Here is a 111,917-nt window from a genome sequence, read left to right as displayed (position 1 = left end):
TTCGGCGCGACGGTCATGCTGTCGGCCTGCAGATAGGCATCGTCAGTGGATTCGATGTAACGCCCGACGAACCACCAATGCACGCCCCAGCCGAGGCCCACCACCACGCCCAGCGCGAGCGCGCCGAGCAAAAGGCGCTTGCGACGCGGATTGGTCGGGGACTGCGTTGGACCGGGCGTGCGCGCGCTCGCCTCGGCACCGCTGTCTCTGGCGGCGGGCGAATCGGCCGCATGCGCGGCGCCATGCGTCGATTCCGCCGGTTTGACCTGTGCTGCCGTCGTCATGAGCGTTCCCCAGAATTATTCCAATTGGCAGAATTATTCCAGTTGATCGATTTATGTCAAGTGTTATATTTTTGACGAAAGTATTCGCAAGCAAGGAGTGACATGACAGCGACTTCACGCGCAGGGCGCGCACGGGGCGCCGCCGCGCGCCCGCGCCATGCGGTCGACACGGGGTATCAGCGTGGTGAGGAAACTCGCGCGAGGATCATCCTGGCGGCGATCAAGTGCTTCGGGGAATATGGATTCGTGGGGGCATCCACGCGCGACATCGCCGCCGAGGCGGGCGTGAACGCGCCGGCGTTGCAGTATTACTTCGACAATAAGGAAGGGGTGTACAAGGCGTGCGTGGAGTACATTGCGGACCTCATCCTTGGGCAGATGAGCGCAGCGATCGAAGCGGCCGAGCAGGTGCTGATCGATCCGGCCTCGACCGACCGGCAGCTCATCGACGCGTTCCTCGAATTGCAGAACCGCAAGGCCGGTTTCATGGAGGAGGTGCCGGAGATCGATGGCTGGCACATGTTCATGGCGCGCGAGCAGGCGGGCCTGGGGCCGGAGGCGGGCTTCAAGGTGTTCCACGAGCGTGTCTCGCGGCGTCTCGCGGCGGTCGGCTCAGGCATCGTGACGCGCCTTGCCGGCGTGGCGCCCGACGATGAGGCGATGCGCATTCGTGCCGTGTGCATCAGCACGTTGGGCATGGCGTTTCGCGTGATGCGTCGCTCGGTCGATTGCTCGATGGGATGGGGCGGCGAGCCGAACCCCGAACGCAACCGGATGGTGCGCGACGCCGTGCTCGAACAAACGCGCTATCTGCTCGAGCGCACCGTGCGGCAGCGCAAGGCGTCGGGCCGCTAGCGTGGCCGCCCGACGCGGGGCATGCTGACGGCGAGGATGGGCGAGGATCGCTGCCGCTCCGGCGCGAACGTGTCGCGCCGAAGGCTCAGAAGATGTGGCGGATACCCGTAGCCACGCCCACCTGCGTCGAATTGCCCGGCAGTTCGACGCGCGCCGCGCCACTCACCTTGTTGTAATCGACGGTGCCGTAGATCTGCGTGCGTCGGGACAGCGCGTACTCGGCGAGCAGAACATACGTATAGCGGCGGCCCGAGCCGGCATCGCCCGGCTGCGCGTTGATGTTCCTGATGTCGTCGAAATACGCCGCGCCGGTGATGGCGAGGTTCGGCATGGCCTGCACGGTGGTGCCGAGATAGAACGTCATGTCCTTGCGCGGATTGTCGTTCAGGTTCCCGGTGGCGACCGTGTGAGCCGGATCGTTGAGCGTGCCGTCGAGCCAGCCGCTACGATCGCGCCCGCCCATGTAGCCGACGAACACCTTGGCGATGGAAACGCTGTAGATGCCGCCCAGGCCCCACATCTGCTGCACGCGTTTGGCGGCGTCGCGGGCCTGCTGGTAGACCCCGGCCACCTGGAACGGGCCCATGGCGTAGGCGGCGCGCGCGCCCCAGTAGTTGCTGGCGGCCATCGTGCCGGCGGTGTTGCCGAAACCGTAGGTCGCGCCGACCGACAGGCCGCCGAACGTACCGGCATAGCTCACGGCATTGTCGACGCGCCCGCGCGTGATGTTGTACATCCACGAATTGTTCGTGTAGTTGCCGATCGTGAGCGGATCGAAGTCGCCGTAGACGTTGAACGCCTCGGTGGCCTGGCGGCCGATCTTGAGGGTGCCGTACTGGTTTTGCAGGCCGACAAACGCGTAGCGGTCGAACAGGCGCGGAGAGTTCGCGAGTTGACCGTTCTGCGGATGGATGCCGGACTCGAGCTGGAAGATCGCCTTCGTGCCGCCGCCCAGGTCTTCCGATCCCTTGAAGCCGAAGCGGCTGTTGGTCACGGCGCCGTTGGTGACCTGCCAGAGGGCGTTGTTGTTCGCGTTGGCGTTGGTCTGGTAACGCACGCTCTGGTCGACGATCCCGTAAAGGGTGACCGAGCTTTGCGCTGCGGCGGCGGTGCTGAAGGCAAGGCCGCAGGCGGCCGAGAGAACGGCCAGACCGGCCGGAATTGCGGACTTCATGAGTCTCCTTTGTTGTCTTGTAGACGTTCAGGGCGTGTTCAAGCCTCCGCGTCTGCGTCCGATTTCGCAGCGCGCGGAGCGATTCGGCACGACAGCAGCCATCGCCGAAATCTGCCCGGCATGTCGACGTGCCGGCATGCCTCGGGCACCCGGCTTCGTGGGCAGGGACCGGCATCTCAACGCAAAACGGAACTTGCTCGCTATTTCTGTCGGAGAACTGGCGGTGATTCGAAGGATCTGCCAGAATCCGTGAAAACTTGACGGATTCTGCCAATGAACCTCGACCTTGCCGATCTGCGCATTCTTCGCCATCTCGAACTCAATGGTCGCATCTCCAACCAGGAGCTTGCCGATGCCGTCGGCTTGTCGCCGTCGGCTTGCCTGCGCCGGGTGAAGCTGCTCGAAGATCGCGGGGTGATTTCCGGGTATCGCTGCATCGTGGACGCACAGCATATCGGGCTGGAGTTCGAAGCGCTAGTGCAGATCACGCTGCGGCCGGACGTGGAGCAGTGGCATGAAAAGTTTCTGGCGTGCGTGCAGAACTGGCCCGAAGTGGTCACCGCTCGCATCGTCACGGGCTCGGCCAATTACATCCTGACGGTAAGAGCGCGTAACCTCGCGCATTACTCCGACTTCATCGTCAATGAGCTCTACCGCGCGCCGGCCGTGATGTCGATTCAGTCGAACATCGTGCTCAAGACGATCAAGAACGCGCAGTCGCTCGTCGACCTCGTCAGGCATAAATAAGAATATAGAAGATATTAACTAATTCCCGTGGCGCGAGACATTGTGCGCGGGTATTCCCAGCAGAGCAGGACAGAAGAAGAGACGTGGCATGGCAGTGATTACGACCATCGAGGACTTGCGGGTTCTCGCGCAGCGGCGGGTGCCGCGCATGTTTTACGAGTATGTCGATTCAGGTTCGTGGACCGAGTCCACTTATCGCGCCAACGAGGCGGATTTCGCCGGCATCGGATTTCGTCAGCGGGTGGCGGTCAATATCGAGCATCGCAGCACCCGCTCGACGATGCTGGGAACGCCGGTCGCCATGCCGGTGGCGCTGGCACCGACGGGGATGACCGGCATGCAGCATGCCGATGGCGAAATCCTTGCGGCGCGTGCGGCCGAGGCATTCGGGGTGCCATTCACGCTCTCGACCGTGTCGATCTGTTCCATCGAGGACGTGGCGGCGCACACCAAGGCGCCGTTCTGGTTCCAGCTGTACGTGATGCGCGATCGCGACTTTATCGAACGGTTGATCGACCGCGCCAAGGCGGCGGGGTGTTCGGCGTTGATGGTGACGATGGATCTGCAGATCAGCGGCCAGCGTCATCGCGACATCAAGAACGGCCTGTCGGCGCCACCCAAGCTCACGTTGCCGAACATCGCGAACATGATGACCAAGCCACGCTGGTGCATGGGCATGCTCGGCACGCGACGCCGCACGTTCGGCAACATCGTGGGGTATGCCAAGGGCGTGGACGACATCGGTTCGCTCGCCGCGTGGTCGGCGGCGCAGTTCGATCCGTGCCTGTCGTGGAACGATGTCGAGTGGATCAAGAGGCGCTGGGGGGGGAAGCTCGTGCTCAAGGGCGTGCTCGACCCGGAAGATGCGCGCGCGGCGCGTGATACGGGCGCGGATGCGATCGTGGTGAGCAACCATGGAGGACGTCAGCTCGATGGCGCGATCTCGACGATCCGAGCCCTGCCGGACATCGTCTCGGCCGTGGGCCGCGACATGGAAGTCTGGCTCGACGGCGGCGTGCGCTCGGGGCAGGACGTGATCAAGGCGTTGGCGCTGGGCGCGAAAGGCACGCTGATCGGGCGCCCGTTCCTGTATGGCCTGGGCGCGATGGGCCAGGCGGGCGTACATCGCGCGCTCGAGGTGATCGCGAAGGAAATGGACGTGACGATGGCGTTGACCGGTCGCACGACGATCGACCGCCTCGATACGTCGATGCTCATCCCCGGCAGTTACCCGACGGGAATCGGCCCCTATTTACCGGAGCCGGGGCGCCGGTGACTCGCCTGCCCGGCGTGACCCGCGAAAATCGGGACACGCGGGGCGTGCGAGGCGCATCGTGCCAGACGGGCGCCGGCCGATCAATGATGATGGTGCTTGCGATGGCCGCGGCGCTTGCCGCGATAGTCGTCGTCGTACGAGCTCGAGCGCGACATGTTGCCGCCGAGCGCGGCACCCGCGCCGCCGCCCACGGCTGCGCCGATCAGGCCGCCGGAGCGACCGCCCATCGCATTGCCTGCCGCGGTGCCGGCACCGCCGCCCAATGCGCCGCCCAGAATGGCGCCGGTGCGCTCGCGGCGGTTCGAGGTAATCGCGCCGCCGGCGCCGCCGCCGACCGCACCGCCCACCACGGCGCCGGTGCTGCCGCCCAGCGCGCCGCCCACGGCAGCGCCCGCGACACCGCCCAGCGCACCGCCCAGGGCATTGTTCATATCACTGGCCGAAGCCGTCAGGGAAGTGGTGGCGGCCAGAGCGGCGATCGCCATCATCGGAAAAATTCGCTTGAACATGGGTCTTGATTTCCATTCGGATTGACGCGACGCAAGTATAAAGACGCGCCGGCCCCTCGCTGCAGTCCCATTGTTTCGCCTGGCGTAAGACGGGTAACAAAGTGTTTCGGTGCGTGCATTTCACTTGATTCGGCTATAAGAGGTCGTTGCCGCGCCGCCGCGTCCCCACCTTCATCTCCGCCACGAAGCGGTACAGCTGCGCCGCGGCGGGCGAGAGCGGGCGCGCCTTGCTCCGGATCATGCCGACCCGTCGGCTAACGACCGGATCGACCAGCGGCACACTGGTCAGCAACGGGTGATCCCCGCCGGGCATGGCCATCGTCGGTACCGCCGCCACGCCCAGCCCCGCTTCGACCAGACCGAGCATGGTCGTGACGTGCTGTGTCTCGCAAATGCTCGGCGGCCGCTGCGGCAGTCCCGTCAGTGCCTGATCGAGCAGCAGCCGGTTTCCCGAGGCCTTGCCCACCGTGATGTAGTCGTACTCGTAGAGTTCGCGCCACGTCACGCGCTTCTTGCCGGCAAGCGGATGGTCGCGGCGACATGCCGCCACATAGCGCTCCTGGAGCAACAGTTTGAATTCGATGTTCGGCTCCTGACTGCCGATGAAATTCAGGCCGAAGTCCGCGTCGCCGTTGGCCACCGCTGCCAGCACCTCGTTCGCGCTGGCATCGAGTACCGAGATACGGATGCGCGGGAACGCCCGGTGGTAACGCGAAATGACCTGCGGCATGAAGTAGTACGCCGCCGAAGGCACACAAGCGATGGTCACGTGCCCGAGGCTCGACGAAGCCACGTCGCGAATGCCTAGCAGTGCATTGTCCAGATCGTCCAGAATCCGCTCCGCGTCGCGGGCGAACGCACGGCCCACGTTGGTGAGCGCCACGCGCCGCGTGCTGCGCTCGAACAGCTTGACGCCGAGCGCCTCCTCCAGCTTGTCGATCCGGCGCGAGAGCGCCGGCTGCGAGATATGAATCGACTCGGCCGCGCGGCGAAAGCTCGAGAGCTGTGCCACGGCGCGAAAGGCCTGCAAATCGTTCAGGTCGAAATTGATCGCCATGTCGTTGGGGCATCCAGAAGTCAGGGGCAGGGGACGCGAGCGCGCCGGCCGGCATCGCGGCGTCCGGCGGGTTGCCGCGAAGTGTAGCGTGTTACCACTCGGTAGGCGCATTAGCACTCTACGATTGATAGCCTATGTGCATCAATCCTTCCAAAACTTGCAATTCACAAGCGACGAACTTCCGGCGCAACATTGGCGCCTTCCAGAATGCGTCCATGGCGATGAAAAGCGCCCTTGGCGAAGACGCAGAACGTCGATTCATTGACGGCCCGATCCTCCGGGCCGCAAGCAACACGGAGACAGCGCATGTCACAGCGCCCCAATGACGCGGTTTCGCGTCGCCCCTCAAAAGCCGGCGCGGTCCTGCGCGTGACTGCCGGCAACTTCCTCGAACAGTTCGACTTCTTCCTGTTCGGGTTCTACGCCACCCAGATTTCCCGGGTCTTCTTTCCGACGGACAGCGAGTTCGCGTCGCTCATGCTCACCTTCGCGGTGTTCGGCGCGGGCTTCCTGATGCGACCGCTCGGTGCCATCGTGCTCGGCGCGTACATCGACAACGTCGGCCGGCGCAAGGGTCTGGTGACCACGCTGGCCATCATGGCGAGCGGTACGATCCTCATTGCCTTCGTGCCGGGCTACGAAACGATCGGGCTTGCCGCGCCGGTGCTGGTGCTCGTCGGACGTCTGCTGCAGGGCTTCTCGGCCGGCGCGGAGCTGGGCGGCGTGTCGGTGTATCTGGCTGAAATCGCCACGCCGGGACGCAAGGGCTTCTACACCAGCTGGCAGTCCGCCAGCCAGCAGGTCGCCATCGTCGTCTCGGCGGCGCTCGGCTTCACGCTCTCGCTCACGCTGAGTGCGCAACAGATCGCGGCCTGGGGCTGGCGCTTGCCGTTCTTCGTGGGCTGCATGATCGTGCCGGTGATCTTCGCCCTGCGCCGCTCGCTCCAGGAAAGCGACGAGTTCAAGCAGCGCAAGCGCCATCCGTCGCTCGGCGAGGTGTTCCGATCGATGGCCGCCAACGCGGGTGTGGTCATCGGCGGCACCATGCTCGTGGCGCTCACCACCACGGCGTTCTATCTGATCACCGTCTACGCCCCGACGTTCGGCAAGAGCGTACTACATCTGTCGAGCGCCGATGCACTGCTCGTCACGCTGTGCGTGGGCGTGTCGAACTTCATCTGGCTGCCGATCGGCGGCACGTTGTCCGACCGTATCGGGCGTCGCCCGGTGTTGCTGCTCTTCGCCGGTCTCACGCTCGTCTCGGCATACCCCGTGCTCACGTTCCTGGTGCAGGCGCCGAGCTTCTCGCGCATGCTCGTTGCACTGCTGTGGCTGTCCTTCCTGTACGGCATGTACAACGGCGCCATGATCCCGGCGCTGACCGAAGTGATGCCGCCGGAAGTCCGCGTGGCCGGCTTTTCGCTCGCTTACAGTCTTGCCACGGCAATCTTCGGCGGTTTCACGCCCGCGCTCTCGACGTATCTGATCCACGCCACGGGCGACAAAGCGGCGCCCGGCTACTGGATGAGCTTCGCTGCGCTGTGTGCGATCTGCGCCACCTTGCTGCTCTATCGTCGCCGCCCGGGCGGCCAGGGCCGCCCGAGCGCGGAACTCGCCGCGGGCTGATGCCGCGCGCCTCGCTTCGGCGCGAGCGTTCCCCGGCGGGACGGCGCGCCTGAGGCGGATTTCCCTGCCGGACGCCGCCGCGCGTCCGCTTCCACAACAAGCAAAATTCAGAGAGACAACACCATGAAAATCACTGCTGCCCAGGCCCGCATGCGTCGCCTGTTCACCGCCTTCGGCGCCGGCATTGCCGCGGCGACGCTGCTCGCCGCCACGCCTGCCAGCGCGGAAGATCTGCACGTAATGAACTCCGGCGGTTTCACCGCGGCGTACAAATTGCTGCTGCCCCGGTTCGAAGCGTCGAGCGGTGACCACGTCGACACCGCGTGGGGCCCGTCGATGGGCAAGGCGCCCGAGGCCATCCCCAATCGTCTGGCGCGCGGCGAAACGGCCGATGCCGTGATCATGGTCGGTTACGCGCTCGACGATCTCATCAAGGCCGGCAAAGTGCGGGCCGACTCCCGCGTCGATCTGGCGGACTCGCGCATTGGCGTGGTCGTCAAGGCCGGCGAGGCCGTGCCCGACGTGAGCACGCCCGAGAAGCTCAGGGCGGCGTTGCTTGCGGCGAAGTCGGTCGCGTATTCCGACAGCGCCAGCGGCGTGTACGTCGAGCGCGAACTGTTCAAGAAGCTCGGCATTGCGGAGCAGATGCGCGGCAAGGGCGTCATGGTGCAGAAGACGCCCGTGGCCGAAAAGGTCGCTGCCGGCGATTATGCGCTGGGGTTGCAGCAGGTCAGCGAGCTGTTGCCGGTCAAGGGCGTGACTTTCGCCGGCAAGATTCCGGAGTCGCTGCAATCGGTCACGCGTTTCGCGGGCGGCGTGCCGGTCAATGCGCCGCATCCGGAGGAAGCGAAGAAGCTCCTGATGTACATGGCCGCGCCGGACGTGGCGAAGGACGTCCAGTCCACCGGTCTCGACCCGCTCGTGCATTGAACGTCGGCGTGCATGCCAGTCTCCTGACCCGATGGGGTTGGACGACGAGACAGGCATAATTTTCGCTCGGCAACCTTGGCGGGTTTGGCACACAATGACGTGTCAAACCACGGCGTCGCCCACGACGACGCCACGCCAAGGAGAGAGACATGGCCATCGCGCCAGACGCACCGTCCCTGGCCGCTCGCGCAAGCCGCATCGGCCCTCACGACACCCCCGCCCTTGACGACATCGTCGCGCTCGACGCGCTGGCGCTGTCCGACGCCATCCACGAGCGCCGCGTGTCATGCCGCGAAGTGATGCAGGCATACCTCGCGCACATCGCGCGGTACAACCCCACCGTCAACGCCATCGTGTCGTTGCGAGACGCCGAAGCACTGCTTGCCGAGGCTGACGCACGCGATCGTCAACTGGCCGGTGGCGAGTCGCTTGGCTGGATGCATGGCATGCCGCACGCGGTCAAGGATCTGGCGTCATGCGCCGGGTTGCCCACGCGCAAGGGCTCGCCGTTGACCTCCACGGCACCCGACACGCAGGACAGTATCAGCGTGTCCCGCATTCGCGCCGCGGGGGCGATCTTCATCGGCAAGACCAACGTCTCGGAGTTCGGTCTCGGCTCGCACAGCTACAACCCGGTGTTCGGCGCCACGCGCAACGCTTACGACCCCTCGCGCGTCGCGGGCGGCAGCAGTGGCGGAGCGGGCAGTGCGCTCGCCCTGCGCATGCTGCCTGTCGCCGACGGCAGCGACATGATGGGCTCGCTGCGCAACCCGGCCGCATTCGGCAACGTGTACGGCTTCCGGCCCTCGCAAGGGCGCGTGCCGTACGGGCCGGCGCCGGAGGTTTTCGTCCAGCAACTCAGCACCGAGGGACCGATGGGGCGCACGGTCGCCGACGTGGCGCAGCTGCTCGTCACGCAAGCCGGCTACGACGCTCGCAGTCCGCTCTCGATCGCTCAAGACGTCTCGCACTTCCCCGCGTCGCTGCAACGCGACGTCAAGGGGCTCAGGCTCGGGTGGCTTGGCGACTATGGCGGGCACCTGCCCATGGAAGACGGCGTGATGACGCTGTGCGAGGCGGCGCTGCATGACTTCGCCGCGATGGGATGCGAAGTGGAGGCCTGCACGCCGGACTTCGGACCTGACCGTCTCTGGCAGACCTGGCTCACGTTGCGGCACTGGCTCGTGAACGGTGCACTGGGTGAGATGTACGCCGATCCGGCGCGTCGCGACAAGCTCAAGCCCGAGGCGCAATGGGAAGTGGAGGGTGGCAATGCGCTGCGCGCGGCCGACGTCTTTCGGGCGTGTGTCGACCGCAGCGAATGGTATCGCTCGCTGGCGCGCCTGTTCGAACGTTACGACTTCCTGCTGATGCCATCCGCCCAGGTGTTCCCGTTCGATGCCGATACGCACTGGCCGACGGCCGTGGCCGGCAAGTCGATGGATACGTACCACCGCTGGATGGAAGTGGTCATCGGTCCCACGTTGGCGGGTTTGCCGGCGATCAGCGTGCCGATCGGATTCGATGCCCGGGGCTTGCCGATGGGGCTGCAGATCATCGGCCCGGCGCAGGCCGATCTTGCCGTCCTGCAACTGGCGCATGCGCATGAGCGACAGACGGCGTGGGTGAGCCGTCGCCTGCCGCCGATGCTAGCGCTCGACGCGCAACGCTGAATCGCAGGGGCACGTCGCACACCCTGTGGATGTCGTGCGTGCCGGTCGCCGCCGCGCGGCTTACCGGCCGCGCGGCGCCCCGGTCTGCGCGCGCAGTGGGCGCAGCAGCTCACCCAGTGCGTTGTGGTCGATTTCGTGCATGAGGGCAAGCAGACGGCCGAGCTCGCCCGGCGGGAATCCCTCGCGGGCGAACCAGCTCAGATAGTTGCCCGGCAGGTCGGCGATGAGCGTGCCCTTGTGCTTGCCGTAAGGCATTGGTGTGGTCACGAGGCGCATGAGCGCGTCGGCGTCGAAATCGGTCATGAAAAGCGAGTGGTGCGGACGAAAGCCGTCACGCTACCACATGCGGCGTCCGGCCACGGACGCGGAACATGCCCGAAGTCCCGGGCCTGCCCGCATGCGCCACATCACCCCCAGGCGTCGGACGCGCGGCATCCGTCCGGCGCGTCAGACGCGCGACATCAGCAGTTGCCATCCCGCCGTGCCGAACACCACTGCGAGGCAGCCGTCGAGCCAGCGGCGAATGCGCAGGTAGAGGCGGCGTGCTGCGTGCGTCGAGAAGAGAACGGCATAGCCGCAGAACACCGTCATCCCGATGGCGGCGCAGCCGGGCACTACCGCCAGCGGCATGCCGCCGTTTGGCGGGGAGGACAGTGCGGCGACGGAAACCCACCCCAGCACCGCTTTCGGATTGGTCAGGTGAAACAGTGTGCCGCGCACGTACAGGCGTTGAAGCGACAGCCTGCCGTCGTTGTCGATCGGCACGAAAGTCGACGCCTGAGTACCGCGCAGTGCCGCGCGTCCCGACTTGAAGGCCAGCCACAGCAGATAGGCGCCGCCGAAGAGCTTGATGGCGATCAGGAATTGGGAATAGGCGAGCAGCGTGGCCGAAATGCCCAGCATGGCGACCATCGCCCAGAAGAGCGATCCCGACATGACTCCCAGCGCGAACGTCAGTGCCGGCCTGCGCCCGTGGCTCGCGGCGATCGACAGGATTGCGAGATTGCTCGGCCCCGGGCTGGCCGCGTTGACGAAGTACGCCGTGAAGGCGATCAGCAGGTGAGCGGAAGCGGTGGCGGTCATGGCGGAACGCAGGCGGGCGTGGGGATTTACGCAGTGTCGCGGTGCCGGCGTCGTCGCGCCATAGACAGTTCGTCGATTCTCGGCCGGGCCAGTTGCTTCGGGGCGAGGCCATGGGCGTCCATGGATCGGCGAAGTCGGAGAACCCGATGACGAGAATGCCAGCGGTGCGCTACAGTTCACGGTGACGGGAAATGCAATCCGGGCGCCGAACTCGCGTTGCAGGTCTCGGGCAATCACGGGCTCTCGCGGCACGATCCGCTGGAGCGTCATGACCGCGACGCGCCGTGCCGCTGCATCGCACGTCGCGCAACCGCACCGTCCTGGGCGCCGCCGGCAGGCAGGCGCCCGCTGCTTTCCGGAACTTCGCATGACAGAAGCGTTGACCGGCAGCGTCCTCGATGACGATCTGCCCGAGCAAGACTACGAGACGTTGTCGCCGTTACGCACCTTCGTGACCGAGTTTTCGCACCTGCTCGCGCGCCGTCCGCACGAGGCGACGCTGCTCGAGGCGGGGGCCGGTTTGCTGGCCCGCCTGGTCGCGCGCGACGATTGGTTGCCCGATGCGTTTGCAACGCCACATCCCGAGCACTATCAGCAATTCCTGTTGCATTGCGACGCCGCGCAACGCTTTTCGATCGTGAGTTTCGTCTGGGGGCCGGGGCAGCGCACGCCGATCCACGACCACACCGTCTGGGGGCTCATTGGCATGCTGCGTGGCGCGGAGGACTCGCAACCCTTCGTGCTCGACGCGCAGGGCGTGCCGGTGGCGGCCGGGGCTCCCGTGCGTTTGGCGCCGGGCGATGTGCAGACGCTGTCGCCTCGTCTCGGCGACATCCACCGCGTGAGCAACGCTCATGACGATCGCGTCTCGGTAAGCATTCACGTGTATGGCGCCAACATCGGTGCCGTGCATCGCAGCGTGTTCACGGCGTTGGGCGAGCGCAAGGGGTTCGTCTCCGGCTACGCCAACGCCCAACTGCCGGATCCTTGGGGCCGGGCGGCCTGCCGCAATCGTGCCTGACAATCGTTCGCCGTCAGATCCCGTTCAATACCGACACCTTCGGGGAATTGCCGTGTCCGTTCAATCCGATGTCATTTTTCCTGTCCTGGGTTTTGCCGATGTGCGCGCCGCATTGATGGCCCGCGACGAAATCGCACTGCTGGATGTGCGCGAGGAAGATCCGTTCGCGCAGTCTCACCCGCTGTGGGCGGCCAACATGCCGCTCTCGCGAGTGGAAATCGAGGCATGGGCGCGCATTCCGCGCCGCGACACGCGCATCGTTCTCTACGGAGAGCATGAAGGCGACGACCTCGCGCCGCGCGCGGCGGCCGTGCTGCGCAAGCTCGGCTACACCGACGTCAACTTGCTCGCGGGCGGGCTCGGCGGCTGGGTCGCTGCGGGCGGCGAGGTGTTTCGCGACGTGAACGTGCCGAGCAAGGCCTTCGGCGAGTGGGTCGAGAGCGTGCGTCATACGCCGTCGCTGTCGGCGCAGGAAGTGCAGGGATTGCTCGATGCCAAAGCCGACATGGTAATTGTCGACGCGCGCCGTTTCGACGAATACCAGACGATGAACATTCCCGGCTCGACCAGCGTGCCCGGCGCCGAACTGGTGCTGCGGGTGCGCGAGCTTGCCCCGGATCCGGCCACGCGCGTGATCGTGAACTGCGCCGGGCGCACGCGCAGCATCATCGGCACGCAGTCGCTCGTGAACGCGGGGCTGCCGAATCCGGTCGCGGCACTGCGCAACGGCACCATCGGCTGGACGCTGGCAGGCCAGACGCTCGAGCGTGGGGCCGATCGCCGCGCCCCGACGTCGGTGCGCGAGGCGACGTTGGCCGTCGCGCGCGAAGGTGCGCGGGCGGTCGCGGATCGAGCCGGCGTGCGACGTATCGCGTTGCGGGACGTGCCTTCGCTGAGCGTGCCGGGCCGGACGATTTATCGTTTCGACGTGCGCATGCCCGAGGAATACGCAGCGGGCCATCTGCCGGACTTCGCCAGCGCGCCGGGCGGGCAACTCGTGCAAGAGACGGACCACTGCGCACCGGTACGCGGCGCGTGGATCGTGCTTGCGGACGACGATGGCGTGCGTGCCGACATGACAGGCTCGTGGCTCGCGCAGATGGGTTGGACCGTATACGTCGTCGAACCGCACGGCGCGCACGAGCGAGACGCGCAGGGCGGCTGGCCGCTGCACACCCCGAGCGCTCCCGATGTTGCCACTGTCACGCCGTCGCTGCTTGCGCGGTGGCTCGACGAGGCCGAGCCGGGACAGGTCGAAGTGCTCGATTTCACGTCGAGCGCGAACTACGTCAAGCGCCATATTCCGGGGGCCTGGTTCGTCATTCGCGCGCGTCTGGTTGATGCGCTGCGCAAGGTCGGGCCGGCGCAACGCTACGTGCTCACCTGCGGCTCCAGCCTGCTGGCGCGTTTCGCGGCCGACGACCTGCGGCGTCTGACCGATGCCGAGATCGTGGTGCTCGAGGGCGGCACGCAGGCTTGGATCCATGCCGGGTTTGCGCTGGAATCGGGGCAGACCCGTCTGGCCAGTCCGCGCGACGATCGCTATCGCCGTCCCTATGAGGGCACCGACAATGCAGCGTCAGCCATGCAGGCGTATCTCGACTGGGAATTCGGCCTGGTCGAGCAACTGCGCCGCGATGGGACGCATCACTTTCAGGTCGTGTAGACACCACCGCGCACCCTGCCTGATGTCGGGGCGGACGTGGCATACTCCCCCTCTTGCGCCGCCGCCTGATGCGTCTGCCGGCATCGCGCCTCCCATCGTGGTGCGCGTGCCGGCATCGCGGCCGACCTGCTTCCGATTCGACCATGCCATTGCAGCGCTTCATCGCCCGCCGACTGGGCGCCCTCACCGAGCCGAGCACCCGCATTCCGTATGCGTGGGTTTATCACGAGCCCGACGTCTTCATGCAGCGGACGTCGTCACTTACCGTGGCCAAGAAGTATCTTCACCGTCGTCTGCGGCTCGCGTTGAGCGGGCAGGCCAAACGCGAGGTGCGCCATGTCGCGCCGAGCGCACGGGTGTTGTGGATCTACGGCGGCAAGGCCTCGGTCGGCGACGCGGTCATGGACCTGTCGGGGCGCGCACTCCTGCGCGATCGCGAAGGCCCGATCGACCTGCTCATCACGCCGGGCCTGAAGGCCGTCTTCGAGGGCGACGACATCTTCCGTCAGGTCTTCGACGATCCCGCCCGAGTGAATCCGGCCGACTACGATGTCGTGGTGCTTCAGGAATTCAACTACCCGACGCTGCGCCTGAAGCGCAAACACTTTCCGTCGCTGCCGTTCGCCTGCCTGTTCCGCTTCTTCCACGGTCCCGACCGCAATCAGACGCAATTCAGTCTGGCGGCCGTCAACGAAGTCTTTTCGCTCGGGTTCGGCCCGGATGTCCTGTTGGCGCGTGCCAAGCCGTACCTGCGTCAGGAGTCCGACCTGCCGGAAGGCGTGGCGCGGCAACTTCCCGCGCGCCCGTTCATCGTGCTGGCCATGGGCGGTGTCGAGCCGCGCCGCACTTACGCCCATTGGCGCGAATTCCTGCAGGCCTACGACATTGCTTATCAACCGGGCCTGCCGGCCGGCGTCGTGCTGTTGGGTTCCGGCAACGGGGTCGATGCCGCCCGGATGCTCATGGAAGCGAAATTCGTCCACCTGAAGATGGCGTCTTTCGTCGGACAGCTGACGCTTCGGGACGCGAAACGCGTGATCGCCAATGCGGCGCTGTTCGTAGGCGCCGACGGCGGGCTGATGCACGTGGCACACACCACGCCGACACCCAGCGTCACGCTCTTCGCAAAGGCCGAGCCGCCGTATCTGCGCCTGACGCCGCAGTGCCGGTCCACCCCGCTGCAGACCGAATCGGACGTGAGCGCCGTCGATCCCGACGAGCTTGCGAACACCGTCATTGATACGCTGCACGCGGCGTCCGCCCGACTGCGCTGAGCTTCTAGCGAGCGCGCCCGGCGTTCGGCGCCGGCGCGCAATACACGCGCGGCTGATCGTTGTAGCCGACGCTCGCGCCGTCTCCCACGCGCATCGCCTGAAAATAATCGATGTGGCCCGGCTGAAAACCGCGATACACGAATCGATAGGCGACGTCGTCCGGGGTGTCGTCGTTCGGCAACCGGCTCGCACGAAGCGTTTTCACGCGCAACCAGTTCCTGAGCGCGAAGTACTCGAACTCGCTCGCCCGGTGCACCACGCGCAACGCGTCGCCCTGTCGCACCCGCCCGGTAAAGCGTGCCGTCCCCGTCCCGTCGCGATGATAATTCGACTCCATCGTGCCGAAGACCCGCACTCGCGTACCGTCGGAAGTCCGCGTGTCGAATTCGATGGTGGACAGACATTGCCATTCGACACGGCCATTCGGAATCAGCCACCACGCGGCAATCCACGGCAAGACGGCTGCGGCCGCGATGCCCAGCCACAGCGTTCGCCTGGACACGCGGCGACGCGCAGGTCGCGGTGGAGTGGATTCAATACGGGTCATCACGTCGCGTGGTCGATCAGCAGATAGGAAAGGCAATCGGAGTCAGCACGCCCGATTGGCTCGCGACACAAAAAGTAGCTGAACACGTCGAAGTTGCCCGCGCCGTTAATGTAGACATAGCGATCGCTCGCGTCGCCGATCGTGACCGGGGGCGTGCTCGCCAGCCGCGCGAGACGTTGCGTCACGAAATCCGTGTTCTCACGATAATCGGGAGCCACAAAAACACGGTTGCCCGGTGTGGCGTCGATCGGGGTCCATTGCGCGGACTTGGCGTTCGTGCGCACGTCGCCTCGCAGCGCCGGGATCGTCCATGCGGCCAGTACAGCGCTGATCACGGCCACGCTGACCCAGATGCCAACCGTCGGCCAAATCGAACCGCCAGGGACACGCATGGCAGTGCGGATCCCGTCGGCGGACGCAGGTGGTTTTTCGAAGCTAGAGGTTTCACTCGCATCGCGTGCACTTTGAGTGTTTTCCCAGTGAGTTATTGCATCTGAGCGGCCATTTTCGACAGTCATCGACGGAGGAGGGGGGGCCTCGACGAAAGGGCTCACGCGCGTCACGCCCGTCAGGCGGTAGCCGATTCGAGGCAGCGTTACGAGCAATCCCGGGTCTGCGCCAAGGTGTTGCAGCGCCCGACGGATACGAACGATCGATTGACTGAGGTTGTTGTCCGTGACCACGGCCCCGTATTGCTCCCAACCCTGGGCGAGCAGCGTGCGCTTCGTCACAATCTCGCCGTCGGCTTCCAGCAGCACCTGGAGGCAGCGGCCCGCGGTCGCACCGAGCGATACGCTCAGCGCATCGTCTCGCCGCGAGACGAGAGCGAAGGTGTCGGTATCGAAACCCGCGATGTCACCGATAAGAAACTTGACCATAAATCGTCGCGAAAGCGTGGGATACTCTGGCGCAGTGTTGAACGGGGGCGCGACAGTGCCCAGATCGTTCTGATGACGAGATTCGGCGTCTATCGCGTTGCAGCATGTTACTCCCTGAGCGGTTGCGCGGGGACGGGGCCGGGATCGCCAAGTGTGCGCCTTCGATCACCACGGCGACACTGTCAACATTGGCAGTCCTTGGTCACGGCCACCGTGAGAGTCTCGTCTGCCGTTCAACGTCGACATGTGCACTCGCCCAATGCCGGGGGGGGGCGAGCGCGAGCCCGTGGACGCCCTTGCCGAACCGCTCCGACGATGAGCGCTCCATGAATGAAGAACCTGTTGGCGAGCGCAACGTTGACCTGTCAACGTTGACAGTTTTCGCTGAATAATCGCGTGGATACGCTGCCTCCATCTACATGGAGGTATGCGATGAGAGTCGATGTTCTGCGAGGTGCCCAACTGATCCCGTCCACGCGTTCCGAGATTGCGCGCTTTCGCCACAGGGTGTTCGTCGAGAAACTTGGTTGGCATCTTCATGCCTCCCCTACGTGTCCTCGACCGAACGAGGGCGAGGAGTCCGACGAATACGATCATGACGATACCGTCTACGTCACATTGCGCGGCAGGGAAGACGCCATTGTGGGATGCGCGCGTTTATTGCCGGCGAAGAACCGGTATTTGCTCGGTGACCACTTCCGACACCTCGTTGACGACCTCAGGGCCGCCGTCGATGTTGGCGAAGCCGTCGAGGCAGCGACAAACGCGTCGGCGGGTGGGAACTACGGCTGCGCGAGTCACGTCGTTGACACGCCGGTGTGGGAGCTGTCTCGATTCGCGTGGGACCAGCCGGAACCGAACGCGCTCAACGGTGCCGGGCGCGAAGCCAGCCAGGGGGCGCATGAACTCCTGCGAGCTGCGGTGTTTACGGCACGGGCCCTTGGGGCGAGGCGTCTGATCGGAGTGACTTTCGTGAGCCTGGCACGCTTGTTCGTGCGCATCGGGGTGCCGACACACAAACTCGGTGCGGCCTATCGCATCGACGGGCGTTGGGTGGCTGCCTATCGCATCGACATCGATGCACAGACGCTGACGGCGCTCGGTCTCAAGGGGGCGGCGCCCGAAGCTTCGCACACGGCGCCGTGGGGGGCGCCGTGCGACGTGTCCGAGGTCATCCTGCCGGCGCCGGCTACGGCAAGCGAGTGCGTCAGCCCCACATGACCAGGCGAATCGCGCTTTGCACCTTGTTGCGGCAGCCCGTCTTGTCCAGGCAATTGCGGATGTGAAAGTTGACCGTGCGAGTGGAGATGCCGAGGATATCGCCGATCTCGTCGGCGGTTTTCCCCTCGGCCGTCCAAAGCAGAACTTCGCGTTCGCGTGCAGACAGCGAGTCGAAATCGAACGGTGGATGGAGTGGGCGCAGCAGCCGGCTCATCGACTCGTGCGTGTAGTTCGCAAGCACACCGACACCGACCCGAAGCGACTTCAATTCCACGTCGTTCAGCGCGTCGTGGCTTCGTCCGAAGCTCAATAGTCCGAACTCGCCGTGTGGCCCCCAACTGGAGCGGGCTACACCGTGCTTCAGGCCGAAGTCATGCGCGTCGCGCCAGAAGGCGTCGGCGGGGAGGAGCGTGGGGTCGCGCCACTTGATGAGGTACTGGCATTGCGTGCCGGCGTACACCGTCGGATCGACCGAGAGATAGCCTCGTTCGCCGTACCGTGCCATCCAGCCGGCGGGGTAGCTGTCAAACACGCGGACTTCCGACTGGGTGGCGCTGCGGGGATGTCGAAAGCCGTAAGAGCAATACTCGAAACCGATGCGCTGCGCGAACGCGTTCACGCGTGCAAAGAGCGTGTTCGCGTCATTGACCTCTCCGCAGTCGTCGCGAATCGTTTCCAGCAAATGCATCAGAGTGGGCATGATGCCTCCCGAAGGCGCGGGACGTTGAAGACACCGGGCGGCATGGTGCGCTTCGCCGCTCCGTCAGCTCCGTACGCGCGCACGACTTCGCCATGGCGATATCGGCCATGGAGCCCCGATGAAGGATGAAAGCGTCGGAATCGAAATTGAATGACTGCAACTGATGGTGAAGCTCACGCAGGCCGTCGAAGTTGCATGCCGTGACAATGCAAGAATTCAAAGCCTACGTACCGGAGTGGGTGACTTTAGTCACATGTAAAAAGCTGAAATGCTCGCTCCGATGCGCTGAAGAATATCAACCGGATTTTGGTATTTCAACGAATGCATCGAAAAATTCGGAAAACGAGACATTTAGATTTTCAAGATATTTTTTTGTTATTTCGATTCCATTGTAATCAGTGACTTACGGAATATTCGTTGCGCAGTCCAAGAGACATCTCCATGTCGGGAAGCACGTTCTCAGCGGACGATATGTATAAAAATTGGGTAAAAATTCCCCGGGAATTTTAAGTGGCTTATTAAAAGTTTCGAGAATTTTCTGATTTTCTTGGAATGGAATTTCTGTCGTTATTCGCCGTCGTGGCTTCGGATCAGCTTGGGGTAATTTTTTGATTGGGATCAGGATTGATTGGCCTTTATTGCGGCTCGAATGAGTTCGGAGAGTGCGTTTGCGTCGATGGGTGCGCCTTGATGGAAATCGATGGCGCGGCGGGTCTTGCCTTCGAGGCTGGCGTTGAAGAGGCTGGAGGGGTCGGGAAGGGAGGCGCCTTTGGGGAAGGTCAATTTGACGGAGGATTTATAGGTTTCGCCGGTGCAGAGGATGCCGTTGCAGGACCAGACGGGGACGCGCCATTTCCATTCCTCGACGATGTTGGGGGAGGTTTGGGTGATGATTTGTCGGAGGTGAGCGAGGGTGGTGCCGCGCCAGTCGTTCAGTTCGGCGATGCGGGCGTCGATGAGGGCGGCGGCTTCGGTGGGATCGGGAAAGGATGTCTTCATGTCGTGGTTTCCGGAGGTGACACGATAGAGGAAGCGACATTGTAGCGGGGCGATTGGCGCGCGGAGGGAATTGAGAAGGGGAGAGGAAAAAGGGGGGAGAGGAAAAAGGGGAAGAGGGGATGAGGGGAATGGGGGGGACAGCGGTTTTGGGGGGGAGGAAGGGGGAAGACGGACCGCGGTGCCTTTTCGAACCGAGTTGGGTTTATGTCTGAGGGGCGGAAAGGTGCCGTGGTCCGTCGGGGGGCGGGCAGTACCGGGGGGGGAGAGGAACTCGCCGGTACTGCGGATGCAACAAGAGTTAGCTGAAAAGCTGGGTCAAAAAGCGGCGCTGTAGATGGCGAGAGCGTCTGCTTCGGTGACTTCGCGGGGGTTATTGACGAGCAGGCGGGTTTGGCGCATGGCGTCGGAGGCCATGCGTGGGAGGTCGTCCTGCTTGACGCCGACTTCGCGAAGCGAGCGGGCGATGGCGGTGTCGACGATCATCGATTCGATGTGTTGGATGAGGGCTTCCGATTTTGCCTCATCGCTGCCGGAGGTTTGTGAGGGGAGGATGACGTCGGCGAGTTCGGCGTAGTGCTTGCTGGCGGCGGGCGCGTTGAAGCGCATGACGTGCGAGAGCACGAGTGCGTTCGACAGGCCGTGAGCCACGTGGAAGATACCGCCGATGGGATAGGCGAGCGCGTGCACGGCGGCCACGGGCGAGTTGGCGAATGATTGACCGGCGAACATTGCGCCGAGGAGCATGGCTTCGCGGGCGTGGCGATCGGCGCCGTCGCGACAGGCGGGTAGCAGATTGCGCGAGAGCAGTTCGAGCGCCTTGACCGCGAGCATGTCGGAGATTGGGTTCTTCAGGTGAGCGGACGTGTAAGCCTCGATCGCGTGGACCATTGCGTCGATGCCGGTTGCTGCGGTGGCGGCACGTGGCAGGCCGAGTGTGAGTTCTGCGTCGAGGATGGCCAGATCGGCGAAGAGTTGTGGGGCGACTACGCCCATCTTCGTCGTCTCGCCCGTCGTCACGATCGACACGGCGGTGACTTCCGATCCGGTGCCTGCTGTCGTGGGCATTTGCACCAGGGGTAGGCGCGAGCCCGTCACCTTCTTCACGCCGTACATTTCCTGGATAGACTGCGTGCCTGGCAGCAGCACGGCGAGCAGCTTCGCCACGTCCATCGACGAACCGCCGCCCAGGCCCAGGACGATTTCCGCGTCGGCCGCACGTGCGCGTTCGGCGGCTTCGAGCACGACATGTTCGGGCGGATCGGCGATCACGTCGTCGATCACCGAGACCTGCCAGTCGTGCTTTGCCAGGTCGGCGAGTGCGGGGGTCAGCAAACCGCTCTTGTGCAGAAAGCCGTCCGTGACCACGCACAGACGCCTGCCTGCCGGAAACTGCTCGCGCAGCAGTGCGCCCAGGCGTCGGGCCGCACCGAATTCCACCACGACGGTGGGGACCGTCTGGAAACGAAATGCATTCATGATCGATTTCCTCTTGAAACCTGTGAGTTGAAAGCTACGCGACCATCTGGCCGCGATCGATCCGGTAGACGTCATCGAGCACCGCGCCCGCATGCTGCAGATCCGCGCCCGACAGAATCACCGCGAGGCCTTCGCCGCGCATCTGGCCGATCACTTCGGCGATGCGTTTCGACAGCGCGGGCGCCACGCCTTCGAACGGTTCGTCGAGCATCAGCAGGCGCGAACTCGTCATCAGTGCGCGCCCGACGGCCACCAGTTTCTGCTGGCCTCCCGACAATTGCAAGGCGCGGCGCGGCGCCCATTCGCGGGCTTCGGGGATGATGCGATACACCTTGTCCAGACGCGCCTGCACGTCCTTGGCCTTCAGGGCCCAGGCCGGCACGCACAGGTTCTCTTCCACCGTCATGTCCGGAATCAGCCGGCGGTCCTCCGGCGCGTAGCCGATGCCGAGCGACGTGCGCTCGTGCGAAGGCGCCTTCGCCAGATTCACGCCGTCGAACGTCAGCGTGCCACCGTTCGCCTTCACCAGCCCCATGATCGCGCGCAGCGTCGTCGTCTTGCCCGCGCCGTTGCGGCCAATCAGGCCGACGATCGCGCCCTTCGGCACCGAGAATTGCACCCCGCGAAGAATGTCCGTCGCGCCGAAGCGCACATTCAGATTTCCGACTTCAAGCATGGGCCACCTCGCTCGCCATCCCGGCGGTGCCCGGCACCGCGGCCACCGTCTCGCCAATGATCAACTCGCGCACCTGCGCGTCGGCCAGCACCACATCCGGCGTGCCGTCGGCCAGAATGCGTCCGTCGCAAAACGCCAGCACGCGGTCGCTGTAGCGGCGCACGATCTCCATGTCGTGCTCCACGAACAACACCGTGATGCCCAGTCCGCGTGCGGCATCGAGCACGCGGTTCATCACGTCGAACTTCTCTTCGGCCGCCACGCCCGACGTCGGCTCGTCGAGCAACAGCACCTCCGGCTTGCAAACCATCGCGAGTGCGATGTCCAGCAGCTTGCGCACCCCCTCCGGCAGCGTGCCCGAGACCATGTCCGCAAACTCCAGTACGCCCAGTCGGGCCAGACTCTCGTTCGCCAGATCCGCCGGCAGCCCCGAGATCGCCAGCGCGATCTCGATGTTCTCGCGCGCCGTCTGCGAGCCGAACAACTGCGGAATCTGGAACGAACGGGCAATGCCCAGACCCGTGATCCTTCGCGGCGCCAGGCCCGTGATGCGCTTGCCGCGGAACACGATCTCGCCGCGATCCGGCTTGATGTAGCCGGTGAGCATGTTCACGAACGTCGTCTTGCCGGCACCGTTCGTGCCGATCAGCCCGACCACGCTCTGCGCGTCGATATTGACCGTGATGTCCCTGGCCGGCGTCACGCTGCCGAACGTCTTGTGCAGGCCCGTGGCCTCAATGATGTGATTCGATGCCATCTCCTGCCCCTTATGCGGCGTCGCCCGACGCCGCAGCCGTCTTCGTCTGTGCCGTGCGCGTCACCGGATGCCCGGCCGCCACCTTGCGACGCCCAAGCCCCAGGCTCGTCAACCCGCCCGGGAGGAACGCGATGATCGCCAGCATGATCGCGCCCATCACGATTTGCCACGTGTTCGGCGCAAAACGGTATGCCATCGCGCGGGCCACCTCCAGCAGCAGCGCGCCGATGAACGGCGAGAACGCAAAGCGTGTACCGGAAAGCACCGCAATGAAGACGAACTCGCCCGAGGTCGTCCAGAATGCCATGTCCGGATCGATGTGCCCGATGTTGAACGCCTGCAACGCCCCGCCAAGACCGGCCAGCGCCCCCGCGATCACATACGTCAGATGAATGTTCGCGCGTGCCGACGTGCCCAGATACTCCACGCGGATCTCGTTGTCCTTGATCGCGGGACCGAGCCGACCCGGCGTCGAGCGCATGTACACGGCAACCGCCATCACGCACACGATCGCGGCGATGAAGCCCACCGCGAACAGGTTCGTGCCCGTGAGCTGCCACGGCTCGGCGCTGCTGCCCAGCGTAGGCGCGTTCACGTTGAACCCGTCGCTGCCGCCGAGCTCGACGTTATTGAGGAGCAGCCCGTAGCAGATCATCGACAGCGCCAGCGTGAGCATCGCGAAGAAAATATCGCGATAGCGCGCGAGCAGGAAGCCGAGCACCAGTGCGAGCAACGCCGAGACGATCATCGAGATCGCGAGCAGCGCGAACAACTCCGTGAGGCCGTAATAGTTCATGCCAAGGCCAACACAGTACGCCCCGACCGCGAAGAAAAGCGCCTGCCCGAACGACGCCAGGCCCGTGCGCAGCAACAGCGCGAGACCCAGCGCCACGATCCCCTTGGACAAGGCCACCGACACCAGAAACTGCCATTGCGGCAGTGCAAGGCCCGCCGCACCGATCACGACGAAGCCGATCACCGCGAGCCACGTGCCGGGCGCGCGCAGTTGAGAACAGATTGCGGAACTCATATCTTGCGAGCCTCCAGCGGAGCGAAGATGCCTTTCGGGCGCACAGCCAGCACCAGCGCCATGACGATGTAAATGGAGAACAGCTCGCCTTGCGGCCAGTAATGCACCGCGCTCGCGCGCACCAACCCCACGAGTAGCGCGCCGAATGCCGCGCCCGGCAGCGAGCCCAGACCGCCAATGACGACCACGGCAAACGTGAGCACCACGATCTCGACGCCCATGCCGGGCGCCACCGACACCGTCGGCGCCGTCAACGCGCCGCCGATGGCCGCCAGCACTGCGCCGGCCATGAACGTGACCACGAAATAACGGCTAACGCGAATGCCCATTGCCTGGCTGACCTCACGATCGTGAATCACCGCGCGCAGCAAGCGACCGCTGCGCGTGAACTTCAGGAAAGCCGTCAGGCCCACACCGGCCACGAGCGCCACACCCACGATCAGGAAGTTGTAGTTGGGGTACGAAAGATCGCCCAGGTCGAAGTTGCCAAGGAAGCTGTACGGTTCCGAGACCGTGTACGGATCCACGCCCCACACAAGCTTGATCGCGTCTTCCATGATCAGGAAGAGCGCGTAAGTGACGAGCAGCAATACCACCGGGTCCTGTCCGTAGAAGCGCTTGAGGATGCCGCGCTCCATGATGAAACCGATGGCCCCGCCCGCGACGATGGCCGCCAGCACGAGCAACAGGTAGCTCACGTACAGATTGCCTCCACGGGCAACCCACGGGCCGATCAGCGTCACGCCGGCATACGCGCCGAGCGCGTACAGGCTGCCGTGCGCCATGTTCAAGATTTTGAGCACGCCGTAGACGAGGGTCAGTCCCAGGGCAACCAGGAACAGCCACGCGGCGTACATCACCCCGTCCACCAGGACGGCGTAGATCTGCGACATCTCGCATTCTCCTTGGAACGCAAAGCGGTGGGCGGAACCCCGTCCGCCCTACCGGCTTTGCGGATTCGACGCAAGGTCGATGACAGCTTTCGTGCACGGAGGACAGGCGGGGTCCTCCCGAACTTGCCGCCCTCGCCATGGCACGTCGGGTGCTCATGGCGAAGGCCACGTGCCCGCGGCTCAGCGCTTCAGGCCGCCCTTGATCCAGTCGGCCGACTTCACGCCCTCGGGCGGGGTCACTTCCGCGATCGAGTACTGCTTCACGTCCGTCACCGTGACCTTGCCGTTGACGTTCTTCACGACACCGAACGCGGTGCCCTGAGCGGCCTGGTGCCCCTTGCCCAGCGTGAGACCGATCTTGCCGGCCGGCGCATCGAAGCTGAGGTGCTCGAACGACGCGATGACCTGCTCCGGCGTGGGCTGCTTGCCGCCATTCGCGGCCTGCGCCTTCTCATAGGCCGCCTTGAGCGCGAGAATGCTCTGGTTCATCTTGTAAGACGGGTAGCTCGGCGTGTCGTTGAACTTCGCGCTGTAGGCGGCGCGCAGCCAGCGGTTCAGCGCGTTGTCCGGCGCGAACATGCCGTACATCCCGCGTGCGCCGATGATCACGCCGTCCGGCAGGCGCGTCTTGCCGTGGGTGGCCGTCTCGCCGGCAGTGAGCACCGTGAGCGACTTCTTGAACAGATCGCGCGGGCCGGCCTGCACCACCAGACCCTCCAGATCGCCACCCCAGAAGCTCGAGTGCAGCACGTCCGGGTGGGCGGCCAGCAGGCTCGAGATGCCGGCGTTGTATTGACCTGCGCCGAGTTGCGGCATTTGCGAGCTCACGGCCTTCGCGTTCGGCTTGAGCACCTTCAGCGTGCCCTCGAAGTCGGCCCAGGCATCCTGGCCCCAGGCGTAGTTCTGGTTGATGCCGGCGTACGTTTGCAGATCCGGCTTGCGCTCAGCCACGTAACGCGCCGCGCCCACGTTGTCCATCGTCGCGGTGGCAACCGGGCGGAAGACATACTTGAAGCTCGCGTCTTCGAACACGCGCGGCGTGCCGCAATCGAAGAACAGCGTGACCTTCTTCATTTCCTCGGCGACCGGGGCAATCGCCAGGCAATTGCCCGACGACGTATATCCGACCACATAGTCCACGCCCTGATTCAGCAGGTTGCGGTACTCGCTCACCTGCTTGCTCGTGCTGCCCGCTTCGTCGATGTAGACGAGCTCGATCGGCGCACCGCCGAACCCCTTCGTTGCGTAAGGCGCGGGCACCTTGCCGGCATTGAGCTCGGCGGCAGTGACTTCGGCGGCATTCTTGGCAGGCACGCCGAACGGGCCCGCCGCCGCGCCCGACATAAACGTGACGATACCGATCCTGATCGGCTTGGCATCGGCATGCGCCGTGGTGGCAACTGAGGCGATGGCGGCGCCAGCCGCCAGTGCGAGGGCGAGCGGCTTCATGCCGCGCTGGATTACGCGCTTCATACGGGTTTCCTTTGGTGGTATTGCGACTTGTCAGTCGATTCTTGGATTGACGGAGTTCTGGTGCCCCGGTGCGGTGTCGGGCCCGGCGTGAGAACGCTCAGGCCCCACACATCACACTTGCAGGCACAGGTACTTCAGTTCGAGGTATTCCTCGATGCCGTAGTGCGAGCCTTCGCGGCCCACCCCGGATTGCTTGATGCCGCCGAACGGCGCGACTTCATTCGAGATCAGGCCCGTGTTCAGGCCGACCATGCCGTACTCGAGCGCTTCGGCCGTGCGCCAGGCGCGCGCGATGTCGCGGGTGTACAGATACGCGGCGAGGCCGAATTCGGTGTCGTTCGCGAGTGCGATCGCATCGACGTCGCGAGTAAAGCGGAACAACGGCGCGACCGGCCCGAAAATCTCCTCGCGTGCCACGCGCATTTGCGAGGTGGCATCGGCGATCACGGTCGGGGCGTAGTACGTGCCGCCCAGCGCATGCGCATTGCCGCCTACGAGTACCCGGGCGCCGCGCGACTTGGCGTCTTCCACCAGCGTCACGACTTTCTCCACCGCCTTGCCTTCGATGAGCGGACCGATGACCACGCCGTCTTCCAGACCGTTGCCGACCTTCATCTCAGCCACGCGCGCGGCAAACTTCCCGGCGAAGGCGTCATAGATGCCGTCCTGGATATAGAAGCGGTTCGCGCACACGCAAGTCTGCCCGCCGTTGCGGTACTTCGCGGCGATCGCGCCCTCGACGGCCGCGTCGAGATCGGCGTCGTCGAACACGATGAACGGCGCGTTGCCGCCCAGCTCCAGCGACAGCCGTTTCACCGTCGGCGCGCATTGCGCCATCAGCAGGCGGCCCACGCCCGTCGAACCGGTGAACGAGAGCTTGCGTACCGTGGGGTGCGCGGTGAGCACTCCGCCCACGGCGCGCGCGTCGCCCGTGACGACCTGGAATACGCCCGCCGGGATGCCGGCGCGCTGCGCCAGCTCGGCCAGGGCAAAGGCCGACAGCGGTGTGAGCTCCGAGGGCTTGACCACGATGGCGCAGCCGGCGGCCAGCGCCGGCGCCACCTTGCGCGTAATCATTGCCGCCGGGAAATTCCAAGGCGTGATGGCCGCGCAAACGCCGACCGGTTGCTTGAGCGTGACCAGGCGCTTGTCGGCCGAGGGCGTGGCGAGCACGTCGCCGTCGACACGCTTGGCTTCTTCCGCAAACCACTCGATGAAGCTCGCCGCGTAGGCGATTTCTCCCCGCGCTTCGGCGAGCGGCTTGCCCTGTTCGCGCGTCATCAGATACGCCAGGTCCTCGGTGTTCGCCATCATCAGGTCGAACCAGCGGCGCAGCACGGCGGCGCGCTCCTTACCGGTGCGCACCGCCCACGCCTTCTGCGCGGCTTCGGCGGCCACCACGGCCCGCGTGGTTTCTTCCGCGCCGAGCTCAGGCACCTTGGCCAGCACTTCGCCCGTGGCCGGATCGATCACGTCGAACGTCCTGCCGCTGTCGGCGGCAATCCATTGGCCGTCGACCCAGGCAAGGGTCTTGAAAAGGGTGGGGTCTTTGAGTTGCATGGCTGGATTCGTGTGTTGGCGGAACGGCGCGCAGCAGTGTCTCGGGTTGTTGCTTGCCGTTCTATCTATTGAACGGTATTCTATGTATTGAATGTGATTCTACGTATTGAACGTTTTAGGTGCAACTAAGGGGTTTTCCTAGGGCGGGATGAGAATCACTTGCCCGTACCATGCTGGCGGCGTGGCCCGTCGTCGGGAGCGCCGAACCCACTCCCGAATTTTCCGAAGCCGATTCCCGATTCATGCCCAAGCGCAAACTCGACGTCCCCGCCAACGCCTCGTCATCCGCCACTGACGCCGAACCGCTCAAGACCACGGCGCCTGCCGTGGTGCGCGCCGTACACATCCTCGATGTGATTGCCGCGTCGTCCGAGCCGGTGGCGCTGGCCGATCTGGCGCGCGAGACGGGCGTGCCAAAGAGCACGCTTCATGGGCTGTGCGACACGCTGGTCAAACTGCGGCTGGTCAAGCGCCATGCCAACGGGGGCATGACGATGGGGTCATATGTGATGGGGTGGGCCAATGCCTTTCTCTCGCAGACCAATATCACCGAGGAGTTCCGCGCTGTCTGGGAGGCGTCGCGGGCGTTCGCGCAGGAAACCGTGACGCTGTCCGTGCTCGATGGCGCCGAGGTGATCTATCTCGCCTGTCATAACGGCAACCGCCCGCTGGGCGTGACGTTTCGCATCGGTATGCGCTTGCCGGCGCCATATACGGCCACCGGCAAGGCCATGCTCTCGACATTGCCGCCCGGCGAGGCGGCCGATCTGCTCGCCGGCGCCTGGCCCGCGCCGCTCACACGTGCGAGCGTGGCGACGTATCCGGCGTTGGCCGAGGAAATGGCACAGGTGCGCCGCGACGGGTACTCGATCGACAACGGACAGATGCGCGAAGGCATGATCTGCTTCGGCGCTCCGGTGTTCGACGCCAGCGGCGAGCGCGCAGTGGCTGGCCTCGCCGTGAGTTTCCTGACCAACGAGATCGACGCCGAGACCGGGCGCCGCATCGGGCGCCAGATGCGCGAGCTTGCCGATCAGCTTTCGGTCCGGCTGGGGGCGCCGGCCCGCCGATAAGGCACGTCAGCGCGACGTCAGCCGCGCGTCAGGCGGGCGTTGGCTGCCCGACAGCGCAGCGCCGCCACCGGATTGTTATCTTTGGCGGAACAGTCATGTTCAGTTATGCAGGCTATTCCCTAAGGGTTATCACTGGCATCATCTGGCCTTGACCGATGTCCAGACAAGCCAGAGGAAGCGTAGGGAAGCGCGATCCCGGCGGTGCCATGGGGCGGACATCCATTAGGGAAGCACTACGCCATGTCCAATATCGCAATCGTTTATTACTCGCAGGGCGGCGCGACCGCCATGATTGCCCATTCGGTGGCTCAAGGTGTGAACGACGCCGGCGCGCACGCGCAGTTACTCAGCATCGAGCCGCATCAACTCATTGACGGCCAGTGGCACGACGACGCCACGCTCGCGCGCCTGGCCAAGGCCGACGCCATCATCTTCGGTGCACCGGCGTTTCAGGGCGGTATCGCCGCGCCGTTCAAGGCGTTCGCCGATGCGACTACCCGGTGGCTCGCGCGCAGCTGGCGCAACAAGGTCGCGGGCGGATTCTCGTTCAGCTATCGACCTGGCGACGACAAGCGCAACACGCTCGACTACTTTGCGGCGCTCGCCGGCCAGCACGGCATGGTCTGGGCCGATACGCAGATGTCGGACGAGCCGGCGCCGACCGCCGGCGAATCGCGCGAGCCGAGCGATTTTCCGGTCGCGACCATGCCGGGCGTGGACGTCGACGCGGCGTACGCGCTCGATCCGGCCGATGTGATCGCGGGCAAGCAATATGGCCGCAATGTGGCGGCGCTCGTGGCGCGTTTGGCGGGAGAGGTCCTCGAATCGCCGGCTGTGCTGGCGCGTCGGGCGCTCAAGGAAGCCGAGCGGCGGCTTTGAGCGACGTGGGCGGGCGGCGCGGCGCCGGCACGGAAGTGCGGGCGTTGAACGCCGAAACGTCGAAAAAACGTCAAGAGAGCGCGTCACGACAGGGCGTGAGGGTGGGCAGGCATGCCGGCTCTCACGCCCATTTTCATTGGGGCGCGCGGATTCAGTTGGCGGGCGCGTCGCCCGACGGCTCGGCGTGGATCTGCAACACGGCATCTCGCTTGGCCAGCAAGTGCTTGCGCAGAATTTCGCCCAGTCGTTTGCCGTCGCGCTTTTCCAGGGCGTCGATCATCTGCTCATGCTCGGCAATGGCGCGATCCCATTTGTCGGCGTGGAAGTTCGACCGAAAGCGCAACGCCATGAGACGACGGTTGATGGACACGTAAGTCTGGCGCAACGCCCCGTTGCGCGCCGCTTCGTTGATGCGGTCGTGAATGGCCTGATTGCGCGCGTAGTAGCCCGGCAGATCCTGCTGGACGCGGCACGCGAGCATCGCGTAGTGCAGCGCCTTGATCTCGGCCAGCTCGACGGGCGTCATGCGCTCCGCCGCCAACTCCCCGGAAAACGCCTCGAGCGCGCTCATGAGCTCGAACATCTCCCGAATCTCCTTCTCTGTCATGCGCGCCACGCTCGCGCCGCGATTCGGGGCGATCTCGATCAGCCCCTCGGCGGCCAGCACCTTGAATGCTTCGCGCAGCGGCGTGCGAGAAATGCCAAGCGTCTCGCATAGCTCCCGCTCGTTGAGTTTCACCCCCGGCGAGAGCACCCCCTCGATGATGAGGCGGCGCAAATGCTCGACGACCGTGTCGTGCAGGCGCAAACGCTCCACACGCGGGATCTCGGGCGCGGCAATCGTCGACGTGTTTTCCATGTTTTGCATTCAAAATCATCAACCCTTCGTGTTCGCGATTGTAACGCACGGTGTCCAGGTGCCGTATCGCTAGGGTAAACGACTGTATTGAAAGCGCTTCTCGGCCCTTGCGAAAGTCATCGTCTCTGCTAAAGTATTTTGCATGCAAAATTCAAAAATAGATTTTTCAAGAGGAGAGAGACGTTCATGCTGAAGCTCGATTTCCATCCCTCGGGTCGCCATTTCCTGCAGATTCCGGGGCCGAGTCCGGTGCCCGATCGCATTCTGCGCGCCATGAGCTATCCGACCATCGATCACCGCGGTCCGGAATTCGGTGCCCTGGGGCGCAAGGTGCTCACCGACATCAAGAAGCTGTTCAAGACGGAGCAACCGGTGGTGATCTACCCGGCATCGGGCACGGGGGCGTGGGAGGCCGCGCTGTCGAACACGCTCTCGCCGGGCGATCACGTGCTCATGTTCGAGACGGGACACTTTTCCACGCTCTGGAAGAAGATGGCCGAGAACCTCGGCCTGAAGCCCGAGTTCATCGGGCTGCCGGGCACCGACGGATGGCGCCGTGGTGTACAGCCGGACATGATCGAGGCGCGCCTGCGCGCCGACACGGCCCATGACATCAAGGCCGTGTGCGTGGTGCATAACGAGACCTCGACCGGGGTGACGTCGGACATCGCGGCGGTACGGCGCGCCATCGACGCCGCCGGCCACCCGGCGCTGCTGCTCGTCGACACGATCTCGGGGCTCGGCTCGGCGGACTATCGTCACGACGAGTGGGGCGTGGATGTGACCGTCTCGGGTTCGCAAAAGGGGCTGATGCTGCCGCCGGGCATCAGCTTCAACGCGGTTTCGGCCAAGGCGCTGGAGGCCGGCAAGCATGCAAGGCTGCCGCGCGCCTTCTGGGGCTGGCAGGAAATCATCGAGGCCAACAAGAACGGCTACTGGCCGTACACGCCGAACACGAACCTGCTTTACGGCCTGTCCGAGGCGCTCGACATGATTCTGGAGGAAGGGCTGGAGAACGTGTTCGCGCGTCACCAGCGTCTGGCTGAAGCCACGCGCCGTGCGGTGCGTGCGTGGGGGCTCGAGATCCAGTGCCAGGACCCGGCCGTCTACAGTCCGGTGCTCACCGGCGTGGTCATGCCGCAGGGCGTGGATGCAGACGAGGTGCGCAAGCGCATCTATGAACGCTTCGACATGTCGCTCGGCCAGGCGCTCGGCAAGATTCGCGGCACGATGTTCCGCATCGGGCATCTGGGCGACTGCAACGATCTCACGCTCATGGCCACGCTGGCCGGTTGCGAAATGGGCCTGCAGATTTCCGGCGTGAAGCTCGCCGGTTCCGGCGTGGTGGCCGCGATGGACTATCTCGCGCAGGCGAAGGCCCCGCCGTCGCTCAAGGCCGCCGCCTGACGTGCCGTAGTCCTAAGCATCAGGGGACACGAGAGGAAGCGAGGGCCGCCGGTTCCAGGCGGTCCCCTTGCAGTGAATGCTTGACCTGTCATTCGGGTGATACAGGACCTCACGACAGAAAGGTCCGTGCCCGGCAACACCTCTTGCGTTGCCCGCATGCCGCGGGCGCGCTTCACAGGATGTTTCAGGAGACAATGCAATGAAGCTTTTCAGAGCGACAAGGGTCGTGCTGGTGATGCTATGCGTCATGTATTTCATCACCTACCTCGATCGCGTCAACGTCAGCACGGCCGCAGCCGGCTTCGGCAAGGAATTCAACCTCAACAAGACCGAAATCGGTCTCGTCTTCTCCGCATTCGCCTACCCCTATCTCGTCTTCCAGATCATCGGCGGCTGGGTGAGCGACCGCTTCGGCGCGAAGCGCACGCTGCTCATATGCGGCGGTCTGTGGGCCGTCGCGACCATTCTCACCGGCATGGCCGGCGGTCTGGTCACGCTGTTGCTCGCGCGCTTGCTGCTCGGTCTGGGCGAGGGGGCCACGTTCCCGGCCGCCACGTCGGCCATGTCGCGCTGGGTCTCCAAGGACAAGCGCGGCTTTGCACAGGGCATCACCCACGCGGCCTCGCGTATCGGCAATGCCGTGGCGCCGGCCGTGGTGGTATTCATCATGACCACGCACGGCTGGCGCGAATCGTTCTACCTGTGCGGGATCGTGAGCCTGGTCTGGGTCGCGGTGTGGGGCTTCACCTTTACCGAGCGTCCGCAAGATCATCCGCGCATCACGCCCGAGGAACTGGCCGTGCTGCCGGCGCTCAAGGCCAAGAGCCAGTCGGTGCCCTGGGGCCCGCTCTTCAAGCGCATGATGCCCGTGACGATCGTCTACTTCTGCTACGGCTGGACACTGTGGCTGTTTCTGTCGTGGATTCCGCAGTACTTCCTGCATAGCTATGACCTCGATCTGAAGAAGTCGGCGCTGTTCGCCTCGAGCGTGTTCTTCGCCGGTGTGGTGGGGGACACGCTTGGCGGTATCGTGACCGACAAGCTGTACGAGCGCACCGGCAGCCTCAAGCGCGCGCGCAGTTGGATGGTCTCGGTATGCATGCTGCTCACGCTGATCTCGCTCGTGCCGATGATGTTCACGCACCACCTGTACGTGTCGATGGCCTGCCTCGCCTTCGGCTTTTTCTTTGCCGAGATGACGATCGGCCCGATGTGGGCGATTCCGATGGACGTGGCGCCGGAATACTCCGGCACGGCAAGCGGCATGATGAATACGGGCTCGGCCCTCGCCGCCATTCTCTCGCCAGTGCTCTCGGGCTATCTCATCGACCGCACCGGGAACTGGGAACTGCCGTTCGTGGGCAGCATGGTGCTGATGGCCGTGGGCGTGGTCCTCGCCTTCCGCATGCAGCCGGAGAGCAAGTTTTCGATGGCGGGCGACGCCGCCGCGAGCAACGTGCGCCAGCCCGCCTGACGTGTCGCTCAGGTGTGTCTCACGTGCGTCTGGCGTGAGTCAGACGCGCGTCGCAGCGCAGGATGACCGGCCGACCTTCCGATTCGCCTTGTCGCCAGGCGAGCGCGGCACCGGGTCGCATCCTGCCGCGCAGCGCCTGCCGGCGGCGATCCTCGTGAGCGCCCGGCAGGCCCGCCGCATCCCGATGACCGTGCCGCTGGGGCGGCCAGTTCAATGCCTGCAACTTTGCGCAATCTCATGAATTCCCAATCGAACGTCAACGCCAGCCTCGGGGGCCAGCCCGTGCATCTGATGCCGATGCAGCGTGGCGGCGTCGCCATCACGCCGCTTCAGGACCGTCTGCGCCGCGAGTTGCGCGGCGACGTACTTTTCGATCGCGCGAGCCGTGGCCGCTATGCCACGGATGCGTCGATATACCAGATCTTTCCCATCGGCGTGGTGGTGCCTCGCGATCAGGACGATCTGCTTCGTGCCCTGGACATCGCACGCGACCAGAAGGTGCCGGTGCTCGCGCGTGGCGCTGGCACGAGCCAGTGCGGCCAGACCATCGGCGAGGCGCTCGTCATCGACAACGGCAAGTGGCTCAACCGCGTGGTGGCGTTCGACGCCGAAGCGCGCACCGTGACCGTCGAGCCGGGCATCGTGCTCGATCACCTCAACGCGTGGCTCAGGCCTCACGGGCTGTGGTTTCCGGTGGACGTGTCGACGGCCGCGCAATGCACCATCGGGGGCATGGCGGGCAACAACTCATGTGGCTCGCGCTCCATCGAATACGGCAACATGGTGCACAACGTGCTAGCCATCGACGCGGTACTCGCCGACGGCGCGCAGTTGCATTTCGGGTCGCTGCACACGCCGCCGGCCGACGCGCGCACGAAGGCGCTGCTCGCCGCCGTGCGCGAGATCGCGATGCGCGAGCGCGACGAGCTGCGTGAGCGCGTGCCGCGCGTGCTCCGCCGCGTGGCGGGCTACAACCTCGACCTGTTCGACTGCCTCAACCCTCGCGCCTACACCGACGACGGGGTGGCGAATCTCTCGCATCTGCTGGTCGGCTCGGAAGGCACGCTGGCGTACAGCCGCCAGATTACGCTCAGGCTGGCTCCGTTGCCGACGCACAAGACGCTCGGGGTGGTGAACTTCCCGACGTTCTACCAGGCGATGGATCTCACGCAGCACATCGTCCGGCTGGGACCGGTGGCGGTGGAGCTGGTCGATCGCACGATGATCGATCTGGCGATCGACAACGCAGCGTTTCGCCCGGTGATCGAGAAGGCGCTCGTGGGCGATCCGCAGGCGATTCTGCTGGTGGAATTCGCCGGGGACGACGCCACCGCGCTGCGCGCCCGGCTCGACGATCTCGCCACCCTCATGGCCGACCTCGGCCTGCCCGACAGCGTGGTGAAGATGCCCGACGCAGGGGCGCAGAAGGCGCTCTGGGAAGTGCGCAAGGCAGGGCTGAACATCATGATGAGCATGAAGGGCGACGGCAAGCCGGTGTCCTTCATCGAAGATTGCGCGGTGCCGCTCGAACATCTGGCGGAGTACACGCGTCGCCTGACCGAAGTGTTCCATCGCAACGGCACCGAGGGCACCTGGTACGCCCACGCAAGCGTGGGCACGCTGCATGTGCGACCGATCCTCGATATGCGCCGCGACGGTGCGGTGAAGATGCGCGCGATCGCCGAGGAAGCGGCGGCGCTCGTGCGTGAGTACAAGGGCGCCTACTCGGGCGAGCACGGCGACGGCCTGTGCCGTGGCGAATGGGTGGCCTGGCAGTACGGGCCGCGCATCAACGCGGCATTCGGCGAGATCAAGCAACTGTTCGATCCCGACAATCGCTTCAATCCGGACAAGATGGTGCGTCCGCCGAAGATGGATACGCGCGAGCTCTTCCGCTTCGCGCCCGGCTATGCGGCCAAGCCGGTGACGCCCGCCCTCGACTGGACCGCCTGGAACGTGAAGCGCGACGCGCTGAGCGGCGAGCAGTCCGCGCCCGATACCGGCGCCGACGCCACGCACGGCCTGGCGTCGGCCGTCGAGATGTGCAACAACAACGGGCATTGCCGCAAGTTCGACGCCGGCACGATGTGTCCGAGCTATCGTGTCACGCGCGACGAACAGCATGTCACGCGCGGGCGCGCAAATACGCTGCGGCTGGCCATTTCGGGGCAGTTGGGCGAAGACGGACTGGCCGGCGACGATGTCAAGGCGGCGCTCGATCTGTGCGTGTCGTGCAAGGGGTGCAAGCGCGATTGCCCGACCGGCATCGACATGGCGCGCTTCAAGATCGAGGCGCGTCACGCGCGCGCGAAACGTCATGGTGTGTCGCTGCGCGACAGGCTCATCGCCTATCTGCCGCGTTATGCCCCGTGGGCCAGCCGCGTGGGCGGCGTGCTCGACGCCGCGCAGCGACTGCCGGGCAGTACCATGCTCCGGCGCTGGCTGGGCCTTGCGCTCGAGCGTTCGGTGCCCGCGCTGAAGACCTCGTTCCTGTCGACACAGGCGCCGCTGAAGGCTCCGGCATCCGCGTTCAGCGCAACCACCGCAACCTCCGCAACCACCGCCTCGCTCGCCGGTGGGCGCGAGGTGCTGCTCTTCGTCGACACGTTCAACAACTACATGGAGCCGGAGAACGCTCGCGACGCAAAGCGCGTACTCGAAGCGGCGGGCTACATCGTGCATGTCAACCGGCGCGCGGGCGAGCGTCCGCTGTGTTGCGGCCGCACGTTCCTGGCGGCCGGTCTGGTCGACGAGGCGAAGACCGAGGCGCGGCGTTTGCTCGACGCGGTGATGCCGTTTGTCGAACGCGGTGTGCCGATCGTGGGGCTCGAACCGTCCTGCCTGTTGTCCCTGCGTGACGAAGTCCTCGGCTACGGCTTCGGCGAGGCGGCGCGCAAGGTCGCCGACAACGCGTTTCTTTTTGAGGAATTTCTGGTTCGCGAGAAGGCGGCGGGGCGTTTCGACGTGGCGTGGCAGGCGCTGCCCGACGGCGTCGGCGAGGCGTTGGTGCATGGTCACTGCCATCAGAAGGCGTTCGACGCGTATTCGCCCGTGATGGCGGTGCTTGGTTGGGTGCCGGGGCTGAAGGTATCATCGATCGAGTCGTCATGCTGCGGCATGGCGGGCAGCTTCGGCTACGAGGCGGAGCACTACGACACGTCGCGCGCGATGTCCGAGCTGACGCTGCTGCCGGCCATCCGGCAGCGGGGCGCGAACACCATCGTCGTGGCCGACGGCACGAGTTGCCGGCATCAGATCCAGGACGGGGCAAACGCGCAGGCGATGCATGTGGCGTGTGTGCTGGCCCGGGCGCTGCCCGCGTGATGGCCATGTGCTGTCCCCGTTTTCCGCGAACCCCTTGAAAGGATTGTGATGTCCGATTCAGTCAATTCGGTGTCGTCGCCGGCGAGTGTCGCCGGCCCCTTGGCGGTGCCACCGGTCGCTCAGGCGGGGGACTCGCTCGCCGAGGTCGCCACGCCGTCGTTGCTCCTCGATCTCGACGCCTTCGACGCGAACGTGGCGCACATGGCCGGCGCAGCGTCGGCGCGCGGGGTCGCGGTTCGCCCGCACGCCAAGGCGCACAAGTCCGTGACGATTGCGCGCGCCCAGATTGCTGCGGGCGCCGTCGGCGTTTGCTGCCAGAAACTCACCGAGGCGATACCGTTCGTCAACGCCGGGATCGGCAGCGTTCACATCAGCAATGAGTTCGTGGGGCACACGCGTGTGGCGCTGGCCGTGGCGATGGCCGCGCGCGTCTCGCTTTCGGTCTGCGTCGACGACGTACGCCAGGTGGCGCCGCTCGGCAAGGCGGCGCAGCGCGCGGGGGTGCGCATCGCCGTGTTGCCCGAGGTGGACGTGGGACAGGGGCGGTGCGGCGTCGATTCGACCGATGCGCTCGGGCGGCTGGTCGACGCGATCGACCATTACGAGGGCCTGCGCTTCGGCGGTCTGCAGGCGTATCACGGCAGCGCACAGCATATTGCCAACTGGGACGAGCGCCGCGATACGGCACGGCGTGCCGCCGATCAGGCAAGCGCGTACGTGCGGTTTCTGGCCGCGCGCGGGATTGCGTGCCCGGTGGTCACGGGCGGGGGGACGGGCACGGCGGAGTTCGATATCGAGAGCGGTGTCTACACCGAGATCCAACCAGGGTCCTACGTGTTCCTCGACGGTCATTACGGTTCGCTGGAGTGGCGCGACGACTGGCGTTTCCGCCACGCGCTGTTTCTCGCATCCACGGTCATGAGCACGGCGCGCGCGGGCATCATCGTGTGCGATGCGGGGCTCAAGAGTGTGGCGACGGATTCCGGTCTGCCGCGGTTCTGGTCGTCGCAGCAGGCGGGGCAGCCGCAGTACCGAACGGCCTCGGACGAGCATGGCGTGCTGGCCCTGGCGTCGCCTGACGAGGACGGGGCGGACTGGCTCGGCGAGCCGATTCTGTTGGTGCCGGGACATTGCGACCCGACGGTCAACCTCTATGACCGGTACGTCGCTGTACGGCATGGACGGGTCGAAGGCGTTTGGCCGATCGAGGCGCGCGGCCTGAGTCAGTAAGCTGCCGATACGTCGAGGCGCCACGTTGCCGCGTGGCCTGAGGCGTTGCGCAAGATGTACCGTCCCATGGCAATGCGGCGCCGGGATGTCAGAGACTCGCGCGGGCTTGTCGTCAGGTCGCTGCAAAATATTTGGGGCAGGGGGCTTCCCAAGATCGAAAAAGCCAGCTATAGTCTCACTTCTTCGCCGTACGGGGGTATAGCTCAGCTGGGAGAGCGCTTGCATGGCATGCAAGAGGTCAGCGGTTCGATCCCGCTTACCTCCACCAAAACGGAAGACTTTAGGTCCCCTTCGTCTAGAGGCCTAGGACATCACCCTTTCACGGTGAGTACAGGGGTTCGAATCCCCTAGGGGACGCCAGATTTAGCGGCGTGTGTCTCGGAAAGCTCCGGAACACGACGCAAGATCGGATGTCGACAAACGCGCCTGGTTTCACGACCAGGCGCGTTTTGTTTTTTCAGCGCACGGGTGTGCTGGCCGTCGCGCCAACGACCGTCTTCCATGGCCGCACGCGCCACGATTTCACCAGACCATTCACTACATACGGATCCGCCTTCGCGAAGGCTTCCGCGACGGCCGGCGACTCCCCCTTGAACAACAGGGCCGCCGTGTCGACAGGGTCTTCCAGTGCACCCGCGAGCAGCAGTTCGCCCCGGTCCGCCGTTTGCCAGGCAAGCGACAGATGCGCCTCGCGGAATTGCCCGCGGCGTTCGAGATAGTCGTCGACCAGCTCGTATATCAGCAGGTAATGCATGTTGATGTCTCCTTGGGAATCGGTGCCGTAAGTCGTCATTAACGGTAAAACGCCGACGGTGGTACGCCGAAATGCCGCTTGAACATCGCGGCGAACGCGCTCTGGCTCGCATAGCCGTGATCGAGCGCCACATTCACGATCTTCTCGCCGCGCGCAAGCGCTTCCAGTGCCTGAAGCAGCCGCGCCTGTTGCCGCCAGCGACCGAACGTCATCCCCGTCTGCGCGGCGAAGCGCCGTTGAAAGGTCTTGCCCGAGAGCCCCGCGTGCCCCGCCCACGCGTCGATGATCGTGTCGTCGCCGGGCGTTTGCATCAGTTGCTCGCACACCCGCACGAGACGGGCGTCGCGCGGCCACGGCAAGTAAAGTGGCAGCACCGGCAGCGCGATCAACTCGTCGAGCAACAGTCGCATGAGCCTTGCATCGCGCGAGTCCGGCGCATAGTCGGGCGGAATGTCGATAGCCGAGAGAATCAGCTCGCGCATGAGGGGCGTGATTTCCACTACGCAACTGGCCTGTGGCAACGGCTGCGTGTCCGGTTCGACAAACACGGTGCGCATCTTCACATTGCCGCTCATGCGCACCGAATGTTCGAGCCCCGCCGCCAGCCACACCCCGCGGGTGGGCGGCACGACCCAGCGTCCCGACGCCGACGCAATGATCATCACGCCTTCGATGGCGTACAGCAACTGCGCACGACGGTGCGAATGCGACGCGATGAATGCATTGTGCGCGTAATCGACCGCCATGGCCGCCATGGGCATGGGGGTGTTTTCGAAACGCAGATGATCAGTACGCCGCGTGTCCCGCGACAACGGATGAGCGCTCACCGGAGTGTCCTTTTTCAGACAGGTCTGGAGATTTTAGCGTGAGACGCCCAGTGCAACATGGTTGACGATGAGGTTTCCTTCTCACCTTCACGTTCGCGGAAAATCGTCATGGGGTACTTCCTGTATCCGCTCGGCGCCATGCTGTTGTGGGCCGGCAATGTCATCGTCTCCAAACTCTCGGCCACGAGCATTGCGCCGTCGGCCATCACCTTCTATCGACTGGTGCTCGCGCTGGCGGTCATGACGCCATTCGTCATCCGGCCGCTGTTACGCAACTGGACGAACCTGCGCCCGCATCTGGGCAGGCTTGCGTTTCTCGGGTTCCTGAGCATGTCGTTCTACCAGAGCCTGTCGTATCTCGCGGCGCACAGCACCACGGCGACCAACATGGCCATCGTGACGGCGCTCGCACCGTTGCTCACGCTGCTCTGGAGTGTCGTCTTGCTGCGCGAACCGCCCACCCTCGGCATGCTCGTCGGCGGCCTGCTCTCGCTGGCGGGGCTGATCTACCTCATCGGGCAGGGACAGCCGTCGCATCTGTTCGACGGCGGTGTGCATCCCGGCGACATGCTGATGTTGATCGCGTCGGCCTCGTACGGACTCTACAGTGTGCTGCTGCGACGCTGGCAAGTCGATGTGCCGCCCGCACAGTCGACGTACGTGCAGGCCTGGTCCGCGCTCGTGACGATGATCCCTATGCTCGCGCTCGTGCCCGCCGGACAGGCGCAGCTTAACGCCGCAACGGTACCGCTGATCCTGTATGCGGGTCTGGGCGCGTCGATCGTGCTGCCGATTCTGTGGATTCGGGGCATCCGCCATCTTGGACCGAACCGATGCAGCATGTTCATCAACGTGTTGCCTGTCATGACAGCGGGTATCGCGGTCGTGCTGTTGGGTGAGCACTTGCACACGTTTCACGTGATCGGCGGTGGCGTCGCACTGATCGGCGTCTTCATCGCGCAGCGCTGGCAGCGCCCCTTGCCAGGCATCCGCACGGTGGCTGACGAGGTGGCTGATGATTCGGACGAAGTCCCTGCCTGAGTCCGCACGCCGCGCCCTTGCATCATGTAGTGTTTCGCGCGGCGTGGCGCAGCCCCGGGCAGGGCATGGCAAGTCAGGACCGGACAGGGCGCCGACCGGACTTACGGGTTTCGGACCGCGACCCCGTAAGTGCTCACTATGCGACGGTCCTGTTCCGCAGCCGAGAAGGCCTCCCAGAGCAGGCCATTGCAGTCGGTGCTGCTCGAATACTCCGGCGCGTCGTCGTCCTCGAAGCCCAAGTGCCGCAATTCTCCGGCGCGGGCGGGCGATTGATTGATCGAGAAGTTCAGCAGATCGGTGCGCCACATGGCATAGGCGCCCGGCACCACGGCGGCGGGAGACATGCCGAGACGTATCGAGTAGTCCTTGATGGACTCGTCGAGATCGCGCACTGCGAGGGCGATGTGAAAGCGTTTCATGGGTGTACTCTGACGATGGGGGGCGAAGCATCGGCGCGGCGCGGTGTGAGCGCCCGCTAGCGGTCGTGCCGTGCATCGATATGACCCATCATAGGAATGGTTGAGAAACCCAGCCAGACGTTGGCTTATCCCGGTATCCCAAGTGATGGGATAGCAGGATCTCGCGCGGGCGGGCCGTCATTGCCCGTGGCGGTGTATTTCGCGACGCAGACGCCATCCGAACCGCGTCTTTGGGAGCCGGCCCGGGTGCCGGAGGATTGGCGTGCGCCGTGAGCGTGCCCTTACTGGGGGCGCCGAAATTCGTTGTCGACCCACGCCCGTGCGCTGTTGCGCGAAAGCTTGAACGTCGGCGGCACCTTGACCGAGGCGATGGTTTCGCCGAACCGGTCGACGGCGCTGAGCATGGCATACGGATCGTACTCGTCGGGCACGATGTCGAGTGTGACGTCGATATCGCCGTCGGGGCCGTCAACGCTCACGCGCTTGTGCAACTGCGCGTGCAGTTGCTGCTCGTGACGACGCAGGACTTCCGCCGCCGTTTTGACCAGCGTGTGGAACGCGCCGACGTCGAGCGGCTTCGGGTTCTTCTTGTCTCGCCCCATCGTCCAGGGGCCGACGAGCGCGGGCTCCGACTGCCCGTCACGGTACATGGCGACGGCCCAGCCATCGTCGTCCTCGTTCTTCACGACCCTTGCCGTCCAGCCGTCGTCCCGCCAAAGACGGTCTTCGTGGAGCGGGTCCTGGTTGTCGGTGGTGCCGTCGGAGAAGGAGGAGCGGTCGTGTGCGTTGGCGGTCACTGTCGGCGAAATCGTGGCTGGGGGATGAGAAGGGATGCGCCGCGGTGAAGTCCGCGCGAGGCGGACGAAGGGGGGCAGGCGGTCAAGGGCCCGATTTTACCGCGTCCGGCCGAGGCGCGGACGCCGCACCGCTACTCATTGGCGCACGCCAGCGCGACGAGCAGCACCACGGGCAGAAGCACGCACCAGAAGCCTGCGCCGTGATAGGCGAAGCCGCCGAACACGGCGCCCACGGCGAACGCGGCCAGGGCCGGCAGCATCTTGCGCAGGCGGGCGCGCGCGGCCTTGTCGTCGCCGCAATTGCCACTCGCGAGTTCCACCATGTCGATCACGATCTGCGTGGTGTTGCCGGTCATGATCGTGGTCGGCGCGAGGTCGGAGAGTACGAGTCGCCCGAGGGCGTTCTGGATGGCGAGCGCGGCCACGCCGAACATGCCCGACAGGATCGCGAGCGGTGCATCGGCCGAGACGATGGGCTGTGCCGCCATGCCGACGAACATGAAGCCGAGCAGCAGCGCCGTCTGCATGCAGAGCAGCAGGCGCAGCGGCCGACGGTCGGTACGCGAAAACGCCTGCACGATCAGTTTCACGAGGGCGACGAAGATCACGAACACGGGCAGCGCCATCAGTTTGGCAAACACGCCGACGTGGGTGGCGGCGACGAGCTGCACGCCGATCATCACGAAGTTGCCCGTCACGTGTGCGGTAAAAAGGCCGAACAGCGCGATGAAGCCCACGACGTCGATGTAGCCCGCCACGAACGCAAGCGACATGCCGATGGCGGCGGGTTTGGAGAAATGGCCGACCCAGGTGCGCGCAAGCGTGGCGGCCTCGGTCGGCGTGGGGATGTGGCGGGGGGTACCCATGGCGGCTCCTGTGACGACTTCCGTTGCGGATGCAGGCATCTCGCACGCGTCGCGACGCGCGCGGGTGCGGATCAAGCATAGCATCGCGTCACGGCGTGGGGCGCCGCGCGCGCCTGCCATGGTGCAACGTACCGAAGTGGCGCTCCACCGTCAAAAGGTCTTATTGCACGCCGGGGTGTTTCCCGCTTTCGCCGGGGACGAGGGCGGACGAGCGCGGACGCGCGGGCGATGCGTCGCAGGGTTCCGGCTGCGCCGCGACCGCCATGCGTCGCGCGCGGGGGATGTCGGCGCGTAGTTCGACGGCACGCATCGCGTCGAACGTTTCCCGCGTGCGGACCATTTCGGTGACGATGATCGCGAGGTTCATCGCGTTGCGTCCCGCGCGCGCGGCAGCTTCGTCGTTTGCGCACATCTCGAAGTACATCTTCTCCACCTGGGCGTTGAGCTGATACGCAAAGTCCCCGTCGGCGTCGTTGCGCTGCAGTCCGAACAACTCCAGGGCGCGAACCAGTTCCGGGGACCGGACCAGATAAAGCCATTGCGAGTTGAGGACCGAGTCGGCCGTTCTGTCGAGCAGAAGACCGACGCCGAAATCGTGAAACTCGGCGGCGACCGGCAGATCCTGATATCGCAGCGAAAGCAGCAGGCGGGCGGTATCGGCGGGCGTCAGCCTCTCGGATGCCGCAAGACTGCACCAATCGTCTTTCACGTCGATCCGGTGATCGGCGAGGCGAAACGCGGGCGTCTCGTTTTCCCCGACACAGTAGTGAAGCTGGTCGCGATGCGCTGGCGCAACGTACCCGATGAGCTCGCGAAACGCATCGAACTGCGCTTGCGCGCTCGGGGCGTTGGCCAGACGGAAGATGGCCAGCTTGGCGTCTTCCTTGTGGGTGCCGAGGAACCAGTCCTTGATTCGCCCCCACAGGCTGCGGACTTCCGCTTCGCTATGCGCGCTGGTGCACGTGTCGATGGTCTGTGCGCTGAGGGTGCGCGGCGTGTTGCCTGCCAGGGTGATGGGTGCGGCCATATCCGTGAAGCTCTCGCATCGCGGCGGGCGCGGCCCCGCGATGTGTGTTGTCGGGCGGAATCGACGCTCGGCGTCGATCTCGGTGTCAATCTCGCGGTCAATCTCGCGGTCAATCTCGCGGTCAATCGCGCTGCCTTACCGCGGAAGTCAGCAGCACGAGCGTCGAAGCGTATTCCGAGAATCGACGGGCGTCGCTGTGCGACGCCCCGCCCGCCGTGAGGGTTTCGTGGACAAAATTGGAGACAAAGGGGTTGATCCTCATGTGCTCGCTGTCCCGATGCATGCCCAACACGTGCATTGCATCGAGCAGTGCCGGCATGCCGAACATGTGCTCGCGTGCCGCCTTGTGGATCTGAGCGGGTGTCGCATCCGGTCCCAGCAGATCGAGATGCAGGCCTGCATGGCTCATGCCCTCGATCACGCGATGATCGTCGTGCGTGAGCGTCATGAGCACGCGGCAGCTGTCCTCGATGCTCAACGCCGGGCTTTGCTGCAGGAATGCGTCGGCGTCGGCCTGCATCATGATGCGGTCGTCGCCGATCTGGAAATCGAGTCCGTGGGCGCTCGCGACGTTCCACTTCAGAATCGAGGCGTGCTCGGGGGACACGTAGCGCGTAAGGTCGGCGAACGCCCTGAACTGTGTCTCGGTGTCTTGCGCATTGGCCAATCTGAAGATGGCCCGCTTGGCGTCTTCCTTGTGCGTACCCATGAAGAAGTCCTTGATCCTTCCCCACAGGCTGGTGAGTTCCTTCTCGCTCGGCGCGCTTGCGTATCGGCCGATCTTGTCGCTGTCGATCGTCCTCTCGAAATGTCCGGCGAGCGCAATGTGGCTTGGGGTCACGGAGGTAGTCATGTGAGGTTGGGTATCCTGGGTCGCAGTACCGGCGGGCACTTGGGAAAAGGTCGTCCTCGGGGCGGCGGCAAACGCGTGTGTCCGCCCCGTGGATTGTCGCGAGACCGGGGCGCCCATGGATTTCAGAAATCGACCGGTGCACGGCGAGAATTCCGGGGCGCTGATAGCATGTGGCTTTGCTCGACGCACTTGTCTCCCGCGTTGCGTCGGTGCCATTCACCGAGGAGTTCCGCGATGTCGATTTCCCTTTACCGAGCCACCATCCCCGTCTACCTGCGCGGCCTGACCGTCATGGCCGACTACATCAGGAAAGCGCGCACGCATTGCGAGACCCGGGGGATCGATCCGGCGACGATCCTTCAGGCAAGACTCGCGCCCGACATGCTCGACTTCGTCGCGCAGGTCCAGCGAGTGAGCGATACGGCAAAGTTCGCGGTGGCGCGCCTGACCGGTCTGGAATCGCCGAAGTTCGACGACAACGAGACGACGTTCGACCAGTTGCGCGATCGCATCGCCAACACCGAGGCGTTCATTGCCGGGGTGCTCGAAGACCGCTTCGACGGCGCAGATTCGCGACAGATCACGTTGAAGTTCAAGGAATACCAGACCACGATGGACGCGGTCGATTACCTCCTGAAGTTCGCCTTGCCGAACTTCTATTTCCATGTGACGACCACGCACGACATTCTGCGGGCACAGGGTGTGGAAGTCGGCAAGACCGATTATCTCGGGCCGTTCGAGATGGAGAAGGTCCCGGCATAAGTCAGGGGATCGAACGCAGGCCTCCCCCGCTCACGCGAGCGGAGGAGGCCGGGTGGAGAGGCGTGTCGGCCGGGGGCCGCGGCCACCGTATCTCAGCGCGTGGCGATCGGCAGGTACATGCGCAGCTCGTCCTGAAAGCCGTCGCCCACGCGCATGGCGTCGGGCTCCCGGCCAATCTCGACGAAACCGAAGGACTGGTACAGGGCGATGGCCGCGCGGTTGTCGGCGCTCACCTGCAGCGTGACGTGACGCAAGCCTGGCTGCGAGCGTGCGAGGGCGAGGGCGGCATCGACCAGCGCACGGCCAATCCCGCGCCCCGTTGCTTCGGTGCGCACGTACATGCCCCATAGAAAGCCGACGTGCGCGAACTTCGGACGCGGTGGCCGCCCGAGCCCAAGCACGCCCACCAGGCGGTCGTGCTCGAACGCACCGAAGACACCGCTCTCGGGCCGCACGGTGAGCCATTCGCGCACGCGCGCCAGCGGCCAGTCCTTCTCTTCCTCGAAACTCGAACCGAACGCCTCGGGGTGCGCCTGCAACCCGGCGAGTCGCAGTGCCTGAAAGGCGGGGGCATCGCTCGGCACGAGCCGTCTCACGTCGACGCCCGGCGGCGGTGCCGTCATGGCAGGCGCGGCTCCATCATGGCCAGCACCGTGCGTGCCGCCTCCTCCGACGAGGCCGGATTCTGGCCGGTCACCAGCCTGCCGTCGCCGACCACGTGCGATTGCCAGTTCTCGCCCCTCTCGTACAGTCCGCCCAGGCGCGTGAGTTCGTCTTCGACGAGAAACGGCACCACTTCGGTCAGACCGACGGCGTCCTCCTCTTCGTTCGTGAAGCCGGTCACGCGGCGCCCGCGCACGAGCGGTTCGCCATTTTCGCTGCGCACCTGGCGCAGCACACCGGGTGCGTGGCAGACGAACCCGATGGGTTTGCCTGCGCGCTCGAAGGCTTCGATCAGGTGAATGGAGTTGGGGTCCTGCGCCAGATCCCAGAGCGGACCGTGTCCGCCCGGGTAGAACACGGCGTCGTAGTCGTCGGCTTTGACGTCGGCCAGCCGGAGCGTGTTGGCCAGTGCCTTTTGCGCGTCAGGGTCCTCGCGGAAGCGGCGCGTGGCGTCGGTCTGGGCGTCGGGCGCATCGCTCTTCGGGTCGAGCGGCGGCTGACCGCCTGCCGGCGAGGCCAGCGTGACGTTGAGCCCTTCGTCGATGAAGACGTAGTAGGGCGCGGCGAATTCCTCGAGCCAGAAGCCGGTCTTCTTGCCTGTGTCCCCGAGGCGGTCGTGCGAGGTCAGAACCATCAGGATGTTCATGAAACGTCTCCCTGTAGAGTCGGCCATGCGGCTCATTTTACCTGTCATGCGCGGGTGTCGCAGGCGACAGTGTGTCGCCGCCTGGGTTCCCTTTCCGGCCGGCGAGGGGCTTCGGCGAGGAGGTGCGGGCGGTCGTCTTGTGAGCGGAATTCACGCAAAATCGCAATCGAATTCGATTTGCGGCGCCGTGCGGCTCGGCTATGCTGGTGCGGATGCGGGCGCCGCCCGGCACACCCCTTTTCCGACCCGGCAGTGACTGCCGACTCCCTGGAGCAAGACATGCAATTGATTGGAATGCTGGATTCCCCATACGTGCGTCGTGTGGCGATCTGTCTGAAGCTGCTGGGCCTTCCCTACGAACATCGCTCGTTGTCCGTGTTTCGCACGTTCGACGAATTCTCCGCGATCAACCCGGTCGTCAAGGCGCCCACGCTCGTGGCGGATGACGGCACGGTCCTCATGGATTCGACGCTCATCCTCCAGCACCTGGAATCGCTGGTCGACGCTGAGCGGCGCCTGGTGCCCATGGCACCCGAGGCCAGGTTGCGCGCGCTGCGCATCACAGGCCTTGCGCTCGCCGCATGCGAGAAATCGGTGCAGCTCGTCTATGAGCGTGAATTGCGCCCGAGCGAGAAGCGTCACTCGCCATGGACCGATCGCGTGCGTATCCAGTTGCATGCCGCGTTTGAGGCCCTGGAGCTGGAGTTGGCGCAGGTGCCGCTCGTGGCCACGCCGGATCGGATCGGCGAGCACGGTGTGACGGTCGCGGTTGCGTGGCGCTTCCATCAACTGATGTTGCCGGAGATCGATTTCGGCACCCGGTTTCCGGAGGTCGCCAACTTCTCGGCGCAGGCCGAAGCGCTGCCGGCCTTCCGGGAGACGCCGCCGCTGTAACGCGCGCCGCACGCAAGGCGTGCGCCACGACCGACAAAAAAAGCCGGACGGTTCGCCGTCCGGCTTTTTGCGCTGCGCGTCGCATTGGCGCGCTGCGTCGCGACGCATCAGCTCTTGAGCCGGTAACCCGTCTTGAACATCCAGGCAACGATGGCCAGGAAAACGGCGAGGAAGACGAGCGTCATGCCGAGACTCACGCCGACGCTCACGTCGGCGAGCCCGTAGAAGCTCCAGCGGAATCCGCTGATGAGATACACCACGGGGTTGAACAGCGTGACGGTACGCCAGAACGGCGGGAGGATGCTCGTCGAGTAGAAGCTGCCACCGAGGAACGTGAGCGGCGTGATGATGAGCAACGGCACGAGTTGCAGCTTCTCGAAGCCGTCGGCCCAGATGCCGATGATGAAGCCCAGCAGACTGAACGTCACCGCCGTGAGTACCAGGAACAGAATCATCCACAGCGGATGCTCGATGCGCAGCGGCACGAAGAGCGCCGCGGTGCCCAGCATGATGACGCCAAGAATGATCGACTTCGTGGCCGCCGCGCCGACATAGGCACACACGATTTCCATGTACGACACCGGCGCGGAGAGCACCTCGTAGATGGTCCCGGTGAAGCGGGGAAAGTAGATGCCGAAAGAAGCGTTGGTCACGCTCTGCGTGAGCAGCGAGAGCATGATCAGCCCCGGCACGATGAACGCACCGTACGGCACGCCCTCGATCTCGGGAATGCGCGAACCGATGGCCGCGCCGAACACCACGAAGTACAGCGAGGTCGAGATGACCGGCGAGATGATGCTCTGCATCAGCGTGCGACGCGTACGCGCCATCTCGAAATTGTAGATCGCCCTGACGGCGTAGAGATTCATGGCGCGGCTCATCCTTCTTTCTTGTGCACGAGCGAGACGAAGATGTCTTCGAGCGAGCTTTGCGTCGTGTGCAGATCCTTGACCGAAATCCCGGCGCGTTCCATGTCCCGCAACAGGGCGGCGATGGACGTCTTTTCGATGTTCGCGTCGTAAGAGAAGACCAGTTCCGTGCCGTTGTCGTTGAGCACGAGCCCGTAGGCCGAGAGGGCGTCGGGCACGGCGGACAGCGGCTCGGTCAGCTGCAGCGCGAGCTGCTTGCTGCCCATGTGGCGCATGAGTTCCGTCTTCTCCTGGACGAGCGTGATCTGCCCGCCGGTGATGATGCCGACCCGGTCGGCCATTTCCTCGGCCTCTTCGATGTAATGCGTGGTCAGGATCACGGTCACGCCGGTCTCGCGCAGCGATTGCACGAGACGCCACATGTCGCGACGCAGCTCGACGTCCACGCCGGCGGTGGGTTCGTCGAGGAACAGCACGCGTGGCTCGTGCGAGAGCGCCTTGGCGATCAGCACGCGCCGCTTCATCCCGCCCGAGAGCTGCATGATGCGGCTGTCCTTCTTTTCCCAGAGCGAGAGCGCGCGCAGCACCTTCTCGATGTATGCAGGGTTCGCGGGCTTGCCGAACAGGCCGCGCGAAAAGGAGACGGTCGCCCACACCGACTCGAACGAGTCGGTCGTCAGTTCCTGCGGCACCAGGCCGATGGCTTCACGCGCGGCACGGTAATCCGTGACGATGTCGTGGCCGTCGACGGTCACGGTGCCCGAGCTCGGGCGCACGATGCCGCAGATGGTACTGATGAGGGTCGTCTTGCCGGCGCCGTTCGGGCCGAGCAGGGCGAAGATCTCGCCGCGTTCGATTTCCAGGTTGATGTTCTTCAGCGCCTGGAATCCGCTCGCGTACGTCTTCGACAGATTCTGGATTGAGATCACGGATGGCATGGCGGCGACGATAGCACAGGCGTGAGAAATGCGTGGGGCAGGCACGAGGGGCAGGCGTGGGGCGGGCGTCATGCACGCGCGGGGGCGGCGATCTGCCGCGTCCGGGACGCCGGGGGCGGCGAGGGCGAGCCGCGCGGCGGCGCACGCGCGCGCCGCCGGAGCGCGCCCTCGGAGGCGAAGCGCGCGTGAATCGGGGATCCCGTGGTCGCCGCGCGCCTCGGCTCATGGCTTCAAACGTTCATGCCTTCAGCCCTTCGGCATTTCCTTCGGCACGATCACCATCCAGTTCATCCCGAACTTGTCCTTGACCATGCCGAATGACGTGGCAAAGAACGTCTCGCCGAGCGGCATGTTCACCTCGCCACCCTCGGCCAGGGCGTTGAACGCCTTCTCGGCGGCGCTCGCCTCGGTGAAGTCGACCGACAGCGAGAAGCCGTCGAACTTGGGCTTGCCGCTCACCATGCCGTCCGAGGCCATCACCATCGTGTCGCCGATGTGGAACTCGCCATGCATGATCTTCTCGTCGCTGCCCGGCGGCAGCATGCCCTCGGGGCAGCGCTCGGGACTCTCGCCGTAGCGCATCATCATGCCGCGCTTCGCGCCCAGTGACTTCTCGTAGAACGTAATCGCCTCTTCGCAACGACCTTCGAAAAACAGATAGGAATGGACTTGCATGGAAAGCTCCTCGTGATGTCGGGAAAGGCGGGGGCGGACCAGCCAGTGGCCGGCGGCCACCCGCGCCGGGAAATACAGCGGTGCGGACTACAGGCGGAAATATGAGTTCGACGACTTCGACGACTTCGACGACTTTGCGCCGTGATGCTCCCGGGGCGGCACCGCGTCGAACGCCACGAGCGCCGGAGCGCCGTGTTCGGGCCGCGCGCCGGCTTTTCGCATGCGCAGTGCATCCAGCCATGTCGAGTGGAATGCACGAATGGCAACGTCGTCGCCGTGTGGGGGATACGTTTCAACCATAGTGCCTCCGCTTGAAAAGCGTGGATGCCGACGCAATGCAACTTGCCTTTGTGGACAGCGTCCACAAACAATAACAGACATAATGGACACTGTCCACAAGGGGTAGTAATGACAGAACGAGAGACGGTCACGGGGCCAGCACGCACGACTTACCGCCACGGCGACTTGCGCAGGGCGTTGCTGGATGCCGGTATCGCGCTGGCACGCGACGGCGGACCGGACGCTGTGATCCTACGCGAGGCAACGCGTCGTGCCGGGGTCGTTCCCAATGCGGCGTACCGGCATTTCGCGAATCGTCAGGCGTTGCTCGATGCCGTGCGCGCGGCGTCCCTCGCGGCGCTGGCCGTGGGCATCGAGCGGGAAATCGCGGCGCTCGACGCGTCGCCGCAAGACGCCGCGGCGCATGCGCGGGCGGTGCTGCGTGCGGTCGGCATCGGCTATTTGCATTTCGCGAGGGCGCAACCGGGTCTGTTTCGCACCGCGTTCGCGCCATCGGAGAATGTGCGCTCCGCGGGCGGGCCGGAGAAGGCGGGGGCGAGCGGTCTGAATCCGTTCGAGTTGCTCGGAGCGGCGCTCGACGGCATGGTGGCCGCCGGAATCATCGATGCCAGGCAGCGCCCCGGTGCGGAGTACCTGGCCTGGGCGGCCGTGCACGGACTGGCGGTGCTCGTCATCGACGGCCCGCTGCGCGATCTTCCCGACGATCGGGTCGACGACCTGGGCCAGCGACTCGTGGCCATGGTCGAGAAGGGCTTGTAGCGATCCGTTGTGCCTCAACGACGGCTCGCAGAGACGAAACGCCGGACGTGCGTGGCCTTCGATGACAAGCCTCGTCAAGGTTCGACGGGGTGTCGGGTGGCACGTTCGTGTCATGCAGCCCGTGCGGGCGTTGCCGCCAGCACCGGGTCACGGGGTCCTGGGGTCAGCGCGCGGTGCGGCGTGAGCGCATCGATCCGGACCAGGCCACCGCGCCGACGATGCACGCGCCGCCCACGGCCATCTTGAGCGTTGGCGACGTGCCGAACAGCACCCACGCGAAAGCGATCGCGTAGACGGGTTCGAGCGCGATGACCACCGCCGCCTGACTGGCCTTGACCGTGCGCAGCGCGTGAATGAAAAGCGTGTAGGCGAGGGCGGTGCAGGCCACGCCCAGGCAGGCGAGCCATCCCCATTGCACGGCCGGCAGGACAAGTGCTTCGCGCCACGTAAAAGGTCCGAGTACCAGCACGATGCCCAGGCATTGCCACCAGCTCGCCTGTAACGGCGACGCCTGCGCGCCGAGCACGCGATTCGACAGCGCGATGACGGCATAGATCGCCCCGGACAGCACACCCCACGCGAGTCCCACGGTCGCCCCGGCCCGCCAGTCGAAGGCCGGCGTGACGAGCGCGAGTCCGATGCAGACCAGTGCGATCACGCCTACGTCGCCCAACGCGGGGCGCTCCCGGCGCAATGGCCACTCCAGCAGGATCACGAATGCCGGAAAACAGGCGAAGCCGAGCGTGCCGACGGCCACGCCTGCCGCCTTGATGGCCAGAAAGAAGGCGAGCCAGTGCGCCGCGAGCAGCACGCCGGCCACGATGAGCCGTGCGGCCGCCCCTGGCGAGACACCTTGCCAGGGGGCGCCGCCCGACAATCGCGAGGCGCCGCGCATGCCGACTAGCCCCACGAGCGCGATGGCGCTCAACGCGAGCCAGGAAAAGAGTCCGCGGCCGAAGACGATCAGCGTGCTGCTGGCGGCGATGTGCTCGCCGAACAGTGCGGACGCGCCGAACAGCATGGCGGCGACGTGCAGCGCGATTTGCGGACCGGCCCCGCCACGTGGGTGTGGCGGGGTTTGCGTCGCATCGAGGGGGGCGGCGGCGCGGCCGGCCTCAGGCATCGCCCGACTTTTCGGACTTGGGGGAAGCGTCGGCGGCGTCGGGCACCGGGATGGCCGTGGTGTACATGACCTGCTTGAGCGCGAAGCTGGACCGAATGTTGCGAATGCCGGGGATGCGCGAGAGGCGATCGGTGATGAGGGTTTCGTAGGCACTCATGTCGCTGACCATGACCCGCAGGAGGTAGTCGGCGTCGCCGGACATCAGGTAACACTCCATGACGTTCGGCAGGGCGGTGACGGCGGCCTCGAAGGCGTCGAGTCCATCGCGATTCTGATTCTCGAGGGTGACGTGAATGAACACGTTGATATGCAGCCCGAGTTTGGACGGATCGAGCAGCGTGACGCGCTGCCGGATGTAGCCTGCCGCCTCCAGGGCTTTCACGCGCGCAAGACAGGGCGAGGGCGAGAGGCTGACCCGCGAGGCGAGTTCAACGTTGGTCAGGCGGGCGTCGGCTTGCAGTTCCCGCAGAATCTTCAGATCAATGGCGTCGAGTTCCATACCACTTGTTCCATACCACTTGGCGCGCGTGCCCCGGATGAGGGCCGGCGTTCCGTTCAATTAGCCGCTCGGTTGGCGACAGTGCCGCAATACTAGCCTATTTGTTCCGGGCCCCGCGCGCGATATCACGTCCGCCTGCGTGGCGTGCGTGTAAGGATCGGAAATGTTGTATTTCCGTGTTGTTGACGTCTGTGGCTGACAACATTTGTTGACGCAGCGCTGACGTTTGCTAATATTCCGAAACTTAAATGAGAACGTTAACGATTCTCATTAAAAATAAAGATTTCGACAGTCACACGGGAATTCAAGCATGTCTTTCGTTCACGCCCCTCGGACGTTGCGCGCCGCGCGCAACGCCGCAGCACCGGGTATGCATTGCACGCCATTGGCTCTTCCGGCGCCCTGCGGCGCATTGGCGCCGCTGGCACTGGCCGTCTTGCTGAGCTTTGCCGTTGTTCCGGCTTTCGCCCAGACTCCGGGTAACGTCGGCAATGCGGACGCGAGCTCGGCCGACACCGCCTCGCAGGCGACACTCAAGGCTACGACGGTGACGAGTTCGGCGCTGCGCGAGACCCCGCAGAATCTCAAGCAGCCCGTACAGGCGGGCGCGCTCGGCTCGCGCAGCCAGCTCGACACGCCATATTCGACCACCGTCGTGAGCCAGGAACAGCTCGAACAGCGCCAGCCCGCCAAGCTCGGCGACGTGTTCGTGACCGACGCGTCGGTGACCGACGGCAGCAACGCCTTCGATGCCTGGGCGGGCTACATCTTCGTGCGCGGCATGCCCATCGACTGGCAGTCCGGCTTCAAGCTCGACGGCCTGCCGGTGATGACTTACGGCGTGACCATGCCGTACGAACAGTTCGATCGCGTGGAACTGCTCAAGGGGCTGTCCGGCTTCATGTACGGCTTCGTCGCTCCGGGCGGGGTAGTGAACTACGTGACGAAGCAGCCTACCAACGAGCGTATCGCGAGCGTCGACGTGGGCTTTCATTCCGAAGGTATCTGGCGCGAGCATGTGGATCTCGGTGGACGCGCGGGACCGAACGACATGTTCGGTGCGCGTTTGAACTACACGCATGAAGAGGGGCGGACGTACACCGACGGCAACCTCAATCGCGATACCGTTTCGGTCGCGCTCGACGCGCGCATCACCCGCGATCTCACGTGGAACTTCGGCGCGATGTATCAGGATCGGCGCGCCACGGGCACGTCCCCCTCGCTCTCGACGTACAGCTTCTCCGGAGCGCAATTGCCCGGTCCCGTCAATGTGTCCAATGCGAATCTGCAAACGCAGACCACACATCTGAACACGATCACGCAGTTCTACACGACCGGTCTCCAATACCAGATCAATCCGGATTGGAAGGTCTCGGCGAACTACGCGTTCAACAAGTCGACGCGGGACCGTAACGAAGCCACGTTGTATCTGCTCAACGGCGCGGGCGACTTCAGCGGCCAGAACGATCTGGGCGACGAAAACAACACGTTCCGGGCCTGGCAGGTCACGGCCGAAGGCAAGGTGCGTACCGGCCCGTTCGCCCATCAGCTCACATTCGGGCTCGCTTCGCAGTATCAGACCAATGACTACGCCTATCTGTACAGCCCGACCTATGCCGGCAATCTATACCAGGGCACGTCTTACCAGTATTACGGCGACGGCACGTCGCTCAAGGCGCAACGCTCCAGCGCCATCGAGCAGCGTTCGGTGTTCGCGTCGGACACCGTGCAACTGACCGAGCGCTGGTCGGTGCTCGCGGGCGGCCGCTTCACGAATTACAACCAGACGAACGCGCAGGGCGTATCGACCTACTCGACCAACGGCGTGTTCACGCCGACGTTGGCCGTCATGTACAAGCTCGCGGCGAACACCACCGCGTATGCCAGCTACGTGGAAGCGCTGGAGGCGGGCGAAGTCGTCGGTTCGACCTACGCGAACGCCGGTGCGGTGCTCAACCCGTTCAAGAGCCGCCAGTACGAAGTCGGTGTGAAGACCGAGCAGTCGACGTGGAGCACGACGGCCTCGATCTTCCGCATCGAGCGCGGCGCGGTCTATACCAACAGCGCCAACGCGCGCGTGGCCGACGGTCAGTCGATCTACCAGGGGATCGAGGTCGCGGGCTCGGTGAAGCTCGGACCCCGTTGGACGCTCGGCGCGAGCGCCATGGCACTCGATGCCTGGTACGCGCGCACGGCCAACGGCTTTGATGGCAATCGCGTCGGCGGCGCACCGCGCTTCGTGCTCTCGGGCAGCGTCGAGTACAAGATCCCGTATGTGCCCGGCCTGTCGGTCGGTGGCGACATTCGCTACAACGGCCGCACGTCGCTCAATCCGCAGAACTCGCTCACGGTGTCGGGCTACACGCTCGTCAACCTGGGGGCGACCTATCGCACACGCGTGGCCGGCAAGGACGTGACGCTGCGTGCCGCGGTGAGCAACCTGACCAATCGCCAGTACTGGGAGTACCAGTACGACAACTACATCAAACCGGCCGACCCGCGCATGATCAGCCTGAACGCGAAGATCGACTTCTGAGGGCGCTGCGTCGCGCCGAGACGGGCGACGCACGACCGACGTCGCTTCCTGGCAAAAGCGGCCCGCGGGGCCGCTTTTGCACATTTGCAGGTACGGGGCGGGGCGACGGCTATGATGGCCATCGAAAATTTCAATCGACCCGGTATATCGAAACGCTTGACTATCTACCTATCGATAGATAAAGTTCGTTTCATGAACCGCACGACACCGACCGCCGCACCGACCGTGAAAGCGCAATTGCTCGATCACGCACAGACGTTCCTGATGACGCGAGGCTACAACGGCTTCAGCTACCGGGATCTGGCCGAGCGTGTCGGGGTGAAGACATCGAGCATCCACTATTACTTCCCCACCAAGGAAGATTTGGTGCTCGAAGCGGTGAAGGCGTATGACGCGACGATTGCAGAGGACGTGGCGGCCATCGATGAGGCATTGCCGGTGCAGCGCAAGCTGAGCCTCTACGCGCAGGGTTTCGGTCGTATCGTGGCTGACGGTCAACGTATCTGCCTGTGCGGCATGCTGGCCGCCGACATCGAAACGCTGCCGGAGACAGTGCGTAACGCGGTCCAACGGTTCTTCGCGTTCCACGAATCCTGGCTGGCGCGCGTGTTGGCCGATGGCGTGGCGCAGGGAACACTGACGCTCACGTCGTCACCCGAAGCGACGGCGCGGGCGTTGTTTGCCGGATTCCAGGGCAGTGTGATGGCCTCCCGGCTGTTTCGGGCGCCGTCGAGACTGGAAGATGTCGTGGCGTCGGTCTGTGGGGTCGCCTGACGCGGCGACACCGTGGAAGTTCGTGACGACGGCGGCGCCAGGCGGGAGTTCATCTCCCATATTTTTGTGATTCGATATCTATCTATTGATAGATAAGTGAATGAAGTCGCGGGAATCGGGAAATCGGGACGCGTTTCGGCGACAGGTCGAGGCGGTGCCACGGTGCGGTTGCCGAAGGTGCATTAAGATCGTCGACGGTGTTTGCGTGCGGCGCGGGCGTGGCCAGCGGCTGGGCGTATGTGGCACATCGGTACCGTCGACGCGGGAACACACGCGTGCGAAATGCGTCATGACGTGAGTTCGACGCGCGTTTGTATGTCAGGTTGGATCGTTCGGCCGGCAGAGGTTGCCGCGATGGCACGTCAGGCCGCTGCGATCGAGGTTTGGAAGTGAAATTTTCTACTTACCAGGAGTTCGTCATGTCGATCGAAAAAGTGCTGTACACCGCTCACGCCACCGCCACCGGAGGCCGTGATGGCCGCGCCGTGTCCTCGGACGGCGTGCTCGACGTCAAGCTTGTGGTGCCCAAGGAAATGGGTGGCCCGGGCGTTGGCGGCACCAACCCGGAACAACTTTTCGCCGCGGGCTATTCGGCCTGCTTTCTCGGCGCGCTGAAGTTCGTCGCCGGCAAGGAAAAGATCGCGTTGCCGGCCGAGACCAAGATCGACGGCAGCGTCGGCATCGGCCAGATCCCGACCGGTTTCGGCATCCAGGCGGAGCTCAAGATTAGCGTTCCGGGCGTGGACCGCAAGGTTGTGGAAGACCTCGTGCAGAAGGCGCACATCGTGTGCCCGTACTCGAACGCCACGCGCGGCAACATCGACGTGACGCTGACGGTGGTCTGATGTTGGCGGCCCACAGGGCCGTCGATTGCGGTAAAGGAAAAGGGCAGCCGGTTGGCTGCCCTTTTTGCTTCGCGCCTATTTTGTCTTGACTTCGACCTTGATGCCGTCGGGCAGCACCGTGATGGCGCCCGGTTCGACGTCGCGTCCACCGTAGCGCAATTGCTCCGGCTTGAAGGTGTAGATCGGATACTGATCGAGGATCTGCTGCGCGACGGTGCCGCCGATCGCGGTCAATTGCTGGCCGTAGGCGGGTGGCATGCCGTTCACGTCCACCCGCTCGACACTCGGACGGTCGAGCAGCACGGCGCGTCGGACGGGGTCGTATTTCAGTGCGCTCGAGATCGCCAGCGAGCCCTGGAGCGGCTGGCCTTGCAGCAGGATGTTCTGCAATTGCGCATCGACCTGCGTGTTGACGCGGTTGGCCTGCGGATTGAAGCCGATCCGGGGATGCGTCAGTTCGACGGTGAGCAGTTGGCCGTAGTTGAGCGTGGTCGGGAATCGCTTGTCGACGGCGCTTTCGATGTCCTTGCGCGTCATGGTGTATTCGCCGGTCCAGATGTTGTAGCCGGCGTCGGCCCGTTGCATGCGCGAGGCCAGCGCCAGACCGAGCAGGCCGGCGAGCCCGATGCGCAAGACGTCGCGACGCGACGCCGCGAGGTGCGCGGCCTCGCCCTGAGATGTCGCCCCCGCCAACGAAAGCGGCGAAAGCGGCAGTTGCGACAGACGCGAAGCGGGGAGCAAACCGGGGAGCGAGGGCGGGCGGCGGGTGGTCATGTTGCGAAGGTCCTGGGACGGGCACGGCGCGGCGGTGCCTGAGTCGTCGATAGCGATGTGACTCGCGCGATCGGGAATCGTTCGGCCTGCGCGAGTGCGTCGCCTGCCGGGCAGATCAATAGTGCGGCGGGATTTCGTGGCGCGGGTTGCCGTCGTTGCCGCCCGGGCCTTGCGAGAGCACCTGTTGGTAAAGCGCCTTGAACTGTTTCTGGAGCAGGTCGATTTGCTGCTCCTGCCGTGTCACGATGCCGTTGAGCGTTTCGAGCAGGTCTTCCTGAAACGCCGTCTTGATTTCGAGTTCGACGATGCGGGCTTCCAGCGATTCCATGAGCTTCTCCGTTGAAGGCGGCATTGTAGGCCATTGTGCGGTGACGCATGCCCGGCGCGCCCGGCATAATCGCGTCATGAAAACCTTTGCACTGTATGTCGTCACCGCGGTGGCGGAAATCGTGGGCTGCTATTTGCCGTGGCTTTGGCTCAGGCAGGATCGCAGCGCATGGCTGCTGGTACCGGGCGCGGCGTCGCTGGCGCTGTTCGCCTGGCTGCTGACGCTGCATCCCGCCGCGGCCGGCCGCGTCTATGCGGCGTATGGCGGCGTCTACATCACCGTGGCGATCGTGTGGCTGTGGTGGGTGGACGGCGTACGTCCAACCTCCTGGGACATGGCCGGGGTGACGGTGGCCCTGGTGGGCATGGGCCTCATCGCCTTCCAGCCGCGCTGAGCGCGGCGCACCGCATCCCATCCATTACACCCTGTCGTACGCCAGGGATGCGCGCGTGCTGTCCCGCCAGCCTTCCCGCGAGCGCACCGGCACTGACGCCCGCGACGCGTTCACGGGGTTCGCACGCGGTACGTGCAGCGCTGCCCGCCCGCGAGGATGTGCGTCTCGCGAGAGACGGTGCCACGCTCGCCGACCAGTTCCTGAAACAACTCCAGCTCGGTACGGCAAAAGCCCTGGCAGGTCTTGGCGGCGGCGCAGATCGGGCAGTGGTCCTCGATGAGCAGCCAGTCGTCGCCGTCACGCTCCACTCGCGCCATATAGCCCTCGGCCGACCGGATCTCCGCGAGCTTGTCGAGCCGCGCCTGCAGTCCCTTGAGCGGATCGACGGCCTGCTTGTAATGCAACCGCGTGTCCGCTGCACGCTGGGAGATGAGACGATCCAGCCCATCGTCGCCGAACAACTGACGGATCGATCCGATCAATTGGATCGTGAGATGCGAGTGGGCGTCGGGGAAGCGGGCATGCCCGGCTTCCGTGAGCATCCACGTCTGGCGTGGGCGTCCCGCCCCGCGTGAGGGCATCGTCTGGCCAATGAGCAGGCCGTCCGACACCAGCCGCTGCACCTGCAGGCGCGCAGCCTCGGCCGTGATCCCCAGCGCCGCGGCGACCTCCGCCGTCGACGCCGGCCCCTGCGTTTTCAACCAATGCAAGACGCGCTCGTGCCCGGCGCCGGTCGCCGATGGGACTGCCCTATTATCCAAGTGGTTATTTGTGTAATTCATGGTGCGGCATGTAATATCCAAGAATTTTCTTGCATATTAGTCGCCCGAGGGGTGGCTGTCCATCCATGACAACGAACACGACGAATTCCGGGACGCCGGGCTGGCGGGATCTGTTGAGCGGCAAGAACGGTTGGCGTTCGCTGGCGCTGGCCGGCGGGGTGGCGCTGCATGCCACCAATGTTTATGTATCGACGACCGTGCTGCCGTCGATTGTTCGGGACATCGGCGGGCTCGACCTGTACGCGTGGAACACGACGCTTTTCGTGGTGGCGTCGATCCTCGGTTCGGTATTTGCCGCAACGTTGATGGCGACGTTCGGACCGCGCGTCGCCTATGGAATGGCACTGCTCGGCTTCAGCGCGGGCACGATCCTATGCGCGGCGGCGCCGACCATGCCGTGGATGCTTGCGGGCAGAACGCTGCAGGGTTTCGGTGGTGGCATTTTGCTCTCGCTCAGCTACGCCTTGATCCGCGTTGTCTTTGCGCCGTCGTTGTGGTCGAGGGCGATGGGACTTATCTCGGGCATGTGGGGGGTGGCCACGCTTTGCGGCCCGGCGCTGGGTGGCATCTTTGCGCAGTTCGGGCATTGGCGCTGGGCCTTCTGGTCGCTGCTGCCGGTCGTCGTGGGCCTCGGCCTCATCATTCGGGTGCAGGTGCCCGCCGGACGCGCCATGGCAGCCGGTACGGCATCGCCGCGCAGCGACGAGGCGAAGATCATTCCGTGGTTCAAGGTGATCTTGCTGTGCGCGTCGGCGGTTGCGATCTCGCTCGGCGCGGTAGTCGCCTCGCATCGGCTTGCCGCCGCGTGGATGGTTGCCGGACTGGCGCTGGTCGGATGGCTCGCGCACCGAGAGCGAAGTGCGCGATATGCGTTGCCGCGCCTGATGCCGACCGGCGCCTATTCGTTGCGCACGCGCCTGGGTGGCCTCTACGCCGCCATGGGCCTGCTCGGGCTGGCTATGACGAGCGAGATCTACATCCCGTATTTCCTTCAGACGATTCACGGGCAGACGCCGTTCGCGGCCGGCTACCTGGCTGCCCTCATGGCGGCGGGCTGGTCGGTCGGGTCGATGACGAGTGCCGGGCGCCAGGGCGATGCGGCCGAGCGGCGTGTGCGTCTCGGGCCGGTGATCGTTGCGATCGGCATGTTCGCGCTTGCCTGGTTGCTGCCGCAGCGCTCTCTCTTCGAGAGCACTGCGGGCGCGTTGAGCCTTGGGGCGGCGCTCTTCGGCGTTGGCATGGGCGTGGGCATCGGCTGGCCGCATTTGCTCACACGGGTGATGACGGCGGCGCGTCCGGGCGAAGCGCATCTGGCGTCCGCCTCGATCACCACGGTGCAGTTGTATTCGATGGCGCTGGGCTCGGCGCTCGCGGGACTGGTTGCCAATTCGGCCGGACTTGCGGACGGCGCGCTCGAGCCAGCGCAGCGTGCGTCGGCCTGGCTGTTCGCGCTCTTCGCGCTTGCGCCGGCCGGCGCCGCGCTGGTTGCATGGCGCGGCAGGACCGCCGCGCCCGTTCCGGGACAGGAGGCATCATGATCGATCGCATCACCGCCATGCGCACGTTCGTTCGCGTCGCAGAGGTGGGCAGTTTCACCAAGGCGGCGGCCTCGCTCGATCTGCCGCGCGCGACGGCGACCACGCATGTGCAACATCTCGAGCGCTGGTTCGGGGTGGCGCTGTTCACACGCTCGACACGGCGCGTGGCACTCACGATGGAGGGGGCGGCCTATTACGAGCGGTGCGCGGCGATTCTCGCCGACGTGGAGGAAGTCGAATCGGGGTTGTTCGGTGCGCATGCGCAACTGCGGGGGCGACTTGCGGTGGTGCTGCCGCCCGTGATCGCCCGTGAAGTGGTGATGCCGTCGCTCGCCGAGTTCCAGTCGCGCTATCCGGGGCTGGAAATAGCGCTGGATGCCACGCCGGCGCACGGGGACTGGCGGGGTGACGGCGTCGATTGCGGCGTGGTGCTGGGCGAGTTGCCCGATTCGCGTCTGGTGGCCCGCCACTTGGGCGATCTGCCCCGCGTGACGTGCGCGAGCCGGCGCTATCTCGACGTGCACGGAACGCCGGAAAACCTCGATGAGCTCGCCAGGCATACCTCGGTGAAGTGGCGCTCGGCGCCTGCCGAGTCGCTGACTTTGCCCGCCTCGTCGACGTCGGCTCCGGCCGAAGACGAGGCGGGCGTGGCCGGCATGACGCTCGCGATGCCGACCACGCGATGCGGCGATCTCATGCTGATGGTCGGCTCGCGCGCCACGTGCGTGCGCACGCGGGGGCAACTGCACGTGGGCGACGAAGCCGCCTACCTCGCTGCGGGCCTGGAAGGGCTCGGGCTGATTCAGCCGACCGTGCTGGCGGCCGCGCCCTATCTCGCGTCGGGGCGTTTGGTGCCGGTCTTGCCGAATTGCCCGCCGCCGGCGCTACGGCTGTCAGCCGCGTATCCCGTGCAAAAGCGTGTGTCGCCGCGCGTGAGGGCATTCGTCGACTGGCTCGCGCAGATCTGCGCGCCGCTGGGGCGTGGCGGCCTTGGCGGGCCTCAGGCGTCGCCCCGCCCCGCCATGCCGGGAGTGCCGGAAGCGCCAGGTGCGGCAGACGTGGCGACGCTGCCGCTGCCGGAAGGCAAGGCATCGAGCACGCGCCGTTCGTTCACGCTACCGGCGTAGTGATTGCGCTTCTCCTCGTACATCAGCAGATCGGCGCGCTGAACGGTGGCTTCGAGTCGTTCGCCGGCTTCGCAGGTTGCCATTCCCATCGAAAACGAAAGCGGCGTGCCGGGATAGAAGGAGTTGTTGAGTTCGACGAGTTGCCGAATGCTCTCCATGACGGCTGCGCCGCCCGTGGCATCGGTCGACGGCAGCAGCAGCGCGAACTCGTCGCCGCCGATGCGCGCCGCGATCTGCGGTGCCACAACCGCCTTGCCGAGCACTTCGCCCGCGCGGCGGAGCATACCGTCGCCGGCGGCGTGACCGAGCTGATCGTTGACGGTCTTCAGGCCGTTGAGGTCCGCCACGACGACCGTCACCGGATACGGTCCCTTGCGTTCGAGCCGGTTCAGCTCGTCGACATAGAACGAGCGGTTGCGCAGCTTGGTCAGCACGTCGTGCTTGCCGAGGAATTCGAGGTACGACTCGGCTTTCTTGCGCGCGGTGATATCGGTCAGCGCGACGAGCACGAGGTCCCACCGCGCCTCGTGCCCGGGCAGCACGGCGAATTGCAGGTGGACGTTGATCTCGTTGCCGTCGAGCGCGTAGTTGATGACCTCTCGTTGCTGAAAGAGCTTGTTCTCCCACAGGTCGATCAACTGCTCGCGAAAGTTGTGGCGCATGTCGTCGCGAAAGACGTCGGGCAGGCGCGCGAGCAGGGTGGCCTTGTCGGGCGCGACGAACATGGCGAGCGTGTGACGGTTCACGTCGAGCACGTGGATCTCGGTCATGCATCGCTCGACGAACTCGGGGTGTACGTCGGTGAAGGTCCGGAAGTCGGTGATGCCGCGCGAGCGGGCGTCGTCGAGCAGCAGCTTGATGGCGCTGAAGTCCTCGACCCAGAGCGAGACCGGCGAATACTCGAAGAGGCCTCGTGCGTATTGTTCGCCCATCGTCACGCGCTCGCGGGCGTGTTCCAGTTCGGTGACATCTTCGAGCGAGATCAACACCCGCGCGAGCGTGTCTTCGTGGCCGGGCAGTACCGAGCCGTTGAGCAGCACGTCGAGACGTCGGCCGTCGAGCGTGTAGTTGACGGTCTTGCTCGTGAATTGCGTGCGGCCGTCCCACAACTGGCAGAGCTCTTCGATATGTGTCTTGAGCATGTCGTCGCGAAACACGCGCGGCAGATTCGCCACCAGCGTGTCGAGTGACGGTGCGTTGAACATGTTCAGGGTGCGCTGGTTGACCTTGATGACGCGAATGCGCTGCGAACACGCCGACACGTGCGCCGGATCGGACTTGAAGTGGGTGCGCAGATCGGTCACCCCCTGCGCGCGCCACGTGTCGAACATTCGTTTCACGCCACTGAAGTCTTCGAGCCAGAGCGAGACCGGCGCGAGGTCGAACATCATGGCGTCGTCACTCGCCGCGCCCGTGGCGCCGTGTGCGAGGTTCGACGGGCTCGTCTGCGCGAGGTCGGTCTCAGCGCGCGAGGGCGCTTGAGGGGGTACGGCGGGCATGGCGTCCGGCATGTGGCACCTGGGAGTCTGGTCGCGCTTTAGGGGATCTGATCAACTCGCCATTCTACGGTCAATCCGGGCGGTGCCACAGCGCGTGCGTCGGGCTACAGCAACGGTGCGCCGGTGTCGCGTTTGACTTCGCGCAGCGACAACATCGATTCAATCGACGAAACGCCGGGAAGGGCGCGCAGCACATCGCGCGTAAACATTCCGTAGTCGTCCAGGTCGGTGGCGACGACGCCGAGCAGATAGTCGGCGCTGCCGGAGATGTTGTGGCAGGACACGATGCGATCGATCGCCTGGACCTCGCGCTCGAACTGCTCGGAGAGCGAGCGATCGTGCACGGCGAAGCGCACGTGGACGAATGCCGTGACGCCCAGGCCGAGTGCGCGATACGAGAGTTCCGCGCGGTAGCCGGTAATGTATCCCTCGGCTTCGAGCCGCTTCAGGCGCCGCGCGCAGGGGGTCTCGGAAAGCGACACGCGCTCGGCGAGTCGCGCGTTGGAGATGCGGCCGTCGCGTTGCACGATGGCCAGGATCGCCCGATCGATGGCGTCGAGTTCGTTCATTGTGGGTATCCCGCTACGAAAAGCTGCTGCAAAGATGGCATTCCACCACGAACTGCGGCTTCCGGATAGTGTTGCCCTCGTCCGTATGGACTAGGGCGAGTGGCGTGCTGGAATCGAGGGTCTCGCGGAATTTATCTTCTCTTGGAACATTATTGGCGTATTCAGCTAAATATTCTGGTAAATGGTCGAGGAAATCGCCATGTAATGCTCCTGATTTGGCGGGATCATATGGCTATTCTCGGCCACACCGGTCGTCAGGGGAAAAGTCATGGTTTCGCTGCAGTTGCTCACTGTCTTCATTGGCGCGCTGGTCGTCGTCTACGCATTGCCAGGGCCCGACATGGCGCTTGTGATGCAAACGAGCATGACGCGCGGGGTGCGGCACGGACTGGCGACGGCGGGCGGGCTGGCCATGGCACGCGCAGGGCACGTGACGCTGTCCGCCTGCGGCGTGGCTGCGCTGCTGCGTGCGGCGCCGTGGCTGTTCGAGACGGTGCGTATCGTGGGGGCGATCTATCTCGCCTGGGTCGCGATCCAGATATGGCGATCGTCGGCTTTCGGCGTCGATGTCGCGGCGCCGTCGGCGGAAGCGCCGCCGCCGCTTTCGCACGCGGTGCGCCGGGGCGTGCTCTCGAGCGTGCTCAATCCCAAGGCGCTGCTGTTCTGCTCGGTATTGCTGCCGCAGTTCGTGCGCCCGGAGGCCGGGCCGGTCTGGACCCAGGTGCTCGAACTCGGTGTGTTGTTGCTGATCGTTGGTGCGATGTTCGACGTCGCGCTCGCTTTCGGCGCCGCGCGCATCGCGCGGTGGCTGCGCACCCGTCCGCTTGCGCAAAAAGTGCAACGCTGGTCGTTCGGCGCGGCACTCATGGCGTTCGCCGTGCGACTGTCGTTCGACTGAAAAGCCGGGCACAATACTTTCCCCATCCCCTGCCAGTCCAATCGCACCAACATGGTGCGTTTTCGCTGCGACACCGCAATTCAGGGTGCGACACAACGTCGCACCCGTTGAAATTCGAGAACCTTGCCCGATTGCTGCATTGCACAGCGTTTACCGCTAAAAAGGTGCCGATCTGCTTGGAAATCGACGCGCGCGTACGCGTGAGGGTCGCGCGACACATTGTCGCGCCGGCGGGTGTGCGATGGGCGGCCTAATTAAACTTCGGCATAATGCCGCACCGTGATGGAAGTAAAAGACAAGAAGTCGGACAGTGACTTGAGGTCTGCGGGCGGCGAATTGCCCCGGTTCCCGTCTTTTCGATGACACAGTCGTCGTAGTTCAACCGGTGCAATACCGGCGTGACGACTGCTCCCGTCTCACCTTAACCCTTGCCAACCTCCTGCGACCCTGCATCAGGCCGGTAAGCCCGTGTTGCGCCGTTCGCTGGCCAACTCAACCCTGTCGTGTGACATGAAGAAACACAGAAACCCGCGATTGTTTAGGCTCCTCGCCTTGTGCTCGCCGCTGATTTTGGCCGGCTGCGACATGACGCTGCTCGACCCTAAAGGGCAGATCGGAGTAGAGAACAAGAACCTGATCCTCACGGCCACGTGGCTGATGCTGATTGTGGTGATTCCGGTCATCCTGATGACGCTGTGGTTCGCGTGGAAGTATCGCGCGACCAACAAGTCGGCGCGCTATGAGCCGAACTGGTCGCACTCGACGGCCATCGAGGTCGTGGTCTGGCTCGTGCCGATCATCATCATTGCGATCCTCGCGCGCATCACCTGGGTGTCCACCCACGAACTCGATCCGTACAAGCCGCTGGAAAGCGAAGTCAAGCCGATCACGGTCGAAGTGGTGTCGATGAACTACAAGTGGTTGTTCATCTACCCGGAGCAGGGCATTGCGTCGATCAACGAACTGGCCGTTCCTGTCGATACCCCGGTGAATTTCAAGATCACGTCGGAATCGATCATGAACTCGTTCTTCATTCCGCAACTGGGTAGCATGGTCTACACCATGGCGGGCATGGAGACGAAGCTGCACCTGATCGCCAACCACGTCGGCGAGTACGACGGGATTTCGGCGAACTACAGCGGCGGCGGTTTCTCGGGCATGCGTTTCAAGACGCTGGCGATGACCGATGGTGACTTCCAGGCATGGGTGACGAAGGTCCGCGAGTCGAAGAAGGTGCTTGACAAGGGCACTTACGCCTCGCTGGTGCCGATGAGCGAGAACACGCCGGTCACGTATTACAGCTCGGTCGACGCGAACATGTTCCAGTCGATCGTGCACGCCCCGATGGCATCGGGCATGGCGCAGCAGCAGGAAGGCCATGAGAGCCACGGCGCCATGGACATGAAGGGCATGGACATGAAGATGGAAATGAAGGGCGCAGGCACTGACGCCGCGACGGCTCCGGCCGCCGCTGCCAACGTGCAGAACGGCCAGTCGATGACCATGGCCATGGACAACGCCGGCGCGCATGCGATGCACGCCGGTGCGGCTGCGCACGCGCATAAGGAGTAAACAACAATGTCAACGCTGTTTGGCAAACTGACTCTCGAAGCCATCCCGTACCACGAGCCGATCATTGTCGGCGCGGTCGGCATGATGGTGCTTGGTGGGCTGGGCATCATTGCCCTGCTGACCTACTTCGGCAAGTGGAAGTACCTGTGGAACGAGTGGGTGACGTCGGTCGATCACAAGAAGATCGGTGTCATGTACGTGCTCGTGGCGCTCGTCATGCTGCTGCGCGGCTTTGCCGACGCCATGATGATGCGCACGCAGCTCGCGCTCGCGCACAACTCGCCCGGCATTCTCCCGCCGGATCACTACGACCAGATCTTCACCGCCCACGGCGTGATCATGATCTTCTTCGTGGCGATGCCTTTCATGACGGGGCTGGTGAACCTTGTGGTGCCGCTGCAGATCGGCGCGCGCGACGTGGCGTTCCCGTTCCTGAACACGCTGTCGTTCTGGCTGTTCGTGGCTGGCGCGGCGCTGGTCAACCTGTCGCTGGGCGTGGGTGAATTCGCGCGCACGGGCTGGTTGGCATATCCGCCGCTTTCGGGCATTCAGTACAGTCCGGGTGTGGGGGTGGACTACTACATCTGGGCCTTGCAGATCTCGGGTCTGGGGACGTTGCTCACTGGGGTGAACTTCGTCGTCACGATTCTGAAGATGCGTGCGCCGGGCATGAACCTGATGAAGATGCCGATCTTCACGTGGACCTCGCTGTGCACGATGGTGCTCGTTTGCGCTGCGTTCCCGGTGCTCACGGTGACCCTGGCGCTGCTGTCGCTCGACCGCTACCTCGACTTCCATTTCTTTACGAATGAGTTGGGCGGCAACCCGATGATGTACATCAACCTGATCTGGATCTGGGGGCACCCGGAGGTGTACATCCTGATCCTGCCGGCGTTCGGTATCTTCTCGGAGATCATCTCGACGTTCTCGGGCAAGAAGCTGTTCGGCTACAAGTCGATGGTGTATGCCACGGCCGCGATCATGGTGCTGTCGTTCCTCGTGTGGGCGCACCACTTCTTCACGATGGGCTCGGGCGCCAGCGTGAACGCCTTCTTCGGCATCGCGACGATGATCATCTCGATTCCGACCGGCGTGAAGATCTTCAACTGGCTGTTCACGATGTACCGTGGTCGCGTGCAGATGACCACGCCGGTGCTGTGGACGCTTGGCTTCATCGTCACGTTCGTGATCGGCGGCATGACGGGTGTGCTGCTGGCCGTGCCGGGTGCTGACTTCGTGCTGCACAACTCGCTGTTCCTGATTGCTCACTTCCACAACGTGATCATCGGCGGCGTGTTGTTCGGCTACATTGCGGGCATGAACTACTGGTTCCCGAAGGCGTTCGGCTTCAAGCTCGACGAGCGCCTGGGCAAGGCAAGCTTCTGGTGCTGGCTGATCGGTTTCTACCTCGCCTTCATGCCGCTGTACGTACTGGGCCTGATGGGCATGACCCGTCGCCTGAACCACTACAGCAATCCGGAATGGCAACCCTGGCTGATCGCCGCGCTCATTGGTGCACTGTTCATTGCTGCCGGCATCGGCTTCCAGGTGTTGCAACTGGTTGTCTCGATCAAGAACCGCAAGGCGTTGGCCGACACCACGGGCGACCCCTGGAATGGTCGTACGCTGGAGTGGATGACGTCGTCGCCGCCGCAGTTCTATAACTTTGCCGAAGAGCCGCGCGTGCACGACATCGACGAGCTGGCCTATCGCAAGGAACACGGCATCAAGGGCGATCTGAAGACGAGCTACGCCCCGATTCACATGCCGAAGAACACGGGTGCCGGCTTCATCATCAGCGCGTTCTCGCTGGTGTTCGGTTTCGCTGCCATCTGGCACATCTGGTGGCTGGCCATCGTGGGCTTCGTCGGCATGATCGTGACGTTCATCTGCCGCAGTAACAACGATTCGATCGACTACTACGTGCAGTCGCCGGAAGTGGTGGCCATCGAAACGGCCCACCATCAGGCACTGGCCGCAGCAGCAAAGGCTTAATCATGACGAGCGAAGTTCTCAAACACTCTGGCGCGCATGCCGATGCGCATGCGCATGACCACGCGCACCACGACACCGGGGGCAACACCATCTTCGGTTTCTGGGTGTACCTGATGACCGACCTGGTGCTGTTCGCGGGCCTGTTCGCCACTTTTGCGGTGCAGCGCAGTGCCACGGCGGGCGGCCCGACGGGCCATGAACTGTTCGACTTGAAGTTCGTGCTGGTCGAAACGTTCATCCTGCTGTTCTCGTCGATCACCTACGGCTTCGCCATGGTGGGCCTGCATAACGGCAAGAAGGGCGCCGTGCAGGGCTGGCTGGCAATCACGTGGCTGCTGGGCGCGGGCTTTATCGCGATGGAACTGTACGAGTTCCACCACCTGATCCTCGAAGGCGCCGGCCCGAACCGTAGCGGTTTCCTCTCGGCATTCTTCGCACTGGTGGGCACTCACGGTCTGCACGTTGCCTCGGGCCTGCTGTGGATGGCCGTGCTGATGTTCCAGATCGGCAAGAAGGGCCTGACCACGACCAACACCACCCGTCTGCAGTGCCTCTCGCTGTTCTGGCACTTTCTGGACGTGGTCTGGATCGGCGTGTTCACGGTCGTGTACCTGATGGGAGCCATGTAAATGAGCAATAGCAACTCGGTGCAGTCGCACGGCCACGAAGCTGGCCACAACGCCGCTGGTGGCAGCCACGGCAGCGTGAAGTCGTACCTGATCGGCTTCGTGCTGGCTGTGATCCTCACCGTCGTGCCGTTCAAACTGGTGATGGACGGCACGATGCCGCCGTCGACGGTGCTGCCGCTGATTCTCGGCGCAGCCCTCGTGCAGATCATCGTCCACCTCGTCTACTTCCTGCACATGGACCGCTCGTCGGAACAACGCTGGAATGTGATGGCCTTTGCATTCACGATCCTCATCGTGGCCATCGTGCTTGTCGGCTCGCTGTGGATCATGCACAACGCCAACTCGCTGATGATGCCGGGGATGTAAGTCTTCTCCGGGCTTGCCTGTAGCTCTGGCAAGTGAAAAGGCAGCCTCGGGACGCTCCGGGCTGCCTTTTTTTATTGCGCTTTTGCTGTGGTTTGCGCTTGTTGAGGTGCCTCGGTATGCAAAAAAGGCAGTTCGAATCGTCGAACTGCCTTTTTTGCTCACACACTCCCTGTTCGTCGACACCGCCCGGGCATTCCCCCTTAACGTCCTCCCCATCCCCCGTACCCGCGGCGCTTGGCGGCACCCTGACTGCGCTCCACCTTAAAGTCGCTCCGTCAGGGCACCGCCAAGCGCCGCTCACGCATCCTCGACCTCACAGTCCCCCACATGAATCCACCGCCAGTGGGACGCCGTGCCCTCGGTGTCGTCGCATCGTCATCGTTGATCCATCGGATCGGGGGCCGCCCGCGGTGCGACTTAACAAGCAATGGAGTGCCGCGGGCGGCCCCCGATCCGATCCACCGCTGAGGTGTGAACCGGGGAGGGCGGAAATTGAACGACTCGACTTCATTTATCTGGGGTTTTAGACGCGTCGGTATGCAAAAAAGGCAGTTCGAATCGTCGAACTGCCTTTTTTGCTCACACGCTCCCTGTTCGTCGACACCGCCCGAGCATTCCCCCTTAACGTCCTCCCCATTCCCCGTACCCGCGTCGCTTGGCGGCACCCTGACTGCGCTCCACCTTAAAGTCGCTCCGTCAGGGCACCGCCAAGCGCCGCTCACGCATCCTCGACCTCACAGTCCTGCGCATGAATCCACCGCCAGTGGGACGCCGTGCCCCCGGTGTCGTCGCATCGCTATCGTTGATCCATCGGATTGGGGGCCGCCCGCGGTGCGACTTAACAAGCAATGGAGTGCCGCGGGCGGCCCCCGATCCGATCCACCGCTGAGCTGTGAACCGGGAAGGACGGGAAATTGAACGACTCGACTGAAGTTACCTCCGAGGCGAGAACGGATGAAGGCGGGGCCATGAAGGCGGGGCCATCGCGACACGATCCCCGTTCAGCTCCGAGATCGGCGACGAGAGGGACGCATCGCCCTCCCGGAACACCCATTCAACCGTGCGAGCCTTTGTCGTCCGGCGGCGTGTCGGATGTGGGCGCCGCCAGGATCACGCCGGGTTGTACCGGAAGGTCCGGTCGAATCCCCAGCAGCGGCAATGCCTGCGACGCAATCTCGGCAAACGCCGGCCCAGCCGCCTGTCCGCCAAAGTGTTGCGACGCCTTCGGCTCGTCGACCGACACCGCAATCACCAGGCGCGGCGCAGACAAGGGCGCAATCCCGACGAACGACGCGCGGTATTTCGAATGGTCGTAGCCGTGGGCACCCGCCTTGTAGGCGGTCCCGGTCTTCCCGCCAATGCTGTACCCCGCCACCTGCGCCGTGGTGGCAGTGCCGCCGGTGTCGACCACGCCCGCCAGCATCTTGCGCATCTCGGCGGCCGTGCGGGCGTCGATCACGCGCACACCCTCGGGCTGCACCGGTGTATCGGGCTTGATGATCGAGATGGGAACCAGCACGCCGTCGTTGGCGAAGATGGTGTACGCCCGCGCCAATTGAAACAGCGACGCCGAAATACCATAGCCGTATGCCATCGTGGCCTGCTCGATCCGACGCCACGATTTGTACGGACGCAACCGGCCCGACACGGCCCCCGGAAACCCCAGCTTCGGCTGCTGGCCGAGGCCGATCTCGGTGAACATGTCCCACATCTCCTCGGCCCGCAGCATGGTCGACACTTTGGTCATGCCGATGTTGCTGGACTTCTGGATCACGCCCGCCGCGGTCAGCACTCCGTTCGCACTGTCGTCACTGATGGTCGCCCCCTCGAACACGTAACGCCCCGGCCCCGTGTCGATCAGGGTCGAGGGCGTGAGGCGATGCAGATCGAGCGCCAACGCCATGGTGAAGGGCTTGAGAATGGAGCCGGGCTCGAAAACGTCGGTGAACACCCGGTTGCGCAACTGCTCGCCGGTGAGGTGCTCGCGATCGTTGGGGTTGTAGGTCGGCAAGTTGGCCAGCGCCAGCACCTGCCCCGACTTGGCATCGATCACGACCGCCATCGCAGCCTTCGCGCCGGTGCGGTCGAGCGCATTCTTGAGGGCCTCGTACGCGATGTACTGCACACGGGTGTCGAGCGTCAGGCGAATGTCCTTGCCATCGCGCGGCGGGCTGGAGTCGTCGAGATCCTGGATGGTGCGGCCGATACGGTCTTTGATGACGCGCCGAACGCCGGCAGTGCCCTCGAGCAACGACTCCTCACCCAGCTCCATGCCTTCCTGGCCCTTGTCCTCGACGTTGGTGAAGCCCACGACGTGCGCTGCCACCTCGCCTTCGGGATAGAAGCGCTTATATTCGCTGCTCTCGTAAACGCCCGGGATGCCCAGCGCTTCGACCTGCTTGCCGATCTCGGGCGAGACCTGACGCTTCACGTAGACGAATTTCTTTTCGCCAATGAGTTTGGTGCGCAGCTCCTTGGGCGAAATGTCGAGCAACTTGCTCGCCTTGCGGATGTCGCTGTCGGACAGGTCGTCCGGCACTTCGGCCGGCACCGCCCAGATGGTGCGCATGGGCAGGCTGGTCGCCAGTACACGTCCGTCGCGATCTTCGATCTTGCCGCGCACGGCCGGCATCACGATGGTGTGCTCGTAGCGCTTTTCGCCCTGCGCGATGTAGAACCCGTTGCCCGGGCCGGCAATCCAGAACGCCCGCGCGACCAACCCAATGAACGCGAGGGTGATGGCGATGACGACGAGTTTGGAGCGCCACAACGATGTGCGCGATTGCAATACCGGACTGGCGGCGAACGTGACGTCCTTGGGCTGGCGATTCTTTTGCATGGCGCTCGCGGGGCGTTGAAAGGCGTGAACAGCACTGAGCCGGTCGGCAAACCCTGGCTCGAATTCTAGGCGAGATAGCGTAGCACGCAAGTGACTGTTGCAATAGCGCAAAAGCCCCGTCAGACGGGGCTTTCAGGGTATTTTTCGATCCGTGTGCACAGCTTTTCCGACAAGGTCTCGACAGGTGAAACCGGGCATGGTTTTTCACGACGGATTTTTGCGCGGAAAGACGCTTCGTCACGCGCGCGCTCCACGCCTGCCATCGGTCTGCAGTCGCCGTCTATTGCCTTCCATGACTTTCTATTTTCCCGCCTCGAACCTCACGTCGCCGTACCAGGCATGGGCATTTGCATGGGTGTTGTCGCTGTCGGTGAAAACACCGTATCCGAGCAGCTTGCCCGGCCTCTCTCCATACACCCGCTCGTAATCGGCCGCGAGGTTCCGGCTGAACGTCTGCCACTTGCCGAGCGACGCATTGCCCCCCGCCACGACGAGCATTTGCACCCGGTCGGTGTGCGGGTTCTGGATGACGCCGCCCGGCACTGCGTCGTTGGACCAGATGTACATGAGCGTGGCGTACGGCAGGTCTTCGCCGCCCGCCTTGGCCAGTGTCATCGTCGCGCGATCGCCGAACGGCAGCTTCGACTTGTCGCCATCGAAGAAGAACACGAGCCGTGCCGGTGAGTCTTCCTTGTCGGCCACACGGTTGTCGGCACCGGGGATGGCGTTGTCGACTTTCCAGCGCCAGGTCACGACGGGCGTCGCGCTCAGGTCGATCCGGTCGCCCTTGGCCATGAGCGCTGAGGCGGAATCGGCAGCGTTCGCCTCGACGACGTTGCTCCGGCCATCGGCGACGACGGTGTACGTGGTCAGCTTCTTGCCACTCACGACAGGCAGGTTCTGCCAGCCGGCGAGCGAGGTGCTGCCGGGAGCCGCGCGGGAAAAGGCGACGGCGACGGCGGTGGCGGAGGCAGAGGGCGGCGGCGCGGCGGCGGCGTCGGCCGCAAAGGCCGTGCCGACGTGCCCGAGTCCGGCGATCAGGCAGGCTGCCGCACCGAGCGCGCGCAGCGGTGGAACACTCAGGGAATGCATTGAATGAAGGGGCGAGACGATGCGAGGCATGGTGTGCGACTCCGACGTTTCTGACGTTTCTGACGTTTCTGACGTTTTTGACGTTTCACACTTTCGGAACGCGGCGCCCGGCCGCGCGGGTTCAGCGCTGTTGCATGGCCACGCGCAGGCCCAGGCCGATGAAGAGGCTGCCGATGATCTTGCCCTGCCAGCGCAGCAGCCATGTGAAGCGCTTCACGAATTTGCCCAGCGGACGTACCGACAACGCAATCGCGGTGGTGTACATCGCGCTCATGGCCACGAACACCGTGCCGAGCACCAGGAATTGCAGCAAGACATTGCCGTCTTGCGCATGCACGAACTGCGGCATGAACGCGAGGAAGAAGAGCGCGGTCTTGGGATTGAGTACCTCGGTCGCCACGGCCTGCACGAAGGCGCGTCCCGCCGATACGCGAGGGGCCATCGGCAATTGCGGATCGCTCGGACGCTCGCGCAACGCCTTGATACCCAGATAGATCAGGTACGCCGCACCGAGGTATTTGACGACGTCGAATGCCAACGCGGAGGTCATCAGCACAGCTGACAATCCGACAGCCGCGCACAAGGTGTGCACGAGATCGCCCAACGCGATTCCCATGCCCGTCATGACCCCCGCCCGTCGCCCGCCCTGCACGGTGCGCGTGATGGTCAGCAGTACGGCCGGTCCAGGAATCAGGAACAGCCCGAGAACGACAACGATGAACGTGGCAAGCGTGGCTAGGGTCGGCATGGGGCCTCCGGTTCGATCAATGGCGATGCAATGCAGACATCATCCCAGATTCCGTGTGGGTTCGCCCGAAAGCCGTACGGGCGAATCCCGAAGCGCGCCGCACGCACTGCGCCGACGATGCTCGCCTCATTCATCGAACGGAGACATGCGATATGCCAATCCCGTGCGCCGGCCCAGCCCTCGATCCCACCGTCGCCCCCGCCAATTCGTTCCTTCAGCTCGCCATGCACGCGATGCGTTGCGTTCGGGACGGGTTTCGCGACGACTTCACCGGCATCACCGCCTGTCTTCGCGAGAGCGGGTGGCAGCGGCTGCTCGACGAGGCATGGCACAGCGCGAGCGAGCGCTTTCAGGTGCGCAGTGTGACGTTGCCCGAGACCGCCGACGTCACCTTTGCCTGCGCCGCCAGCGCAATTGCCATCGGCGCAACCTGGCGGTATCTGTGGCCTGAGCTCCGGACACTGGAGCGCGCGATCGCCGAGGGGGACGGTGCGCAACGCGAATGGGCGCTGCAAGCCGACGCGCAGTTGCGACGCCGGACGCTGGCCGACGTCACCGCCATGCGCCAGTGCATGGCAGCGTTCGAAGCGACCGAATCCGCGGCTAATGCTGCCGACACCGCCAATGCGGGCGTTTCCGCGCGCGATCAGGATCGCATGTCGCCGACGTCGCGCCGAAGGCTGGCCGAGATGCGCATTTCGGAAGCCCTGGTGCTGCATGTCGCCGACGCGCCGCAATCCAGTCTGGCGCAAAGCGACCGCGTCGCGGGCCTCTGTCAGTTGCTGGCCCACGGGCTCGGCTTTCGATTGCCTGCGGCGCGGCTGCGAACGCTGCACGTGAGCGACGCGCGCCCTTCTCTGATTCGCTTCGACGAGGCGTTCGCCCTGTTGCGCGAACGCCTTGAGCCGGATTGGCGGCGCGACACCCCGGGCGCGCCGACGTTTTGCGTGCATCCGATCGATGTCCAGCTCTTCGATCCCGCCGAGACGACAGACGATCTGTGCGCGGACGTTCGCGACGCGCGTCGGCTTCTCACGCACCCGGAAGCCCTGCGCCGCGTGCGCTCGCGCGTTGTCGCACTGATCGCCGCGAGTGTGCGTGAAGACTGCGGCGGGACCGGGGACTGGCGGGCTTTCGCCGAGCGCGCGTTGAGCACGGCCGCGCAACTGGGCATGACGTGCGGGCGGGTGCTCGGCGCGCTGGGCATCGCCACGCGCTCGGGCGTGAGCGCCCGCGCCACCTGGCGGTGGAGCGACGAGGCGCCGGCGGCGCCGGGCAGGCAATCCGCGCCAGCGATCGAGGCGGACGTCGCGCAGTGGGTCGCCCGCATCATGCTGCTCGCGGGCAAGGCCCCATGCCCGCCACGCCTCGCGGCGCTGGCACGCGGCGATACGCCGGCGTCGCTGGTGATCGGCTCGGCCGCCTGGACCGATCTGGTCGACGGCATTGCGGTGGTCGGGCGCGAGCATTGGCGCGTGGCTTACACACCGTTGTGCGAGATCGGCCGCGCCTGACCCCACCCGCGCCCGCACTCGCGTCCGCGGCGTCTACAGGTAGGCGCCGCCCAGCAACCCCGCCACGCTGCCGGCCGCGAGCCACCAAAGTGGGTGCACGCGCGTGCGAATCGCCAGCACCGCGACGCTCGCGGTGATGCCGGCGAGCAGCCAAGAGGTGGCCGACGCCCGCACGATCAGGGCGGCACTCGCGGCCACGAGCCCGGCGGTCATGGGCACCAGCCCGGCCTGAACGATGCGTCGCCACGGCCGGTCCTTGAACCGCTCCCACAAGTGCAGGACACCGACGGTGATGAGCGACGAGGGGCCGAACTTCGCAATGGACGTGACCAGCATGCCTTGCCAGCCAGCCACGTGCCAGCCCACGAGCGTCACGATCATGAGGTTCGGACCCGGCGCCGCCTGCCCCAGGGCGAACAGCGCGCTGAACGCTTCCGAGGTCATCCAGTGGTGCACGTCGACAACTTGCCGCTCCATCTCCGGCAGGATGGTGTTGCCGCCGCCGAAGGCCAGTACCGACAACTGGGTGAAGATGACGGCCAGCGAAATGAGGGTGCCGGTCACTGCGACACCCGCCACGTGGCATAGATCGAAATCGGCGTCATCACGGCCATGGTCAGCACCAGCGGCACGCGCAGCACGGCAATGGCGATGAAGCACGCCAGCGCCACCGCGCCGAGCACCATCGACTTGCGCAGCGGCCACGACACTTTCCATGCCATCTGAATCAGCAGGCCGGCTGCCGCCGCCGCAAGCCCGGCAAAGAGATGCCTGACGTGCGGATCGTTCTGGAAGTGCTGATAGATCATGCCCAGCAGGATCACGACGACCGACGGCGCCGCGATGAGCCCCAGGATCGACGCGAGCGCGCCGCGCCAGCCGTGAAAGCGCATGCCCAGTGCGACCGACAGGTTGATGATGTTGCCGCCCGGCAGAAACTGGCAGAGCCCGAGCAGATCGGTGAACTCGGCAGGCGTGAGCCATCGGTGTTTCTCGACGACCATGCGCCGCGCGAGCGGCAACGCACCGCCAAATGCCGTCATGCCCAGGCCGAGAAAGCCAAGGAACAGCGCGCGGACGCTCGGCGCGGGGCGGATGTCGTCCGACATCGCGACGGAGGTTGTCGGTGGCGTGGACGCCGGCGTCGTGGAACCGACGTCGGCAGCGGATGCAGGAGGAGCCGGAATACGCATGGCAGGTTCATTCTGAAAACGTGACTGCTTCGGGGCCGCCCGGCCCTGGGCGCCATCGAGACAGCGATGCATGGGCCGCGCGGGACCCCTTGAGCGTAGGCGGATTGCGCTATATTGTCCAATATATGGAAGTGACTTGAGTCATATCGAATCAATATGGCAAACATCGACGTACGCCTGTTGCGCTATTTCATTGCGGTGGCTGAAACCGGGCACATGACGCGGGCGGCCGAGCGGCTGGGCATCGGCCAGCCGCCGCTTTCACAGCAGATCCGGGTGCTCGAGACGCAATTGGGCGTCACGCTGTTCGAGCGGCTGCCGCGCGGGATGGCGCTGACCGACGCCGGACAGGCCTTTCTCGCCGACGCGTACGACGTCGTGCGCAAACTCGATCAGGCGGTCGACGACGTGCGTCGCGTGGCGGCGGGCGTGAAGGGGCGGCTCTCGGTGGGCTTCACGAGTTCGGCGGCGCTGCATCCGTTCGTGCCGACGGTGATCCGGGCGTTTCGCGCGGACGCGCCTTCCGTGTCGTTGATGCTCGACGAGGCGAGCACGAGCGAACTGCTCGACGGCCTGCGCGACGGCCAGCTCGACGTGGCCTTCATTCGTCAGCCACAGGGCGACACGGGACAGATCGCGTTTGTGCCGGTACTTGAGGAGTCGATGGTGCTCGCGGCGCCGTCGGCGCATCCGCTCGCCCTCACGGGGCGCGCGGGCAAGACAGCGGTCCCGATGACTGCCATCGCCGCGGAGAAACTGATTCTCTACCGGCGGCGCACAGGGCAGGGGCTGTACGACGCGATCATCGCCGCGTGCCACGGCGCGGGCTTCAGCCCGAACATCGAACAGGAGGCGCCGCGTTTGCTCACCACGCTCTCACTCGTGGCGGCGGGGCTCGGTGTGTCGGTGGTGCCCGCGTCGCTCATGCGCATGCAGGTGGAGGGCATCGTGTACCGCCCACTCGCGCCGCCGCCGCGCGCGCCGCTGTACTGCGCCTATCGGGAGGGCGTGCTTGCCGGCCCAACCGCGCGGCTGCTCGATCACGTCCACGCCGCAGCGCGGTCGGTCGCACCGGAGTAGCGCGAACGTGCGCAGGTCGACCGGGAGCGGCGCGACACGGAAACGCGCCCGCGGCGTCGGAGGGGGGCGCACCGAACCCGCACCGCAAGCCGGTCTGAAACCAACGGGCGGCAGGGCGGCCCGTTAAGCGGACGTGCCGTTTTTTTGCGCGAGCAACGTTTCGATGTGGCCGTGCAGGCCGACGTCGCTCCACTCGAGTTCGCCCATGCGCCAGAAGCGTGCATTGCCGGCGCGGTCGATGAGATACGTCGCCGGCAACCCGATCGGACCGAAGCGCTTGTAGACGGCACCGTCGATGTCGAGCAGCACGGTGCCGTCGATGGGGACTTTGTCGACGAACGGCTTCACGGTCGCCGGCGGTTCCTTGTAGTTGACGGCAACGAGCATCAGGCCGCGCTCGCGATACTGCCGCGCGACCGCCCCCATGGCCGGAATCTCCTCGCGACACGGCGCACACCACGTCGCCCAGAAGTTGAGGATGACCACTCGTCCGCGCCATTCCGACGAGGCGTGCGTCGTGCCGTCGAGGGCCGGCAGCGTAAATGCCGGTGTGGCGCCCCGCCATGCCGAGAGCGCGCCGCCGGAGGTGCCGGCCAGCACGCTGTCGTCGACTTGCGCCGTAACCTTGGACGGTCCCGCCGCCAGGGCCGGAGCGCTCATGCCGCCGATCGCGCCGACGGCCCCGGCGGCGCCTATGGCACCCATCGTGTGGAGAAAATGGCGGCGCTTCATGACAAGGCACTCCCTGGGGGCGGTGACGCGCCGCATGTCGCGCGGCGAGATCGTTCGGGCAGCAGATCCGTTGGAAGGCGCGAACGGGCAGATGCCGTCGGTCAGGCGGTCAGTTCGCGCGCGCTCATCCGGTAGCGGAACGTGTCCGGATCGAGACTGTCGAGCCGAGCGTTCGCCACTTCGCCGTTCGGATACATGAGGAACGGCACGGGCTCGCGGTTCGTTCGCATGGCGCCTGGCAAGGCAATGTCCGCGCCGTGGTTGAACGCAACCCAATTCATTTCCCACTGGCCGAACAGCATGGCCCGGGCGGCGCGCACGCGCAGGTCGTCCAGCGGCAGGCCGCCAGGCACTTCCTCGAGCACGACCTTGCGCACGTCGGCCGGGTCCACCGGTACCCAGCCATAGCCGGCGGCATAGAATTCGGCGCGGCAATGCTGGGCGCGCGTCACATCGCCGGCCTTGCCCAGGCTGTTGAATCCATGCTGCGACACGGCGACACGCACCCCGTAGGCGTCGCGCGCCGGAATGCCCACCGAGCGTGCCAGCGCGGTGAACAACGCGTTGATGTCGGCGCATTTGCCCGCGAGATTGCCGGTGGTAAGCATGTAGCGTACGTCGCCCGTGCCGCAGCCGCGCACCGATCCTTCACGCCGACAGTTGTCCACGATCCACTCGTAGATGGCGCGCGCCTTTTCCACGTCGCCCTGTTGGCCGCGCGTGATTTTCTCGGCGGTCTCGCGCACGAGCCCATCCGTCGGCTGGAGCGTCGTGGGCTGCAGATACTGGCGCAGCACGGCCGGCGCTTCCTTCGGGGCGCCGGCCGACGGCGGCTGCGACAAATCGACGCGCCTGTCGCGCGTGGCGAAGGTGTTGACCAGCGTGACGGTACGGGCCTGCGTCGCATCCGGCCATGCGACCGCGAGCATCGGCACCCCCACGCCTGCCGCGCCGCGCACCATGCGAAGTTCCGCCTTCGCGCCGGGCGCCTCCCAGCGGGTGCCGAGTGCCTGCTGGTAGCCGCCGCCGGGCGAGGTCGCCACGGGCAGCCAGACCCGCGCCGGGCCGCTGCCCGCGGCGGCGGGCAGATCGACCTGCGTCGTCAGTTCGAACGTGCGCCAGCCGTCGGCGGCGTCGTGCGTCGAGGCGGCGCGCGGCGACGCGTGTGCCTGGACGGGCAGCAGCGAGCTGGTGAGAAGGGAGGCGGGCAGGGCGCAGGCGCCCAGAGAGAGAAAGCGGCGGCGTTGCATGGAGAAGTCCCCTAGGGTTCAGCGCCCACGGCGCATGTGAGAGGGTGCTACAAGGACAAAGGTGCTCCATAATACGTCGAGATTCGATAAACGAACACTAACCACCATGACCGCAATCGATGCAACTCAAGCGGGTGCCACGCCGGCCGCTCCGCGCCTGACTTCGCTCTCGCACGGCGGCGGCTGCGGCTGCAAGATCGCGCCGGGCGTGCTGTCCGAACTGCTGGCCCGCAACGATACGCCATTGCCCGCCCCCGCCGCGCTCCTCGTGGGCACGGAAACGTCGGACGACGCCGCGGTCTATCAGCTCAACGACGAGCAGGCCATCATCGCCACGACTGACTTCTTCATGCCGATCGTCGACGATCCTTACGATTTCGGCCGCATTGCCGCGACCAACGCGCTGTCCGACATCTACGCCATGGGCGGCAAGCCGATCTTTGCGCTGGCCATCGTCGGCATGCCGATCAACGTGCTGCCGCGCGAGACGATTCGCGACATTCTGCGCGGCGGCGAATCGATTTGCGCGGAAGCGGGCATTCCGATTGCCGGGGGACACAGCATCGATTCGGTGGAGCCGATCTACGGCCTGGCGGCACTCGGCGTGGTGCATCCGAAGCGCCTGAAACGCAACGCCGACGCCCAGGCCGGCGACGTGCTGGTGCTCGGCAAGCCGTTGGGCGTCGGTGTCATGTCCGCCGCCCTCAAGAAGAACCAGCTCGACGACGCGGGCTATCGCCTCATGATCGATGCGACCACGCGACTGAATCGCGTCGGCCCGGCCCTGGCCGCGCTGCCGGGCGTGCATGCGCTCACCGACGTGACCGGCTTCGGCCTGCTCGGTCACACGCTCGAGATGTGCCGCGGCGCGAATCTGGCCGCGTATCTGCGCATGTCCGACGTGCCGCTGTTCGACGGTGTGCGCGAACTCGCGGACAAGGGGTGCATTACCGGGGCTTCCGGGCGCAACTGGGCGTCTTACGGGGCGTCGGTGGAACTGGGGGACCGGCTGACCGCGCGCGATCGCGACCTGCTGTGCGATCCGCAAACGGCCGGTGGCCTGCTGGTGTCGTGCGCGCCCGGCGCCGTCGATGACGTGCTGGCCGTCTTCCGTGCCGATGGCTTTGCCGAGGCGGGCATCGTTGGGGCGATGCGCCCGGGCAAGCCGGGCGTACGCGTGATCTGATCCGTCACGGGACCGTGGGCGTTCCCCGATCGGGAGACGCCCGCGATGTCATGCGGCCTGCCGCTCGGCGTGCGCGCCGATGAAGGCCACGATCGCGTCGCCCAGCGCCTGTGGCGCGTCGCGATGCGGCGAGTGTCCGCAGGCGGGCAGCTTTACCACCCTGGCGTGCGGCACGTTGGCCGCAATGCTGTCCATCTGCGCCATCGTGCCGTACTCGTCATCTTCACCCTGAATCGCCAGCAGCGGCTTCGTGATGCTCGCCACCGCTCCGACCAGGTTCCAGTCGCGAAACGCCGGGTTCAGCCAGATGTCGTTCCATCCCCAGAACGCGGAATCGACGTCGTCGTGATAGCGCGCGAGCTTTGCCCGCAGATCGCTCGTCTCGTACACGGTCTTCGTCCTGGCGATGCTTTCCACCGAGAGGTCCTCGACAAACAGGTGCGGTGCGATGACCACGGCACCGGCGAGCCGGTCAGGGAAGGCCGCCGAGAACAACAGCGAGATCGAACCGCCGTCGCTGTGACCGACCAGCCACACGCGCTCGGCCTGACCCGCACCCACACCGACAGCGTCGAGAAACGCGGGCAGGACTTCGCGTGCCTGCCGGTGCATGAAGTCCACCGGCCATTTCTCGTCATGCGGGCGCGGTGTGGAGCGACCGTAACCGTTGCGCGAATACACGAGGCCGCGAAATCCCCCGGCCTCGCAGAGTTGCTGTGGCCAGTCCTTCCACATGGCCACGGAACCGAGCCCTTCGTGCAGGAACACGAGCAGTGGAGCCTGGGTGCGCTCGGGGTGAATCCAGCGGTACTCCAGCGAGAGCGGGCCGTGCGAGGCCGTCTCGATCTGCGCGAACTGTACGTCCGACATCGTTCTCTTCTCTCCTAAAGCAACTCGCGCAACTTGAAGCGCTGTACCTTGCCGGTGGCCGTTTTCGGCAGGTCGTCGACGAACACCAGCTCGCGAGGATATTTGTGCGGCGCCAGGCGCCCCTTGACGAAGGCCTTGAGCTCGCTGGCCATCGCCTCGGTCGCCGCCACGCCCGGCTTGAGCACGACAAACGCCTGCGTCTTGGTCAGCCCGTTGTCGTCGCGGCCGACCACGCCCGCCTCGAGCACCGCGTCGTGCTGCATGAGCACCATTTCCACTTCGATGGGCGATACGTATTGGCCGCTGACCTTGAGCATATCGTCACTGCGCCCGGCGTAGACGTAATACCCATTGGGCAGACGCTGGTACTTGTCGCCGCTCCTGAGCCAGTCGCCGAGGAACGTGGCGCGCGATTTCTCGCGGTTGCACCAGTACATGAGCGCCGCGCTCGGCCCGCGAATGTAGAGGTCGCCAATCTCGCCGTCCGGCACCGGATGGCCCTGCTCGTCGCGCAACTGCACCTCGTAGCCCGGCACCGGCTCCCCGGTGGTGCCGTAGGCGACCCGGCCCGCGCGATTCGACAGGAAGATGTGGAGCATCTCGGTCGAGCCAATGCCGTCGAGGATCTCGGCACCGAAGTGCGACGTGAACCGCTCACCGATCTCGCGCGGCAACGCTTCGCCGGCGGATGTGCACAGGCGCAATGCCACGTCGGCGCGTGCAGGCAGGTGCGGCGAGGCGAGCAGGTTGGCGTAGAGCGTGGGCACGCCGTAGAAGATCGTCGGTCGATGCCGGCGAAGCCGCAGGGCCACGGCTTCGGGCGTCGGACGCTCCGCCATCAGGATCACGGTCGCCCCGACCGACAGCGGGAACGTCAGCCCGTTGCCGAGCCCGTAGGCGAAGAAGAGCTTGGCTGCCGAGAAGACGACGTCGTCTTCTCGAATGCCCAGCACGTTTCGACCATAGGTCTCGGCGGTCCAGTAAAGGTTGGCGTGCGTGTGCACGGTACCCTTGGGCTTGCCGGTCGAGCCGGAGGAGTACAGCCAGAAGGCGATGTCGTCGCCCGCGGTATCCGCCGGCACGGCGCTCGGCGGGCCGTCGACCAGGGCGTCGAAGGTCGGGCGCGCCGCGGCGGCGCCGGTTTCGGCGGCGACCGGCTGGGAGACGATGCACGGCGGCACAGGGCCCGTCTGCGCCACCTTGTCGAGTGCGGCCTGCACCGTGGGCATGAGCACGCCGGACGCGATCACGAGTTGCGCCTTGCTGTGCGAGATCATGTACGCATAGTCGTCGGCGGTGAGCAGCGTATTGACGACCACGGGAACCACGCCCGCATACAACGCGCCGAGGAACGCGACCGGCAAATCGACGGTGTCGAGCATGATGAGCAGGATGCGCTGCTCACGATGCACGCCTGCGCGCGCGAGGCCGGTGGCGAAGCGCCGGCTTTGCTCGGCCAGTTCGCCGTAGGTGAGGGCGCGTGTGTCGTCGAGATATGCAGTCTTGGCAGCGCGCTCGCGATTGAGCGCCTCCAGGTGCGCGGCGAAGTTGAAGTTCGCCGGCGGTGGGGTGAGTACGGCTTCCATGTTGCCTCCGGTGGATCACCGCGAGCGGTCGCTCCGAATGCGGGGCGCCCACGCGGCGTGAGTTCTTTTGGCGCTCTGACGGCGCCTGTGTGAATCACTTTGACTGCGACGGCTTGCGGCTTGCTGCGGATAACTTGACTGTAGTGCGCGAATCGCGGGGCCGTGTCACCCCTTCGGAAATTCCACGGCATCCTGCGTGAGCGCTTCGACCAGCGCGGCGGGGCCCTGAACGGCCGAGCGCACATGATAGAAACGCAGGGCACGCAACCCGCCCAACTCTTCGCCGCCGCCGGCGCGACCCGGGCCGCCATGCAGCGATTGCGGCATGACATTGCCATGGCCGGTCTGCGATTTCGCGACAGACGGATCGACGGCGTGCACGCGTCCGTGCGCGTCGGCCAGCGCGAGCGCCGGTGCGCGCATCGCGACCGCGTCGTTGCTGTACAGCGAGACGACGAGGGCGCCCTGCGCACGACGGGCGAGCGCGATGGCGTCGTCGAGGTCGCGGTAACCGACGAGCGTGGCGACTGGCCCGAACACTTCCGTGTCGTGGATGCGCACGCCGCTCGCGCCGTCGCGCAGCCCGAGCAGCACCGGGCCGACGCAAGCGCTCTGCGGGCCGGCATCGACGAAGGCGGCATCACGATTGCCGTCGTACAGCGTCTCGGCTTCCGCTTGCAGGTGGGCGATGCCTTCGAGCACGGCGCGCTTTTGCGCGAGGCTCACCAGCGCGCCCATCGTCACCGTCTCGTTGCGCGGGTTGCCCACGACGGTCCTCGCCAGACGCTCGGTGATCGCTGCCGCGGCGGCGTCGAAATGTTCGGCAGGGACCAGCGCACGGCGAATGGCCGTGCACTTCTGTCCTGACTTGACGGTCATTTCGCGCGCCACTTCACGCACGAACTGGTCGAATGCGGGCGTGCCGGGCAAGGCGTCGGGCAGCAGGATCGCGCTGTTCAGGCTGTCGGCTTCCACGTTGATGCGCGCGGAGCGTTGCGTGAACGCCGGGTGGGCACGCAGCGTGGCGGCGGTGTCGGCCGAGCCGGTAAACGAGACGACGTCGAACGGGCCGATCCGGTCGAGCAGGCCGGCGGCGCTGCCGCAAATCACCGACAGGCTGCCCGGCGGCAGGATGCCCGCCGCAACGACATCGGCCACCATGCGCTGCGTGAGCCAGGCGGTCGATGTCGCCGGTTTGACGATCACCGGCACGCCCGAGAGCAAGGCGGCGGCGGCCTTCTCCCACAATCCCCAGGCCGGGAAGTTGAAGGCGTTGATGAAGAGCGCGACGCCCGGCGTCGGACGAAACACGTGACGCACCGCGAACGACGCGTCTTTCGCGAGCGGCACGGCGGCACCGTCGAGCAGCGTGTGTGCGTCGCCGAGCGTCGCGCCGAGCTTCGCAAGCGTCGACAGCGTGTAGATGGCGCCGTCGATGTCCACGGCGGAATCGGTGGCGACCGTGCCGGCATTGGCGGTGGCAATGGCGTAGTAGTCGTCGCGATTCGCCTGCAGCGTGGCGACGATCTGTGACAGACGCGCGGCGCGCTCGCCATACGACAGCGCGCGCAGGGCCGGGCCGGCGGTATCGCGCGCATACGAGAAGGCGGCGTCGAGATCGAGCCCGGCGCTCGAGACGAAGGCGAGCGTGTCGCCGGTCACGGGGTCGGTGAGCGCGGTGCGTTCGCCGCTGCCGGCTACCCATTGACCGGCAACGTAGTTTTCCAACAAGGCAGGAGTACGCATGTCCATGAACCGATAAGCAAACAGGGAAGCAGGCGGCAGGCGCCCGCGCGCGACGCTCAGGCGCCGCGCGTGAACTCGATGGCGCCCTCGGGCAACAGATAGAGCACGAGCGCCCGACCGTGGGCGACCGTCGGGCGGTGCGCCGTGCCGGGGCCGTACACGCACCAGCCTGCGGGATGACCGTCGAAGGTCGCGCCCGCCGTGAGCGGCATGATCAGATCGATTTCGCCATTCGGGTGCACGTGATGCGGACCGGCCAGATCCGCCATGTCGACGACGTCGACGGAAAAGCCATGCGTGTCGGGCGAGGGCTTGATGACCCGTCCGTAGCGAATGCCGCCGCCTTCCCGGTTGCACAGCCAGCCCTCTGCGACGCCCGTGCGGCAGGCGTCGGCGAGCGCTTCATACCCGGGGGAGCCTGCACCGTAGTGCGTGTTGAGCCAGTCGGCGAGATCGGCGTCGAGCGGGCGTTGGTCGATTTGCCGGGTGAGCGAGGCAATCAGCGCCTGAAATTGGGGCACATCCATCCATGTCTCCTGGGGACGTTCGCAGGCGCTATACCGGTCGCGGCGGCAGCAGGGGCCCGGCGGAGGCCGGCCGGCATCGTCTCGACAATGCCCTGTCGCTCGCGCGCATGACGGTCCGCGCACTGTCCGTTGATATGACGTCGATCAATGGCGGTGCGCAGATGCCTGGCCCGTGTTTGCTTTTTTACCGACGCATGGTGAAAATTAGAGCATGCAAATTTCGCTGTCAAGCAATATATTACATGTTACCTGCTTCGAGGATCTCGCCTGATGAATAAGAGTGCGCAAGCCGATGGGGTGCCGACGGCGCGTGGCGCCGGTGAGAAAGACCCGTTCCTGGTCGCGCTGGGCGAGCGGGTACGTACGCTGCGCGCGCGCCGCGGTCTTACGCGCAAGGCGCTGGCGCTCGACGCCGGCGTCTCCGAGCGCCATGTGGCCAATCTGGAGTCGGGGGTCGGCAACGCGTCGGTGCTGTTCCTGCGCCAGTTGGCACAGGCACTAAATTGCACATTGGCGGAAATCGTGGGCGACGAAACAACGTCTTCGGCCGAGTGGCTGCTCATTCGTGAAATTCTCCACGGGCGCGACGGCGAGGCGCTGACGCGCGCGCGCCAGGCACTCACCGAACTGTTCGCTGGCAGCGAGCGCGACCCGGATCGGCGCGGGCGCATTGCGCTCATCGGGCTGCGTGGTGCGGGCAAGTCCACGCTCGGTCGCATGCTCGCCGACGACATGCATGTGCCGTTCGTCGAACTCAACCGCGTGATCGAGCAGCTGGCCGGTTGCCCACCGTCTGAAATTTACTCCCTGTACGGCGCCTCGGCCTACCGGCGATATGAGCTGCGTGCGCTCGAGGCGGTCGTCGCCGAGCACCCGCGAGCGGTGATCGCCTCGCCGGGCGGCATCGTGAGCGATGCCGCCACGTTCAATTTCCTGCTGACGCATTGCTACACGGTGTGGTTGCAGGCGTCGCCCGAGGAGCACATGAAACGGGTGGTGGCGCAGGGCGATCTGCGCCCGATGTCGGGCAATGCCGAAGCCATGGACGATCTCAAGCGCATCCTGGCCGGCAGGCAGGACTTCTACGCCAAGGCCGACATGAGCTTCGACACCGGTGGACGCGCGCTGGCCGAGGCCTATCTGCAATTGCGCGGTCGGCTCGCCGTGCAATTATCGTCCGACTGACGCTACGTGACTGCAAAATAATTCATTTTTATTTGAGTAAACGGTTGACGGTGGGTTTGTGCTGCACTATATTGCAATCCAACAAGATCATTATTCGTGTTGGAGGCAATCATGTTCGGCAAACCCCACGTCGACTATCGTACGGACCCCTCGCAGTACAAGCACTGGAAGCTGAGCTTCGACGGCCCCGTCGCCACGCTCGCCATCGACATTGCGGAAGACGGCGGCATTCGCGAAGGCTACAAGCTCAAGCTCAATTCGTACGATCTGGGCGTGGACATCGAACTGCACGATGCCATTCAGCGCATCCGCTTCGAACATCCGGAAGTGAAGACCGTGGTGGTCACCAGTGCCAAGGACCGCGTGTTCTGCTCTGGCGCGAACATCTTCATGCTGGGCTTGTCGTCGCACGCCTGGAAGGTCAATTTCTGCAAGTTCACCAACGAAACGCGCAACGGTCTCGAGGATTCCAGCCGCCACTCCGGCCTGAAGTTCCTCGCCGCCGTGAACGGTGCATGCGCGGGCGGGGGCTACGAACTGGCGCTGGCCTGCGACGAGATTTATCTGGTCGACGACCGCTCGTCGTCGGTTGCGCTGCCGGAAGTGCCGCTGCTCGGCGTGCTGCCGGGCACTGGCGGCCTCACGCGCCTGACGGACAAGCGCCATGTGCGTAACGACCGGGCCGACATTTTCTGCACCATCGTGGAAGGCATTCGCGGTGAGCGAGCCAAGCAGTGGCGTCTGGTCGACGAAGTCGTGAAGCCCGCGCAATTCGCGCAGACGATCGCGGCACGTGCGCTGGAGCTTGCGCAAGGCAGCGATCGTCCGGGCGGCAAGGGCGTGACGCTCACGCGCATCGAGCGCACCGACGAGCCGGACGCGATCCGCTACGAATTCGTCGAAGTGGAAATCGACCGCGTCAATCGCACGGCGAGCCTCACTGTCAAGGCGCCGAAGTCGGCCCCGCCCGCCGACATCGCGGGCATCGAGGCGGCCGGCATCAACTGGTGGCCGCTGAAGATGGCACGCGAACTCGACGACGCCATTCTCAACCTGCGCACGAACGAGCTCGACATCGGCACGTGGCTGCTGCGCACCGAAGGCGACGCGAAGCACGTACTTGCCGCCGATGCCTCGTTGCTCGCGCATCAGGACCACTGGTTCGTGCGCGAGACGATCGGCATGCTGCGCCGCACGTTCGCCCGCATCGATGTGTCGTCGCGCTCGCTTTTCGCCCTCATCGAACCCGACTCGTGCTTCACCGGCACGCTCGCCGAGTTCGCCTTTGCCGCCGATCGCACCTACATGGCGTCGCTGCCGGCAAGCGAGGAAGACGAGCCGGCCATCACGCTCACCGAGGTCAATTTCGGCCTGCTGCCGATGGTGACGGACCAGTCGCGTCTGGCGCGCCGGTTCTACGAGAACGCCGAAGAACTCGACGCGGTGCGCGCCACGATCGGCCGCCAGGTGCGTCCGGACGAAGCCGAGCGACTCGGCCTGGTGACGGCCGCCGTGGACGATCTCGACTGGCCGGACGAAATCCGCATCGCCATCGAGGAACGAGCGGCCATGTCGCCCGACGCGCTCACCGGCATGGAGGCGAACCTGCGCTTCAATGGCCGCGAGACGATGAACACCCGCATCTTCGGCCGCCTGTCCGCCTGGCAGAACTGGATTTTCATTCGTCCGAACGCCGTGGGCGAGAAGGGGGCGCTGAAGGTCTACGGCAAGGGCAACAAGGCGCAGTTCGATCTGAATCGCGTCTGACCTGGACGCACGCAAGGACGGGGCGTCGCGCGACGCAGGGCGGTGCGCGACGACATCCAACGAGACGTTTTCCAAAGAATACGCACGAGACACGAGGATTCCCACGATGGCTTCGATCAATTACAGCGAGAAGATCCCCAACAACGTCAACCTGTCGGACGACCGCACGCTCCAGCGTGCGCTTGAACAGTGGCAACCGAACTTTTTGTCGTGGTGGGGCGACATGGGCCCGGAAGGCTCGCATGGATTTGACGTCTATCTGCGCACGGCGGTGAGCGTCGATCCGGGCGGTTGGGCGCACTTCGATCACGTGAAGATGCCGGACTATCGCTGGGGCATCTTCCTCACGCCGGGCGAGGCGGATCGCAAGATCCATTTCGGCGAGCACAAGGGCGAGGCCGCGTGGCAGGAAGTGCCGGGCGAGCATCGCGCGAACTTGCGCCGCATCATCGTGACGCAGGGCGATACGGAGCCGGCCTCGGTCGAGCAACAACGTCACCTCGGACTCACGGCGCCCTCGATGTACGACTTGCGCAACCTGTTCCAGGTGAACGTGGAAGAGGGCCGCCACTTGTGGGCAATGGTTTATCTGCTGCATCGCTACTTCGGCCGCGACGGCCGCGAGGAAGCCGAAGCGCTGCTCGGCCGACGTTCGGGCGACGAGGATAATCCGCGTATTCTGGGCGCGTTCAACGAGAAAACGCCGGACTGGCTGTCGTTCTACATGTTCACGTACTTCACGGACCGCGACGGCAAGTTCCAGCTCTCGGCACTGGCCGAATCGGGGTTCGATCCGCTCGCGCGTACCACCAAGTTCATGCTCACCGAAGAGGCGCATCACATGTTCGTGGGCGAGTCGGGCGTGTCGCGCGTCATCGCCCGCACCGCGCAGGTGATGAACGAACTGAAGACCGACGATGTGGCGAAGCTGCGCGCGGCGGGCGTGATCGATCTGCCGACCATTCAGCGCTACATCAACTTCCACTATTCCGTGACGATCGACCTGTTCGGTGCGGACCAGTCGTCGAACGCCGCGATCTTCTACAGCTCGGGCCTCAAGGGGCGTTACGAGGAAAGCAAGCGCGACGACGATCACCAGCTCAACGGCCAGATGTATCGCCTGCTCGACGTGGACAACGGCCGGCTCGTGGAGCGCGAAGTGCCGATGCTCAACGCGATGAACGAAGTGCTGCGCGATGACTACATCAAGGACTCGGTCGCGGGCGTGAACCGCTGGAACAAGGTTCTGGAGAAGGCCGGCATCGATTTTCGCCTGACCGTGCCCCACAAGGCGTTCAACCGCCAGATCGGCACGTTTGCGGGGGTGCGCGTGTCGCCGGACGGTCGCGTGGTGAGCGAGACCGAATGGGCCGCGCACGAGCGCGAGTGGCTGCCGTCGTCGGAAGACCGGGCCTACGTCGCGTCGCTCATGGGCCGCGTGACCGAGCCGGGCAAGTTCGCGAACTGGATCGCGCCGCCCCCGATCGGCATCAACCGCCAGCCGATCGACTTCGAGTACGTGCGCTTCAACTGATGACGCGGGGGGCCATGCAGCCCCCCAGGCGCATTCCCCACAAGGAGACAGCATCATGAACGGCCCCGTTCCGGTCGAAGTTCTTAAGCAGCATCTGATCGATCCGGAGATCTGCATTCGCTGCAACACCTGCGAGGAGACGTGTCCGATCGACGCGATCACGCACGACGACAACAACTATGTCGTGCGCGCGGACACGTGCAATGGATGCATGGCGTGTATCTCGCCGTGCCCGACGGGGGCGATCGACAACTGGCGCGACGTGCTCAAGGCCGAAGCCTATTCCATCGAAGATCAGCTCACCTGGGACGAACTTCCGGTGCAGGACGACGCCATCGCCGGCCAGGGATCGATCGGCGAGGCGACATCCGCCTCGGCGGGCGCCAATCCGTCGGACGCGCCGGAACCGGTCATCGGTGGCTCGGATCTGGTGCGCGGTTCGGTCGTGCCGCCGTGGTCGGCGGCAAAGCCGTACGTCAACCTCTACAACCACAAGGCGCCGGTGCAGGCCACCGTGGTCGGCAACTACCGTCTGACCGACACGAGCGCCGAGAGCGACATTCATCACATCGTGCTGGACTTCGGCAAGCAACCGTTCCCGGTGCTCGAGGGACAGTCGATCGGCATCATCCCGCCGGGCACCACCGCCGACGGGCGCGCGCATCACGCACGGCAGTACTCGATCGCGTCGCCGCGCGACGGCGAGCGGCCCGGTTACAACAACCTGGCGCTGACGGTCAAACGCGTCACGAAGGACCATCACGATCAGGCGGTCGGCGGGGTGTGCTCGAACTATCTTTGCGATCTGAAGAAGGGCGACGTGGTGAACGTGATGGGTCCGTTCGGCAGCACGTTCCTCATGCCGAATCACGCCGATTCGCATCTGCTGATGATCTGCACCGGCACGGGGGCGGCGCCGATGCGCGCCATGACCGAGTATCGTCGCCGCCGGCGTCTGAAAGGCGCGACCGGCAAGCTGATGCTGTTCTTCGGTGCGCGCACGCAGGGCGAGCTCCCGTATTTCGGTCCGCTGCTCAATCTGCCGAAGGATTTCATCGACACGAACCTCGCGTTCTCGCGCACGCCGGGGCAGCCCAAGCGCTACGTGCAAGACGCCATGCGCGAGCGTGCGGCCGACGTGGCAGCGTTGCTCCGGCACGACCACACTTACATCTACGTGTGCGGCCTGAAGGGCATGGAGGACGGCGTGCTGCAGGCGTTGCAGACCATCGCGGGCGAGGCCGGTCTCGACTGGCAGGCGCTTTGGCAGCGGATGAAGACGGAAGGGCGTCTGCATCTCGAAACGTATTGACGATTCCGCCTAGTGCGGCGCCCCTTCGAGCAAGGCGCCGCCAGGCAACCGCTTGACCGACGGCGTTTTGCGCCGACTTGATACCGCGTGCCTCGGCACGCGGTTTTTTTTCGTCCGAAGGGGGCTCGTGATTCGCCAGCGATGGAGGCGCGATGGAGGCGCGATGGGGGCGAGATGGGGCCATGATGGGGCCACCATGGGGCCACCATGGGGCCGCGGTGGCCGCGGCGCGGCCGAACGCGATCGGCGCGCCGGTGGCCCGGGTTCGCGGCCGTCCCGGTGACGTCACCGGAATTGAGTAACATGGAAGGGCGGTTTTCCCCTCCCTCTTTTCTCTGAATGGAGCGTCACATGGGCAAGAAGCGGATTTTGGTACTCGCGGGCGACTACGTCGAAGACTACGAACTGATGGTGCCGGTGCAGGCGCTGATGGCCGTGGGCCATCGGGTAGAGGTGGTCTGCCCCGGCAAAAAGGCAGGCGACAAGGTGCGCACTGCGATTCACGATTTCGAGGGCGATCAGACCTACAGCGAGAAGCGCGGCCACGACTTCACCCTCAACGCCACGTTCGACGGCCTGTCGCCAGCCGACTTCGACGCGCTGGTCATTCCCGGCGGACGCGCCCCCGAGTACCTGCGCCTGAACGACGCGGTTCTCGAGGCGGTGAAGCATTTTGCGCAGAACGACAAACCCATTGCCGCGATCTGCCACGGTGCGCAACTGCTGGCGGCGGCCGGCGTGATCGACGGGCGGGAGTGTTCGGCGTACCCCGCGTGTGCGCCGGAAGTGCGCCTGGCCGGCGGCAAATACATGGAAATCGGCATCGACGAGGCCCACACTGACGGCAAACTCGTGACAGCGCCGGCCTGGCCGGCCCATCCGGCCTGGATCGCCCAGTTCCTTGCGGTGCTCGGCACCAAGATCGAGTTGTAACGACGCACGCCTGGCGGCGCTTGGGGCGTCGCCATATCGCTGCGATGTCTGCGTGCTATCGGCCTGCTATCGGCGCTCGTCGATGGCACGCAGTCTCGCATCCGCCTCGGCGAGCGTGTGTTCGCTGAACACCTCGATACCGTGGCGTCGCAACCAGGCCGCCGCCACGCCGGCTTCCTGCACCTTCCTGCCCGTAAAGCTGCCGTCGTAGGTCGACGTGCTGCCGCACGACGGGCTGTCCTCCTTGAGCACGGCAAGGCGAACGCCATGGCGCCGAGCCAGCGCGAGTGCGTGCCGTGCGCCGTCGATAAAGGCGGTACTCACGTCGACGCCGGTGTCGTCGATCACACGCGCGCGCTGAAGCCAGACGGCATCGCCACCCGAGGCGCCTTCGATTTCGGCGGGCGGACGCGGCGTGGGCAGGCCGCCCGCGACTTCCGGACAGACCGGGACGATGCGACCCTCGGCATGCCAGCGCTCGAGAAAGGCGGCGGCCTCGGATTCGCAAGACGCGCTGCGTCCGTGATACCGAACCGGGTGACCGAGCAGACAACTGCTGACGAGAATACGGGTAAGCGTAGACATGAGGCGAGCCTACCACGTGCGGCGGAATTGTCCGATGTTGCCTCATTTTCGAAAGCTGGCCGCGCACGGCAGCAGCAACATCGGCCGATCTCGAACGGGTCGGCCGGCCCGCGCGTTGCGTGCCGGGGCCTCGCCATACGACGAAGGAGGGTCGTCATGGATATCAACGGCTATTTGTCAGGTGCGAAAGCGGCAGCGGCCAAACCGGCGCCGACGACACCCCCGGCATCCTCGGCATCCGGTTCGCGAGCGCCCGACGGCATCGCGGCGACGCTGGCGCTGCCGGACACGATGACGACTTTCGGTCGTCTCGGGGCCGTTGCGGGGTGCGACGGCTGCGACGTGCCGCTGCCGGGCATCGGACCCCATGATTTCGGCGCGGCGCAGCGTGTTCACGACGCGGCTCGGGAACCGGCTGCGGTGCAGATGCGGCTTGGCCCGCACGTGGATGCGCCCCGGTTCGTCGTCAGGGCGTATCCGGATGCCCGGCAGGCATCGCTGGCCTGGTTCGCGTCAAGGCTGTTCGGCGCGCTGGGTCTGGTGACACCGACGGCGATCCTGGTTCGGGGCTGTGCGACGGCGTACGACGGCACGCATGACGCGACGCGCGTCTTTCTGGCAACACCGTATCTGCCGGGCTACTCGGGCCTCGGCCGCTGGCTCGAGAGCGATGCCGCGAGCCGCGTCGTCGATGCCGCTGACCCTCGCACCCAGGGGGCGGCGAGGGTATGCGATCGCCTTGCGGCGGGCCGTCCCGGTGAGGAGGCCAACCGGTGGCGAGCGCAACGCTGCGCCATGCTGCCCGACATCTATCAATGCGAGCTCGAGCGCCAGTACCTTGCCGCCCTTTGGCTGGACAACCGGACGCTGTGCGATGCGGCCATGGAGAACGTGGGAATCTGGCGGGATCAGGACGATCTGCCGCACGTGATGACGGTGGAATTCGGGGCTTGCCTGTGCGCGGACGCCTCGACCGACATCGACGCCCCGCCGGAGCGCATGGACGGTGCCGCGCCGCCATGGGGCGATGGGACGCGCGTGTCATGCAATGCCGTCGCCGCCCCGTTTGTGCGTCGGTTGGCGGGGTTCGTGCCGCACGCTCACGAGAAGACGATTCGCGACGAATTGAGACAGCCGGACGGTGTGCGAGCGGTGGCGGCGGAAATGGCGTTTCGTCTTGGCCGCATCGATGCGGCGACGATACGGCCGTGGGCGGCCGATGTCTGTCAGCTTGCCCGCGAGGCGCAGGCGTTGGCCGCGCATGGGGGCGATATGCGCGATACCGACGCGTTGGTCGAATATGTGATGGCCAGACGCGGCGACGTGCTGAGGCACCTGGGGGGAGAGCCGGTGGCCCGTGCCTGGGCGCGTCTGTACCCGACGCGGGCGGCCGCCATCAGCGCGCAGCAGGCGCTGTTCCTCGCGCTGGCACCCGCAGCGCGCACGACCGGCCTTGCATGACGGCAGGCTTCGGCGACCGGTTCGCCCTCGTTGGTGCCCCGGTCGAATGCCGTGCGGCCTTTGCGACACCATGTCGGCGCTGGCGCCTGACAGTAAGGTTTCCATCATTGGCATGTCTGACGGGGGGGCATTGAAATCGCCTGTCCGTGCGGCACCGCGCCGGCACTGTCGCAGTTGCGCCATGGGGCGTTCGGCAAGGGGGTGGCGCGGGCTTCCGAGCCGGTTGCCTAACGCCGCAAGCTCGCATAAACTATGGACGCCACAAACCCCGCGTGACTGGCGATTAGGGTGCACAGCCTTGTGCGCCCGAGGTGGATCAACCCACCGGGAAGCGCCGGGGTCTTATTTGCCGTTCGCCTGGGCAGCCGTGATGGTTGGTGCTGCCCTGTCTATCGTCTTCCGAAGCACAAAGGAAGGCGCGCTGCACCATCTCCTCCCGGAAAACCTGTTCAATTCAACGGAACTGCCATGTTCGACAAATCGAAATCCACCGTTGCCGCCGTCGATCCCGACGTCTGGGCCGCGATTCAGAAGGAAAACCAGCGTCAGGAAGACCACATCGAGCTGATCGCGTCGGAAAACTACACCAGCCCGGCCGTGATGGAAGCGCAGGGCTCGCAACTGACCAACAAGTATGCGGAAGGTTATCCGGGCAAGCGCTATTACGGTGGTTGCGAGTATGTCGACGTGGTCGAGCAACTGGCGATCGATCGGGTGAAGGCGCTGTTCGGTGCCGAGGCCGCGAACGTGCAGCCGAACTCCGGCTCGCAGGCCAACCAGGGCGTGTACTTCGCCATGCTCAAGCCGGGCGACACGATCATGGGCATGAGCCTCGCCCACGGCGGTCACCTCACGCACGGCTCGCCGGTCAACATGTCGGGCAAGTGGTTCAACGTGGTGAGCTACGGCCTGAACGAGAACGAAGACATCGATTATGACGCTGCCGAGAAACTCGCGCAGCAACACAAGCCGAAGATGATCGTGGCGGGCGCATCGGCCTTCGCCCTGAAGATCGACTTCGAGCGCATGGCCCGCATCGCCAAGTCGGTCGGCGCCTATTTCATGGTCGACATGGCGCACTATGCCGGCCTGATCGCCGCGGGCGTGTACCCGAACCCCGTGCCGCACGCCGATTTCGTGACGACCACCACGCACAAGAGCCTGCGCGGCCCGCGCGGCGGTGTGATCCTGATGAAGGCCGAGTTCGAGAAGGCCATCAATTCGGCGATCTTCCCGGGAATCCAGGGTGGCCCGCTCATGCACGTGATCGCCGGCAAGGCCGTCGCGTTCAAGGAAGCCGCCACGCCGGAATTCAAGGCGTATCAGGAACAAGTCGTGAAGAACGCACGCGTGCTGGCCGAGACGCTGGTCAAGCGTGGCCTGCGCATCGTGTCGGGCAAGACCGAATCGCACGTGATGCTGGTCGACCTGCGCGCCAAGAACATCACCGGAAAGGCTGCCGAAGCCGCGCTGGGTGAAGCGCACATCACCGTCAACAAGAACGCCATTCCGAACGACCCGGAAAAGCCGTTTGTGACGAGTGGCGTGCGTCTGGGCTCGCCGGCCATGACCACGCGCGGCTTCAAGGAAGCCGAAGCCGAGCTGGTCGGCAACCTGATCGCCGACGTGCTGGACAACCCGGAAAACGCCGAAACGCTGGCCACGGTCCGCGCCAAGGTCGCCGAGTTGACCAAGCGCTTCCCGGTCTACGGCTAAGCCGACGGCGTCGCACGCATGCGCTGCCCGTTCTGCCGGCACGACGACACGCAGGTCATCGACTCGCGTGAAGCGGAAGACGGCGCCGCCATTCGGCGGCGCCGGAAATGCCCGTCGTGTGACAAGCGATTCACCACGTACGAGCGTGTCGAACTCGCTATGCCCGCGGTCGTCAAGAAAGACGGCAGCCGGGCCGAGTACGACCGCGCGAAGGTGCGTGCGAGCATGCAACTGGCGATTCGCAAACGCCCCGTGAGTGCCGAAGCGATGGATGCCGCGATTGCGCGCATCGAATACAAGCTGCTGGCCGGCGCGGAGCGCGAAGTGATGAGCCAGCGTATCGGCGAACTCGTCATGCGTGAACTCAAGCGCCTCGACAAGATCGCCTATATCCGCTTCGCATCCGTGTATCGCAGCTTCGAAGACATTGCAGAGTTCCGCGATGTCCTCGAGGAAATCGACAGTACCGACCTCAAGCCCAAGCGCAAGCCGGTGGCGTAGGACCGCGCGAGAGGCCGCGATTCGGTCTGAGCGGGCGATGAAAAACCCGTCGCGCCTGAAAGGGCGTGGCGGGTTTTTTTCATGGTGGAGGGCACCGTGGGCGCGGACGACTGGCGCCGGCGCCCGTTGCCCGGCGACGCGCAGGTCGACAGCGCCGCATGCGCTCAGAACGAGTGCGACACCCCGATGTAGGCGCCGGTCTGGCTCTTGCCTGGCGGCGGGTTGTCGAGCGAGTCGCTCGGAATGGCGGCGACCGAGAAGCTCTGGTTGGCACTGTTCTTCACGTAGGCGACGGTGCCATACAGGAACGTGCGTTTGGACAGGTTGTACGTGGTGCCGAGCTCGAACATTGTCGCGTGTCCGAAACCGCCCGGCACGTTCACGTGGTAGACCGCCGCATTGGCCGCCCATACCGCCGTCGCCTGCCATTTCACCCCGGCCCAGTAGTGATCGGCGCGCGTGGCGAAATCGGGGGCGGGGGCGTCAGGCGCTGACATGTGCGTGTAGCCCAGCGAGATCGTGAAGCGATTCAGGAAGACGTTCGCTCCCGCGAAGTACTCGCGCGAGGTGGCGAACACGTCCGTGAATCGCCCGTTGGTGTCGCGAATTTCGTCATACAACGCGCGCAACTGGAAGCGATCGTGCGTGTAGGTCAACTGCGCGCCCATGCCGCGGCCGCTGTTGAACTGGCCCGCGATATTCGAGAATGCATACTGGCCGGCGATATCGAACCCGTACCAGTTCGGACTCTGGTAATTGACGGTATTGCTCGCTTGCGGCCAGTTGCGTCCGCGCACGAGCGATGCCGACGAGAAAGCCTGCTGCTGGAAGGGATCGAAATCCCAGACGCCATTGCTGATGAACAGGTTGCGGCCGAGCGTGAGCTGACCCCACGAGCGGGAATTGAAGCCGACCAGGGCACGCCGATCGAAGATCGAGCCGGAACCGTTGTTGTTGAAGCCGTTCATCAACTGGAAGCCACCTTCCAGATTGAATACCGCATGCAATCCCTGTCCGAGATCTTCATACCCGCGCAGGCCGAACAGGCTGGTGCCGTAGTCGCCGCCCTGAGCGCTCCAGCGTGACGTCGTGCCGCCGTTGCCGTCCTGCAGGTTGTTCATGAACTGGAAGCCGCCATCGACGCGGCCATAAAGTTGCACGCTCGACTGTGCGTGCGCGAACGAGCCGATGCCGCACAGCAGGCTGGCTGCGATGAGCTTCTTTCTCATGGTCTGTTCCCCAGATTGCGTTTTGCCCCGCACCTTTGTTGCGTGGTTATGCCCGTCGTCGCCTTTCATCGCCCGTTTCGGGGCGAGGCAGGAGAAGCTCGGGAAAGCCTGAATTTTCGTTACGAGTGACGAGAAATCGGCAAGCGGGAACGCCTGGGCAACGGGCGCCGCACGGGAACATGCGGGCGGTTGCGAGTGATGCCGGCACGCTCTGGTCGTCAGAGATCGTTTTCATGGCAGTCCACTGGCGTTAGGCCGTCTTCGGCGTGCTGTCACGCGCCGCTGCAAAGACGCTCGTGTGACACACAGGGGCCGTGCGGCGACCGGAATCGGCTGGCGAGGCGCGCCGGGATGATCGATGTCTTGTACTGCGAGATAACCTTGCGCGCGACGCCCGGATGGCTTCTTTATAGCCGAATTCTCGCGCCTGCAACATCGGGTAAAGGCTTAGTCGCCGGATTGTTGCGTGCCAGCAACCGGAGCGGGCGTCAGCGCAGCGGCGGAGGAGGCCGCCGGCGTCGGCGCGGCGCCGGCTTTCCGGGCGGGCGCCCGCGTGGCCTGCGAGCGCCTCAATCCGGCGCGCCGAAGGCCTCCATCTTGCTTGCCAGATGCGTGAGCAGCCGATTGGCCGCCCCGGAAAGACGGCGGCCCGCACGGGTGACGAGATGCGCCTCGGCGCGATTGAGGATCGGGTGATCGATCGGCAGCGCGCACAGGATGCCGGCATCGATCTCCTGCGACACCGCGAAAGCGGGCAGGAATGTCGCGCCCAATCCGGCGCGAACGAAGTGCTTGAGCACGGAAATCGAGTTGGTGGTCACCGCGGGCGAGAGCCGGCGCTTCTCCGACTGCTCGGCCAGTTCCATCATCTGGCGGGTGCCGTAGGCCCCGTGCATGAGCGCGAGCGGTACGTCGTAGAGCTCGTCCAGACGCAAGGCGCCCGCCTGGGCCGCGCGTGCGACGAGCGGCGAGTCGGGCGCGACGATGGCGTGCACGGGTTGGCGCAACTGCGCCCGGGAAACGATCTTGGGCTCCGCCGGCGGGTGGTAGACGAGCCCGATATCCGCGTCGTCCTCGGCGACCAGCCGCATCACTTCATTGGTGCCGGCCAGATCGAGGGTGAGCGTGATGTCCGGGTAACGCCTGCAGAAATACTGCAGCGGCGGGCCCATCAGATCGCTGACGAACCCCTCGCCAACGGCCAGCCGGATATGCCCGCGCCGAAGCCCGCGCACTTCCTGCAGCTTGGCAAGCAAGTCCTCCTGGTGGGCACGCTGCTCCCGGTAGTACTCCATGAGCAGGCGGCCCGCCTGCGTGAGGTGCACGCCGCGCTTGTGGCGTTCGATGAGCGGCAGCGACAGTTCGGCCTCGAGCAGGGCGATCTGACGACTCACGGCCGACGGGGCGATGTCGAGCCGGTCGGCGGCCGCACGTACAGTGCCGCACTGGACGGCCTCGTACAAATAAGCCAGACGGCTCTCGTTGATGGCAGGTGTCATAGCCTAAAGACTAATTTTTAGAACAAAAATCTTCAAGCGTTGTCATTGAGCGTCGTTTTTTTTCAATCCACACTGCAAAACATGCGGATCGGCCCCATTGCCCGGCCCCGAACCCAGGCGAGGCCGGGCGACGGCGGCCCGATTCCGCGCCAGATGGCATGCGCCGCGATGCATGAGCGGCGCGGGACGCACGAACGATTCCACAGGAGACCCCGATGATTCCTCCGCGAAACACGCGATTCGGCATCGATCATCCGCTGGTCACCGTTCACGACCACCCGAGACGCCTCGCGCACTACGCGCGTCTTGGTTTCTCGCCGTCGCCGGTGTCTTATCACCCGTGGGGCACGGTCACCTCGCTCATGATGTTCGCAGACAATTTCATCGAACTGATCGGCGTGGACGATCCCGTGAAATTCGGCACGAACGCGGTGGGCGACTTCTGTTTCGGACGCTATCTCGGAAGCTTTCTCGCCCGGGAGGAGGGCGTCTCGCTCGTGGCATTGCACAGCAAGGACGCCCGGGCGGATCAGTCGCGTCTTACCCAGGCTGGGCTCGAGACGCAGGGCATCATCGACTTCCGCCGCGCCATGCGCAAGCCGGACGGCACGCCCGACGAAGCGGTCGTCTCGCTGGGCCTGTTCCTCGACGACACGCTCGGCGACGCCTCCAATTTCATTTGCCACCAGCATCGCCCCGAACTGATCTGGGTGCCCGAGTGGCAGCGCCACCCGAACGGCGTGAGCGCCATTGTCGGCATCACTTACGTAACGCCGGACGCTACGGCGCTGCGTCAGCTCGCCACGCGCTGGCAGCGCCTTTACGGCGCGCGTCATGTGGATCTGTACGACGGGGGCGCGGTGGCCGACACCGGCTGTGGCCAACTGCTCGCGATGTCGCCGCAACGCGCCGAGGCGCGCTACGCCGCGGTGGGCCTGCCGATGGCGCAGGGGATGCGCACGCATGCGGTGGCCATCACGCTGCTCGCCCCCGATCTGGCGCGCATCGAGGCGATCTGGCGCGAGCATGGCGTGCCGTACGGTTACAACGAGCACGGTCTGGTCGTGGAGCCGGAATTCGCGGGCAACGTCGTGCTGGAGTTCGTGAACCACCCGCATTGAAATTTTCCCAGGACATGTCCTGACGTGGGCCGTCCCAGGGCGGCGCGCGAAGCAAGCGACGTCGCCCGTGGGGGTGGCGTCATCCTCGCAGTCAATTTGGAGTCAACATGAAAATCATCGGAGTGGTCGGACTGGGCAACATGGGACGCGGCATGGCGCTGTCGTTGCAGCGCGGCGGTTTCACGGTGCTCGGCTTCGACCCGTCGCCGGCCGCGGGCGCGGCATTGGCCGACGCCGGCATCGGCCTGCGCGGGTCGGTGGCCGAACTCGCACGCGAAGCCGACGCGCTCGTGCTATCGCTGCCGACCTCGCAAGTGGTCGAGGCCGTGGTCAACGGCGCCGACGGCATCGCCGCGAACGGCCGCGAAGGGCTCGTGGTGATCGACACCTCGACCGCCGATCCGCAGAGCACCCGGGCGCTGGCCGTCACGCTGCGCGAGAAGGGCATCGCGCTGGTCGACGCACCGGTGTCGGGCGGACCGAAGGGGGCGCTCAACGGCGCGCTCACGATGGTGCTGGGCGGCGCGGCCGAGGACGTCGCACGTATCGAGCCGGTGCTCGCGGCGATGTCGGCCAAGCGCGTGCATATCGGCGATGTGGGCGCGGGCCACGTGACCAAGCTCATCAACAACCTGATGTGCGCGGCGCATCTGATCGTGGCCGGTGAAGCCATGCGCCTGGCAACCGCCGCCGGCGTGGCGCCCGAGCAAGTGCTCGAGGGACTGAACGCGGGCTCGGGACGCAGCGGCGTGACGCAAACCAACTACCCGACGTGGATCCTCAACGACGCCTTCGACTCGGGCTTCACGATGAAGCTCATGCGCAAGGACGTGCGTCTGGCCATGGCGCTCGCGGAACAGGCAGGGACGCTCGCGACCGGACCGCTGTCGGCCGAGGTCGGCCGCCTCTGGGCGGCGAGCGCCGCGACGCTCGGCGACGACGAGGACTTCAACCGCATCGTGCAGTTCATCGAGCCGGGCCGGGTGTGAGCGTCGGCCGGGGCTGGCCGTTTTGACGCGGGCGCGGTGACGTGAATCGTCACGGCCGATTTTCGATTTCTTCAGTTTTTGCACAGGACGATACGCCGCGAGGGCGCATCGCACGGAGTTTTCTCATGGCAGACCAACAAGCCGCCGCGTTGCTCGGCGCATTCACCAAGTTCTTTCCCCACGCCACCACCATCGGCTCATATGTCAACGGCGAGCTCGTCGAGGGCGCGGGCGAAACCGACATCGACATCGTGAACCCGGCCAGCGGGCAGAAGGTGCTGGCCTATCGCGACGCCGGCGCCGCGGTCGTTGCGCTGGCGGCCGATGCCGCGCAGGCCGCGCAAAAGACGTGGTGGGCGCTCACGCATGCGGCACGCGGTCGCGTGATGCAAGCCGTCGGCGCGAAGATTCGCGAGAACGCCGAGGCGCTTGCCCAGCTCGAATCGATCGGTGCGGGCAAGCCGATCCGCGATTGCCGCGGCGAAGTCGGCAAGGTGGCCGAGATGTTCGAATACTACGCCGGCTGGACCGACAAATTCTTCGGTGACGTGATCCCGGTGCCGAGCACGCACCTGAACTACACGCGTCGTGAAGCCATGGGCGTGGTGCTGCAGATCACTCCCTGGAACGCGCCGGTGTTTACTTGCGGCTGGCAGCTCGCGCCCGCCATCGCCATGGGCAACGGCGTGCTGCTCAAGCCGTCGGAACTCACCCCGGCGAGCTCGCTGGTCGTGGCGGCGCTGGCCGAGCAAGCCGGCGTGCCGCGCGGTCTCATCAACGTGCTGGCAGGCTTGGGTCACACCACGGGACAGGCCGCGATCTCGCATCCTGTGGTCAAGAAGGTCGTGTTCGTCGGTTCGCCCGCCACCGGCAGCAAGATTGCCGCGGCCGCCGCGCAACGCCTGCTGCCGAGCGTGCTCGAGCTGGGCGGCAAGTCGGCGAACATCGTTTTCGACGACGCCGATCTGAAGCGCGCCTGCCTGGGCGCGCAGGCCGCCATCTTCTCCAGTGCGGGGCAGAGCTGCGTGGCCGGTTCGCGTTTGCTGGTGCAGCGCGGCGTGTACGACCGCATGATCGAGATGCTGGCGCGCGGCGCGGAGCAGATCCGCGTGGGCGAGCCGCTCGACGATGCCACCGAAGTCGGCCCGATCTGCAACCGAACGCAGTATCAGCACGTGATGAACATGATCGACGCGGGCGTCGCGGGCGGGGCACGTCTGGCGGCCGGGTCGCAGCAGCGCAGCGACGGCGGCTTCTTCGTGCGCCCGACCGTGCTCGCCGATGCGAACAACGCGATGGGCGTGGCGCGTACCGAGATCTTCGGCCCGGTGGTGGTGGCCATTCCGTTCGACACCGAAGAGGAAGCGCTCGCGATCGCCAATGACAGCGAGTTCGGCCTGGCCGGCGCCGTCTGGACGCAGGACGTGGCCCGTGCGCACCGTGTCGCGTCGCAGGTCAACGCCGGTACGTTCTGGATCAATGGCTACAAGACGATCAACGTCGCCTCGCCGTTCGGTGGATACAACCACAGCGGCTATGGCCGCTCGAGCGGTGTGGAAGCGTTGTATGAGTACACGCAGACGAAGAGCGTGTGGGTCGAGACGGCCGCGAATCCGGCCACGCCGTTCGGGTACGTCTGATTCCCGTGCGAATGTGCCGCCATCGTGCGTCGTGCGCGCGCGAATGCATCGTGAAAGTGTGAGAAGTGTGCCGGGCGCCGGTCGTGAGGCTCCGTCCGGCATGCAACCGTTTCAGCCCGCGGGACAAGCGGCCGGAACGGTGATTTTGACCGCGTATAATGCCGCCCTCGGGTGGTTCGGCGCGGAACGCTGTTGCTGTCACCGAGGCGCGCCAACATGGCAAGCGCAATGGGTAATGCGCGGTCGTTGATGCGCAGTGCCGCAGTGCCGAATGGCGCCGTGGGGGTGTTCGCCGGGTCTCGCGATCCGGCGGACGGCGCGCCGAATTTCCTTAACCACCGAAACGTTCGCGCATCTTCCGGGCAACCGGACGGCACCGGACCGGTTCAATAGCAAGTGCAGTGGAGACCCAGATGGCAGTCATGGAACAAAATGCGGCAAAGCCGCAAGGGGGCGCCTTCAGCGATGGCGTGCGCCTGTACGTATGGGCTATCGTGATCCTCGTGATCGCGGAGCTGATCGGGGCGATCAGCATCAGTGCCGGTCACGGCAAGATCGTGTTGTTGCCGATGGTCTGGGCACTGCTGCTCGGCGCGGCGCTGGGGCTGGCGCAGGCGCGTTTGCCGCGATTCGCGCAGATCGACCTGCCGATGCAGCACAAGGCGGCCGCCATTCTGCAACCGGCGCTGCTGCTGTTCGTGGCCAAGCTCGGCCTGCTCGTGGGCGGCTCGCTGCCCAAGCTCGTGGCCGCTGGCTGGGCGCTGGTATTCCAGGAGTTCGGCCACTTCGTGGGTACGATCATTCTGGGTCTGCCGGTTGCGCTCATGCTCGGCATCAAGCGTGAAGCCATCGGCGCGACCTTCTCGGTCGGTCGTGAGCCGAGCCTGGCCATCATCGGTGAAAAGTACGGCTTCGATTCGCCCGAAGGTCGCGGTGTGCTGGCCGAGTACCTGACCGGCACGATTTTCGGCGCCGTGTTTATTTCGCTGTTCGCCGGCTTCGTCGCCAGCCTCAACCTGTTTCACCCGCACTCGCTCGCCATGGGCGCCGGCGTGGGTTCGGGCTCGATGATGGCGGCCGCAGCCGGTGCCATCGCCGCACAGCAAACGCCGGAAGTCGCGAAGGAAGTCGCCACGTTCGCGGCGGCGTCGAACCTGATCACGACGACCATCGGAACGTACTTCACGCTGTTCATCTCGCTGCCGCTCGCCGTGTGGGGCTACCGCGTGATGGAGCCGGTGCTCGGCCGCATCAGCAAGCGCGGTCGCGCCAACGCGGAAGCCGCTGCCGTGGCCGACGCCGAAGCCGCGAAGGAACTGAAGCAGGCCAGCAAGGCGCACACCGTCGAAATGAATTTCGGCGCGCGTCTGTTCGCGTGGATCTTCTCGGGCGCGCTGGCGCTCGTGGGCAACAGCATGGCCTTCAAGACGCCGTTCCTCGACGGCGTGCCGGGCATGTTGATCATCATCTGCGCCGTGATCGTCGGCGAAGCGCTGTATTTCGTTACGCGTCGCAAGGTGCCGGCCGTGTGCTGGGTGTCGCTGATCGCGATGTTCCTGACCTCGCCCGCGTTCCCCTTCGCGCCGGTGGTCGAGCAGTTCACGGGCAAGATCAACTTCCTCGCCCTCGTCACGCCGATGCTGACCTACGCCGGTCTGTCGGTCGCCAAGGACGTTCCCGCGTTCCGTCGACTCGGCTGGCGTATCGTGGTCGTGTCGTTCCTGGCCAACGCCGGGACGTTCCTCGGCGCGGCGATCATCGCCGAGTTCTTCCACGTGTAATGCGTGGGCGATGCGCGGCAGCAACAGGCCGCGCCGCCGGCGAGGGGAAGCGACGCGTTGTTGCTCCCCCCGGACTGCAGAAAAATAACGCCACGGCTTGCCGTGGCGTTTTGCTTTTCTCCCGCCCCTTTCGCTTGCGGCGGACTTGCGAGCTCGGGCGCGCGCTCAGGGTTTGGTCGTCGCTGCGTCGGCTTGCTCCCGCTCATGGTAATAGCGGCGGAAGAACGCACGAATCTCCGCCGGGGAGAGTTTGCCGTCGTGATTCATGTCGATCTGGTCGAAATGTTGGTAGAGGAAGGGCTCGGCGGCCGCCGTTTCGTCGCGGCTCAGATAGCCGTCGCCGTCCTTGTCGGCCGCCTTGAAGTAGCGCTCGAAGGTTGCGCGGCGTGCCTGCAACTGATTACGCTGGTAGGTGGCCCATTCGTTGCGATCGATCTTGCCGTCGTGGTTCGCGTCGATCACGTCGAACGAGCGCTGCAAATAGAGCCCCAATGCGGCGTTCTGATCGGCCGCGTCGCCATAGTCAGGGCCTTGTGCCGCAGTCGGCGGGGGCGGCGGCACCGGGGTGGTCGGTACCACGCCGTTGATCGGGGCGCGCGCCTGCTGTGCATAGCCCGGCACGGCGGTAAGCGTGAGAGCCGCCGCGCCGGCACACAGGGCGGCCGCCGCAAGCGTGCGGCGACCGAGGCGACGCGCGGACAGCGTTCGAAGCGATCGTTGGCGGAGTGTCACTAGGGATGTCATGTCGCACTTCTCCTTATGGCTTGAGCAATGACGGCGGCGCGCGGCTCGCCCGGCGAGCGCGCTGCCGCCCGGGAACGGTCCGTCAGCCGTCAGTAGCGGCGACGATCGTTCGTGATGACGTTACCGATCACGCCGCCCACGACGGCGCCGCCCACGGTGGTGCCGAGGTCGCCGCCGGAGATGAGCGCACCACCCAGCGCGCCGACGCCGGCGCCGACCGCGGTGTTACGCGACTCGCGCGGCGTCATGCCGCCGCAGCCGGCCAGTGTGCCGACGAGCGCGGCGCCCACGAGTACCGGGGCCGCCTTGCGGGAAAGATGCGAGAGGTGCGAGATCCATCGTTGTGTGGTTTTCATGACGCATGGCTCCTTCAAGGGGGCGAAGCCCCCGGGTATTCGCAGGTCGTCGTTTCCGGGCGGCCTGCTGTCTGGTGAAAGCGGTGGTCGTCGATTGCGCCGAGGGCGGCGCGTCGATGTCGACGCACATCGACGGACCTGTCAGTGCGCGGTGGCCGAGCCCGGCTCCGGCGCTCCCGCGCCGCCTGCCGGATTCGATTCCTGGTAGGCCGGCGGTGGCGGGGGCGGCGGATACGGGCGGCCCTGGGCATCGGAGGCGTACGGCCTGCCCGAAGCATCGGTGGGCGGGTACGGACGACCGTAGGCATCGGTGCCCGGGGCAACCGGCGAGGGCGGTGCCGCATACGGGCTGCACGCCGAACCTGGCGCGTACGGCGGAGGTCCACAGTTGGGCTGGTACGCCGGATTCGTCGTTTCGTTCCCTCGATAGGGCAGGCGTGGCTGTGGCGGCGCCTGGTAGGCGCAGCCCGCCGTCGCCAGCATCAGGACCGCCAGTCCCGAGGCCGCCAGCGTTCTGGCAGTGCATCGGGTCCGGTCCGCGGCGTGGTTCGCGGCGTGGTTCGCGGAATTCGTTCGCATCATGACCTCCTTGCGAGAGCGGTGTTCGTCCCACTCGTCGTCATCATGGATTCCAGAAAAACAACAAGGGCGATCCGAAGGGACCGTCGACACGGCCATCGCGCGCCACATCGCCAACGTCGTCCGATCCGCATCGCTTGCCGACTCATGTTGGACGCAAGTTGCGAAATTTGGATCGATGGATCTTGTAAGCGTTTGTAATCGCTCTTGGGAGCGTTGCCGGGCGGGCGTCTCCGGCCAGTGGATTCGCGTGCGAGGACGCACCGCCGAACGCTCGCGTACGTCGTATGCAATGTAGTCCGAATTAATGTAGGAATGCACCGACATCGCACCGTCGGCAAACGGGGGAGGTGCGATGTAGGCGGCGAAGCGCGACGTTCAGTGCGAGGCCATCGACAATTTCGTATTCGTTGAAATATACGAACGCATTCGCGCAGCCGATGCCGCAGATCTCCCATGGGGCTGCGGGGAGAAGCATGACATCGAAACATTTCAATTTTGAAGTATTGCGCGACGGCGGTGTCGCGGTCCGAACGCCTCATCGGTCGTCGGGCTCTCATGCGCACATTGCGCGGCAAGACGGCGTAATGCGCGATGTCTGTCATCGCAATTCACGTCGAATGCGTTTAAACACCGGGAAAGTCCGGGGGAGTGTTTGCGCTTAGTTTTCGCCGCAAGGGGCTTTTGCGCTGGCATACTGTGCGCGCTGACGTTCGGTATGCGCTTCAGTGGACGTTGAGAAATTTCGATCAAGGTGCCCGGCCTATCCGTGCAGGCTCACACATGCCACAAGTCAAGAAAGAAGACATTCGTCAGGCCATCCTGGAGGCGTCGCAGGCCCTGTTTCTCGAAAAAGGGTACGTCGACACCACGATGGTGCAGATTGCCAAGCGCGCAGGTATTTCGCACGCGAACATCTACAGCTACTTCACGGCGAAGCTGCAAGTCTTCTTCTGTGTTTACGAAAAATGGTTCAAGGCGCGCGTCACCGCGATAGAGGCGGATGTTCTGGCCGCACACGGTGCCCATGTCCGCATGCGCACGCTGTTGGCCGGCATCCTGGTGCAATTGCCGCGGCTCGATAACGGTTTCTCGCACAATCTGGTTCAGGCGTTGGCCACCGTCAGTCCTGGCGACCCTTACGATCCGGCACTGTTGCAGTGGTTTCGCGAACGCCTGTCGGGCATGCTGGCCGCGTGCGCGCCTAGCCTGGCCCGCGACGGCGTGCGACGCGCGCGCCTGGTCGACATCCTCGTCCTGACGTTCGACGGATGCCTCGTGAACCATCATGTCAACCCGGCCTCGCTGCCCGACGTCGCCATGCTCGAGGAATTCGTCACGGCATTCCTGTCGTTGGAGCCGGTCGAGCCCGCTCCCGCGCCGCACTCGCCGCTCACGCCGACAGGCTCCGCGGCAGCGGCCTGACAGGACGCCGATGCGATCACTCCCCTGGACCGCCCTCAACCTCGGACGCAAGCTCAAGTTCCATCAACTCCAGGTCTTCGACCGCGTGCTCGAGACGGGCTCGCTCGTGCGCGCGGCCAATGAAACGGGACTCACGCAGCCGGCCGTGAGCAAGATCGTGCACGAGCTCGAGGCCTGCTTCGAGGGCCCACTGTTCGTGCGCAGCAATCGTGGCATGCAACCCACCGAACTGGGCGAGCTGCTCGGCCATCGCGTGAAATCGCTGATGGCCGAGCTGCGTTACCTGACCGACGAGGTCAATGCGTTCAGCGCCGGCACGAGCGGCCACGTAATCGTGGGCACGCTGATCTCCGCGTCGGCGGATTTGTTGCCGCGCACCATTGCCATGCTCAAGGCACGCACGCCGGGCGTGCTGGTCACGGTTCGCGAGGCCACCACCGCGCAACTGTTCCCGGCGCTCGCGAGCGGCGACCTCGATATCGTCGTGGGCCGCTTGCCCGAGCGTGCGCTACCGGTGGCCAATGCGTTCGCGCTCACGCACGAAGTGCTCTTCAACGAATCGCTCTGCGTGGTCGGTGGCAAGCGCCACTGGTCCCACGCGCCGGAGCGTGTGCCGCTCGCGCAGTTGCGCGAAGGCGCGTGGGTCTTGCCGGTGCCGGAGTCGCCGTCGCGGCTGGCCGCCGAGCGCCTCTTCCACGACGCCGGACTGGCGTTGCCCGACGACGTCGTCGAATCGCTCTCGATGCTCACCAACATCGGCCTGATGCTGGAGACCCCGCGTGTCGTGCTCATGCCGCGCGCGGCCGCCAAGCCGTTCGTCGAATCTGGGTTGCTGCGGGTGTTGGCCGACACGGTGCCGGGCAGTTTCGGTGACGTGGGATATTCACTGCGAACCGACAGACAGCCAAGCCCCGCCTGCGAACGCTTCATCGCCTGCCTTCGCGAGGCGTGCGGCCTGACCCCGTAAGCACCGCACTTGACTGTGTACCATTCCCCGGAATGCAACAGGGCGGTATGCCGTCACGTCGCGATGTCCTGACGTCATCGATGGCATACCGCCCTGGGGACACCGCGCATGGAATGATGACGGGTGAAGGGGCTCGCGGCGTGTCAAGGCCGCATCAGAGGTGCGTCAGCGTCGCGTCAGAGTCGCGCGAGGGATGAAACCAGGCCCGGATTCTGTTGTACGAGTCGAATCAGGCACGCCGCCTGGGCGTTGGGGCGTGCGCGACCCTGTTCCCAGTTCTCGAGCGTACGCGGGTTTGTGCGCAGATAGTGCGCGAACACATTGCGCGACATGCCCAGATGCTTGCGAAGCGCAAGGAGTTCGTCCGGAAATACTTCCAGTTTCGGTAGCGGCGTGCGAGGCAGCTCCTTGATGTTGAGCGGAAGGTCCGCTGGAAGGCCGTTCTTGACGTGTGCCGGCTCAGTGGGCGGTGGCGCACCGGTGTCCTGCGTGAGCAGCCAGCGGAATGGATTCGAAGGCGTATTTGAGTAAGCCATAGTCCTGCCCGGGAGTCTGAATGTTGGAAATCGGAACGCTTGCTAAGGCAATCAAGCGGAGCCGATTGCACCACACAGTGCGGCTGGGCGCTTTCACAAAACACTCCCGATTTTCGCGTCTGACACCTATCGAATACTACGCACCTCGTGCAGGCGGAGTGCCGCGGAGTGTACGCAAAAACGTGAGGCGCGCACGGTGGCGCGCGCTCACGCGCATTCACACGGGCTCACACGCCGAGGTAGGTCTGCAGCTCGGGTAGCGCCTGACGCAGGCTCGCCGAGTCGCCCTGCCAAGCCACACGGCCCTTGTCGACGATGTAGTGCCGGTCGCCGAGCTCAAGCATCGGAGCGAGGTTCTTGTCGATACACAGGATCGACAGTCCGCTGCCTTTGAGTTGCTTGAGGCATTGCCAGATTTCACCGCGAATGAGCGGTGCGAGGCCTTCCGTGGCTTCGTCGAGAATGAGCAATTTCGGATTCGTCATCAACGCGCGGCCGATCGCGAGCATTTGCTGCTCGCCGCCGGACAGATTGCTGCCGAGGTTCTTCTCGCGTTCGCGAAGCCGCGGGAAGAGGCCGTAAATGCGCTCCAGCGTCCAGGGCGAGCTGGCCCCGTGGCGATTGCCTGCGGTCGCGACGAGGTTCTCGCGAACGGTCAGCGTGGGAAATATCTGGCGGCCTTCCGGGACCAGCCCCATTCCGGCTCGCGCAATGCGATGCGACGGGCTGGCGTGCACGGGCTGGCCGTCGAACACGATCTCGCCGCGCGCCGGGCGCATGAGTCCCGTCATCGATTTGACGGTGGTGGACTTACCCATGCCATTGCGGCCGAGCAGCGTGACGAACGTTCCGCGCTCGATCTCCAGATGCATGCCGAACAGCGCCTGGCTCGCGCCGTAATAGGACTCGACGCCGGACAAAGACAACAGGGTACTCATGCGGTCGCTCCCAGCATTTCGTTGCGGGTATCGTCCCCGAGATAGGCCTCGCGCACGCCGGCGTCGTTGCGAATGGCGTCGGCGGTCCCGCAGGCGATAGCGCGTCCGTAGACGAGCACGGTGATGCGGTCGGCGAGTGCGAATACGGCGTCCATGTCGTGCTCCACGAGCACGATCGCGTAATCGCCCTTGAGTTCGGCGAGCAGGTGCGTCATCTGTTCCGATTCGGCTTGCGACATCCCGGCCATCGGCTCGTCGAGCAGCAGCAGCTTCGGGCGGCTGGCGAGGGCCATGGCCAGTTCCAGTTGACGATGCTCGCCGTGGGCCAGGGCGCTGGCCTGCACGTGCATGCGCGCCGCGAGCCCGGCGCGCGCCAGGATCTCTCGTGCGGGCTCGACGAGCGAAGCTTCGCCGATGGCCGGACGCCAGAAGCCGAAGCTGTGCCCCTGCATGGCCTGCACGGCGACCATCACGTTCTCCAGCGCGGTGAATTCCCGAAACACCGACGTGATCTGGTAAGACCGCGCGAGCCCGGCGTGGGCGCGCTGCTCGATGGGCATGGCGGTGATGTCGTGCCCGTCGAAATGAATGGTGCCCTCGTCGGAGCGAAGCTCACCTGCCAGCTGGCCGATGAGCGTGCTCTTGCCCGCGCCGTTGGGGCCGATGATGGCGTGCAGCTCGCCCGGCGCGACGTCGAGGCAGAAGTGATCGGTGGCGGTCAGCCCGCCGTACCGTTTGACCAGTTGGTCCACGCGAAGCAGGCTCATGCTTTGCCCTCCACGGTGCCGGTGCGGCGAGAGAGTCGCACCTGAAGGTCGCCGAGCAGGCCGTAGAGGCCGCGTCGCGAGACGAGCACGGCCACCACGATCAGCGGCCCGAAGATGATCATCCAGTGCTCGGTCATGCCCTTGAGCCACTCTTCGATGAGCAGCATCGCCGCGCTGCCGAGCACCGGGCCGAAGAACGATCCGAGTCCGCCGAGGACAACCATCACGATCAGCTCGCCGGACGTGGTCCAGGCCATGTACGCGGGCGAGACGAAATGCGTGAGATTGGCGTAGAGCATGCCCGCCACGCCGCAGGCCATGGCGCTCAGGATGTACGCCACGAGCTTGTAGCGCAGCGTCGGATAGCCCAGCGCGCGCATGCGACGGTCGTTCTGGCGAGCGCCGCGAATGACCATGCCGAAGCGGGCCTCGACAAGGCGGCGACCGGCCCACACGCACAGGCAAAGCACGGCGAACGCGACGTAATACAGCACTGCCGGATCATCGAGCGTTACGCTGCCGAAGCGGCTGCCGGCGGACACGGGCAGGCCGTCGTCGCCGCCATACTGCTTCAGGCTCACGGCAAGGAAGTAGAACATCTGGGCAAACGCCAGCGTGATCATGATGAACGCGATGCCGGTCGTGCGCAGCGACAGCAGGCCGGTCACGGCACCCACGATCGCGCACAGCAGCAGCGTGAGGCCGAGATGCACGAAGCCGTTGTCCACGCCGTGATAGCTGAGGATGCCCACCACATAGGCGCCGAGCCCAAGATACAACGCATGGCCGAAGCTCACCATGCCGCCGTAGCCGAGGATCAGATCGAGCGAGACCGCCGCGATGGCGAACACGACGATGCGTCCGAACAGGGTGAGATAGAACGGCTGCTGGGCGTATGTCGCGTAAAGCGGGACCAACGCCAGCACGGCCAGCAGCAACAGGGGCACGGCAGTGCGAAGATTGAGTTTCATTTCCATCGTTTCCATCGTCAGCCGTGTTTGACCGGGAAGAGACCTTGCG

The 111,917-nt window shown here is 65.2% G+C and carries 106 protein-coding genes, 2 tRNA genes, 2 pseudogenes and 1 riboswitch (2 of these 111 cut by a window edge); of the genes and pseudogenes, 50 read left to right on the top strand and 60 right to left on the bottom strand.

Features of this window, described 5'->3' with window-relative positions; genetic code table 11:
* On the bottom strand, positions 1-284 hold the start of the coding sequence (locus PMO31116_RS10860; RefSeq protein WP_150566733.1) for an HlyD family secretion protein. The gene continues 1,045 nt to the left of window position 1, outside the view; only the first 284 of its 1,329 coding nucleotides appear in the window; the start codon lies at positions 282-284; the stop codon falls past the left edge of the window.
* A 102-nt stretch (positions 285-386) separates the two neighbouring features.
* On the opposite strand from PMO31116_RS10860, the gene PMO31116_RS10855 reads away from it, so the two are divergent.
* Positions 387-1,139, top strand: a complete 753-nt coding sequence (locus PMO31116_RS10855) for a CerR family C-terminal domain-containing protein (RefSeq protein WP_150566732.1) — start codon at positions 387-389, stop codon at positions 1,137-1,139.
* Positions 1,140-1,224: 85 nt separating this feature from the next.
* Here PMO31116_RS10855 and PMO31116_RS10850 read toward each other — a convergent pair whose 3' ends face one another.
* Positions 1,225-2,313, bottom strand: coding sequence for a porin (locus PMO31116_RS10850; protein WP_150566731.1), 1,089 nt, complete (start codon positions 2,311-2,313; stop codon positions 1,225-1,227).
* A 273-nt stretch (positions 2,314-2,586) separates the two neighbouring features.
* On the opposite strand from PMO31116_RS10850, the gene PMO31116_RS10845 reads away from it, so the two are divergent.
* Positions 2,587-3,060: an Lrp/AsnC family transcriptional regulator gene (locus tag PMO31116_RS10845; protein ID WP_150566730.1), complete on the top strand. Its 474-nt coding sequence runs from the start codon at positions 2,587-2,589 to the stop codon at positions 3,058-3,060.
* 88 nt (positions 3,061-3,148) lie between these two features.
* On the top strand, positions 3,149-4,336 hold the full coding sequence (locus tag PMO31116_RS10840; protein ID WP_150566729.1) for an alpha-hydroxy acid oxidase: 1,188 nt from the start codon (positions 3,149-3,151) through the stop codon (positions 4,334-4,336).
* Positions 4,337-4,416: 80 nt separating this feature from the next.
* On the opposite strand, the gene PMO31116_RS10835 is transcribed toward PMO31116_RS10840, so the two are convergent.
* Together PMO31116_RS10835 and PMO31116_RS10830 are read right to left on the bottom strand one after the other, a co-directional pair.
* Positions 4,417-4,845: a hypothetical protein gene (locus tag PMO31116_RS10835; RefSeq protein ID WP_150566728.1), complete on the bottom strand. Its 429-nt coding sequence runs from the start codon at positions 4,843-4,845 to the stop codon at positions 4,417-4,419.
* Between the two features lie 133 nt (positions 4,846-4,978).
* Positions 4,979-5,902, bottom strand: a complete 924-nt coding sequence (locus PMO31116_RS10830; protein ID WP_150566727.1) for a LysR family transcriptional regulator — start codon at positions 5,900-5,902, stop codon at positions 4,979-4,981.
* Between the two features lie 306 nt (positions 5,903-6,208).
* Between PMO31116_RS10830 and tcuC the strand changes: the two genes are divergently transcribed.
* The 3 genes from tcuC to PMO31116_RS10815 all read left to right on the top strand — a co-directional run bounded on the left by tcuC (position 6,209) and on the right by PMO31116_RS10815 (position 10,131).
* Positions 6,209-7,528: an MFS transporter gene (gene tcuC / locus PMO31116_RS10825; protein ID WP_150566726.1), complete on the top strand. Its 1,320-nt coding sequence runs from the start codon at positions 6,209-6,211 to the stop codon at positions 7,526-7,528.
* A gap of 150 nt (positions 7,529-7,678) precedes the next feature.
* Complete coding sequence (locus tag PMO31116_RS10820; protein ID WP_150566827.1) at positions 7,679-8,458, top strand: substrate-binding domain-containing protein; 780 nt, start codon at positions 7,679-7,681, stop codon at positions 8,456-8,458.
* A 149-nt stretch (positions 8,459-8,607) separates the two neighbouring features.
* Positions 8,608-10,131: an amidase gene (locus tag PMO31116_RS10815; protein WP_150566725.1), complete on the top strand. Its 1,524-nt coding sequence runs from the start codon at positions 8,608-8,610 to the stop codon at positions 10,129-10,131.
* A gap of 60 nt (positions 10,132-10,191) precedes the next feature.
* On the opposite strand, the gene PMO31116_RS10810 is transcribed toward PMO31116_RS10815, so the two are convergent.
* Together PMO31116_RS10810 and PMO31116_RS10805 are read right to left on the bottom strand one after the other, a co-directional pair.
* A complete protein-coding gene (locus PMO31116_RS10810) occupies positions 10,192-10,434 on the bottom strand; it encodes a DUF3820 family protein (protein ID WP_150566724.1) in 243 nt (80 codons plus the stop codon).
* Positions 10,435-10,578: 144 nt separating this feature from the next.
* On the bottom strand, positions 10,579-11,214 hold the full coding sequence (locus PMO31116_RS10805) for a LysE family translocator (RefSeq protein ID WP_150566723.1): 636 nt from the start codon (positions 11,212-11,214) through the stop codon (positions 10,579-10,581).
* Between the two features lie 367 nt (positions 11,215-11,581).
* On the opposite strand from PMO31116_RS10805, the gene PMO31116_RS10795 reads away from it, so the two are divergent.
* From PMO31116_RS10795 to PMO31116_RS10785, 3 genes are all read left to right on the top strand, one after another.
* Positions 11,582-12,235 carry a cysteine dioxygenase family protein gene (locus tag PMO31116_RS10795; RefSeq protein WP_150566722.1) on the top strand — a complete coding sequence of 218 codons (654 nt, stop codon included), beginning with the start codon at positions 11,582-11,584 and terminating at the stop codon, positions 12,233-12,235.
* Positions 12,236-12,350: 115 nt separating this feature from the next.
* Entirely contained in the window at positions 12,351-13,901 is a 1,551-nt protein-coding gene (locus PMO31116_RS10790) for a rhodanese-related sulfurtransferase (RefSeq protein WP_174971194.1), read from the top strand.
* Positions 13,902-14,044: 143 nt separating this feature from the next.
* Entirely contained in the window at positions 14,045-15,175 is a 1,131-nt protein-coding gene (locus PMO31116_RS10785) for a glycosyltransferase family 9 protein (protein ID WP_174971148.1), read from the top strand.
* 4 nt (positions 15,176-15,179) lie between these two features.
* Here PMO31116_RS10785 and PMO31116_RS10780 read toward each other — a convergent pair whose 3' ends face one another.
* Together PMO31116_RS10780 and PMO31116_RS10775 are read right to left on the bottom strand one after the other, a co-directional pair.
* Positions 15,180-15,677, bottom strand: coding sequence for a hypothetical protein (locus tag PMO31116_RS10780; RefSeq protein WP_150566719.1), 498 nt, complete (start codon positions 15,675-15,677; stop codon positions 15,180-15,182).
* Positions 15,678-15,721: 44 nt separating this feature from the next.
* Complete coding sequence (locus tag PMO31116_RS10775; protein WP_150566718.1) at positions 15,722-16,600, bottom strand: winged helix-turn-helix domain-containing protein; 879 nt, start codon at positions 16,598-16,600, stop codon at positions 15,722-15,724.
* Between the two features lie 432 nt (positions 16,601-17,032).
* On the opposite strand from PMO31116_RS10775, the gene PMO31116_RS10770 reads away from it, so the two are divergent.
* On the top strand, positions 17,033-17,821 hold the full coding sequence (locus tag PMO31116_RS10770; protein WP_150566717.1) for an acyl-homoserine-lactone synthase: 789 nt from the start codon (positions 17,033-17,035) through the stop codon (positions 17,819-17,821).
* On the opposite strand, the gene PMO31116_RS10765 is transcribed toward PMO31116_RS10770, so the two are convergent.
* The 9 genes from PMO31116_RS10765 to PMO31116_RS10725 all read right to left on the bottom strand — a co-directional run bounded on the left by PMO31116_RS10765 (position 17,808) and on the right by PMO31116_RS10725 (position 27,385).
* Positions 17,808-18,521, bottom strand: a complete 714-nt coding sequence (locus PMO31116_RS10765; RefSeq protein WP_150566716.1) for an autoinducer binding domain-containing protein — start codon at positions 18,519-18,521, stop codon at positions 17,808-17,810. The genes PMO31116_RS10770 and PMO31116_RS10765 overlap by 14 nt on opposite strands.
* 618 nt (positions 18,522-19,139) lie before the next feature.
* Complete coding sequence (locus tag PMO31116_RS10760) at positions 19,140-19,520, bottom strand: DUF1801 domain-containing protein (RefSeq protein WP_150566715.1); 381 nt, start codon at positions 19,518-19,520, stop codon at positions 19,140-19,142.
* A gap of 315 nt (positions 19,521-19,835) precedes the next feature.
* Positions 19,836-20,996 (bottom strand): iron-containing alcohol dehydrogenase, encoded by a 1,161-nt coding sequence (locus PMO31116_RS10755; RefSeq protein WP_150566714.1) that lies wholly within the window; start codon positions 20,994-20,996, stop codon positions 19,836-19,838.
* Between the two features lie 34 nt (positions 20,997-21,030).
* Positions 21,031-21,672, bottom strand: a complete 642-nt coding sequence (locus tag PMO31116_RS10750; protein ID WP_150566713.1) for an ATP-binding cassette domain-containing protein — start codon at positions 21,670-21,672, stop codon at positions 21,031-21,033.
* A complete protein-coding gene (locus PMO31116_RS10745) occupies positions 21,665-22,429 on the bottom strand; it encodes an ABC transporter ATP-binding protein (RefSeq protein WP_150566712.1) in 765 nt (254 codons plus the stop codon). Before PMO31116_RS10745 ends, PMO31116_RS10750 begins: the two co-directional genes overlap by 8 nt.
* A 10-nt stretch (positions 22,430-22,439) precedes the next feature.
* Positions 22,440-23,459: a branched-chain amino acid ABC transporter permease gene (locus PMO31116_RS10740; RefSeq protein WP_150566711.1), complete on the bottom strand. Its 1,020-nt coding sequence runs from the start codon at positions 23,457-23,459 to the stop codon at positions 22,440-22,442.
* Complete coding sequence (locus tag PMO31116_RS10735; protein ID WP_023594982.1) at positions 23,456-24,352, bottom strand: branched-chain amino acid ABC transporter permease; 897 nt, start codon at positions 24,350-24,352, stop codon at positions 23,456-23,458. The genes PMO31116_RS10740 and PMO31116_RS10735 overlap by 4 nt, the downstream gene beginning before the upstream one ends.
* A gap of 180 nt (positions 24,353-24,532) precedes the next feature.
* A complete protein-coding gene (locus PMO31116_RS10730) occupies positions 24,533-25,825 on the bottom strand; it encodes an ABC transporter substrate-binding protein (RefSeq protein WP_246185242.1) in 1,293 nt (430 codons plus the stop codon).
* 111 nt (positions 25,826-25,936) lie between these two features.
* Complete coding sequence (locus PMO31116_RS10725; protein ID WP_150566710.1) at positions 25,937-27,385, bottom strand: NAD-dependent succinate-semialdehyde dehydrogenase; 1,449 nt, start codon at positions 27,383-27,385, stop codon at positions 25,937-25,939.
* 242 nt (positions 27,386-27,627) lie between these two features.
* Between PMO31116_RS10725 and PMO31116_RS10720 the strand changes: the two genes are divergently transcribed.
* Positions 27,628-28,458 carry an IclR family transcriptional regulator gene (locus PMO31116_RS10720; protein WP_150566709.1) on the top strand — a complete coding sequence of 277 codons (831 nt, stop codon included), beginning with the start codon at positions 27,628-27,630 and terminating at the stop codon, positions 28,456-28,458.
* Positions 28,459-28,698: 240 nt separating this feature from the next.
* Entirely contained in the window at positions 28,699-29,337 is a 639-nt protein-coding gene (locus PMO31116_RS10715) for a flavodoxin family protein (protein ID WP_150566708.1), read from the top strand.
* A 151-nt stretch (positions 29,338-29,488) separates the two neighbouring features.
* Here the strand turns inward: PMO31116_RS10715 and PMO31116_RS10710 are convergent, their stop codons facing one another.
* The gene (locus tag PMO31116_RS10710) at positions 29,489-30,205 is read right to left on the bottom strand and encodes a GntR family transcriptional regulator (RefSeq protein ID WP_150566707.1); all 717 of its coding nucleotides are present in this window, start codon (positions 30,203-30,205) and stop codon (positions 29,489-29,491) included.
* A gap of 177 nt (positions 30,206-30,382) precedes the next feature.
* Here PMO31116_RS10710 and PMO31116_RS10705 point away from each other — a divergent pair, with 177 nt between their 5' ends.
* From PMO31116_RS10705 to PMO31116_RS10680, 6 genes are all read left to right on the top strand, one after another.
* A complete protein-coding gene (locus tag PMO31116_RS10705; protein WP_150566706.1) occupies positions 30,383-31,603 on the top strand; it encodes a pyridoxal-phosphate-dependent aminotransferase family protein in 1,221 nt (406 codons plus the stop codon).
* Positions 31,604-31,802: 199 nt separating this feature from the next.
* Positions 31,803-33,077 (top strand): MFS transporter, encoded by a 1,275-nt coding sequence (locus PMO31116_RS10700; RefSeq protein ID WP_150566705.1) that lies wholly within the window; start codon positions 31,803-31,805, stop codon positions 33,075-33,077.
* 237 nt (positions 33,078-33,314) lie between these two features.
* Positions 33,315-36,401: an FAD-binding and (Fe-S)-binding domain-containing protein gene (locus tag PMO31116_RS10695; protein ID WP_150566704.1), complete on the top strand. Its 3,087-nt coding sequence runs from the start codon at positions 33,315-33,317 to the stop codon at positions 36,399-36,401.
* 48 nt (positions 36,402-36,449) lie between these two features.
* The gene (locus tag PMO31116_RS10690; RefSeq protein WP_150566703.1) at positions 36,450-37,631 is read left to right on the top strand and encodes a DSD1 family PLP-dependent enzyme; all 1,182 of its coding nucleotides are present in this window, start codon (positions 36,450-36,452) and stop codon (positions 37,629-37,631) included.
* Positions 37,632-37,823: 192 nt separating this feature from the next.
* A tRNA-Ala gene (locus PMO31116_RS10685) sits at positions 37,824-37,899 on the top strand.
* Positions 37,900-37,915: 16 nt separating this feature from the next.
* A tRNA-Glu gene (locus PMO31116_RS10680) sits at positions 37,916-37,991 on the top strand.
* 97 nt (positions 37,992-38,088) lie between these two features.
* Here the strand turns inward: PMO31116_RS10680 and PMO31116_RS10675 are convergent.
* Positions 38,089-38,385: a YciI-like protein gene (locus tag PMO31116_RS10675; RefSeq protein ID WP_150566702.1), complete on the bottom strand. Its 297-nt coding sequence runs from the start codon at positions 38,383-38,385 to the stop codon at positions 38,089-38,091.
* A gap of 38 nt (positions 38,386-38,423) precedes the next feature.
* Positions 38,424-39,146: an AraC family transcriptional regulator gene (locus PMO31116_RS10670; RefSeq protein WP_150566701.1), complete on the bottom strand. Its 723-nt coding sequence runs from the start codon at positions 39,144-39,146 to the stop codon at positions 38,424-38,426.
* A gap of 174 nt (positions 39,147-39,320) precedes the next feature.
* On the opposite strand from PMO31116_RS10670, the gene PMO31116_RS10665 reads away from it, so the two are divergent.
* Positions 39,321-40,253: a DMT family transporter gene (locus PMO31116_RS10665; protein WP_150566700.1), complete on the top strand. Its 933-nt coding sequence runs from the start codon at positions 39,321-39,323 to the stop codon at positions 40,251-40,253.
* Positions 40,254-40,354: 101 nt separating this feature from the next.
* Here the strand turns inward: PMO31116_RS10665 and PMO31116_RS10660 are convergent, their stop codons facing one another.
* From PMO31116_RS10660 to PMO31116_RS10640, 5 genes are all read right to left on the bottom strand, one after another.
* Entirely contained in the window at positions 40,355-40,672 is a 318-nt protein-coding gene (locus PMO31116_RS10660) for a VOC family protein (protein WP_150566699.1), read from the bottom strand.
* Positions 40,673-40,953: 281 nt separating this feature from the next.
* Positions 40,954-41,469, bottom strand: coding sequence for a hypothetical protein (locus PMO31116_RS10655; RefSeq protein WP_150566698.1), 516 nt, complete (start codon positions 41,467-41,469; stop codon positions 40,954-40,956).
* 131 nt (positions 41,470-41,600) lie between these two features.
* Entirely contained in the window at positions 41,601-42,335 is a 735-nt protein-coding gene (locus tag PMO31116_RS10650) for a YoaK family protein (RefSeq protein WP_150566697.1), read from the bottom strand.
* A gap of 160 nt (positions 42,336-42,495) precedes the next feature.
* Positions 42,496-43,362 carry a hypothetical protein gene (locus tag PMO31116_RS10645; protein WP_150566696.1) on the bottom strand — a complete coding sequence of 289 codons (867 nt, stop codon included), beginning with the start codon at positions 43,360-43,362 and terminating at the stop codon, positions 42,496-42,498.
* Positions 43,363-43,483: 121 nt separating this feature from the next.
* Positions 43,484-44,215, bottom strand: a complete 732-nt coding sequence (locus tag PMO31116_RS10640) for a hypothetical protein (RefSeq protein ID WP_150566695.1) — start codon at positions 44,213-44,215, stop codon at positions 43,484-43,486.
* Positions 44,216-44,449: 234 nt separating this feature from the next.
* Here PMO31116_RS10640 and PMO31116_RS10635 point away from each other — a divergent pair, with 234 nt between their 5' ends.
* Entirely contained in the window at positions 44,450-44,977 is a 528-nt protein-coding gene (locus PMO31116_RS10635; RefSeq protein WP_150566694.1) for a DUF1993 domain-containing protein, read from the top strand.
* Positions 44,978-45,069: 92 nt separating this feature from the next.
* On the opposite strand, the gene PMO31116_RS10630 is transcribed toward PMO31116_RS10635, so the two are convergent.
* On the bottom strand, positions 45,070-45,600 hold the full coding sequence (locus tag PMO31116_RS10630) for a GNAT family N-acetyltransferase (RefSeq protein ID WP_150566693.1): 531 nt from the start codon (positions 45,598-45,600) through the stop codon (positions 45,070-45,072).
* Positions 45,597-46,286, bottom strand: coding sequence for a type 1 glutamine amidotransferase domain-containing protein (locus PMO31116_RS10625; protein WP_150566692.1), 690 nt, complete (start codon positions 46,284-46,286; stop codon positions 45,597-45,599). The genes PMO31116_RS10630 and PMO31116_RS10625 overlap by 4 nt, the downstream gene beginning before the upstream one ends.
* A 279-nt stretch (positions 46,287-46,565) precedes the next feature.
* On the opposite strand from PMO31116_RS10625, the gene PMO31116_RS10620 reads away from it, so the two are divergent.
* Complete coding sequence (locus PMO31116_RS10620) at positions 46,566-47,180, top strand: glutathione S-transferase (protein ID WP_150566691.1); 615 nt, start codon at positions 46,566-46,568, stop codon at positions 47,178-47,180.
* A 107-nt stretch (positions 47,181-47,287) separates the two neighbouring features.
* Here PMO31116_RS10620 and PMO31116_RS10615 read toward each other — a convergent pair whose 3' ends face one another.
* The 4 genes from PMO31116_RS10615 to PMO31116_RS10600 form a co-directional block, all read right to left on the bottom strand.
* The gene (locus PMO31116_RS10615) at positions 47,288-48,049 is read right to left on the bottom strand and encodes an ABC transporter permease (RefSeq protein ID WP_150566690.1); all 762 of its coding nucleotides are present in this window, start codon (positions 48,047-48,049) and stop codon (positions 47,288-47,290) included.
* 8 nt (positions 48,050-48,057) lie between these two features.
* Positions 48,058-48,987, bottom strand: coding sequence for an ABC transporter ATP-binding protein (locus tag PMO31116_RS10610; RefSeq protein ID WP_150566689.1), 930 nt, complete (start codon positions 48,985-48,987; stop codon positions 48,058-48,060).
* 246 nt (positions 48,988-49,233) lie between these two features.
* Positions 49,234-49,662, bottom strand: a complete 429-nt coding sequence (locus tag PMO31116_RS10605) for a VOC family protein (RefSeq protein WP_150566688.1) — start codon at positions 49,660-49,662, stop codon at positions 49,234-49,236.
* 87 nt (positions 49,663-49,749) lie between these two features.
* Positions 49,750-49,962 (bottom strand): hypothetical protein, encoded by a 213-nt coding sequence (locus PMO31116_RS10600; protein WP_150566687.1) that lies wholly within the window; start codon positions 49,960-49,962, stop codon positions 49,750-49,752.
* A gap of 108 nt (positions 49,963-50,070) precedes the next feature.
* On the opposite strand from PMO31116_RS10600, the gene PMO31116_RS10595 reads away from it, so the two are divergent.
* On the top strand, positions 50,071-50,721 hold the full coding sequence (locus PMO31116_RS10595) for a TetR/AcrR family transcriptional regulator (protein ID WP_150566686.1): 651 nt from the start codon (positions 50,071-50,073) through the stop codon (positions 50,719-50,721).
* 163 nt (positions 50,722-50,884) lie between these two features.
* Here PMO31116_RS10595 and PMO31116_RS10590 read toward each other — a convergent pair whose 3' ends face one another.
* Together PMO31116_RS10590 and PMO31116_RS10585 are read right to left on the bottom strand one after the other, a co-directional pair.
* Positions 50,885-51,844, bottom strand: coding sequence for a DMT family transporter (locus PMO31116_RS10590; RefSeq protein WP_150566685.1), 960 nt, complete (start codon positions 51,842-51,844; stop codon positions 50,885-50,887).
* Positions 51,837-52,343: an Lrp/AsnC family transcriptional regulator gene (locus PMO31116_RS10585; protein ID WP_150566684.1), complete on the bottom strand. Its 507-nt coding sequence runs from the start codon at positions 52,341-52,343 to the stop codon at positions 51,837-51,839. Before PMO31116_RS10585 ends, PMO31116_RS10590 begins: the two co-directional genes overlap by 8 nt.
* 310 nt (positions 52,344-52,653) lie before the next feature.
* Between PMO31116_RS10585 and PMO31116_RS10580 the strand changes: the two genes are divergently transcribed.
* From PMO31116_RS10580 to PMO31116_RS10570, 3 genes are all read left to right on the top strand, one after another.
* On the top strand, positions 52,654-54,879 hold the full coding sequence (locus tag PMO31116_RS10580) for a TonB-dependent siderophore receptor (RefSeq protein ID WP_246185241.1): 2,226 nt from the start codon (positions 52,654-52,656) through the stop codon (positions 54,877-54,879).
* 192 nt (positions 54,880-55,071) lie between these two features.
* Complete coding sequence (locus PMO31116_RS10575) at positions 55,072-55,653, top strand: TetR/AcrR family transcriptional regulator (protein WP_150566683.1); 582 nt, start codon at positions 55,072-55,074, stop codon at positions 55,651-55,653.
* A 419-nt stretch (positions 55,654-56,072) separates the two neighbouring features.
* Positions 56,073-56,498 carry an organic hydroperoxide resistance protein gene (locus PMO31116_RS10570; protein ID WP_023595018.1) on the top strand — a complete coding sequence of 142 codons (426 nt, stop codon included), beginning with the start codon at positions 56,073-56,075 and terminating at the stop codon, positions 56,496-56,498.
* Positions 56,499-56,573: 75 nt separating this feature from the next.
* Here the strand turns inward: PMO31116_RS10570 and PMO31116_RS10565 are convergent, their stop codons facing one another.
* Together PMO31116_RS10565 and PMO31116_RS10560 are read right to left on the bottom strand one after the other, a co-directional pair.
* Entirely contained in the window at positions 56,574-57,272 is a 699-nt protein-coding gene (locus tag PMO31116_RS10565; RefSeq protein WP_150566682.1) for a DUF1439 domain-containing protein, read from the bottom strand.
* A gap of 115 nt (positions 57,273-57,387) precedes the next feature.
* Complete coding sequence (locus PMO31116_RS10560; RefSeq protein ID WP_150566824.1) at positions 57,388-57,591, bottom strand: SlyX family protein; 204 nt, start codon at positions 57,589-57,591, stop codon at positions 57,388-57,390.
* Between the two features lie 85 nt (positions 57,592-57,676).
* Between PMO31116_RS10560 and PMO31116_RS10555 the strand changes: the two genes are divergently transcribed.
* Positions 57,677-57,994: a YnfA family protein gene (locus PMO31116_RS10555; RefSeq protein WP_023871890.1), complete on the top strand. Its 318-nt coding sequence runs from the start codon at positions 57,677-57,679 to the stop codon at positions 57,992-57,994.
* A 110-nt stretch (positions 57,995-58,104) separates the two neighbouring features.
* Here PMO31116_RS10555 and PMO31116_RS10550 read toward each other — a convergent pair whose 3' ends face one another.
* The gene (locus PMO31116_RS10550) at positions 58,105-58,704 is read right to left on the bottom strand and encodes a helix-turn-helix transcriptional regulator (RefSeq protein ID WP_343038612.1); all 600 of its coding nucleotides are present in this window, start codon (positions 58,702-58,704) and stop codon (positions 58,105-58,107) included.
* 137 nt (positions 58,705-58,841) lie between these two features.
* On the opposite strand from PMO31116_RS10550, the gene PMO31116_RS10545 reads away from it, so the two are divergent.
* Positions 58,842-60,314 (top strand): MFS transporter, encoded by a 1,473-nt coding sequence (locus PMO31116_RS10545; RefSeq protein ID WP_150566680.1) that lies wholly within the window; start codon positions 58,842-58,844, stop codon positions 60,312-60,314.
* A pseudogene (locus PMO31116_RS10540) lies at positions 60,266-61,264 on the top strand (LysR family transcriptional regulator); the annotation flags it as partial. The gene PMO31116_RS10545 and the pseudogene PMO31116_RS10540, both read left to right, overlap by 49 nt.
* A gap of 50 nt (positions 61,265-61,314) precedes the next feature.
* On the opposite strand, the gene PMO31116_RS24060 reads toward PMO31116_RS10540, so the two are convergent.
* Positions 61,315-62,832 carry a sensor domain-containing diguanylate cyclase gene (locus tag PMO31116_RS24060; RefSeq protein ID WP_246185256.1) on the bottom strand — a complete coding sequence of 506 codons (1,518 nt, stop codon included), beginning with the start codon at positions 62,830-62,832 and terminating at the stop codon, positions 61,315-61,317.
* Positions 62,833-63,044: 212 nt separating this feature from the next.
* A complete protein-coding gene (locus tag PMO31116_RS10530) occupies positions 63,045-63,509 on the bottom strand; it encodes an Lrp/AsnC family transcriptional regulator (protein WP_023595026.1) in 465 nt (154 codons plus the stop codon).
* A 268-nt stretch (positions 63,510-63,777) separates the two neighbouring features.
* Here PMO31116_RS10530 and PMO31116_RS10525 point away from each other — a divergent pair, with 268 nt between their 5' ends.
* From PMO31116_RS10525 to PMO31116_RS23650, 5 genes are all read left to right on the top strand, one after another.
* A complete protein-coding gene (locus PMO31116_RS10525; protein WP_150566677.1) occupies positions 63,778-64,407 on the top strand; it encodes a LysE family translocator in 630 nt (209 codons plus the stop codon).
* A gap of 510 nt (positions 64,408-64,917) precedes the next feature.
* Positions 64,918-65,979, top strand: a complete 1,062-nt coding sequence (gene cyoA, locus PMO31116_RS10520) for a ubiquinol oxidase subunit II (RefSeq protein WP_150566676.1) — start codon at positions 64,918-64,920, stop codon at positions 65,977-65,979.
* Between the two features lie 15 nt (positions 65,980-65,994).
* The gene (cyoB, locus tag PMO31116_RS10515) at positions 65,995-67,974 is read left to right on the top strand and encodes a cytochrome o ubiquinol oxidase subunit I (protein WP_150566823.1); all 1,980 of its coding nucleotides are present in this window, start codon (positions 65,995-65,997) and stop codon (positions 67,972-67,974) included.
* 2 nt (positions 67,975-67,976) lie between these two features.
* On the top strand, positions 67,977-68,603 hold the full coding sequence (locus PMO31116_RS23655) for a cytochrome o ubiquinol oxidase subunit III (RefSeq protein ID WP_174971135.1): 627 nt from the start codon (positions 67,977-67,979) through the stop codon (positions 68,601-68,603).
* Entirely contained in the window at positions 68,604-68,969 is a 366-nt protein-coding gene (locus PMO31116_RS23650; RefSeq protein WP_023595031.1) for a cytochrome o ubiquinol oxidase subunit IV, read from the top strand.
* Positions 68,970-70,023: 1,054 nt separating this feature from the next.
* Here the strand turns inward: PMO31116_RS23650 and PMO31116_RS10505 are convergent.
* The 3 genes from PMO31116_RS10505 to PMO31116_RS10495 all read right to left on the bottom strand — a co-directional run bounded on the left by PMO31116_RS10505 (position 70,024) and on the right by PMO31116_RS10495 (position 73,648).
* Positions 70,024-71,808 carry a peptidoglycan D,D-transpeptidase FtsI family protein gene (locus PMO31116_RS10505; protein WP_150566675.1) on the bottom strand — a complete coding sequence of 595 codons (1,785 nt, stop codon included), beginning with the start codon at positions 71,806-71,808 and terminating at the stop codon, positions 70,024-70,026.
* A 300-nt stretch (positions 71,809-72,108) separates the two neighbouring features.
* Positions 72,109-72,900, bottom strand: a complete 792-nt coding sequence (locus PMO31116_RS10500) for a DUF3047 domain-containing protein (RefSeq protein WP_150566674.1) — start codon at positions 72,898-72,900, stop codon at positions 72,109-72,111.
* A 121-nt stretch (positions 72,901-73,021) separates the two neighbouring features.
* Positions 73,022-73,648, bottom strand: coding sequence for a LysE family translocator (locus PMO31116_RS10495; RefSeq protein WP_150566673.1), 627 nt, complete (start codon positions 73,646-73,648; stop codon positions 73,022-73,024).
* A 152-nt stretch (positions 73,649-73,800) separates the two neighbouring features.
* On the opposite strand from PMO31116_RS10495, the gene PMO31116_RS10490 reads away from it, so the two are divergent.
* Positions 73,801-75,162, top strand: coding sequence for a hypothetical protein (locus PMO31116_RS10490; RefSeq protein WP_150566672.1), 1,362 nt, complete (start codon positions 73,801-73,803; stop codon positions 75,160-75,162).
* A gap of 33 nt (positions 75,163-75,195) precedes the next feature.
* Here PMO31116_RS10490 and PMO31116_RS10485 read toward each other — a convergent pair whose 3' ends face one another.
* Both PMO31116_RS10485 and PMO31116_RS10480 read right to left on the bottom strand, forming a co-directional pair.
* Positions 75,196-75,726, bottom strand: a complete 531-nt coding sequence (locus PMO31116_RS10485; protein WP_150566671.1) for a chromate transporter — start codon at positions 75,724-75,726, stop codon at positions 75,196-75,198.
* Positions 75,723-76,271, bottom strand: a complete 549-nt coding sequence (locus PMO31116_RS10480; RefSeq protein ID WP_246185255.1) for a chromate transporter — start codon at positions 76,269-76,271, stop codon at positions 75,723-75,725. The genes PMO31116_RS10485 and PMO31116_RS10480 overlap by 4 nt, the downstream gene beginning before the upstream one ends.
* A 240-nt stretch (positions 76,272-76,511) precedes the next feature.
* Here PMO31116_RS10480 and PMO31116_RS10475 point away from each other — a divergent pair, with 240 nt between their 5' ends.
* Positions 76,512-77,435, top strand: a complete 924-nt coding sequence (locus tag PMO31116_RS10475) for a LysR family transcriptional regulator (RefSeq protein WP_150566669.1) — start codon at positions 76,512-76,514, stop codon at positions 77,433-77,435.
* A 123-nt stretch (positions 77,436-77,558) separates the two neighbouring features.
* Here PMO31116_RS10475 and PMO31116_RS10470 read toward each other — a convergent pair whose 3' ends face one another.
* Together PMO31116_RS10470 and PMO31116_RS10465 are read right to left on the bottom strand one after the other, a co-directional pair.
* Complete coding sequence (locus tag PMO31116_RS10470; protein ID WP_174971132.1) at positions 77,559-78,167, bottom strand: TlpA family protein disulfide reductase; 609 nt, start codon at positions 78,165-78,167, stop codon at positions 77,559-77,561.
* Positions 78,168-78,268: 101 nt separating this feature from the next.
* Positions 78,269-79,417, bottom strand: coding sequence for a transglutaminase-like domain-containing protein (locus tag PMO31116_RS10465; RefSeq protein WP_174971129.1), 1,149 nt, complete (start codon positions 79,415-79,417; stop codon positions 78,269-78,271).
* 106 nt (positions 79,418-79,523) lie between these two features.
* On the opposite strand from PMO31116_RS10465, the gene selD reads away from it, so the two are divergent.
* Entirely contained in the window at positions 79,524-80,603 is a 1,080-nt protein-coding gene (gene selD / locus PMO31116_RS10460; RefSeq protein ID WP_150566667.1) for a selenide, water dikinase SelD, read from the top strand.
* 48 nt (positions 80,604-80,651) lie between these two features.
* On the opposite strand, the gene PMO31116_RS10455 is transcribed toward selD, so the two are convergent.
* The 4 genes from PMO31116_RS10455 to PMO31116_RS10440 all read right to left on the bottom strand — a co-directional run bounded on the left by PMO31116_RS10455 (position 80,652) and on the right by PMO31116_RS10440 (position 85,332).
* Positions 80,652-81,473, bottom strand: a complete 822-nt coding sequence (locus PMO31116_RS10455; RefSeq protein ID WP_150566666.1) for an alpha/beta fold hydrolase — start codon at positions 81,471-81,473, stop codon at positions 80,652-80,654.
* A 14-nt stretch (positions 81,474-81,487) separates the two neighbouring features.
* Positions 81,488-83,059, bottom strand: coding sequence for a benzoate-CoA ligase family protein (locus PMO31116_RS10450; RefSeq protein ID WP_150566665.1), 1,572 nt, complete (start codon positions 83,057-83,059; stop codon positions 81,488-81,490).
* A 165-nt stretch (positions 83,060-83,224) separates the two neighbouring features.
* Positions 83,225-84,811 (bottom strand): 3,4-dehydroadipyl-CoA semialdehyde dehydrogenase, encoded by a 1,587-nt coding sequence (locus tag PMO31116_RS10445; RefSeq protein ID WP_150566664.1) that lies wholly within the window; start codon positions 84,809-84,811, stop codon positions 83,225-83,227.
* Between the two features lie 50 nt (positions 84,812-84,861).
* On the bottom strand, positions 84,862-85,332 hold the full coding sequence (locus tag PMO31116_RS10440) for a DUF4863 family protein (protein ID WP_150566663.1): 471 nt from the start codon (positions 85,330-85,332) through the stop codon (positions 84,862-84,864).
* Positions 85,333-85,602: 270 nt separating this feature from the next.
* On the opposite strand from PMO31116_RS10440, the gene PMO31116_RS10435 reads away from it, so the two are divergent.
* From PMO31116_RS10435 to PMO31116_RS10415, 5 genes are all read left to right on the top strand, one after another.
* Complete coding sequence (locus PMO31116_RS10435; RefSeq protein WP_150566662.1) at positions 85,603-86,517, top strand: helix-turn-helix transcriptional regulator; 915 nt, start codon at positions 85,603-85,605, stop codon at positions 86,515-86,517.
* A 111-nt stretch (positions 86,518-86,628) separates the two neighbouring features.
* Complete coding sequence (gene boxC / locus PMO31116_RS10430) at positions 86,629-88,284, top strand: 2,3-epoxybenzoyl-CoA dihydrolase (RefSeq protein ID WP_150566661.1); 1,656 nt, start codon at positions 86,629-86,631, stop codon at positions 88,282-88,284.
* 106 nt (positions 88,285-88,390) lie between these two features.
* Positions 88,391-89,818, top strand: a complete 1,428-nt coding sequence (gene boxB / locus PMO31116_RS10425; protein WP_023595046.1) for a benzoyl-CoA 2,3-epoxidase subunit BoxB — start codon at positions 88,391-88,393, stop codon at positions 89,816-89,818.
* A 55-nt stretch (positions 89,819-89,873) separates the two neighbouring features.
* Positions 89,874-91,130, top strand: coding sequence for a benzoyl-CoA 2,3-epoxidase subunit BoxA (gene boxA, locus PMO31116_RS10420; RefSeq protein ID WP_150566660.1), 1,257 nt, complete (start codon positions 89,874-89,876; stop codon positions 91,128-91,130).
* Between the two features lie 351 nt (positions 91,131-91,481).
* Positions 91,482-92,063 (top strand): DJ-1/PfpI family protein, encoded by a 582-nt coding sequence (locus tag PMO31116_RS10415; protein WP_150566659.1) that lies wholly within the window; start codon positions 91,482-91,484, stop codon positions 92,061-92,063.
* Between the two features lie 66 nt (positions 92,064-92,129).
* On the opposite strand, the gene PMO31116_RS10410 is transcribed toward PMO31116_RS10415, so the two are convergent.
* Complete coding sequence (locus PMO31116_RS10410; RefSeq protein WP_150566658.1) at positions 92,130-92,648, bottom strand: 2-thiouracil desulfurase family protein; 519 nt, start codon at positions 92,646-92,648, stop codon at positions 92,130-92,132.
* A 156-nt stretch (positions 92,649-92,804) separates the two neighbouring features.
* Here PMO31116_RS10410 and PMO31116_RS10405 point away from each other — a divergent pair, with 156 nt between their 5' ends.
* From PMO31116_RS10405 to nrdR, 3 genes are all read left to right on the top strand, one after another.
* The gene (locus PMO31116_RS10405) at positions 92,805-94,109 is read left to right on the top strand and encodes a hypothetical protein (protein ID WP_150566657.1); all 1,305 of its coding nucleotides are present in this window, start codon (positions 92,805-92,807) and stop codon (positions 94,107-94,109) included.
* Positions 94,110-94,371: 262 nt separating this feature from the next.
* Positions 94,372-94,479: riboswitch (ZMP/ZTP riboswitch) on the top strand.
* 98 nt (positions 94,480-94,577) lie between these two features.
* Entirely contained in the window at positions 94,578-95,825 is a 1,248-nt protein-coding gene (glyA, locus tag PMO31116_RS10400) for a serine hydroxymethyltransferase (RefSeq protein ID WP_023595052.1), read from the top strand.
* Positions 95,826-95,843: 18 nt separating this feature from the next.
* Positions 95,844-96,326 (top strand): transcriptional regulator NrdR, encoded by a 483-nt coding sequence (gene nrdR / locus PMO31116_RS10395; RefSeq protein WP_023595053.1) that lies wholly within the window; start codon positions 95,844-95,846, stop codon positions 96,324-96,326.
* A gap of 164 nt (positions 96,327-96,490) precedes the next feature.
* Here the strand turns inward: nrdR and PMO31116_RS10390 are convergent, their stop codons facing one another.
* Together PMO31116_RS10390 and PMO31116_RS10385 are read right to left on the bottom strand one after the other, a co-directional pair.
* Positions 96,491-97,555 carry a porin gene (locus PMO31116_RS10390; protein ID WP_150566656.1) on the bottom strand — a complete coding sequence of 355 codons (1,065 nt, stop codon included), beginning with the start codon at positions 97,553-97,555 and terminating at the stop codon, positions 96,491-96,493.
* Between the two features lie 569 nt (positions 97,556-98,124).
* Positions 98,125-99,054: a LysR family transcriptional regulator gene (locus PMO31116_RS10385; RefSeq protein WP_150566655.1), complete on the bottom strand. Its 930-nt coding sequence runs from the start codon at positions 99,052-99,054 to the stop codon at positions 98,125-98,127.
* Positions 99,055-99,269: 215 nt separating this feature from the next.
* On the opposite strand from PMO31116_RS10385, the gene PMO31116_RS10380 reads away from it, so the two are divergent.
* The 4 genes and pseudogenes from PMO31116_RS10380 (at position 99,270) to PMO31116_RS10365 (ending at position 104,585) form a co-directional block, all read left to right on the top strand.
* Entirely contained in the window at positions 99,270-100,175 is a 906-nt protein-coding gene (locus tag PMO31116_RS10380) for a VOC family protein (RefSeq protein ID WP_150566654.1), read from the top strand.
* Positions 100,176-100,240: 65 nt separating this feature from the next.
* Positions 100,241-101,164: pseudogene (locus tag PMO31116_RS10375) on the top strand (NAD(P)-dependent oxidoreductase); the annotation flags it as partial.
* Between the two features lie 125 nt (positions 101,165-101,289).
* Positions 101,290-102,804 carry an aldehyde dehydrogenase family protein gene (locus tag PMO31116_RS10370; RefSeq protein WP_150566652.1) on the top strand — a complete coding sequence of 505 codons (1,515 nt, stop codon included), beginning with the start codon at positions 101,290-101,292 and terminating at the stop codon, positions 102,802-102,804.
* A 413-nt stretch (positions 102,805-103,217) separates the two neighbouring features.
* Positions 103,218-104,585: a DUF3100 domain-containing protein gene (locus PMO31116_RS10365; protein ID WP_150566651.1), complete on the top strand. Its 1,368-nt coding sequence runs from the start codon at positions 103,218-103,220 to the stop codon at positions 104,583-104,585.
* Positions 104,586-104,750: 165 nt separating this feature from the next.
* Here PMO31116_RS10365 and PMO31116_RS10360 read toward each other — a convergent pair whose 3' ends face one another.
* The 3 genes from PMO31116_RS10360 to PMO31116_RS10350 form a co-directional block, all read right to left on the bottom strand.
* Positions 104,751-105,329: an EF-hand domain-containing protein gene (locus tag PMO31116_RS10360; protein ID WP_150566650.1), complete on the bottom strand. Its 579-nt coding sequence runs from the start codon at positions 105,327-105,329 to the stop codon at positions 104,751-104,753.
* 89 nt (positions 105,330-105,418) lie between these two features.
* Complete coding sequence (locus tag PMO31116_RS10355; RefSeq protein WP_150566649.1) at positions 105,419-105,685, bottom strand: glycine zipper 2TM domain-containing protein; 267 nt, start codon at positions 105,683-105,685, stop codon at positions 105,419-105,421.
* A gap of 141 nt (positions 105,686-105,826) precedes the next feature.
* On the bottom strand, positions 105,827-106,264 hold the full coding sequence (locus PMO31116_RS10350; RefSeq protein ID WP_150566648.1) for a hypothetical protein: 438 nt from the start codon (positions 106,262-106,264) through the stop codon (positions 105,827-105,829).
* Between the two features lie 783 nt (positions 106,265-107,047).
* On the opposite strand from PMO31116_RS10350, the gene PMO31116_RS10345 reads away from it, so the two are divergent.
* Together PMO31116_RS10345 and PMO31116_RS10340 are read left to right on the top strand one after the other, a co-directional pair.
* Positions 107,048-107,689 (top strand): TetR/AcrR family transcriptional regulator, encoded by a 642-nt coding sequence (locus PMO31116_RS10345; protein ID WP_150566647.1) that lies wholly within the window; start codon positions 107,048-107,050, stop codon positions 107,687-107,689.
* Positions 107,690-107,699: 10 nt separating this feature from the next.
* Positions 107,700-108,656 (top strand): LysR substrate-binding domain-containing protein, encoded by a 957-nt coding sequence (locus tag PMO31116_RS10340; protein ID WP_150566646.1) that lies wholly within the window; start codon positions 107,700-107,702, stop codon positions 108,654-108,656.
* 176 nt (positions 108,657-108,832) lie between these two features.
* Here PMO31116_RS10340 and PMO31116_RS10335 read toward each other — a convergent pair whose 3' ends face one another.
* From PMO31116_RS10335 to PMO31116_RS10315, 5 genes are all read right to left on the bottom strand, one after another.
* Complete coding sequence (locus PMO31116_RS10335; protein WP_023595066.1) at positions 108,833-109,192, bottom strand: helix-turn-helix domain-containing protein; 360 nt, start codon at positions 109,190-109,192, stop codon at positions 108,833-108,835.
* Positions 109,193-109,419: 227 nt separating this feature from the next.
* Positions 109,420-110,130 carry an ABC transporter ATP-binding protein gene (locus PMO31116_RS10330; protein ID WP_023595067.1) on the bottom strand — a complete coding sequence of 237 codons (711 nt, stop codon included), beginning with the start codon at positions 110,128-110,130 and terminating at the stop codon, positions 109,420-109,422.
* Entirely contained in the window at positions 110,127-110,897 is a 771-nt protein-coding gene (locus tag PMO31116_RS10325; protein WP_150566645.1) for an ABC transporter ATP-binding protein, read from the bottom strand. Before PMO31116_RS10325 ends, PMO31116_RS10330 begins: the two co-directional genes overlap by 4 nt.
* Positions 110,894-111,868, bottom strand: a complete 975-nt coding sequence (locus PMO31116_RS10320) for a branched-chain amino acid ABC transporter permease (RefSeq protein WP_150566644.1) — start codon at positions 111,866-111,868, stop codon at positions 110,894-110,896. Before PMO31116_RS10320 ends, PMO31116_RS10325 begins: the two co-directional genes overlap by 4 nt.
* A gap of 17 nt (positions 111,869-111,885) precedes the next feature.
* A protein-coding gene (locus PMO31116_RS10315; RefSeq protein WP_150566643.1) for a branched-chain amino acid ABC transporter permease crosses the window boundary here: on the bottom strand, positions 111,886-111,917 show its end. 889 nt of this gene lie beyond the right edge of the window; only the last 32 of its 921 coding nucleotides appear in the window; its start codon lies off the right edge, out of view — the gene reads right to left on this strand; it ends in the stop codon at positions 111,886-111,888.

It is taken from the genome of Pandoraea morbifera (assembly GCF_902459575.1).
GTDB classification, from domain to species: Bacteria; Pseudomonadota; Gammaproteobacteria; order Burkholderiales; family Burkholderiaceae; genus Pandoraea; species Pandoraea morbifera.
The sequence above is the reverse complement of the archived record's forward strand: the minus strand, read 5'-3'. Positions and strand labels throughout refer to the sequence as shown.

Bases quoted from the DNA above. Each gene is read 5' to 3' on its own strand.
- boxA (WP_150566660.1), top strand. From the start codon at position 89,874: ATGAACGGCCCCGTTCCGGTCGAAGTTCTTAAGCAGCATCTGATCGAT.
- PMO31116_RS10580 (WP_246185241.1), top strand. From the start codon at position 52,654: ATGTCTTTCGTTCACGCCCCTCGGACGTTGCGCGCCGCGCGCAACGCC.
- PMO31116_RS10720 (WP_150566709.1), top strand. From the start codon at position 27,628: ATGCCCAAGCGCAAACTCGACGTCCCCGCCAACGCCTCGTCATCCGCC.
- nrdR (WP_023595053.1), top strand. From the start codon at position 95,844: ATGCGCTGCCCGTTCTGCCGGCACGACGACACGCAGGTCATCGACTCG.
- PMO31116_RS10755 (WP_150566714.1), bottom strand. From the start codon at position 20,996: ATGAATGCATTTCGTTTCCAGACGGTCCCCACCGTCGTGGTGGAATTC.
- PMO31116_RS10820 (WP_150566827.1), top strand. From the start codon at position 7,679: ATGCGTCGCCTGTTCACCGCCTTCGGCGCCGGCATTGCCGCGGCGACG.
- PMO31116_RS10670 (WP_150566701.1), bottom strand. From the start codon at position 39,146: ATGCCCATGGCGGCCATGGCGGTCGATTACGCGCACAATGCATTCATC.
- PMO31116_RS10650 (WP_150566697.1), bottom strand. From the start codon at position 42,335: ATGGGTACCCCCCGCCACATCCCCACGCCGACCGAGGCCGCCACGCTT.
- PMO31116_RS10630 (WP_150566693.1), bottom strand. From the start codon at position 45,600: ATGACGGCACCGCCGCCGGGCGTCGACGTGAGACGGCTCGTGCCGAGC.
- cyoA (WP_150566676.1), top strand. From the start codon at position 64,918: ATGAAGAAACACAGAAACCCGCGATTGTTTAGGCTCCTCGCCTTGTGC.
- PMO31116_RS10695 (WP_150566704.1), top strand. From the start codon at position 33,315: ATGAATTCCCAATCGAACGTCAACGCCAGCCTCGGGGGCCAGCCCGTG.
- PMO31116_RS10530 (WP_023595026.1), bottom strand. From the start codon at position 63,509: ATGAACGAACTCGACGCCATCGATCGGGCGATCCTGGCCATCGTGCAA.
- PMO31116_RS10585 (WP_150566684.1), bottom strand. From the start codon at position 52,343: ATGGAACTCGACGCCATTGATCTGAAGATTCTGCGGGAACTGCAAGCC.
- PMO31116_RS10745 (WP_150566712.1), bottom strand. From the start codon at position 22,429: ATGGCATCGAATCACATCATTGAGGCCACGGGCCTGCACAAGACGTTC.
- PMO31116_RS10740 (WP_150566711.1), bottom strand. From the start codon at position 23,459: ATGAGTTCCGCAATCTGTTCTCAACTGCGCGCGCCCGGCACGTGGCTC.
- PMO31116_RS10445 (WP_150566664.1), bottom strand. From the start codon at position 84,811: ATGGACATGCGTACTCCTGCCTTGTTGGAAAACTACGTTGCCGGTCAA.
- PMO31116_RS10370 (WP_150566652.1), top strand. From the start codon at position 101,290: ATGGCAGACCAACAAGCCGCCGCGTTGCTCGGCGCATTCACCAAGTTC.
- PMO31116_RS10640 (WP_150566695.1), bottom strand. From the start codon at position 44,215: ATGACTACCTCCGTGACCCCAAGCCACATTGCGCTCGCCGGACATTTC.
- PMO31116_RS10470 (WP_174971132.1), bottom strand. From the start codon at position 78,167: ATGAAGCGCCGCCATTTTCTCCACACGATGGGTGCCATAGGCGCCGCC.
- PMO31116_RS10725 (WP_150566710.1), bottom strand. From the start codon at position 27,385: ATGCAACTCAAAGACCCCACCCTTTTCAAGACCCTTGCCTGGGTCGAC.
- PMO31116_RS10770 (WP_150566717.1), top strand. From the start codon at position 17,033: ATGAGAGTCGATGTTCTGCGAGGTGCCCAACTGATCCCGTCCACGCGT.
- PMO31116_RS10490 (WP_150566672.1), top strand. From the start codon at position 73,801: ATGCCAATCCCGTGCGCCGGCCCAGCCCTCGATCCCACCGTCGCCCCC.
- PMO31116_RS10775 (WP_150566718.1), bottom strand. From the start codon at position 16,600: ATGGTCAAGTTTCTTATCGGTGACATCGCGGGTTTCGATACCGACACC.
- PMO31116_RS10750 (WP_150566713.1), bottom strand. From the start codon at position 21,672: ATGCTTGAAGTCGGAAATCTGAATGTGCGCTTCGGCGCGACGGACATT.
- PMO31116_RS10795 (WP_150566722.1), top strand. From the start codon at position 11,582: ATGACAGAAGCGTTGACCGGCAGCGTCCTCGATGACGATCTGCCCGAG.
- glyA (WP_023595052.1), top strand. From the start codon at position 94,578: ATGTTCGACAAATCGAAATCCACCGTTGCCGCCGTCGATCCCGACGTC.
- PMO31116_RS10570 (WP_023595018.1), top strand. From the start codon at position 56,073: ATGTCGATCGAAAAAGTGCTGTACACCGCTCACGCCACCGCCACCGGA.
- PMO31116_RS10440 (WP_150566663.1), bottom strand. From the start codon at position 85,332: ATGGATGTGCCCCAATTTCAGGCGCTGATTGCCTCGCTCACCCGGCAA.
- PMO31116_RS10835 (WP_150566728.1), bottom strand. From the start codon at position 4,845: ATGTTCAAGCGAATTTTTCCGATGATGGCGATCGCCGCTCTGGCCGCC.
- PMO31116_RS10605 (WP_150566688.1), bottom strand. From the start codon at position 49,662: ATGCAAGTCCATTCCTATCTGTTTTTCGAAGGTCGTTGCGAAGAGGCG.
- PMO31116_RS10330 (WP_023595067.1), bottom strand. From the start codon at position 110,130: ATGAGTACCCTGTTGTCTTTGTCCGGCGTCGAGTCCTATTACGGCGCG.
- PMO31116_RS10645 (WP_150566696.1), bottom strand. From the start codon at position 43,362: ATGGCCGCACCCATCACCCTGGCAGGCAACACGCCGCGCACCCTCAGC.
- PMO31116_RS10360 (WP_150566650.1), bottom strand. From the start codon at position 105,329: ATGACATCCCTAGTGACACTCCGCCAACGATCGCTTCGAACGCTGTCC.
- PMO31116_RS10435 (WP_150566662.1), top strand. From the start codon at position 85,603: ATGAATAAGAGTGCGCAAGCCGATGGGGTGCCGACGGCGCGTGGCGCC.
- PMO31116_RS10480 (WP_246185255.1), bottom strand. From the start codon at position 76,271: ATGTCGGACGACATCCGCCCCGCGCCGAGCGTCCGCGCGCTGTTCCTT.
- PMO31116_RS10335 (WP_023595066.1), bottom strand. From the start codon at position 109,192: ATGGCTTACTCAAATACGCCTTCGAATCCATTCCGCTGGCTGCTCACG.
- PMO31116_RS10615 (WP_150566690.1), bottom strand. From the start codon at position 48,049: ATGAATCTCTACGCCGTCAGGGCGATCTACAATTTCGAGATGGCGCGT.
- PMO31116_RS10635 (WP_150566694.1), top strand. From the start codon at position 44,450: ATGTCGATTTCCCTTTACCGAGCCACCATCCCCGTCTACCTGCGCGGC.
- PMO31116_RS10600 (WP_150566687.1), bottom strand. From the start codon at position 49,962: ATGGTTGAAACGTATCCCCCACACGGCGACGACGTTGCCATTCGTGCA.
- PMO31116_RS10380 (WP_150566654.1), top strand. From the start codon at position 99,270: ATGATTCCTCCGCGAAACACGCGATTCGGCATCGATCATCCGCTGGTC.
- PMO31116_RS10325 (WP_150566645.1), bottom strand. From the start codon at position 110,897: ATGAGCCTGCTTCGCGTGGACCAACTGGTCAAACGGTACGGCGGGCTG.
- PMO31116_RS10730 (WP_246185242.1), bottom strand. From the start codon at position 25,825: ATGAAGCGCGTAATCCAGCGCGGCATGAAGCCGCTCGCCCTCGCACTG.
- PMO31116_RS10625 (WP_150566692.1), bottom strand. From the start codon at position 46,286: ATGAACATCCTGATGGTTCTGACCTCGCACGACCGCCTCGGGGACACA.
- PMO31116_RS10565 (WP_150566682.1), bottom strand. From the start codon at position 57,272: ATGACCACCCGCCGCCCGCCCTCGCTCCCCGGTTTGCTCCCCGCTTCG.
- PMO31116_RS10690 (WP_150566703.1), top strand. From the start codon at position 36,450: ATGTCCGATTCAGTCAATTCGGTGTCGTCGCCGGCGAGTGTCGCCGGC.
- PMO31116_RS10765 (WP_150566716.1), bottom strand. From the start codon at position 18,521: ATGCCCACTCTGATGCATTTGCTGGAAACGATTCGCGACGACTGCGGA.
- PMO31116_RS10760 (WP_150566715.1), bottom strand. From the start codon at position 19,520: ATGAAGACATCCTTTCCCGATCCCACCGAAGCCGCCGCCCTCATCGAC.
- PMO31116_RS10705 (WP_150566706.1), top strand. From the start codon at position 30,383: ATGCTGAAGCTCGATTTCCATCCCTCGGGTCGCCATTTCCTGCAGATT.
- PMO31116_RS10810 (WP_150566724.1), bottom strand. From the start codon at position 10,434: ATGACCGATTTCGACGCCGACGCGCTCATGCGCCTCGTGACCACACCA.
- PMO31116_RS10320 (WP_150566644.1), bottom strand. From the start codon at position 111,868: ATGAAACTCAATCTTCGCACTGCCGTGCCCCTGTTGCTGCTGGCCGTG.
- PMO31116_RS10345 (WP_150566647.1), top strand. From the start codon at position 107,048: ATGCCACAAGTCAAGAAAGAAGACATTCGTCAGGCCATCCTGGAGGCG.
- boxB (WP_023595046.1), top strand. From the start codon at position 88,391: ATGGCTTCGATCAATTACAGCGAGAAGATCCCCAACAACGTCAACCTG.
- PMO31116_RS10675 (WP_150566702.1), bottom strand. From the start codon at position 38,385: ATGCATTACCTGCTGATATACGAGCTGGTCGACGACTATCTCGAACGC.
- PMO31116_RS10475 (WP_150566669.1), top strand. From the start codon at position 76,512: ATGGCAAACATCGACGTACGCCTGTTGCGCTATTTCATTGCGGTGGCT.
- PMO31116_RS10845 (WP_150566730.1), top strand. From the start codon at position 2,587: ATGAACCTCGACCTTGCCGATCTGCGCATTCTTCGCCATCTCGAACTC.
- PMO31116_RS10455 (WP_150566666.1), bottom strand. From the start codon at position 81,473: ATGTCGGACGTACAGTTCGCGCAGATCGAGACGGCCTCGCACGGCCCG.
- PMO31116_RS10815 (WP_150566725.1), top strand. From the start codon at position 8,608: ATGGCCATCGCGCCAGACGCACCGTCCCTGGCCGCTCGCGCAAGCCGC.
- PMO31116_RS10575 (WP_150566683.1), top strand. From the start codon at position 55,072: ATGAACCGCACGACACCGACCGCCGCACCGACCGTGAAAGCGCAATTG.
- PMO31116_RS10590 (WP_150566685.1), bottom strand. From the start codon at position 51,844: ATGCCTGAGGCCGGCCGCGCCGCCGCCCCCCTCGATGCGACGCAAACC.
- PMO31116_RS10450 (WP_150566665.1), bottom strand. From the start codon at position 83,059: ATGGAAGCCGTACTCACCCCACCGCCGGCGAACTTCAACTTCGCCGCG.
- PMO31116_RS10805 (WP_150566723.1), bottom strand. From the start codon at position 11,214: ATGACCGCCACCGCTTCCGCTCACCTGCTGATCGCCTTCACGGCGTAC.
- PMO31116_RS10715 (WP_150566708.1), top strand. From the start codon at position 28,699: ATGTCCAATATCGCAATCGTTTATTACTCGCAGGGCGGCGCGACCGCC.
- PMO31116_RS10855 (WP_150566732.1), top strand. From the start codon at position 387: ATGACAGCGACTTCACGCGCAGGGCGCGCACGGGGCGCCGCCGCGCGC.
- selD (WP_150566667.1), top strand. From the start codon at position 79,524: ATGACCGCAATCGATGCAACTCAAGCGGGTGCCACGCCGGCCGCTCCG.
- PMO31116_RS23650 (WP_023595031.1), top strand. From the start codon at position 68,604: ATGAGCAATAGCAACTCGGTGCAGTCGCACGGCCACGAAGCTGGCCAC.
- PMO31116_RS10365 (WP_150566651.1), top strand. From the start codon at position 103,218: ATGGCAGTCATGGAACAAAATGCGGCAAAGCCGCAAGGGGGCGCCTTC.
- PMO31116_RS10390 (WP_150566656.1), bottom strand. From the start codon at position 97,555: ATGAGAAAGAAGCTCATCGCAGCCAGCCTGCTGTGCGGCATCGGCTCG.
- PMO31116_RS10785 (WP_174971148.1), top strand. From the start codon at position 14,045: ATGCCATTGCAGCGCTTCATCGCCCGCCGACTGGGCGCCCTCACCGAG.
- PMO31116_RS10790 (WP_174971194.1), top strand. From the start codon at position 12,351: ATGGCCCGCGACGAAATCGCACTGCTGGATGTGCGCGAGGAAGATCCG.
- PMO31116_RS10405 (WP_150566657.1), top strand. From the start codon at position 92,805: ATGGATATCAACGGCTATTTGTCAGGTGCGAAAGCGGCAGCGGCCAAA.
- PMO31116_RS10545 (WP_150566680.1), top strand. From the start codon at position 58,842: ATGACAACGAACACGACGAATTCCGGGACGCCGGGCTGGCGGGATCTG.
- PMO31116_RS10355 (WP_150566649.1), bottom strand. From the start codon at position 105,685: ATGAAAACCACACAACGATGGATCTCGCACCTCTCGCATCTTTCCCGC.
- PMO31116_RS10850 (WP_150566731.1), bottom strand. From the start codon at position 2,313: ATGAAGTCCGCAATTCCGGCCGGTCTGGCCGTTCTCTCGGCCGCCTGC.
- PMO31116_RS10620 (WP_150566691.1), top strand. From the start codon at position 46,566: ATGCAATTGATTGGAATGCTGGATTCCCCATACGTGCGTCGTGTGGCG.
- PMO31116_RS10735 (WP_023594982.1), bottom strand. From the start codon at position 24,352: ATGTCGCAGATCTACGCCGTCCTGGTGGACGGGGTGATGTACGCCGCG.
- PMO31116_RS24060 (WP_246185256.1), bottom strand. From the start codon at position 62,832: ATGATGTTCGACCTCGCGCCGGTCTCGCTCTGGCTCGAAGACTTCAGT.
- PMO31116_RS10465 (WP_174971129.1), bottom strand. From the start codon at position 79,417: ATGCAACGCCGCCGCTTTCTCTCTCTGGGCGCCTGCGCCCTGCCCGCC.
- PMO31116_RS10610 (WP_150566689.1), bottom strand. From the start codon at position 48,987: ATGCCATCCGTGATCTCAATCCAGAATCTGTCGAAGACGTACGCGAGC.
- PMO31116_RS10385 (WP_150566655.1), bottom strand. From the start codon at position 99,054: ATGACACCTGCCATCAACGAGAGCCGTCTGGCTTATTTGTACGAGGCC.
- PMO31116_RS10340 (WP_150566646.1), top strand. From the start codon at position 107,700: ATGCGATCACTCCCCTGGACCGCCCTCAACCTCGGACGCAAGCTCAAG.
- PMO31116_RS10415 (WP_150566659.1), top strand. From the start codon at position 91,482: ATGGGCAAGAAGCGGATTTTGGTACTCGCGGGCGACTACGTCGAAGAC.
- PMO31116_RS10665 (WP_150566700.1), top strand. From the start codon at position 39,321: ATGGGGTACTTCCTGTATCCGCTCGGCGCCATGCTGTTGTGGGCCGGC.
- PMO31116_RS10595 (WP_150566686.1), top strand. From the start codon at position 50,071: ATGACAGAACGAGAGACGGTCACGGGGCCAGCACGCACGACTTACCGC.
- PMO31116_RS10500 (WP_150566674.1), bottom strand. From the start codon at position 72,900: ATGCATTCCCTGAGTGTTCCACCGCTGCGCGCGCTCGGTGCGGCAGCC.
- boxC (WP_150566661.1), top strand. From the start codon at position 86,629: ATGTTCGGCAAACCCCACGTCGACTATCGTACGGACCCCTCGCAGTAC.
- PMO31116_RS10830 (WP_150566727.1), bottom strand. From the start codon at position 5,902: ATGGCGATCAATTTCGACCTGAACGATTTGCAGGCCTTTCGCGCCGTG.
- PMO31116_RS10505 (WP_150566675.1), bottom strand. From the start codon at position 71,808: ATGCAAAAGAATCGCCAGCCCAAGGACGTCACGTTCGCCGCCAGTCCG.
- tcuC (WP_150566726.1), top strand. From the start codon at position 6,209: ATGTCACAGCGCCCCAATGACGCGGTTTCGCGTCGCCCCTCAAAAGCC.
- PMO31116_RS10495 (WP_150566673.1), bottom strand. From the start codon at position 73,648: ATGCCGACCCTAGCCACGCTTGCCACGTTCATCGTTGTCGTTCTCGGG.
- PMO31116_RS10350 (WP_150566648.1), bottom strand. From the start codon at position 106,264: ATGCGAACGAATTCCGCGAACCACGCCGCGAACCACGCCGCGGACCGG.
- PMO31116_RS10660 (WP_150566699.1), bottom strand. From the start codon at position 40,672: ATGAAACGCTTTCACATCGCCCTCGCAGTGCGCGATCTCGACGAGTCC.
- PMO31116_RS10710 (WP_150566707.1), bottom strand. From the start codon at position 30,205: ATGCAAAACATGGAAAACACGTCGACGATTGCCGCGCCCGAGATCCCG.
- PMO31116_RS10410 (WP_150566658.1), bottom strand. From the start codon at position 92,648: ATGTCTACGCTTACCCGTATTCTCGTCAGCAGTTGTCTGCTCGGTCAC.
- PMO31116_RS10525 (WP_150566677.1), top strand. From the start codon at position 63,778: ATGGTTTCGCTGCAGTTGCTCACTGTCTTCATTGGCGCGCTGGTCGTC.
- PMO31116_RS10555 (WP_023871890.1), top strand. From the start codon at position 57,677: ATGAAAACCTTTGCACTGTATGTCGTCACCGCGGTGGCGGAAATCGTG.
- PMO31116_RS10840 (WP_150566729.1), top strand. From the start codon at position 3,149: ATGGCAGTGATTACGACCATCGAGGACTTGCGGGTTCTCGCGCAGCGG.
- PMO31116_RS10700 (WP_150566705.1), top strand. From the start codon at position 31,803: ATGAAGCTTTTCAGAGCGACAAGGGTCGTGCTGGTGATGCTATGCGTC.
- PMO31116_RS23655 (WP_174971135.1), top strand. From the start codon at position 67,977: ATGACGAGCGAAGTTCTCAAACACTCTGGCGCGCATGCCGATGCGCAT.